The sequence below is a fragment of the Streptomyces sp. NBC_01314 genome, from assembly GCF_041435215.1.
Lineage (GTDB): Bacteria > Actinomycetota > Actinomycetes > Streptomycetales > Streptomycetaceae > Streptomyces.
In genome coordinates this window covers 10,739,931-10,855,273 of sequence record NZ_CP108394.1, presented here as the reverse complement: position 1 = coordinate 10,855,273, position 115,343 = coordinate 10,739,931, and the positions used below count along the sequence as shown (strand labels likewise).

General features: G+C 71.4%; 102 protein-coding genes and 5 pseudogenes (2 of these 107 cut by a window edge). 63 read left to right on the top strand and 44 right to left on the bottom strand.

What is annotated here, in order from left to right:
* Positions 1-525 carry the end of a cellulase family glycosylhydrolase gene (locus tag OG622_RS47885; protein WP_371583560.1) on the top strand. It extends 1,218 nt beyond the left edge of the window, so the window shows 525 of its 1,743 coding nt (coding positions 1,219-1,743); its start codon lies beyond the left edge, outside the window; it ends in the stop codon at positions 523-525.
* Between the two features lie 126 nt (positions 526-651).
* On the opposite strand, the gene OG622_RS47880 is transcribed toward OG622_RS47885, so the two are convergent.
* The 8 genes and pseudogenes from OG622_RS47880 to OG622_RS47845 all read right to left on the bottom strand — a co-directional run bounded on the left by OG622_RS47880 (position 652) and on the right by OG622_RS47845 (position 8,861).
* Positions 652-1,392: a FadR/GntR family transcriptional regulator gene (locus tag OG622_RS47880; RefSeq protein WP_371583558.1), complete on the bottom strand. Its 741-nt coding sequence runs from the start codon at positions 1,390-1,392 to the stop codon at positions 652-654.
* Between the two features lie 66 nt (positions 1,393-1,458).
* Positions 1,459-2,018 (bottom strand): annotated as a pseudogene (locus tag OG622_RS47875) (SDR family NAD(P)-dependent oxidoreductase).
* A 207-nt stretch (positions 2,019-2,225) separates the two neighbouring features.
* Positions 2,226-2,618, bottom strand: a complete 393-nt coding sequence (locus tag OG622_RS47870) for a VOC family protein (RefSeq protein ID WP_371583556.1) — start codon at positions 2,616-2,618, stop codon at positions 2,226-2,228.
* The gene (locus OG622_RS47865; protein ID WP_371583555.1) at positions 2,615-2,917 is read right to left on the bottom strand and encodes an ArsR/SmtB family transcription factor; all 303 of its coding nucleotides are present in this window, start codon (positions 2,915-2,917) and stop codon (positions 2,615-2,617) included. Before OG622_RS47865 ends, OG622_RS47870 begins: the two co-directional genes overlap by 4 nt.
* Positions 2,918-3,455: 538 nt before the next feature.
* A complete protein-coding gene (locus tag OG622_RS47860; RefSeq protein WP_371583553.1) occupies positions 3,456-3,986 on the bottom strand; it encodes a hypothetical protein in 531 nt (176 codons plus the stop codon).
* Between the two features lie 363 nt (positions 3,987-4,349).
* Complete coding sequence (locus OG622_RS47855; protein WP_371583551.1) at positions 4,350-6,086, bottom strand: hypothetical protein; 1,737 nt, start codon at positions 6,084-6,086, stop codon at positions 4,350-4,352.
* Positions 6,087-6,342: 256 nt separating this feature from the next.
* Positions 6,343-7,314, bottom strand: coding sequence for an amidohydrolase family protein (locus OG622_RS47850; protein WP_371583549.1), 972 nt, complete (start codon positions 7,312-7,314; stop codon positions 6,343-6,345).
* Positions 7,315-7,409: 95 nt separating this feature from the next.
* The gene (locus OG622_RS47845) at positions 7,410-8,861 is read right to left on the bottom strand and encodes a DUF4157 domain-containing protein (RefSeq protein ID WP_371584444.1); all 1,452 of its coding nucleotides are present in this window, start codon (positions 8,859-8,861) and stop codon (positions 7,410-7,412) included.
* A gap of 282 nt (positions 8,862-9,143) precedes the next feature.
* Here OG622_RS47845 and OG622_RS47840 point away from each other — a divergent pair, with 282 nt between their 5' ends.
* From OG622_RS47840 to OG622_RS47790, 11 genes are all read left to right on the top strand, one after another.
* Positions 9,144-9,671 carry an SRPBCC family protein gene (locus OG622_RS47840; RefSeq protein ID WP_371583547.1) on the top strand — a complete coding sequence of 176 codons (528 nt, stop codon included), beginning with the start codon at positions 9,144-9,146 and terminating at the stop codon, positions 9,669-9,671.
* A complete protein-coding gene (locus OG622_RS47835; RefSeq protein ID WP_371583545.1) occupies positions 9,664-11,295 on the top strand; it encodes a phytoene desaturase family protein in 1,632 nt (543 codons plus the stop codon). Before OG622_RS47840 ends, OG622_RS47835 begins: the two co-directional genes overlap by 8 nt.
* A gap of 148 nt (positions 11,296-11,443) precedes the next feature.
* Positions 11,444-12,322 carry an SDR family oxidoreductase gene (locus OG622_RS47830; RefSeq protein WP_371583543.1) on the top strand — a complete coding sequence of 293 codons (879 nt, stop codon included), beginning with the start codon at positions 11,444-11,446 and terminating at the stop codon, positions 12,320-12,322.
* Positions 12,323-12,571: 249 nt separating this feature from the next.
* A complete protein-coding gene (locus OG622_RS47825; protein ID WP_371583542.1) occupies positions 12,572-13,273 on the top strand; it encodes a nucleoside deaminase in 702 nt (233 codons plus the stop codon).
* 162 nt (positions 13,274-13,435) lie between these two features.
* Positions 13,436-14,365 (top strand): hypothetical protein, encoded by a 930-nt coding sequence (locus tag OG622_RS47820; protein WP_371583540.1) that lies wholly within the window; start codon positions 13,436-13,438, stop codon positions 14,363-14,365.
* A gap of 130 nt (positions 14,366-14,495) precedes the next feature.
* Positions 14,496-14,936, top strand: coding sequence for an Rrf2 family transcriptional regulator (locus tag OG622_RS47815; protein ID WP_371583538.1), 441 nt, complete (start codon positions 14,496-14,498; stop codon positions 14,934-14,936).
* Between the two features lie 154 nt (positions 14,937-15,090).
* Positions 15,091-16,296, top strand: a complete 1,206-nt coding sequence (locus OG622_RS47810; RefSeq protein WP_371583537.1) for a globin domain-containing protein — start codon at positions 15,091-15,093, stop codon at positions 16,294-16,296.
* 140 nt (positions 16,297-16,436) lie between these two features.
* Complete coding sequence (locus OG622_RS47805; RefSeq protein ID WP_371583535.1) at positions 16,437-16,913, top strand: group III truncated hemoglobin; 477 nt, start codon at positions 16,437-16,439, stop codon at positions 16,911-16,913.
* Between the two features lie 147 nt (positions 16,914-17,060).
* Positions 17,061-17,963 (top strand): UTP--glucose-1-phosphate uridylyltransferase, encoded by a 903-nt coding sequence (locus tag OG622_RS47800; RefSeq protein WP_371583533.1) that lies wholly within the window; start codon positions 17,061-17,063, stop codon positions 17,961-17,963.
* Between the two features lie 577 nt (positions 17,964-18,540).
* Positions 18,541-19,617: a glycoside hydrolase family 5 protein gene (locus OG622_RS47795; protein WP_371583531.1), complete on the top strand. Its 1,077-nt coding sequence runs from the start codon at positions 18,541-18,543 to the stop codon at positions 19,615-19,617.
* A gap of 156 nt (positions 19,618-19,773) precedes the next feature.
* Positions 19,774-20,322, top strand: a complete 549-nt coding sequence (locus OG622_RS47790) for a cytochrome b (protein ID WP_371583529.1) — start codon at positions 19,774-19,776, stop codon at positions 20,320-20,322.
* Positions 20,323-20,349: 27 nt separating this feature from the next.
* Here the strand turns inward: OG622_RS47790 and OG622_RS47785 are convergent, their stop codons facing one another.
* The 3 genes from OG622_RS47785 to OG622_RS47775 form a co-directional block, all read right to left on the bottom strand.
* Positions 20,350-20,514, bottom strand: a complete 165-nt coding sequence (locus OG622_RS47785) for a hypothetical protein (RefSeq protein WP_371583527.1) — start codon at positions 20,512-20,514, stop codon at positions 20,350-20,352.
* Positions 20,515-20,550: 36 nt separating this feature from the next.
* Complete coding sequence (locus OG622_RS47780; RefSeq protein WP_371583525.1) at positions 20,551-22,149, bottom strand: long-chain fatty acid--CoA ligase; 1,599 nt, start codon at positions 22,147-22,149, stop codon at positions 20,551-20,553.
* Between the two features lie 287 nt (positions 22,150-22,436).
* Positions 22,437-23,768 (bottom strand): cytochrome P450, encoded by a 1,332-nt coding sequence (locus OG622_RS47775; protein WP_371583523.1) that lies wholly within the window; start codon positions 23,766-23,768, stop codon positions 22,437-22,439.
* 256 nt (positions 23,769-24,024) lie between these two features.
* Between OG622_RS47775 and OG622_RS47770 the strand changes: the two genes are divergently transcribed.
* From OG622_RS47770 to OG622_RS47760, 3 genes are all read left to right on the top strand, one after another.
* Complete coding sequence (locus tag OG622_RS47770; RefSeq protein ID WP_371583521.1) at positions 24,025-24,750, top strand: DinB family protein; 726 nt, start codon at positions 24,025-24,027, stop codon at positions 24,748-24,750.
* A gap of 63 nt (positions 24,751-24,813) precedes the next feature.
* A complete protein-coding gene (locus tag OG622_RS47765; RefSeq protein WP_371583519.1) occupies positions 24,814-26,058 on the top strand; it encodes a DUF2993 domain-containing protein in 1,245 nt (414 codons plus the stop codon).
* Between the two features lie 135 nt (positions 26,059-26,193).
* Positions 26,194-27,237 carry a glycoside hydrolase family 5 protein gene (locus OG622_RS47760; RefSeq protein WP_371583518.1) on the top strand — a complete coding sequence of 348 codons (1,044 nt, stop codon included), beginning with the start codon at positions 26,194-26,196 and terminating at the stop codon, positions 27,235-27,237.
* Positions 27,238-27,661: 424 nt separating this feature from the next.
* Here the strand turns inward: OG622_RS47760 and OG622_RS47755 are convergent, their stop codons facing one another.
* Complete coding sequence (locus OG622_RS47755) at positions 27,662-28,528, bottom strand: LuxR C-terminal-related transcriptional regulator (RefSeq protein WP_371583516.1); 867 nt, start codon at positions 28,526-28,528, stop codon at positions 27,662-27,664.
* 518 nt (positions 28,529-29,046) lie between these two features.
* On the opposite strand from OG622_RS47755, the gene OG622_RS47750 reads away from it, so the two are divergent.
* The 5 genes and pseudogenes from OG622_RS47750 to OG622_RS47730 all read left to right on the top strand — a co-directional run.
* The gene (locus OG622_RS47750) at positions 29,047-30,279 is read left to right on the top strand and encodes an acyl-CoA dehydrogenase family protein (protein ID WP_371583514.1); all 1,233 of its coding nucleotides are present in this window, start codon (positions 29,047-29,049) and stop codon (positions 30,277-30,279) included.
* Entirely contained in the window at positions 30,276-31,151 is an 876-nt protein-coding gene (locus tag OG622_RS47745) for a hypothetical protein (RefSeq protein ID WP_371583512.1), read from the top strand. Before OG622_RS47750 ends, OG622_RS47745 begins: the two co-directional genes overlap by 4 nt.
* Before the next feature lie 72 nt (positions 31,152-31,223).
* Positions 31,224-31,793 (top strand): nuclear transport factor 2 family protein, encoded by a 570-nt coding sequence (locus OG622_RS47740; RefSeq protein ID WP_371583510.1) that lies wholly within the window; start codon positions 31,224-31,226, stop codon positions 31,791-31,793.
* A gap of 214 nt (positions 31,794-32,007) precedes the next feature.
* A complete protein-coding gene (locus tag OG622_RS47735; RefSeq protein WP_371583509.1) occupies positions 32,008-32,871 on the top strand; it encodes a response regulator transcription factor in 864 nt (287 codons plus the stop codon).
* Positions 32,872-33,126: 255 nt separating this feature from the next.
* Positions 33,127-33,423 (top strand): annotated as a pseudogene (locus OG622_RS47730) (methyltransferase domain-containing protein); the annotation flags it as partial.
* Positions 33,424-33,531: 108 nt separating this feature from the next.
* Here the strand turns inward: OG622_RS47730 and OG622_RS47725 are convergent.
* From OG622_RS47725 to OG622_RS47715, 3 genes and pseudogenes are all read right to left on the bottom strand, one after another.
* Positions 33,532-34,575: a 2-oxoglutarate and iron-dependent oxygenase domain-containing protein gene (locus OG622_RS47725; protein ID WP_371583507.1), complete on the bottom strand. Its 1,044-nt coding sequence runs from the start codon at positions 34,573-34,575 to the stop codon at positions 33,532-33,534.
* 100 nt (positions 34,576-34,675) lie between these two features.
* Positions 34,676-34,819: pseudogene (locus tag OG622_RS47720) on the bottom strand (DNA-binding response regulator); the annotation flags it as partial.
* A 111-nt stretch (positions 34,820-34,930) separates the two neighbouring features.
* Complete coding sequence (locus OG622_RS47715) at positions 34,931-35,386, bottom strand: SRPBCC domain-containing protein (protein ID WP_371583506.1); 456 nt, start codon at positions 35,384-35,386, stop codon at positions 34,931-34,933.
* A gap of 178 nt (positions 35,387-35,564) precedes the next feature.
* Between OG622_RS47715 and OG622_RS47710 the strand changes: the two genes are divergently transcribed.
* From OG622_RS47710 to OG622_RS47675, 8 genes are all read left to right on the top strand, one after another.
* A complete protein-coding gene (locus tag OG622_RS47710; RefSeq protein ID WP_371583505.1) occupies positions 35,565-36,476 on the top strand; it encodes a squalene/phytoene synthase family protein in 912 nt (303 codons plus the stop codon).
* Positions 36,477-36,686: 210 nt separating this feature from the next.
* A complete protein-coding gene (locus OG622_RS47705) occupies positions 36,687-37,616 on the top strand; it encodes an ABC transporter ATP-binding protein (protein WP_371583504.1) in 930 nt (309 codons plus the stop codon).
* Positions 37,616-38,446, top strand: a complete 831-nt coding sequence (locus OG622_RS47700; RefSeq protein ID WP_371583502.1) for an ABC transporter permease — start codon at positions 37,616-37,618, stop codon at positions 38,444-38,446. Before OG622_RS47705 ends, OG622_RS47700 begins: the two co-directional genes overlap by 1 nt.
* 87 nt (positions 38,447-38,533) lie before the next feature.
* Positions 38,534-39,901 (top strand): sensor histidine kinase, encoded by a 1,368-nt coding sequence (locus OG622_RS47695; protein ID WP_371583500.1) that lies wholly within the window; start codon positions 38,534-38,536, stop codon positions 39,899-39,901.
* Positions 39,898-40,566 (top strand): response regulator, encoded by a 669-nt coding sequence (locus OG622_RS47690; protein ID WP_371583498.1) that lies wholly within the window; start codon positions 39,898-39,900, stop codon positions 40,564-40,566. The genes OG622_RS47695 and OG622_RS47690 overlap by 4 nt, the downstream gene beginning before the upstream one ends.
* A gap of 32 nt (positions 40,567-40,598) precedes the next feature.
* The gene (locus tag OG622_RS47685) at positions 40,599-41,159 is read left to right on the top strand and encodes a GNAT family N-acetyltransferase (protein ID WP_371583496.1); all 561 of its coding nucleotides are present in this window, start codon (positions 40,599-40,601) and stop codon (positions 41,157-41,159) included.
* 254 nt (positions 41,160-41,413) lie between these two features.
* Positions 41,414-42,517: a Y4yA family PLP-dependent enzyme gene (locus OG622_RS47680; RefSeq protein WP_371584443.1), complete on the top strand. Its 1,104-nt coding sequence runs from the start codon at positions 41,414-41,416 to the stop codon at positions 42,515-42,517.
* Between the two features lie 45 nt (positions 42,518-42,562).
* Positions 42,563-43,318 (top strand): trans-aconitate 2-methyltransferase, encoded by a 756-nt coding sequence (locus OG622_RS47675; RefSeq protein WP_371583494.1) that lies wholly within the window; start codon positions 42,563-42,565, stop codon positions 43,316-43,318.
* A 300-nt stretch (positions 43,319-43,618) separates the two neighbouring features.
* Here OG622_RS47675 and rox read toward each other — a convergent pair whose 3' ends face one another.
* Positions 43,619-45,064, bottom strand: coding sequence for a rifampin monooxygenase (gene rox, locus OG622_RS47670; RefSeq protein WP_371583492.1), 1,446 nt, complete (start codon positions 45,062-45,064; stop codon positions 43,619-43,621).
* A 360-nt stretch (positions 45,065-45,424) separates the two neighbouring features.
* Positions 45,425-45,658 carry a hypothetical protein gene (locus OG622_RS47665; RefSeq protein WP_371583490.1) on the bottom strand — a complete coding sequence of 78 codons (234 nt, stop codon included), beginning with the start codon at positions 45,656-45,658 and terminating at the stop codon, positions 45,425-45,427.
* A gap of 195 nt (positions 45,659-45,853) precedes the next feature.
* On the opposite strand from OG622_RS47665, the gene OG622_RS47660 reads away from it, so the two are divergent.
* The 3 genes from OG622_RS47660 to OG622_RS47650 all read left to right on the top strand — a co-directional run bounded on the left by OG622_RS47660 (position 45,854) and on the right by OG622_RS47650 (position 49,502).
* Positions 45,854-46,942: a glutamate--cysteine ligase gene (locus OG622_RS47660; RefSeq protein ID WP_371583488.1), complete on the top strand. Its 1,089-nt coding sequence runs from the start codon at positions 45,854-45,856 to the stop codon at positions 46,940-46,942.
* Positions 46,943-47,172: 230 nt separating this feature from the next.
* Positions 47,173-48,903, top strand: coding sequence for a SpoIIE family protein phosphatase (locus OG622_RS47655; RefSeq protein WP_371583486.1), 1,731 nt, complete (start codon positions 47,173-47,175; stop codon positions 48,901-48,903).
* A 164-nt stretch (positions 48,904-49,067) separates the two neighbouring features.
* Positions 49,068-49,502, top strand: coding sequence for an ATP-binding protein (locus OG622_RS47650; RefSeq protein WP_371583484.1), 435 nt, complete (start codon positions 49,068-49,070; stop codon positions 49,500-49,502).
* A gap of 3 nt (positions 49,503-49,505) precedes the next feature.
* Here OG622_RS47650 and OG622_RS47645 read toward each other — a convergent pair whose 3' ends face one another.
* The 3 genes from OG622_RS47645 to OG622_RS47635 form a co-directional block, all read right to left on the bottom strand.
* On the bottom strand, positions 49,506-49,997 hold the full coding sequence (locus OG622_RS47645) for an ATP-binding protein (RefSeq protein ID WP_371583482.1): 492 nt from the start codon (positions 49,995-49,997) through the stop codon (positions 49,506-49,508).
* A gap of 66 nt (positions 49,998-50,063) precedes the next feature.
* Entirely contained in the window at positions 50,064-50,396 is a 333-nt protein-coding gene (locus tag OG622_RS47640; RefSeq protein WP_371583480.1) for a DUF5133 domain-containing protein, read from the bottom strand.
* A gap of 59 nt (positions 50,397-50,455) precedes the next feature.
* Positions 50,456-51,295, bottom strand: a complete 840-nt coding sequence (locus OG622_RS47635; protein WP_371583478.1) for an RNA polymerase sigma factor SigF — start codon at positions 51,293-51,295, stop codon at positions 50,456-50,458.
* Positions 51,296-51,688: 393 nt separating this feature from the next.
* On the opposite strand from OG622_RS47635, the gene OG622_RS47630 reads away from it, so the two are divergent.
* Positions 51,689-52,516: an RNA polymerase sigma factor SigF gene (locus OG622_RS47630; protein WP_371583476.1), complete on the top strand. Its 828-nt coding sequence runs from the start codon at positions 51,689-51,691 to the stop codon at positions 52,514-52,516.
* Between the two features lie 116 nt (positions 52,517-52,632).
* Positions 52,633-53,037: an STAS domain-containing protein gene (locus OG622_RS47625; protein ID WP_371583475.1), complete on the top strand. Its 405-nt coding sequence runs from the start codon at positions 52,633-52,635 to the stop codon at positions 53,035-53,037.
* 169 nt (positions 53,038-53,206) lie between these two features.
* Here OG622_RS47625 and OG622_RS47620 read toward each other — a convergent pair whose 3' ends face one another.
* On the bottom strand, positions 53,207-53,680 hold the full coding sequence (locus OG622_RS47620) for a MarR family winged helix-turn-helix transcriptional regulator (protein WP_371583473.1): 474 nt from the start codon (positions 53,678-53,680) through the stop codon (positions 53,207-53,209).
* Positions 53,681-53,743: 63 nt separating this feature from the next.
* On the opposite strand from OG622_RS47620, the gene OG622_RS47615 reads away from it, so the two are divergent.
* The 6 genes from OG622_RS47615 (at position 53,744) to OG622_RS47590 (ending at position 59,591) form a co-directional block, all read left to right on the top strand.
* Entirely contained in the window at positions 53,744-54,928 is a 1,185-nt protein-coding gene (locus tag OG622_RS47615) for a PP2C family protein-serine/threonine phosphatase (RefSeq protein WP_371583471.1), read from the top strand.
* 68 nt (positions 54,929-54,996) lie between these two features.
* The gene (locus OG622_RS47610) at positions 54,997-55,896 is read left to right on the top strand and encodes an STAS domain-containing protein (protein WP_371583469.1); all 900 of its coding nucleotides are present in this window, start codon (positions 54,997-54,999) and stop codon (positions 55,894-55,896) included.
* A complete protein-coding gene (locus OG622_RS47605; protein WP_371583467.1) occupies positions 55,893-56,333 on the top strand; it encodes an STAS domain-containing protein in 441 nt (146 codons plus the stop codon). Before OG622_RS47610 ends, OG622_RS47605 begins: the two co-directional genes overlap by 4 nt.
* Positions 56,333-56,773, top strand: coding sequence for an anti-sigma regulatory factor (locus tag OG622_RS47600; protein WP_371584442.1), 441 nt, complete (start codon positions 56,333-56,335; stop codon positions 56,771-56,773). Before OG622_RS47605 ends, OG622_RS47600 begins: the two co-directional genes overlap by 1 nt.
* A complete protein-coding gene (locus OG622_RS47595) occupies positions 56,773-57,849 on the top strand; it encodes a SpoIIE family protein phosphatase (RefSeq protein WP_371583466.1) in 1,077 nt (358 codons plus the stop codon). The genes OG622_RS47600 and OG622_RS47595 overlap by 1 nt, the downstream gene beginning before the upstream one ends.
* Positions 57,846-59,591, top strand: coding sequence for a PP2C family protein-serine/threonine phosphatase (locus OG622_RS47590; RefSeq protein ID WP_371583464.1), 1,746 nt, complete (start codon positions 57,846-57,848; stop codon positions 59,589-59,591). The genes OG622_RS47595 and OG622_RS47590 overlap by 4 nt, the downstream gene beginning before the upstream one ends.
* On the opposite strand, the gene OG622_RS47585 is transcribed toward OG622_RS47590, so the two are convergent.
* From OG622_RS47585 to OG622_RS47565, 5 genes are all read right to left on the bottom strand, one after another.
* Entirely contained in the window at positions 59,584-60,009 is a 426-nt protein-coding gene (locus tag OG622_RS47585) for a MarR family winged helix-turn-helix transcriptional regulator (RefSeq protein WP_371583462.1), read from the bottom strand. The two genes, OG622_RS47590 and OG622_RS47585, sit on opposite strands and share 8 nt — an antisense overlap.
* Positions 60,010-60,149: 140 nt before the next feature.
* Entirely contained in the window at positions 60,150-60,959 is an 810-nt protein-coding gene (locus OG622_RS47580; protein ID WP_371583460.1) for an SAM-dependent methyltransferase, read from the bottom strand.
* 50 nt (positions 60,960-61,009) lie between these two features.
* Positions 61,010-61,504 (bottom strand): hypothetical protein, encoded by a 495-nt coding sequence (locus OG622_RS47575; protein WP_371583458.1) that lies wholly within the window; start codon positions 61,502-61,504, stop codon positions 61,010-61,012.
* Between the two features lie 799 nt (positions 61,505-62,303).
* Positions 62,304-62,555 (bottom strand): DUF397 domain-containing protein, encoded by a 252-nt coding sequence (locus OG622_RS47570; protein ID WP_326573551.1) that lies wholly within the window; start codon positions 62,553-62,555, stop codon positions 62,304-62,306.
* A gap of 2 nt (positions 62,556-62,557) precedes the next feature.
* Positions 62,558-63,379, bottom strand: a complete 822-nt coding sequence (locus OG622_RS47565) for a helix-turn-helix domain-containing protein (protein ID WP_371584441.1) — start codon at positions 63,377-63,379, stop codon at positions 62,558-62,560.
* A gap of 304 nt (positions 63,380-63,683) precedes the next feature.
* Here OG622_RS47565 and OG622_RS47560 point away from each other — a divergent pair, with 304 nt between their 5' ends.
* The 3 genes from OG622_RS47560 to OG622_RS47550 all read left to right on the top strand — a co-directional run bounded on the left by OG622_RS47560 (position 63,684) and on the right by OG622_RS47550 (position 67,190).
* Positions 63,684-65,105, top strand: coding sequence for a hypothetical protein (locus OG622_RS47560; protein WP_371583456.1), 1,422 nt, complete (start codon positions 63,684-63,686; stop codon positions 65,103-65,105).
* A 585-nt stretch (positions 65,106-65,690) separates the two neighbouring features.
* On the top strand, positions 65,691-66,242 hold the full coding sequence (locus OG622_RS47555; protein ID WP_371583455.1) for a DUF6624 domain-containing protein: 552 nt from the start codon (positions 65,691-65,693) through the stop codon (positions 66,240-66,242).
* A 411-nt stretch (positions 66,243-66,653) separates the two neighbouring features.
* A complete protein-coding gene (locus OG622_RS47550) occupies positions 66,654-67,190 on the top strand; it encodes a GNAT family N-acetyltransferase (RefSeq protein ID WP_371583453.1) in 537 nt (178 codons plus the stop codon).
* 53 nt (positions 67,191-67,243) lie between these two features.
* On the opposite strand, the gene mraY is transcribed toward OG622_RS47550, so the two are convergent.
* Positions 67,244-68,311: a phospho-N-acetylmuramoyl-pentapeptide-transferase gene (gene mraY, locus OG622_RS47545; protein ID WP_371583451.1), complete on the bottom strand. Its 1,068-nt coding sequence runs from the start codon at positions 68,309-68,311 to the stop codon at positions 67,244-67,246.
* Positions 68,312-68,391: 80 nt separating this feature from the next.
* Here mraY and OG622_RS47540 point away from each other — a divergent pair.
* The 4 genes and pseudogenes from OG622_RS47540 to OG622_RS47525 all read left to right on the top strand — a co-directional run.
* Positions 68,392-68,658, top strand: a pseudogene (locus tag OG622_RS47540) (hypothetical protein); the annotation flags it as partial.
* A 58-nt stretch (positions 68,659-68,716) separates the two neighbouring features.
* Positions 68,717-68,896, top strand: a complete 180-nt coding sequence (locus OG622_RS47535) for a hypothetical protein (RefSeq protein ID WP_371584483.1) — start codon at positions 68,717-68,719, stop codon at positions 68,894-68,896.
* A gap of 139 nt (positions 68,897-69,035) precedes the next feature.
* Positions 69,036-69,599, top strand: a complete 564-nt coding sequence (locus OG622_RS47530) for a hypothetical protein (RefSeq protein WP_371583449.1) — start codon at positions 69,036-69,038, stop codon at positions 69,597-69,599.
* A gap of 244 nt (positions 69,600-69,843) precedes the next feature.
* Positions 69,844-70,335, top strand: a pseudogene (locus tag OG622_RS47525) (DUF6193 family natural product biosynthesis protein); the annotation flags it as partial.
* Between the two features lie 17 nt (positions 70,336-70,352).
* On the opposite strand, the gene OG622_RS47520 reads toward OG622_RS47525, so the two are convergent.
* Positions 70,353-71,279, bottom strand: coding sequence for an EamA family transporter (locus tag OG622_RS47520; RefSeq protein ID WP_371584440.1), 927 nt, complete (start codon positions 71,277-71,279; stop codon positions 70,353-70,355).
* Positions 71,280-71,330: 51 nt separating this feature from the next.
* On the opposite strand from OG622_RS47520, the gene OG622_RS47515 reads away from it, so the two are divergent.
* Positions 71,331-71,870: a MarR family winged helix-turn-helix transcriptional regulator gene (locus tag OG622_RS47515; RefSeq protein WP_371583447.1), complete on the top strand. Its 540-nt coding sequence runs from the start codon at positions 71,331-71,333 to the stop codon at positions 71,868-71,870.
* A 105-nt stretch (positions 71,871-71,975) separates the two neighbouring features.
* Positions 71,976-72,476 carry a hypothetical protein gene (locus OG622_RS47510; protein ID WP_371583445.1) on the top strand — a complete coding sequence of 167 codons (501 nt, stop codon included), beginning with the start codon at positions 71,976-71,978 and terminating at the stop codon, positions 72,474-72,476.
* Positions 72,477-72,532: 56 nt separating this feature from the next.
* Here the strand turns inward: OG622_RS47510 and OG622_RS47505 are convergent, their stop codons facing one another.
* The 3 genes from OG622_RS47505 to OG622_RS47495 form a co-directional block, all read right to left on the bottom strand.
* Entirely contained in the window at positions 72,533-73,501 is a 969-nt protein-coding gene (locus OG622_RS47505; protein WP_371583443.1) for an aldo/keto reductase, read from the bottom strand.
* 66 nt (positions 73,502-73,567) lie between these two features.
* Positions 73,568-74,869 carry an MFS transporter gene (locus tag OG622_RS47500; RefSeq protein ID WP_371583441.1) on the bottom strand — a complete coding sequence of 434 codons (1,302 nt, stop codon included), beginning with the start codon at positions 74,867-74,869 and terminating at the stop codon, positions 73,568-73,570.
* Between the two features lie 168 nt (positions 74,870-75,037).
* Complete coding sequence (locus OG622_RS47495; RefSeq protein WP_371584439.1) at positions 75,038-75,643, bottom strand: LysE/ArgO family amino acid transporter; 606 nt, start codon at positions 75,641-75,643, stop codon at positions 75,038-75,040.
* Between the two features lie 78 nt (positions 75,644-75,721).
* On the opposite strand from OG622_RS47495, the gene OG622_RS47490 reads away from it, so the two are divergent.
* On the top strand, positions 75,722-76,630 hold the full coding sequence (locus OG622_RS47490; protein WP_371583439.1) for a LysR family transcriptional regulator ArgP: 909 nt from the start codon (positions 75,722-75,724) through the stop codon (positions 76,628-76,630).
* Between the two features lie 44 nt (positions 76,631-76,674).
* On the opposite strand, the gene OG622_RS47485 is transcribed toward OG622_RS47490, so the two are convergent.
* Positions 76,675-77,358: an NUDIX domain-containing protein gene (locus tag OG622_RS47485; protein ID WP_371583437.1), complete on the bottom strand. Its 684-nt coding sequence runs from the start codon at positions 77,356-77,358 to the stop codon at positions 76,675-76,677.
* Between the two features lie 103 nt (positions 77,359-77,461).
* Here OG622_RS47485 and OG622_RS47480 point away from each other — a divergent pair, with 103 nt between their 5' ends.
* Together OG622_RS47480 and OG622_RS47475 are read left to right on the top strand one after the other, a co-directional pair.
* Positions 77,462-78,139 carry an AIM24 family protein gene (locus OG622_RS47480; protein WP_371583435.1) on the top strand — a complete coding sequence of 226 codons (678 nt, stop codon included), beginning with the start codon at positions 77,462-77,464 and terminating at the stop codon, positions 78,137-78,139.
* Between the two features lie 89 nt (positions 78,140-78,228).
* On the top strand, positions 78,229-78,855 hold the full coding sequence (locus OG622_RS47475) for an alpha-ketoglutarate-dependent dioxygenase AlkB (protein WP_371583434.1): 627 nt from the start codon (positions 78,229-78,231) through the stop codon (positions 78,853-78,855).
* On the opposite strand, the gene OG622_RS47470 is transcribed toward OG622_RS47475, so the two are convergent.
* Positions 78,852-80,090: an FAD-dependent monooxygenase gene (locus OG622_RS47470; RefSeq protein WP_371583432.1), complete on the bottom strand. Its 1,239-nt coding sequence runs from the start codon at positions 80,088-80,090 to the stop codon at positions 78,852-78,854. The genes OG622_RS47475 and OG622_RS47470 overlap by 4 nt on opposite strands.
* Before the next feature lie 336 nt (positions 80,091-80,426).
* On the opposite strand from OG622_RS47470, the gene OG622_RS47465 reads away from it, so the two are divergent.
* From OG622_RS47465 to OG622_RS47455, 3 genes are all read left to right on the top strand, one after another.
* Entirely contained in the window at positions 80,427-80,792 is a 366-nt protein-coding gene (locus OG622_RS47465; RefSeq protein WP_371583430.1) for a tyrosinase cofactor, read from the top strand.
* 56 nt (positions 80,793-80,848) lie between these two features.
* Positions 80,849-81,673 carry a tyrosinase family protein gene (locus tag OG622_RS47460; protein ID WP_371583428.1) on the top strand — a complete coding sequence of 275 codons (825 nt, stop codon included), beginning with the start codon at positions 80,849-80,851 and terminating at the stop codon, positions 81,671-81,673.
* Between the two features lie 95 nt (positions 81,674-81,768).
* Positions 81,769-82,221: an SRPBCC family protein gene (locus OG622_RS47455; RefSeq protein ID WP_371583426.1), complete on the top strand. Its 453-nt coding sequence runs from the start codon at positions 81,769-81,771 to the stop codon at positions 82,219-82,221.
* Positions 82,222-82,255: 34 nt separating this feature from the next.
* Here OG622_RS47455 and OG622_RS47450 read toward each other — a convergent pair whose 3' ends face one another.
* Positions 82,256-82,990 (bottom strand): ribonuclease H, encoded by a 735-nt coding sequence (locus OG622_RS47450; RefSeq protein WP_371583424.1) that lies wholly within the window; start codon positions 82,988-82,990, stop codon positions 82,256-82,258.
* A gap of 63 nt (positions 82,991-83,053) precedes the next feature.
* Positions 83,054-83,863, bottom strand: coding sequence for a VOC family protein (locus OG622_RS47445; protein ID WP_371583422.1), 810 nt, complete (start codon positions 83,861-83,863; stop codon positions 83,054-83,056).
* A 195-nt stretch (positions 83,864-84,058) separates the two neighbouring features.
* Between OG622_RS47445 and OG622_RS47440 the strand changes: the two genes are divergently transcribed.
* The 3 genes from OG622_RS47440 (at position 84,059) to OG622_RS47430 (ending at position 86,316) form a co-directional block, all read left to right on the top strand.
* Positions 84,059-84,481, top strand: a complete 423-nt coding sequence (locus OG622_RS47440) for a DUF6153 family protein (RefSeq protein WP_371583420.1) — start codon at positions 84,059-84,061, stop codon at positions 84,479-84,481.
* Between the two features lie 85 nt (positions 84,482-84,566).
* Positions 84,567-85,256, top strand: a complete 690-nt coding sequence (locus tag OG622_RS47435) for a DUF3105 domain-containing protein (RefSeq protein WP_371583419.1) — start codon at positions 84,567-84,569, stop codon at positions 85,254-85,256.
* A gap of 121 nt (positions 85,257-85,377) precedes the next feature.
* On the top strand, positions 85,378-86,316 hold the full coding sequence (locus OG622_RS47430; RefSeq protein ID WP_371583417.1) for an SGNH/GDSL hydrolase family protein: 939 nt from the start codon (positions 85,378-85,380) through the stop codon (positions 86,314-86,316).
* Positions 86,317-86,334: 18 nt separating this feature from the next.
* On the opposite strand, the gene OG622_RS47425 is transcribed toward OG622_RS47430, so the two are convergent.
* Positions 86,335-87,342 (bottom strand): TerC family protein, encoded by a 1,008-nt coding sequence (locus OG622_RS47425; protein WP_371583416.1) that lies wholly within the window; start codon positions 87,340-87,342, stop codon positions 86,335-86,337.
* Positions 87,343-87,503: 161 nt separating this feature from the next.
* Positions 87,504-87,983: a VOC family protein gene (locus OG622_RS47420; RefSeq protein WP_371583414.1), complete on the bottom strand. Its 480-nt coding sequence runs from the start codon at positions 87,981-87,983 to the stop codon at positions 87,504-87,506.
* Between the two features lie 220 nt (positions 87,984-88,203).
* Between OG622_RS47420 and OG622_RS47415 the strand changes: the two genes are divergently transcribed.
* Positions 88,204-88,860 (top strand): ATP-dependent Clp protease proteolytic subunit, encoded by a 657-nt coding sequence (locus OG622_RS47415; protein ID WP_371583412.1) that lies wholly within the window; start codon positions 88,204-88,206, stop codon positions 88,858-88,860.
* Positions 88,860-89,462 carry a ClpP family protease gene (locus tag OG622_RS47410; protein ID WP_371583410.1) on the top strand — a complete coding sequence of 201 codons (603 nt, stop codon included), beginning with the start codon at positions 88,860-88,862 and terminating at the stop codon, positions 89,460-89,462. Before OG622_RS47415 ends, OG622_RS47410 begins: the two co-directional genes overlap by 1 nt.
* A 131-nt stretch (positions 89,463-89,593) precedes the next feature.
* Here the strand turns inward: OG622_RS47410 and OG622_RS47405 are convergent, their stop codons facing one another.
* Both OG622_RS47405 and OG622_RS47400 read right to left on the bottom strand, forming a co-directional pair.
* Positions 89,594-89,959 (bottom strand): helix-turn-helix domain-containing protein, encoded by a 366-nt coding sequence (locus tag OG622_RS47405; protein WP_371583409.1) that lies wholly within the window; start codon positions 89,957-89,959, stop codon positions 89,594-89,596.
* An 83-nt stretch (positions 89,960-90,042) separates the two neighbouring features.
* Complete coding sequence (locus OG622_RS47400) at positions 90,043-90,636, bottom strand: DinB family protein (RefSeq protein WP_371583408.1); 594 nt, start codon at positions 90,634-90,636, stop codon at positions 90,043-90,045.
* 198 nt (positions 90,637-90,834) lie between these two features.
* On the opposite strand from OG622_RS47400, the gene OG622_RS47395 reads away from it, so the two are divergent.
* On the top strand, positions 90,835-92,304 hold the full coding sequence (locus OG622_RS47395; RefSeq protein ID WP_371583407.1) for an esterase: 1,470 nt from the start codon (positions 90,835-90,837) through the stop codon (positions 92,302-92,304).
* Between the two features lie 33 nt (positions 92,305-92,337).
* Here OG622_RS47395 and OG622_RS47390 read toward each other — a convergent pair whose 3' ends face one another.
* Positions 92,338-93,651, bottom strand: coding sequence for a DUF6777 domain-containing protein (locus OG622_RS47390; protein ID WP_371583406.1), 1,314 nt, complete (start codon positions 93,649-93,651; stop codon positions 92,338-92,340).
* Between the two features lie 193 nt (positions 93,652-93,844).
* Between OG622_RS47390 and OG622_RS47385 the strand changes: the two genes are divergently transcribed.
* Entirely contained in the window at positions 93,845-95,131 is a 1,287-nt protein-coding gene (locus OG622_RS47385; RefSeq protein ID WP_371583404.1) for a streptophobe family protein, read from the top strand.
* A gap of 42 nt (positions 95,132-95,173) precedes the next feature.
* Here the strand turns inward: OG622_RS47385 and OG622_RS47380 are convergent, their stop codons facing one another.
* Positions 95,174-96,505 carry a lysine N(6)-hydroxylase/L-ornithine N(5)-oxygenase family protein gene (locus OG622_RS47380; RefSeq protein ID WP_371583402.1) on the bottom strand — a complete coding sequence of 444 codons (1,332 nt, stop codon included), beginning with the start codon at positions 96,503-96,505 and terminating at the stop codon, positions 95,174-95,176.
* Positions 96,506-96,623: 118 nt separating this feature from the next.
* Between OG622_RS47380 and OG622_RS47375 the strand changes: the two genes are divergently transcribed.
* Complete coding sequence (locus tag OG622_RS47375) at positions 96,624-97,571, top strand: methionyl-tRNA formyltransferase (RefSeq protein WP_371583400.1); 948 nt, start codon at positions 96,624-96,626, stop codon at positions 97,569-97,571.
* Between the two features lie 121 nt (positions 97,572-97,692).
* On the opposite strand, the gene OG622_RS47370 is transcribed toward OG622_RS47375, so the two are convergent.
* From OG622_RS47370 to OG622_RS47360, 3 genes are all read right to left on the bottom strand, one after another.
* Positions 97,693-98,514: an ABC transporter ATP-binding protein gene (locus OG622_RS47370; protein WP_371584438.1), complete on the bottom strand. Its 822-nt coding sequence runs from the start codon at positions 98,512-98,514 to the stop codon at positions 97,693-97,695.
* Between the two features lie 169 nt (positions 98,515-98,683).
* On the bottom strand, positions 98,684-99,793 hold the full coding sequence (locus tag OG622_RS47365; protein WP_371583398.1) for a FecCD family ABC transporter permease: 1,110 nt from the start codon (positions 99,791-99,793) through the stop codon (positions 98,684-98,686).
* 333 nt (positions 99,794-100,126) lie between these two features.
* Complete coding sequence (locus OG622_RS47360) at positions 100,127-101,167, bottom strand: FecCD family ABC transporter permease (RefSeq protein ID WP_371583396.1); 1,041 nt, start codon at positions 101,165-101,167, stop codon at positions 100,127-100,129.
* 197 nt (positions 101,168-101,364) lie between these two features.
* Between OG622_RS47360 and OG622_RS47355 the strand changes: the two genes are divergently transcribed.
* Positions 101,365-115,343 carry the 5' portion of an amino acid adenylation domain-containing protein gene (locus tag OG622_RS47355; RefSeq protein ID WP_371583394.1) on the top strand. It continues 4,927 nt past the right edge of the window, so only the first 13,979 of its 18,906 coding nucleotides appear in the window; the start codon lies at positions 101,365-101,367; its stop codon lies beyond the right edge, outside the window.

The following is a 115,343-nucleotide window of genomic DNA, read 5'->3' as shown; positions in this document are numbered from 1 at the left end:
CCGAACGGCACCGACTTCCAGGGACTGCGGCACGGCTCCCGCAACCTCGTGAAGGGCAGGGACTACACGGTCAGCGGCAACCGGCTCACACTGACGGCCACCGCGCTGACCGAGCTGGCCGGCGACCGGGCGTACGGGGTGAACGCGACGCTGGAGGCCAGGTTCTCCCGGGGTGTCCCGTGGCGGATCGATGTGATCACCTACGACAGACCCGTCCTGTCGAACGCCTCGGGCGGCACCAGCGGCCTGACCGTCCCCACCCAGTTCCGCGGCGACATGCTCGCGACCATGGAGGCCAGGTACGACGACGGGAGCAACGCGGGCCCGGCGAGCTGGACTTCCTTCCAGCAGTGGGACACCGCGTTCTCGGCGTACACCAACGACTCCGTCAAGCTGACCGCCGAGTTCTTCACCTCGCTGCGGGACAACTCCCGGGTGACGCTCACCTTCCACTTCTGGAGTGGCGCCAAGGCCACGTACTACGTCACCAAGTCGGGCAGTACCGTGACCGGTTCGCCCGCCTGAATCCCACCGCCGCGCGGTCGACCCACCTGGCCGCGCGGCCCCGAGGTCACCCCTCGCGTAGGGGCTCGGGTGCGCGCAGGAACAGCCGGCGCTGAGCCACCAGGAACGTCTGGAGCCCGGTGGCCTTCAAGGAACTTCCTTCGGCAGCGTGTCGGTCCCGGCGTCGCCCCGGTCCGCCCGTACGGCCGCCAGGTCGTCGGTCGCCTGCGCCAGGAGGGATTCGACGGCGGCCACCGCGGCGTCCGGGTCGCCCGCCGCCACCGCGTCCAGCAGTTCCCGGTGCACGGGGATGGAGTCGGAGAAGTGCCGGGCGCCGTGCACGATCCGGTCGCGGACGCGCAGACCGGCCTCGACGACGACCTCCATGCGGCTCAGCAGTTCATTGTGCGCAGCGTCCAGCAGGGCGCGGTGGAAGGCGAGGTCCGCCTCGACCATCGCGTCCGCGTCCGTCCCCGCCGCCGCCATCGCGTCGAGGGCCTGCCGCATCGCGTCCAGGTCGGAGGTGGTGCGGCGGGCGGCGGCGAGCCGTGCTCCGGCGGGCTCGACTATCGCGCGGACCTCGGCGAGGTCCTCCAGGAAGCCGTCGGTGGGAGCGCTGCTGCCCTGCCAGCGCAGCAGGTCGCTGTCGAGCAGGTTCCAGTCGGCCCGGGGCCGGATGGTCGTACCGCGTTTCTGCTTCGACTCGAGCAGGCCCTTGGACGCCAGCACGCGCATCGCCTCGCGCACCACGGTCTTGCTGACGCCGAGCTCCGACTCGAACTTGATCGGGTCCACCACGGAACCCGGGGGGTAGTCGCCGCGGATGATGCGCCGGCCCAGTTCCTCCACCGCTTGGCCGTGCAGCCCCCTACCGGGATGGGTCACCACGTTCTCCGTTTCCGTTCAGGTCCTGTTGCGGTGGAAGCACACGGCCCACCGCACGGTACGCGCCGCTCACGAGGACTCCTTCATGACGCTCCATCCTCCCTCGACCACGAGGCCGGCTCCGGTCACGTAGGAGGCGTCCGCCGATGCCAGGAAGGCTACGACGGCGGCGACCTCCTCGGGCCGGCCGAACCACTTCGCCACCGTCGCCGCCACACTGCGGGCGCGGTCGGGCTCCGGGGTGCCCTCCCACGCGGCGGTGAGGATGGGGCCGGGAAGGACCGCATTGGCCCGGATGTCCGGACCGTACTCGACGACGAGTTGCCGCCCCAGCGCGCACAGCGCGCCCTTCGCGGCGTAGGCGGCGTGGCCGGGCAGGCCGGCTTCAGCAGCACGGCCATCCGGCCGTCCCACTCGGCTTCGCTCAGTTCGTGGGTAGGCTTGTCGAGCTGGGTGTAGGCGTTGCTGTGGAGCACTTCAAGCCGGCCGTGACGCATCTCGACGTGGTGGGCCAGGTACTCCCAGTCGGCGGCCGAGGTCACATCGCAGCGGACGTACTCCGCGTGTCCTCCACCGGCCTCGATGTCCGCCGCGACCGCCTTGCCGGCTGTGTCGTCCACGTCCGCCATGCTGCGCCCCGACGCACCCGCCTTCGCCGACTACGCGCCGGACGAGCCCTGGCGTCCGGCCGCCGCCGGGATTCCGCGGGAACTCTTCTACGCGCACGACTGGGTGGACCCCGACCGGTGGGACCTGTGGCTCTACGAGAACTACGCCGCACACCGGCAGGCCATGGCCCAGGAGCCCCTGTGGACGGGCCCGAACGCGGCCGGCTCCTACTGCGGCTGTGTCGCGATCTGGATCAGGTTGCCGCAGGTGTCGTCGAGGACGGCGGTGGTGACGGGGCCCATCTCCAGGGGCTCCTGGGTGAAGCGCACGCCGAGGCCGCGCAGGCGCTCGTACTCCGCCTGCACGTCGCCCACGGCGAACTGGGCGAGCGGGATACCGTCCTCGACGAGCGCGTCGCGGTAGGTCTTGACGGCCGGATGGCCGGCGGGCTCCAGAAGGAGTTCGGTGCCGTCGGGCTCGTCGGGGGAGACGACGGTGAGCCAGCGGTCCTTCTCGCCCACCGGGACGTCGTGCTTCTTCACGAAGCCGAGGATCTCGGTGTAGAAGTGCTCGGCCTTGGCCTGGTCGTCGACGAAGACGCTGGTCAGACGGATCTTCATGGGGTGCTCTCCTGTGGTCCGGAGGTGTCGGGCACGAGCCACCGCTCGGCGATCTGCCGCAGCGGGGCCGTGTTCAGGTCGTGGAACTTGTAGCGCCCCTCCCGCCTGGTCTCGACGAGCCCGGCGGCCTCCAGCACGGCGAGGTGCTGGGAGATCGCCTGACGCGAGATGCCGAGCTGATGCTTCATGGTCAGCCGCGAACAGATCTCGAACAGTGTCTGTCCGGACTTCTCTGTGAGCTCGTCGAGGATGGTCCGGCGGGTGGGATCGGCCAAGGCTTTGAACAGGTCGTCGGCCACGACCACAGGATAGGCAACTATCTACTTGCCTATCAAGTGGAACCGCGCCTCACCCCGAGTCGGCCCGCCGCGAGACGGAGGGCTGGGGCGCGGTCATGTCGAGCGGAAGCGGGGCGTCGGGGTCGCGTGTGCCTGGTTCGGCGGTGTGGACGCCAAGGCGTTGGCCGAGAGCGCCCTCCAGGCGCTTCGGTTGGGAGGTGAGGGGCTGATGCCGCAGCGGGTGTCGTGGAAGGTCCTGTGCGAACTTCGGCTTCAAGCACACCGGCGACCGGATGCGGCCATCGGCGCACTGGACACCGGGTCCTCACTGTTCTTCGACCATCACGACCCCGGAGATGTTCACCTGGCTCACCAAGCGTCGCCTGGACGCTCCTCAACGGCGACGGCAACACGGACAACGCGATCGGCAGGTAACCCTGTTCGCCGGCGAGGCTGCAGTCGCCGGCGGCCTCGCCCACCCGCGCATCGTCACCGAGGTGCTCGTCAGCCAGACAGAAGCCCCGGACTGCGCGATCACCCCGGCTGGAGATGGGGCTCGCTACAGTTCCTCGTCGTCCTCGGGTTCGCACGCGCGCAGGAACCACAGGTCGAGGGTGTACTGCTCTGTCACCGGCGACTGTGCCCACGCATGGCCGAGTTGGCCAGGCGACCAGGGTTGCGTCGCGCCCTGCCGGATGATCTCGTCGTAGTAGTCGGCGGCGGCCTGGCGTCCCTTCCACCAGGCGTGTCCGGCGTAGACGCCGGGCTGGGGCAGGGTCATCTCGCCGGCTGGCCCCATGGTGAGCTGGTTGATGACGAGAACGCCGGTTTCGGATTCCAGGGTGACCGTGGCGATGCCCTCGGAGTCCCCGGGGGGCTCCTGAGGGCTGTCCCAGATTCGGATGACGACCTTGACGCGAATGTCGGGCTGGAGGCTGCGGAGATACAGGTGGTAGCCATTGCCCGCGACCACCTCGGTGCTTGACCGATTCGCCGCGTCGGCGTCGTCGAGGTAGGCGTCGGAATCGTAGACCTCGACGAGGGAGTAGGTCGGGCGTGCTGTGGTGTGGTACTCCGTGATGAGCGCCATGGTCGCGTGGTCTCCGGGGGCTACGGAAAGATCTTGACGTAGAAGGCGTCTCCGCCAAGTATGCGGTTCGCCGTACACGTCGAGTTCAGACGTGGGCCACCGGTCCCCTTGTTCGTGCCGTCGATGAGTTGTTACATGTGCTGACCGCCTGCCGCCGGTTGGGCGGCCTGCTTATCGGCATCGATGACCCGGTGGAGCGCTTCGTCGCGACCGGGGACGGGCTTGCCTGGCCATGAGGGGAAGCTGCGTGCGGGGAACTGCTGGGCGTCGAGGGTATGGCGGGCGCTTTGGTCGACTTCGGGGTCGGTGAGGATGAGTTCGAGTTCGACGCGGGCGCACGCCGGAGCGTGACGGGTGGTGCGGTCAGGTGAGTGGGGGGAGTTCGCCGCCGGAGGCATCGTCGTTCCCGGAGGACAGCGACTCCTTGAGCGCGCGGAAGAAGGTCCGCCGCTCGACCAGTCGCGCACCCGGCACTTCGGCCAGGGGCTCGGCGCGGTGCCCGAACCCGGCCGGGAGCGGGGGCAGTTCGAGTGCCGCGAACGCCTCGTCGAGGTGTCGACGGGGGTCACCGGTGCCGCGCAGCACCGCGGTGAGGGGCCGGTGGTCCGTCACTCCGTAGGCGGCCGCCAGCGCGGTCGCCCGCTCCGCCGCCTCCTCCTGGGTCGGCATCTCGGCCGGGTCGGTCCACCAGGCGTGGGCGGCCAGCAGGCGACCGTCGCGGTACAGGTGGAGCGTGTAGTCCGCGCCCTCCTTGACCGCCACCAGGACCGGCCACTTCTCACCCCGGCTGAACGTACGGGCCAGCTGGGGCAGCCCGCCCTCGCCGAGCAGGGTTCCGCGCACGCCCTTGCGGCGGCCCGGCGGATCCGCCGAGGGCGCCGTCTCGACGAACGTGCCGCCGCCGGGTGCCGGTGCCAGACGCATGGTCGTGCCGATGATGAGTATCGCCTCTCGGACGTCCCCCGACGGCGCCCCGGCGAGCGCGACGGCCATGGCCGCGGGAGGGGCCGCCGCCGCCTCCGTACCGGCGACACCCGACGGTCCGGCGACGGCCGGCGCCGGTACGGAGCCGCCGAAGTACGGTGTCCGGCGGGCGACATGGACACGGACCCCCTGGCGCATCAGGAGGAAGATCTCCCTCGCGTCACCCATGTACGCCCAGGGAAATGTGCGTGCGTCGGTGCCGATGAGACGGAAGACCTCCAGGGCGTCGGCCTCGCGCCCGGAGCGGATCAGCGCGAGCGCGAGGTGGTTGCGGAAGCCCGCCGCCTGCCGGTCGCCCGGTTCGAACGCGGCGGACAGCTCCAGACCCGCATCGACATGCCCCTCGATCCGGGACCATGCCACGGGCCCCTTCCCGATCCCCGCCTCGTGGTCCAGCGCGTACTCGGTGACCGCGTGCAGGGGCAGTCCGCGCAGCGGCGCGCCCTCGGGAGCTGCCGCGGCGGCCGACTCGGCGAACTCGAACATCTCCGTGTGCGAGCCGTACCACTTCTTCGCCAGGTACTGCACTGCGCGGGCGTGCAGCCCCACATCGTGCGGATGGGCTTCGCGCCCCCGGGCCAGGTACTCGTCGAACATCTCGCGGGGAGCGCCGAGCCCCATGGCGAGGGCGATGTGGATCCGCCACGGAACAGGGTCGCCGGGGTTGAGGTCCGCGGCCGTGCGCAGGACCGGTTCGGCGTCACGCAGGACAGCGCGGAACGCCTGGAACTGCTCCCGCGACACATGGCGGGCGCGTGCGCCGGTGCGTATCTCCCAGGCGTGGTCGATCGCCAAGTCGGCGGCCACCAGGGCGAGATCGGGATCTCCGGGCCGCTCCCGCCGCCAGTCGTCGAGCCAACCGGTGTGGTGGAGCGCGAGTTCGGCCAGGGTTGCGCTGTACTCGCCGCGCAGGTCCCAGTCATGAGCGGTACGCGTCCGCGCCAGTAGTTCCGCCGCCGGTTCCCAGGTTCCGGACCGGGCGGCGACGAGCGTCCCACGCAGAGCGGCGTCCGGCCCGTCCACCTCGACCGCCCCGTCCGGCGGCAGTCCCTCGCCGGTGGCCGCCAGATGCCGCAGCATCCGAGGCAGCGCGAGCACTCCGGGCAGATTACCCACGAGCAGTTCCTCCCCCAACGGCCCCCGGCCGCACGAAGTCGACGGCCGCCGGCAGCACGCAGTCGATGATCGACAAGGCACAGACCTTACCGACCAGCCAGGGACACACACCACGGAGGGGAGGGCCCCGCGTAGGACCGCGGATCGGTTTCGGGTACGGCCCGCCGGTGCGGGGAACATGTTCCCGTGCTCTTCCGGCGCGACAAGAGAGCGGATCGCGCCGGTGACGCTCGGTCAGGAGGTCACGAACGGGCTCTCACAACCTGAACAGCTCTGCCGCGTTGTCGTGGCACACCGCCCGCAGCCATTCCTCTCCCAGGCCCAGTCGCTCCAGGGCGTGGAGTTGGTGCACGTACGGGTAGGGGATGCTGGGGAAGTCGGAGCCGAGGAGAACACGGTCACCGAGCGCCGCCAGCCGGGGCAGGGCCCGGCTGGGGAACGGCATGAACCCCTCGCTGAAGTCGGTGAACGCCATCGTGGTGTCCAGCCGCACTTCCCCGTACCGCTCGGCGAGGCCGAAGAACTCCTCGTACTCGGGCATCCCCATGTGCGCGACGACCAGCCGCAGTCGGGGATGTCGCGCCAGCACCCGCGCGATCGGCTCGGGGCCGGTGTGCTTGCCGGGCGCGGGCCCGGAGCCGCAGTGGATCACCACAGGGATACCGGCCTCGGCCAGCACCCCCCATGCCCGCTGCAGGAGTTCGTCGGCCGGGTCGTACGCCCCCACCTGCACATGCGCCTTGAAGACGCGCGCGCCCGCCTCGACGGCCTCCCGGACGTACCCTTCGACGTCCGGCTCGGGGTAGAGGGTGGCGGTGTGCAGGCAGTCGGGAGTGCGGCGGGCGAAGTCGGCCGCCCAGCCGTTCAGCCACCGGGCCATGCCCGGCTTGTGCGGGTAGAGCATCGCGGTGAACGCCCGCACGCCGAACGCCCGGAGCAGGGCCGCCCGTTCCGCCTCCTCCTTCCGGTACGTGATCGGCCACTCCATCCCACCGGTCAGCGGTCCCAGCGCGTCGAAGTACTCCCACACCTTCCGCAGGACGCGTTCGGGCATGAAGTGCGTGTGGACGTCGACCAGCCCGGGGAGACCGAGCGACTCCCAGAACCGGCGGATCTCTCTGGCTTCCTCGCCCACGGGCACGTCACTCGGCGTCCCGCGCGAACCCGTGGGCGGGGACGGCGGCGGCGAACCGGCAGGGGCGACAGGTGCCATGGGGTGATCGTTCATGCCACTACGATCGGCTCCCGCGGGGTGGCGGGTCCACTCCCTCCGCGCAAAAGATCCGTGAGGGAACCATCACCCCGGCTGTTCCCGGGCAGTGGCTACAGGTTCTTTCCGCCCTTCACGACTCGCACGTCCTCCACGAACAGCTGAAAGAGAAGGCGCGTGATGTCGGTGTCGCCGATGGAAAGGCTGAACGGCTCCTTCTTCTCAGGCTTCAGACCGATGTAGCCCGGAAGCGTACCTTCACCGGCTGCGGCTTGCGGGAATGCGCTGCCGGTCTCAGCCTCGCGGGTTTTCCTGATGTGATAGGGAGTTCCCTTGTCGCCGGATATCGCCATGTATTCCGGATGGAACAGGAGCTCCTCCGCGCCTTCTTTGAGTGTGAACTCCATCAAGACCTGGGTGTCTTCATCGTTGAAGTATTCGGCGGCCTGCCCCTCGTCACCCAGGTGATTCTTCACGGGCATGGCTCCGATCGGGCCGCGGCCTCCGTCCACCGCCTCACGGTACCGCTTCGCGATCCCGCTGCCGTCGCTGCTCTCCCGCTGCATCCACGCCTCCGTATCGGCGGCCTTTCCCTTCCATTCCTCGATGGCGGCGGCCTCGCTCGTGAGCATCGACCTGTAGAGCTTCAGACGCTGCGGGCCTTTTCCGCTCTTCTCCGCCAGTTGAGCCAGGAGCCCCGGTCCGACAGTGTGCAGAACGTCTTCCAGTTTCCGCTTCGGAGCTGCGGACGCCTTGCCCTTCTTCTTCGGCGCCTTGGGCGGAAGGAGCGGGAATCCCGCGTCCGTCATCCTGTCTTTCCAGTGTTTCTCATGGAGCATTTCCTGCGGGTCGTCACCGGGTGCCCGCTGAACGACCGCTCCGGAGTGAACGCCCTGAGAGTCCGCCGCCGTCCGACGAGCGTCGGCCGCCCGCTGCGCCGCGGGCCGGGCCGGGCCCGACATCACCCTGTGCGCGTTGGCTTCCGCGGCCTGTTCGAACCGGTCGGACGGGTCGGAGACCTTCAGTCCGCCGCCGTTGTCGGTGCCCGCCACCGGCCCCTGACGCTGCTGGATGACATGGGTGAGCTCGTGGGCGAGAGTGTGCTTGTCCGCACCACCGTCGCCGATGACCACGTGACTGCCGGAGGTGTAGGCACGGGCGCCGACCTCGGCGGCGGAAGCCCTCGCCACGCTGTCGTCGTGAATGCGGACATCCGAGAAGTCGGCGCCGAGCCGCGCCTCCATGTCCGTACGGGTGGCGCTGTCCAGGGGCTGGCCGGGGGCGCGCAGGACGTCGTGGACGGCCGAGCGCTGCACGGTGGGCTCCGCGGGGCTCTGGTGACCGCAGTCGGCGCCGTGCCGGTGCTCCTCCCGGGCCCAGGAATGGCCGGCTCGACGGAGCAGCTGGACGACCGCGGCGTTGCCCGTGGTGCCCTGCAGTGCGAGCAGTCCCTGTGGCGACGACAGATCGGGTTGCTGCCGCGCGGGCGATCCCGCCGCCGTGACGGCGGAGGCCCGGTCGGCCTTCCTCTCGTCGCCTGCCTTGTCGCTACCGCGTGTCCGCACTGACAGCCCTCTCCCATGCCCAACTGTTTGACCTTCCTTGCTACACCGGCGTCGGCCCGTTCGAGGAGGTCCGCAGGGGCAGACCTCGGCATCCGTTCGGGCAACAACGAGGCCCGACCCTCCTGGACCACCGCAGCCGGCATACGCGCCCGCCGACCGGCCCGCCCCACGGCTGACCGGCCCCCACGCGACGCCTCTCCCGGGCAGCCGCACGATCCGGTGTGGATCTCATCGGGCCGGGCACTCGGCAGTCGACCTGGCGAGACGGGCTGGAGGTGTGGCATGGCGGTACGGCATCGTCTGATCAAGGTGAGTCCGCAGGCTGTGTGGGCTGTCCTCGCGGACGGCACCCGGTATGCGGAGTGGGTGGTGGGAACGTCGGCCTCCGAGCCGGTGCGGGGGCGGTGGCCACAGGTGGACTCGGCGATCGAGTACGAGATCCGCGTGGGTCCCCTGCGGCTGAGCAACGAGACAGTCGTCCGGTACTGCGAAGAGGGATCCGAGCTGGGACTGGAGGCGCGGGCCGGCGTGCTGGGAACGGCTCGGATCTCCATCGAGCTCCGCCCCTGGGGACCGTACTGCCTGGTGATCGCGGACGAACACCCGCTGCAGGGAGTGGGCGGAGCGCTCCACAACGTGGGTATGGAGGCGCTGCTCCAGCTGCGGCATCGCGCGATGCTCGCCCGGCTCGCGCGGCTCTGCGAGGCCCAGACCGAGGCTGGGACCGAGGCCCAGACCGAAGCCGAACAGCCTCCGAGTCTCCACGGGCGGCGCAGGGCGGCGGCCCACGGCACCGGCGGCCATGCCTGACGCGGTGGTGATCGGAGCCGGCCCCAACGGGCTGGTGGCCGCCAACCTGCTCGCCGACGCCGGATGGAGCGTGGAGGTCATCGAGGAACAGCCCCAGCCGGGCGGCGCGGTGCGTCACGACAGGGAGGTCGATCCCGAATTCGTCAGCGACCTCTTCAGCTCGTTCTATCCCCTCGCCGCCGCGTCACCGGTGCTGGCCCGTCTCGGTCTCGAAGAGCACGGTCTGCGCTGGAGTCACGCGCCACTCGTACTGGCCCACCCTCTCGGCGACGGCAGGTGCGCGGTCCTCTCCCGCGAGGCCGACGCCACCGCCGAGTCCCTCGACGCCTTCCACCAGGGTGACGGGGACGCCTGGAAACGCCTGCACGCGACATGGGAACGCCTCGGCCCGGACATCGTGGACGCGCTGTTCACCCCTTTCCCGCCGCTGCGCGCCACCGCCCGCCTCGCCGTCCGGCTGAAGGCGGCAGGCGGCCTGCGGATGGCCCGCACCCTGGTCACACCGGTGCGCCGCATGGGCGACGAGGAGTTCCAGGGAGAAGGCGGCAAACTGCTGCTGGCCGGGAACGCGCTGCACGCCGACCTCGCGCCGGAGGCCGCGGGCAGCGGCGGCTACGGCTGGCTGCTGTCCATGCTCGGACAGACGTACGGCTTCCCCGTGCCGGCCGGTGGCGCGGGTGCCCTGACAGCCGCCCTCGTCAGCCGGCTGCGGGCGCGCGGCGGAAGCCTCCGCTGCGGGCAGCGGGTCCGCCGCATCCTGGTGCGCGACGGCCGGGCCGCCGGGGTCCTCACCGCCGACGGCGAGACGGTGGCCGCGCGCCGCGCCGTACTGGCGGACGTGTCCGCGCCGGCCCTCTACGACGGACTCGTCGACGCGGAGCACCTGCCGGCCCAGCTGATGGCCGACCTGAAGCGCTTCCAGTGGGACTTCGCCACGTTCAAGGTCGACTGGGCCTGCGACGGGCCCGTGCCGTGGCAGGCCGAGGCGGCGGCGCGGGCCGGCACCGTCCACCTCGCCGACGGAGTGGACGAACTCACCCGCGGCGCCGCCCAGATCGCCATGGGCGAGGTACCAGACCGTCCCTTCGCCCTGTTCGGCCAGATGACGACCGCGGACCCCTCCCGCTCACCCCAAGGCACCGAAGCCGCGTGGGCGTACACCCATGTGCCGCACGTCATCAAGTCCGACGCGGGCGACGAGGGCCTGACAGGCGCCTGGAACAGCACGGAGCAGGAGGTGATGGCCGACCGGATCGAACGTCAGGTCGAGCGGTTCGCGCCCGGTTTCCGCTCCCGGATCCACGCCCGGCGCGTGCTGGCCCCGCCCACCCTCCAGTCACTCGACCGCAACCTGCACGGCGGTGCCATCAACGGCGGCACCGCGGCACTGCACCAGCAGCTCTTCTTCCGCCCGACCCCCGGCACCGGCCGCCCCGAGACCCCCGTGGACGGTCTCTACCTCGCCTCCGCCTCCGCCCACCCGGGCGGCGGGGTCCACGGAGCTCCCGGCGCCAACGCCGCCCGCGCGGCGCTGCGCCGACATCGGCTGCCCGGCCTCACCCTCGCCCAACGCGTCCTCGCCCACCGGGACCGCACCGGACGAAGAACGGGCCGCCCGCGCTGACGCGCCCGCCCGTACGGCAGCAGTGTCGCGCCATCGACGCACAGCACCCACCCCACCCCACCCCACCCCACCCCTGCTGGAGGAACGGAAGAGGCACAGAAGAGGCACCAGAAACGGACGGGCAGAAACAGAAAGAAGGGGACCAGCCGTGGACGACAGCCCCCTCAAGGACCGCACCATCGTGGTGACCGGAGCGGCACGCGGCATCGGAGCGGCGCTGGCGAACGCGCTCGCCGGGCGAGGCGCACGACTGGCCCTCCTCGACCATGACGAAGCGGCACTGGTGGCGACCGCCGCCGCCCTCCCCGGCACGGCGCTGGCCATCCGAGCCGATGTCACCGACGGCACTGCCCTCAACGACGCGGCCGAAGCCATCCGCACGCGTCTGGGTCCGCCGTCGGCCGTCGTCGCGAACGCGGGAATCGCCGAAGGCGGCCCCTTCGCCCTGTCGGACCCGGACACCTGGCGCCGGGTGATCGACGTCAACCTGATCGGCAGTGCCCAGACCGCCCGAGCGTTCCTGCCGGACCTGATCCGGACCGCGGGCTACCACCTGCAGATCGCCTCGCTCGCCTCGATCGGCGCCGCCCCCATGATGAGCGCGTACTGCGCCTCCAAGTCCGGCGTCGAAGCCTTCACCCACACCCTGCGCGCCGAGACGGCCCATCACGGTGTGGCTGTGGGCATCGCCTACCTAGGCTGGACCGACACCGAGCTGATCCGCGACGCCGACCACTACGCGGCCATGCGGGAGCTGCGCGGCCACATGCCTCCCCCCGTCCGGCGCGTCCACCCCACCGAAACCGTCGCCGCCCGCCTGGCACTCGCCGTGGAACACCGGCAGACCGCCGTGTACGTCCCCCGCTGGCTGCGCCTGGCCCAGATCACCCGAGCCGCGATCCCGCCCCTCGTCCTCCGCGCGACCCGCCGCACGCTCCCGCACCTCGAAACCGAGCATCTCCTGCACCCCACGGGCCTGCTCGGCCCTGGCGCCCACCCCGACAGCACCGCGTCCACAGACGGCTAGAGCCGCACTGCGCTCCCACCGCTCCACATCCGGCGCCGCCCTGCATCGTCGCCACCGCCACACCGCCACACCGCCTCGTCGCCGCGGACGGCGCTGCCTCGTCGGCTGCGCCACGACCCGGAGCGTCTGGGTCGCACGAGCACCCACGAGTACCACCGGTCGGCGCGCATGAGCCAAGCTCGCATTAGGGACGATTCGTAATGATTCGGATACTCTGCGGGACCGGCGGCGCCAGGCGAGGAGAAGCGTATGGATGCAGGCAGGCGGCAGTTCCTCGGGAGGTGGGGTGCCGTGGTGACGGGAGCTGCGGCGCCGCTCGCCCTCCCTCGGCACGTCCTCCAGGAGGGTCACGCCCGGCCGGGTCCCGACGCCGGTGCGAACACTGCGACAGTCCCGCGGAGCGCCACCAGCACTGATGTCCGTACCGGTCATGAGCGGTTCATGCGGCTGGCCATCGAGCAGGCCCGGAGGAACCGCGAGTGGCCGTTCGGTGCGGTGATCGTCGACACCCGTACCGGCCAGGCCCTGGGGAGCGGGGTCAACACCGGGGCGGACAGTCCGCTGCTGCACGGCGAAGTGGTCGCCATGAACGACTACGTGCGTCGGCACGGCAACCAGGGCTGGGCCGACACGACGCTCTACACCACGGGTGAGCCCTGTTCGATGTGCATGAGTGCGATGGCCTGGGCCAATCTGCGGCGCGTCGTCTGGGCCAGCTCGATCGACGAGATCCGCCGCACCGACATCACCCAGATCGCCCTGTCCGCACGGGAGGTGGCCGTCGCGGCACAGTCCTTCTACACCCCGGAGCTACTCCTGGGCGGCGTGCTGGCGGACCACACGAACCGTCTCTTCGAGGAGGCCCGACGGCTGCGCCAGAAACTCCCCGACGTATCGCCGGTCAACTCGCCGATCAACTCGCCGATCAACTTGCCGGTCAATGCGACCTGACGGTTCGACGCACCACGAGCCACCTTCGCGGCCGCCGCACGCGAGTTCGAGGCGGAGGCGAGTCCGGGGTGCACATCCTGGTCGCCACGCCAGTGCCGTACGGGACCACCGTCGCCGACTCCCGAGGTGCGCGGCGGCCCGGCCCGAGCGAATCTGATGATCATGCGGCGTAAGGGTGCGCGGGACGACGGAGGCCACGACGTGGAGAAGGCTCTCGACGAGCTCTACGCCACGCCGCCACCGGAATTCGTCTCCCGCCGCGAGGAGCTGACCGCCGGGGCCAAGGCGGACGGACGCGTGGAGGACGCCCGCCGGATCCACGCCGCCCGCCGTCCCTCCCTCGCCGCCTGGACGGTGAACCTGTTGCTGCGTTCCCGGCCTGCGGAAAGCCGGCGGTTCCTGGAGCTGGGGCGTGCGCTGCGGGAGGCCTACGAAACCCTGGACGCCGATGGGATCAAAAAGCTGTCCGAGCAGCGGCGGAGCATCGTCCACGCGATGTCGCGGCAGGCTGCCGAGCTCGCCGCCGAGGCCGGACACCGGCTGTCGGACACGGTGCAGCAGGACGTCGAGTCCACCCTGCGTGCCGTCCTCGCCGACCAGGACTCAGCCGACCGGTGGGCCACCGGCCGTCTGGAGAGCGCCCTCACCCCTCCGGCGGACTTTCCCAGCGGTACGACCGCGACGGCCGGCACACCCCGCGAGCCGGCCCGACCAGCGGCAACACCGACTCCGGCGCGGTCCGGCGCCAAGGACGAGGTCGCCGAGCGGCGCCGCCAGAAGCAGGAGCAGCTCGATCGGGCCCGCGAGGCGGCACAGGCCGCCGACCGGCAACTGCGCGATCTGCGCGCCGCGCAAGCGGACTCCGACACGCTGCTGGAGCGGGCGCGCGACCGGCACGACCGGGCCGGAAGAGACGTGTCCGCCGCCGAGCGGCAGCTACGGCAGGCGCGCGAGGACCTTCAGCGGGCGGACCAGGACAAGCAGGAAGCGGAGAAGCAGCTGAAGGCAGCTGCCGACGCCGCGTCCCGGGCCGAACAGGCAGCCCACGAGGCCGCCCGGCAAGTGAAACGCCTGGCCGGGCGCCTCAGATAGTCGGATAGTCAGACAGCGGACAGGCCCACAGTTCGCCTCAGTTGGAGGAGAAGCCCGTTGTTCGCCTCAGGTGGACGCACACCGCTCCCCTAAATACGCATCTGCGATGCAACATTGCTAGGCTGCCACCGTGAGGCTGACCAGATACACGGATCTCGCACTTCGGGCAGTGATGCGCCTGGCCGTCGTGGACGGCGAGGAGTTGCTGACCACGAGGCAGATCGCCGACTCCATGCGCGTCCCCTATGCACACATGGCGAAGGCCGTCGCGCAGTTGCAGCACCTGGGGGTGATCGAGGCGCGGCGTGGGCGCAACGGCGGGCTGACGCTCACCGACGCCGGCCGGAGCACCCCGGTGGGGGGCCTGGTCAGGACACTGGAGGGGGACCGGGAAGCCGTGACGTGCGAGGGTGACACCCCCTGCCCCCTCTCCGGCGCCTGTCGGCTGCGGCGGGCGCTTCGGGAAGCACAGGAGGCGTTCTACTCGTCGCTGAACGGGGTGACCGTGGCCGATCTCGTGACGTCCCCGACCGGACCGGTACTGCTGGCGCTGGGTGCTCCCCCGGGCTGACCGCCCGACCGCCGCCGACACGCGGAACCCCTGCCTCCCCGCCGTGTCACCCTGTTGGGTCGCGACCGCCAAACAAAAAAATCGCGACCAAAAATATGCATTCTAAATGCTCATTAAATCGAACACCGAACATCGACCCAGGAGTGTGTGTCTGATGCTTTCTGCGCAGTCGGCCCCCGTCGTACGGGCGACCCTTCCTGTGGTGGGAGCCTCACTGACCACCATCACGGAGCTGTTCTACCGGCGACTGTTCGAGGAACGTCCGGAGCTGTTGCGGCATCTGTTCAACCGGACCAACCAGGCCACCGGCGCCCAGCGTGAGGCGTTGGCCGGCTCGGTGGCGGCCTTCGCCACTCTGCTGGTCGAGCGGCCCGAGGAACGCCCGGACGCCGTCCTCGCGCGCATCGCCCACAAACACGTCTCCCTCGGCATCACGGCAGACAAGTACCCGCTGGTCGGACGCCACTTGCTCGGTGCGGTCGCCGAGGTCCTCGGTGATGCCGTCACGCCCGAGGTCGGCGCCGCCTGGGACGAGGTCTACTGGCTGATGGCCAACGCCCTCATCGCCATCGAGGCCAGGCTGTACGCCGAAGCCGGCGTCCAGAACGGCGATGTGTGGCGGCGCATGGAGATCGCCGAGCGGCACCAGGAGGCCGCCGACGCCGTCTCCCTGGTGCTGCGCCGGACCGACGGTCGGGCCACCGTTCCCTTCCGGCCCGGACAGTACGTCAGTGTCCGCGTGGAACTGCCCGACGGCGCGCACCAGATCCGCCAGTACAGCCTGTCCACCGCGCCCGATCACAAGACCTGGCGCATCACCGTCAAACGCGAGACGGCCGCCGACGATGCCGTCCCCGACGGGGAGGTCTCGTCCTGGCTGCACGCCCACGCCGAGGTGGGCGACATCCTGGATGTCTCGCTGCCCGCCGGTGACCTCGTCATGCCCGAGGCCGACACCCCCCTCTTCCTCGCCTCGGCGGGCATCGGCATCACCCCCATGCTCTCGATGCTCGACCATCTCGCCCTCACCTCCTCCTCGCGTCCCGTCACCGTCGTCCATGCCGACCGCACCCCCCACGACCACGTCCACCGTGACGAACAGGCGGACCTCGTCAGCCGTCTGACCAGCGCCGATCTACACCTGTGGTACGAGAACGACGCTCACCGCTCCCCCGGCGCCAACGTCTTCGCCGGCCGCGCCACACTCGACCACCTCACCCCCACCCCCGACACCACCGCCTACCTCTGCGGACCGTTGCCCTTCATGCGCCTGGTGCGGGGCGAACTGCTGGCCAAGGGACTGCACCCCTCCGCCATCCACTACGAGGTCTTCGGCCCCGATCTCTGGCTCACCAAGTAGGCAACGGACGGATCTGACGGCACCGTCCGTCGCTACCGGTTTCTGAGGAGTGCACTCGTGAACACCGCCAACGTGTCGGCCCACCCGGGCTCCGTGCGGACCGGCACGGTCATGGCCGTATGCGTCCCCGGAGGATCCGCATGACCCACGACGACCGGCGGCAGTCGCCCGCCGCGCCGGAGCAACTCGCCGACATCCGCGACCGCCAGGACGTGGAGCGACTGGTGAAGGCGTTCTACGACGAGGTCCTCGACGATCCCCTCATCGGTCGGCTGTTCACAGAGGTGGCGCGTGTCGACATGGCCACCCACCTGCCCGTCATGGCCGACTTCTGGGAGAGCGCCCTCCTCACCCCCGGCGTCTACCGCCGCAACGCCCTCCGCGCGCACCGCGACCTGCATGCCAGGAGCCCGCTGCGCGCCGGGTACTTCGATCGCTGGCTGGAGCTGTGGACCGCCACCGTGCGTCGGCGGCACGCGGGGCCGGTGTCCGACCGGGCGGTCGCCAAGGCGCGGGCCGTGGCAGGGGCACTGCTGCACAACACCGCGGGCGACGGCCGGCCCCGCCCGGATCGCGGCCCGGTCTTCGTCGACATCGAACCCTCGAACCCTCGATGACGCGCACCTCATAGCGTCTTCTTGCCGCCACGGGCGCGTGGCGGCCGAGAAGTGCCTGAGTAGGCTTTCTCCAGGAGTCGCGCGACCGTGTGCGCCCGGGGCGTCGTACCAACCGGTACGGTGTGCCGCTCGACCAGGAGAGACGTGATGTCCCCGACGATTCGCAGGGCTGTGATCCCCGCCGCCGGCCTCGGTTCCCGTCTGCTGCCCCTGACGAAGGCGACGCCCAAGGAGATGCTCCCGGTCGGTGACAAGCCGGTCATCGAGCACACCGTGCGCGAGCTGGTGGACTCCGGCATCACGGACATCACCATCGTCGTCTCCGGCGGCAAGAGCCTCATCCAGGACCACTTCCGCCCCAACCCCGCCCTCGTCGCACAGCTGCGCGAAGACGGCAAGACCGCCTACGCGGACGCGGTGGAGGAGGTCGCGGAGCTGGCCCGCCGGGGCCACATCACCTACCTCGACCAGTACGGCCCGTACGGCAACGGCACCCCGGTGCTCAACGCCGCCCGCGCCTTCGGCGACGAGCCGGTGCTGGTGCTGTGGCCCGACGACGTCTTCGTGGCCGAGGTACCCCGCGCCCAGCAACTGATCCGCGCGTACGAGCAGACCGGCTGTCCGGTGCTGGCCCTCCTGCCGATGGACCCCACCGAATCCCAGCGCTACGGCGTTCCCATAGTCAAGGAAGACCTCGGTGACGGGCAGCTGCGCATCACCGGCCTGGTCGAGAAGCCCGAGCCCGCCGCCGCGCCCTCGTCGTACGCGGCCATCGGTGGTTATGTCGTCACCCCCGGCATCATCGACGAACTGCGCGAGCAGACCCGCCGCTGGTACGAGCACAGGACCGGCGAGGTCTACCTGACCGACGCCATCAACGCCTACGCCGCCACCCGCGCGGTGTACGGGCAGGTCATCAAGGGCCGCTGGTACGACACCGGCAACCCGGCCGACTACCTGGTCGCCCAGATGGCCTTCGCCCTCGCCCACCCGGAGTACGGCCCCCTCCTGCGCGGCCTGGTCAACGGCCTCGACACCACCGCGGACTAGGTGAGGGCCAGGGCCTGACCTGGCCCTGTTGGGCTCGGCGGTCGGGCACGGCGTCGACTCGGCGGTTGACGCGGTGCGGCCATTCGCCGTACAGGAGCTGTGCGCGGGCCGTCTCCACGCGAAACTGGTCCCGTCGAGCCTCGCGATCGCCTCACGGTAGAGCCGCTGCGCGGCGCGTTCGTCCGTAACACCGGGCGTCGGGCGCGCATGTGACGCGTGAAGCAACCGCGCCACTGTGGCGACCGTGCCTCTGGGCCGGTGGGCGCCACATCGCCTCATCGTGCGGCGCTCCGCCGCTCATTCGTCTGTCCAGGGCGCAGGCGCGAGTCAGCGTGCAGGCGTCGGCGAACGAAGCGGGACCGATCGTCGCCCGACTCGGCCGGATCGACGTCGTTTTCGGCTTCCGGAGGAGTGGTCACCACCGCGACACGACACCGGGCGGTCTTGCCAGATCTCTTGCAAAGGTCCGGACCAACTGCTAATTCCCTTTCTATTAGGAAAGTTTCCTACCAGTTGGTGTCCCCCATGGATCGATCGACGACCGTCGATCGACTCCACCAACAGCCAGGAGTCCCCCATGAGATCGGCACGATACGTCCCGCTCGTCGCCGTGCTGCTCCTTCTCGGCCTCGTCCTGACGCCAGGAACCGCACAGGCCGGCCGCACGGCCCCCGCCCACCGGCCGGCAACTACCGCAAGCACCACCAAAGCCCCCTCGGCAGCCACACCGGTCGCAGCCAACGGACAGCTCGTCGTCTGCGGCACCAAGCTCTGCAACCAGCAAGGAAAAACGATCCAGCTCCGAGGGATGAGCACACACGGACTGCAGTGGTACAGCCAGTGCGTCACCAACGGCTCGCTCAACGCCCTCGCCACCGACTGGCGGGCCGACGTCCTGCGCATCTCCATGTACGTCCAGGAGGGCGGCTACGAGACCGATCCACGCCGCTTCACCGACCTCGTCCACTCCGCCATCGAGCAGGCCACGGCCCGCGGTATGTACGCCATCGTCGACTGGCACATGCTCGACCCTGGCGACCCGCACCAGAACCTCGCCCGCGCCAGGACGTTCTTCTCCGAGATCGCCCAGCGCCACCGCGACAAGAACAACCTGCTGTACGAGATCGCGAACGAGCCCAGCGGAGTGAGCTGGTCCCGCGTCAAGAGCTACGCCGAGCAGCTCATCCCCGCCATCAGGGCCAAGGACCCGAACACCCCGATCCTCATCGGCACCCGCGCCTGGTCCTCCCTCGGCGTGTCGGAGGGCTCCAACGAGTCCGAGGTGGTCAACAACCAGGTGAACGCGGCCAACATCATGTACACGTTCCACTTCTACGCGTACTCGCACCGGGACGAGTACCTCCAGACCCTGGCCCGCGCGGCCGACCGCATACCCGTCTTCGTCACCGAGTTCGGTACCCAGAACTACGCCGGTGAGGGCGCGAACGACTTCGCCATGTCGCAGCGTTATCTCGATCTGCTGGCGGCCAAGAAGATCAGCTGGGTCAACTGGAACTTCTCCGACGACGGTCGTACCGGCGCCGTCTTCAAGCCGGGGACATGCGCCAACGGCGGCTCGTGGACCGGCACGTCTTCCCTCAAGCCCGCGGGCGTCTGGATCCGTGACCGCATGAGGACACCGGACGACTTCTGACCGGCGGCGAAAGGCACGACGGGAGCCACCTACCGGCACGGGGGCGGCTCCCGTCGGCTTGCTCCACGGGCGCGCGTGCGGGCCCCGCCTTCACGTCGCCGTGTCGACGCTGGAAGTAGCCCAGCCATGGGGCATTTTGGAGGGATGTGTTCCCATGTGCGCAACGGTCCGCACGGCTATGGAATCGTCACGAAGACGCTCCACTGGGTGGTGTTCGTGGCCATCGTCGTGCAGTTCGCCGTGGGATACCTGCTCGACGTCGACGACGGCGGACGTGGCCGCGGACGTGGCCGCGGACGTGGTGAGGGCTCGGGCAGAGGACGAGGCCGTGGCAGGGGTGGGGAGGACGCGTACGAGCCCTTCGGTGACGACGCACTGCTCACCGTGCACGTCGTGCTGGGCGCCACCGTGCTCCTGCTCGGTGCCGCCCGCCTCGCCCGGCGGCTGGCCACGCCGCTGCCCCCGTGGGCGCCGACCCTCACCGCGGCGGAGCGACGCCTCGCACACCGCACCGAGACCACCTTGTACGCGGCCACATTCGCCGTCCCGGTCACCGGTGTCGCACTGGTGCTCTCCGGCGACGACCTGCTCGTCGTTCACATCGCGGCCCAAGCCGTCCTCTACGCGGCCCTCACAGCGCACGTCGGTCTGGTGCTCAAACACCAACTGATCGACCGCGACCACCTGTTGGGCCGCATGCTGTGAGTGGACCCGACGCCGATCGCCGGGTGGTCAGCTGCCCGGTCGGTGATCCAGGTCCAGGTCCAGGTCCAGGTCCAGGTCCAGGTCGGTGGCGGTAGCAGTCGTGGGGGCGGTGGCCCAGTCGGGTTCGGTAGCCAGCGGGCTCGGTTGTCGGTTCGCCCGGATCGACGAGCCGGCGGCGGCCGGTCGGCGCACGGACCCGCCTCCCCAACGTCCCCCGCGCGACGGTCGTCAGTTCTTCTCGTCGACCAGCCGCCGGACGCCGGCCTTGTCGAGCTTGCCGGAGGCGTTCCTCGGGACCGTCGGCACGATCGTCAGGCGCCGGGGCAGCTTGTAGCCGGCCAGCTTCCCCTCGGCGTACGCGTGGACGGCTTCCAGGGTGATCTCCGCCGTACCGTCCACGCTCATGACGGCCTGTACGGCCTCGCCCCACTGTTCGTCGGGGATGCCGACGACCGCGATGTCGACCACACCCGGCATGGGGGCCAGCGCTCGCTCGACCTCCGCCGGGTAGACGTTCTCGCCGCCGCTGATGACCATGTCCTTGAGCCGGTCGACGATGTACAGGCAGCCGTCCTCGTCGAGGTGACCGATGTCGCCCGAGTGGAACCAGCCCTCGTCGTCGAAGGCCGCACGGTTGGCCTCCGGGTTGTTCCAGTAGCCGGCGGTGACGTTGGGGCCGCGGACGACGATCTCCCCCGACCTCCCCGGCTCCAGGGGCGTGTTGGTGGCCGTGTCGACGACTCTGACCTCGGTGAACGGCATGGGGATGCCCGCGGAGCCGAGCTTGTCCAGGGTGCGTTCGACGGGCAGATGGGTGGCGAACGGGGCGGTCTCGGTCAGGCCCCACGCCTGCTGGAGCAGGACGCCGTGCTCGGCATACAGCTCGATCAGCGAGGGCGGTACCGGGGCGCCAGCGACCACGATCGACCGCAGGTGGCTCAGGTCCCGGTCGAACAGGCCGGGTTGTCTCGCCAGTGCGGCGAACATCTGGGGGACGCCGAACATGGAGTTGACCCGGTGGGTGACCAGGTCGTCGAGGCACGTGCGCGGGTCGAACCCGCGACTGATGACCACCGTGCCCCCGCGCACCAACGCGCGGAGCACGAAGCTGTTCAGGGCGCCGATGTGGAACAGCGGAGCGGCGGCGTACGTGACGTCGCCGCGGCGGGTGTCGAGTCGGAGCTCGACGTTCACCGCGTTCCAGAAGACGTTGCCGTGGGTGAGGACGACGCCCTTGGGTGTGCCGGTGGTGCCGGAGGTGAACATGAGGATCGCCGGGTCGTCGGCGGACCTGGCGGCGACGGAGGACGTGGGCACGGCGGCGGCGAGGAGCGGCGCCCAGGGCTCCCAGCCCGCCGCGCCGCCGGTCGGCACCTCGGGGTCGTCGTCCACCAGGAGGAAGCGCGCGAGGGCGGTCCTGTCGCGTACCTCGTCGGCGCTCTCCCGGTGCCCCTCCTCGCAGACGAGGGCGGTGGCGCCGCTGCGGACGAGTACGGCCTCCAACTCGGCTGCCACCAGGCGGAAGTTGACCGGGACGAAGACGGCCCCCAGCCGGTGGGCGGCCAGCAGCGTGACAAGAAAGGAGCTGCTGTTGAGGCCGAGGTGGGCGACCCGGTCCCCGTCCTCGATGCCGCCGTCGGCCAGGACGGTGGCCAGACGGGCGGCCCTGTCGTCGAGTTCGGCGTAGGTGAGGTCGCCGCCCGCGTAGCGGATGACGACGGAGTCGCCGTGGTATCGGGCGTTGTACGCGACGGCGGCGGCCGGGTTGAGGTCGACCCGCAGGCCCGAGTTGCGTGGGTGCGGTCTCGTCGCTTCAGGTGTGGTCACGAGCAGCTCCTCATCGAGCAACAGGGTTCGAGCGTCGGAGTCCGAGTGTCAGAGACTCGGGCGTCAGAGATCGAGTGTCACGCGGATCCGTGTTGGAGTCGCTCAGGGAGTCGAGGGCGGCGGGATGTCCGGGCCCTTCGTCGCGTACGACGCCGAGATCGAACGGTCGGCCAGTGCCGGGGCCAGGGCCTGGGGCCCGCGCGGGTCGGTGCTCATGCCGCCGCAGGCTACGCCGTTGTTCGCTTCGGCGCCTGACGGACGCCCGATGTCACGCCCCGCCGCCGCCTTCAACGGAGTGACGGTGCCAAGGTCGCGGGAGTGGGGCCGTCGGGGCGGACGGTGATGCCGTGCACCGCCTTCGTGGGGGCGGAGCGGAAGGCCGGGGTGTGGGCCGGCAGCAGGTGTTCGAGCAGGACGGTCGACTCGCGGAGCGCGAACTGCAGGCCCAGGCAGGCACGGGGGCCGATACCGAAGGGGAAATAGGCGCCCGGGTGGGTGGGCCGGCCGGCCGGGGTGGTGAAGCGCCGCGGGTCGAAGCGCTCCGGGTCCGGCCACAGCTCGGGATCGCGGTGGGTGAGGTACGGACAGACCAGGAGGTCGGTGCCCGCCTCGATGGTGTAGCCGGCGAGGGTGTCGTCCTCGGTGGCGTGGCGGGGCAGGAGCCAGGCGGACGGGTAGAACCGGAGCGTCTCGTGGACCAGGGCCTGGATGGCCTGCCTTCGCCCGGCCGAGCCCTCGGCACCGGCGGCGAGTGCCTGTTCGCGGGCGGCGGGGTGCCGGTCGAGGAGCAGGTAGAGCCAGGTCAGGGTGGTCGCGGTGGTCTCGTGTCCGGCTGCGAGCAGGGTGACGAACTCGTCACGGATCAGCCGGTCGGTGTACTCGGGGCGCTCGGTGGCGGCGTCGGTCAGGACGTGCAGCAGGCCCGGGCCGTGGGGGCCTGCCGCCCCGCCGCGGGCGGCCTCGATGGCGTGCCGGGCGACCGCGTCGATCCGGGCCATATCGGCGGCGACGGCGTCCCGGGCCTCCTCGGCGTCGGCGGGCAGGGTCGGAAGGGCGGCGCCCACGGTTTCCACCGCTGCCAGTTCGCGCTGGGTCGCGTCGTCGAGGGGGTGGCCGGTGAGGGAGCGCCAGATGGTGTCCAGGGCGAAGCGGCGCATCTCCTGGCCCACGTCGAAGGTCTGCCCGGTACGGGCGTAGACACCCCAACGTTCCGCGGTGGTCCGGGCGGCGGCGGTGATCCGCTCTTCGTAGCGGCGCATCCCGGTGCCGGTGAACTGGGACTGCAGCAAGCGGCGTTGCCCCTTCCACGCCGTGCCGGTGGCGGCCAGGAGACCGTCGCCGATCAGCAGACGGGCGCGGTGCGAACGCTTGACGTACCGCTCCGGCCGGCGGGCGAGCACGTGCTGCACCGCTGTCGGGTTCGTGACGAGGACCGTGGGCGCCGGGCCGAGGCGGAACGCCGCGACACCGCCGAGCCGTTCGCGTACCTGGGTCAGCAGCGCGACCAACTCGCCTCCCCCCGAACGCCACCGCTCCACCAGCCCCGGCTCTGCCTCGGGGACCGGTCGCCCCGTCTCGGGAGCGTTCGGAAGAGAGCCGGGACCGGCTTCGGTGTCCATGTGTCTTCCCCCTGATCGACGGCCGAGTCGGCCATGAACCGTTGAGCACGCGCAACACGCACAGCACGGACTGTACGGGAGCGGGCACAACCGGTGACAGTCGAGAGGGTCCGGAAGACCTGAAGGAGTGCCGTGGCGCTGGAGGAGCCGGGCCGTTTCACGGGCGGGTAATTCGGTCGCGTCCCGGGAGGTCAGCCATTAGCTTCCCGGCCTGAGCGCGGTGAGGCACGCGACGCGACGACGAAGGAGCCGGAGAATGGACACCGAGGGCGCGGGGACCGGCCGATTGGGCTTACTGCTTGACCAGTTCGACCAGGCCAGGGAGATGGCTCAGGTGCGGCTGACGGGGCTCGGCGACGAGGAGTACCTGTGGGAGCCGGTGCCGGGTTGCTGGTCGGTCCGGCACCGGGACCGGGCGACGACGCCCAGGGCGTTCGGGCCGGGCGAGTGGGTGCTCGACCTGGGTGCTCCGGACATCCCGGCGAGCGAGTACGCCGAGGTCGCCCGGCAGGCCGCCGATGGTATGACCGTCGCCAGGATCGCCGAGGACTGGAGTGTGAGCGTCGAGCGGGTCCAGCAGGTCCTCGCCCACGCCGGCGCACCGGAGCCCGACCGGACGCCGGTCACGACCATCGCGTGGCGACTGGCACACCTGCACGTCCAGTTCGCGGGCAGCTGGGAGTGGACCTTCGGCGAACGGCGGCAGGATCCGAAGCTGGCGGTCGACTTCACCCCGTCCGCCACCTCGGCGCTCGACCGGTTCTGGCCACTGATCGACCGATGGCGCGACAGCGTCGCCGGCGTCACCGACGAGCAACTCGACACGGTCGGCTTCTCGCAGTACCCGTACGGCTCCGCCCCGGACGACCCGTTCATCGGCGTCCTGGCGGGGGCCAACCTCGAATTCATCCACCACATGGCCGAAATCGCTTTGCTCCGCGACCTGTGGCGGGCCCGGTCCACCAGCGGATCGCGATCGTGAACTACATCGCATACCCGGGGTTCAGGTTGCGGGCAGGGGTAGGGCGCATGTTCGGATGAGACGATGCGCTCCCCCCACCGCACAGATCCGCATCAGCCTGCCCACGACCGCTCCGACGCGCCCCCCAACCCGTACGACGAACTCGGCACCCTCGATGACGCCCCACTGGAAGTGACCTCTCTGGAGGACTTCTTCGACGAGGGCGCCGCCGAGCGGCGGGACGAGCAGGAACCGGAGTGGACCCCGCCCGTCCATCGCCGCGGCGGCCGGCGTCGGCGTGGCCGTTTCGCCGGGCTGCCCCTCGCGGTGAAGGCGGTGGTGGGCGTGGTCGTCCTCGCCTCCTTCGTGGCCCTCGCCGACCGCTGGGCGCTGCTTTACGCCGAACACCGGGCCGCGGACGCCTTGGAGGAACGGCTGAATCTGGCCGCGGCACCCGAGGTGGAGATCGGCGGTTTCCCCTTCCTCACCCAACTCGCGGGTAAGCGGCTGGACTCGGTGCGGGTGACCGTGCCGGACGTGGCGGCCGACCGGGTGTCGCTGGCGAAGGTGTCGGCCACGGCCCACGACGTACGACTGGACGCCGACGGCCTCACCTCCGTGCGCGGCGCCCGCGTCCCCCGGCTCGACGGCGACGTGCTGCTGTCCTTCGCCGACCTCAACCGCGAACTCGGCGCGTCCCAGGTGACGTTCACCGGTGATGGCCGAAACCGGGTCCGGGCGCGCGGCACCCTGCCGGTCGCCGGGCGCGACCTGCGGCTGCGCGCCGAGGCCACGATCCGGCGGCAGGGCGAGCGGGGCATCGCCACACAGATCGGCGGCATGCGCCTGGACATCGGGGACCTGGCGACCTACCGCCCCGGCACGCGCGCCTCGGACGGCCTGCACCTGACGCCGAAGGCGTCCGCCGACCTCGCCCGGGAGACCCGTAGGGCGAAGGCGCTGCTGTCGGTCCCGGCGATCGTACGACGGCTGGGGGTGTCCGACGCGACCGCGCGCGAGGCCCTGGGTGACGACGGCAAGCTCGCCGAACTGACGGGCACACCGCGCTTCGCCGGCCGGGCCCAGGACCTCAACCTCATCGACCTGGCCCTGGACAACCCCGCCGTGCTGCGCGCCCTGGGCCTCGACCCCGACCTCCTCGACGCCCTGTCCCGGCTCACCCGCCCGGTCCTCGCCGACCGGCTGTCCCTGTCCTTCGAGCTGCCGGAGCCGGAGCGCGGGACCATGCGGTTGCGGGACGTCCGCGTGGAGGAGGACGGCATCCGGGTGCGCCTCTCCGGGTCGGAACTGGCCGTGGGTGGCTCGTAGTTCTGCTTTCTTGATGAAATTTGGTGTGCAGATGTGTTGACCTCTGTTCGAGACCTCTTCTACTTTGCGGGAGTTACAGAGCCGCCTACCCGCACCTCGGGGTTTCGCGGACGCAACTGCCCTGAAAGGGATCTGGTGCCACTAAAGAACCATCGCGGGACAGCCTGCCTCGCAGCGTCGCTGGCCGGCGTCACGGCATTCGGCGGAGTCATCGCCTCCCCCGCGTCCGCCTCCCCCGCAGCCGCCGCCTCCCGCCATTCCTCGCCGCCGCCCGTCAGCGACTTCCGCGGCGTCAACTGGGCCGACCCCCGCGACAACTACGCCGACGACGCGGTCGTACCCTCGGGCCTGTCGACCACCGACAGTTACGCCACGACCTACGCCAAGTCCCGGGCGATCATCGGCGGGTTCTCCAAGCTCGGCGCCAACACGGTCCGGCTCCCGGTCAACCCCACGTCCGTGAACGGCCCCTTCTGGAAGTCGTACCGGGCCGCGATCGACGCCGCCACCGCCAAGGGCTTCAAGGTCATCCTGGGCTACTGGGAGGCCGACAACGCCAAGGACGGCAAGATCGACGACCAGGCCTCCTGGGACCGGATGTGGGGGCGGATCACCTCCGCCTACGGCCACAACTCCAAGGTGTACTTCGAGCCGATGAACGAGCCGTTCGGCTACACCTCCCAGGAGTGGCGCGACGTGGCCGCCCGCTGGCTGACCAAGCACCGCTCCATCCCCCGCGACCGGGTCCTCATCGGCGGGTTCAAGTACAGCGAGGACGTCAAGCCGGTGTGCGCCGACAGCCGGCTCGACGGCACCCGGATCGCCCTGCACAACTACGGCTTCTGGCACACCGACTGGACCAGCGTCGACCAGTGGAAGGCGGACTTCAAGGAGCGCATCGGCACCTGTGCCTCGCGCACGATCCTCGACGAGTTCGGCGCTTCCATGACGACCGGCCTGGACTACAACGGCCCGGTCAACGGCTCCAACGAGGTCGCCTACATCCAGGCCGCGACCGACGTCATCCGGGAGTTGCGCCTCGGCTCGGTCTACTGGCCCGGCCTGCGCAACGGTGACACCTACTCCCTCACCACCCTCCAGGGCACGGGCACCCGCCTCAGCCTGAAGGTCAACAACCAGAGCGGGCTCGACCGCCTGCACTGGGCGTGGAAGAAGTAGCGGCGACACGACGGCCGCGATGACTCCTTCCGGGTCCGGCGCCTCGGCGCGGCCGAACCCGGAAGGAAGCCGTCACCAGGCCCCCACTCGGCCGACAGCAGGTCCGGGTGGGTTTCCGGGTCGCCCAAAGGCCCTTCAACGCCACGCAGTTGACGGCAAGTACTCACGTCGCGCTCCGCTGTGCTCACCCCCGTTCGAACGAGCGACGACACCGGCGGGCATCAGCCCTCCGGGAAGGAAACGTCAGCGAGCGCGTGACACCCGGAGGCGGCGCCGACCGGACGGCGACGCGTTCACAGCGCGGCTCGGAACGGCTGATCGCCGGGCGGTATCTGCTCCACGAAGTTCTCGGCAGAGGCGGCATGGGCACGGTCCGGCGCGGTAGGCCGCATCGCCCGGCCAACGCGGTGAAGATGGGCCCGGATCATGACAGAAGTCCCGCGCGCCGCGCCGCGGTGACCGCTTCGAAGCGGGTGGTGGTGCCGAGTTTGCGCATGACCGAGCGCAGGTAACCCTTCACGGTCTCCAGGCCGATGTCGAGCCGGTCGGAGATGTCGAGGTTGGTGCAGCCCCCGGCGACCGCGGTGAGGACGTCGAGTTCGCGTGGCGACAATCGCGCCGACGTCTCCGGTGACGGTTCCTCGGCCCCCTCGGCGCAGCAGCCCTGTTCCAGCAGACTGCACACCTCGTGGAAACGCTCCTTGAGGTGTCCGTCATCGAGCGTCGCGGTGAAGTCCAGCAGGTCGGTGTGGGCCTCGTGGACGCGTTCCAGGGCGGCGCCGTCACGGGGCGCGGTGCTGTCGCGTACGGCTCGGGCCTCCGACAGCAGCCGGTGGACCTGTTCATGAGCCGCGAGGAACTGCTCCAGGTCGCGCGCCGCCTGCGTCAGCGCCGTCCGCACCCGGTCGCCGAGACGTACCGCCTCACGCGATCCCACGAAGAGAACGGCCCGGACGGCGGTTCCCACGATCACGGGTGCCGCCGCCATCGCCCGTACCCCCTCGGCCGCGACGAAGGAGTCGTACTCGTGGCTGATCCGCTGGGCCGACCGGTAGTCGCTCACCGCGGCCGGCCGGCTGGTCGTGAGCACCTTGCCGATCAGCCCGGCCCCCGCCGGCACGGACAGCCCCCGGCGGTCCCGTGACCTCACCCCGCTCGTCTCGCCGATCCGCAGCTGCCCCGGGCCGACGACCCAGGCCGCCCCGGCGACGGGCATCCCACTCTCCCTGCGCAGCGCCAGCACCGCGGCGCGGGCGGCGGCGGCCTCTTCGCTGTCTTCCGCGGGTAACACGACCGGGTCGACTCCTAACCTGACCGACAGTGGGGCGCGTCGCTGCGGTCGAGGAGCGCGGGATCGGCTGCCCGGTCAGGGCAGCCGGGCCTCGTCCGGCGCTGCCACGGCCGACGCCCCCGTCGTCAGGAGAACAGTTCTGCAAGCTGCTCGACCGCGTCAAGAGCACACAGCTGAAACATAGTTGATGGTGCGTCAGTTCCACAGGAGGTGACACGTGCACGCACAGTGGAGCGATCGGATCCCGCGACGGCCCGAGTCACCGACGACTCTGTTTTGACCCGGTATGCAGAGATCCGTTACCTGCGCTTTACCCTCAGACGGGGGTAGCTGGGCGGGCCCGGTCTACCTCATGGTGGTGCCACAAGCCGCTCCCGGCTCCGGCCGGACCGGGTGCGCGCCCTCTTCTTCTCCCTCTCCCCCCTCCTCTCCCTCCACCGACTCAAGGCCCGCCGGACACCGGGCCGTTGTGTACCCCCCCCAGCAGGTCCGAGCTTGCGCGCGCAGAGAGGCGCCCCATGGACTTCTCTTACTCTCCACGTCTCGCGGAACTCAGAGAAAGCGCTGTCGAACTCGCCCGGAAGATCGCGGTCTACGAAGACGAATGCGAGGCCGACAACGGTCTGGGCCCGGAGAGCAGAGCCGCCCTCCGGCGAACCGTGCTGGACAGTGGTCTGCAGGCGATGAACGCGCCGGTCGCCTGGGGAGGCGCAGGGCTGAGCTGGGTCGAGCAGGTGACCGTGGAAGAGGAGCTGGGAACGCTCACCAACGGCCTGTGGGCCGCCGTGTGGCGGCCGACCGCCGCCGCCCTGCTCGCCTGTACCCCGGAGCAGCGCGAGCGGTATCTCCTTCCGGAGAACCGGGGCGAGCGCTTCGGGGCCAGGGCCATCACCGAGCCGGATGCCGGCTCCGACCCCCGGCACATCGCCACCGTCGCGGAGCGCACCCTCGACGGGTACCGCATCACCGGTGAGAAGTGGTTCGTCACCATGGGGGACGTGGCGGACTACCTGATCGTTCTGGCGATCGTCCGCCCCGACGGGGCTCCCACCATGTTCCTCGTCGACAAGGACGCACCGGGCGTACGGCTGGTCGACACACCGCGCTACACCCACAACTTCGCCTACGAGCACCCGCACTTCGCCTTCGACCATGTGAAAGTGGGCCACGACGCCGTCCTCGGCGAGGTGGGCTTCGGGCTCGACCTCGTGCAGGCCACCTTCTTCGAGGAGCGGGTCCTGGTCGCGGCGCGCGCCGTGGGTGCCGCCGAGCGAGCGCTGCGGCTGGCGTCGGACTGGGCGCGCGAGCGGGTGCAGGGCGGACAGCCCATCATCAGGCACCAGTTGATCCAGGCCATGCTGGCGGACTCCGCCATCGACATCGCCGTGAACCGCATGCTGGTGTACCGGGTCGCGTGGGAGATCGACCGGGGCGGCGACCCCAGGACGCTCAACGCGCAGGTGGCCATGGCCAAGGTGTCGGCGACCGAGGCCGCCGGGCGGGTCGTCGACCGGGCGGTGCAGATCTTCGGCGGACGCGGCTACATGCGTGACAACCCGGTGGAGCGCCTCTACCGCGACACCCGCGTCGACCGGATCTGGATGGGCACCTCCGAGGTCCAACGGCTCATGGTCGCCGACGAGATCGACAAACGGGGACTGTCGGGCCTGCTGCACTTCTCCACGGCGCAGGCCGAGGAGGACGCACCGCACGAGACACGGGGCCCGCTCATGGAAGGGGCCTCTCGGTGAGCGCGCCGACGGTGACACCCCGGACCACGGCGCGGGCCCTGCACGACGTCATCGAGCCCTACCACGCGGTGCTCTACTACGCGCCCCAGGTTCAGGACGCGTTCCTGAAAATCGGGCTGAAGGGCACCTGGCGCGGCTACTTCGGCGGGCGTGCCGCTCCGCTGGGCCCGGCTCCGGCGGCCTTGGTCACCGCGCTCTTCCATCACTTCAAGCCGAGCCTGGTCGCCCGAGCGGTCACCTCCGTGTGGGAGACCGCGCTCCCCGACGACGTACTGGCCGCTCGGCTGGCCGGTGTGGACGCCGCGCTGCGCGCGCTGCTGGGCGACGCGGTCGACGGTCCGGAACTCGCCGAGGCCGCGTCGCTCGCGGCGGCCGCCGCTGCCGCGTGCGGCGCCCCCGGCCGTCCGCTCGGCGCCGCGAACGCCGTCCTCGCCCTCCCGGAGGCGCCCCACCTCGCGCTGTGGCAGGCGTCGACGACCCTGCGCGAGTACCGGGGCGACGGGCACGTCGCCGCCCTGACGCACGCCGGGTTCGACGGCGTCGAGGCGCTGGTGACGATCACCGCGGCGGGCGGCGAGGTCCGCGAGAGCATCCAGGCGCGCCGCGGATGGACCGACGAGGAGTGGGCCGAGGGCGAACGGCGACTCCGCGACCGCGGACTGCTGGACCCCGCCGGGGACCTCACCCCCGGGGGCCGCGCGGCCCGGGACGCCGTGGAGGCCCTCACCGACCGCTTCGCCTCGGCCCCCTGGAACGCCCTCGGCGCGCGGCGCGCACACCGGCTGTACGCACTCCTCCAGCCGATCGGCGAACGGATCATCCACAGCCTCGGCATCCCCCTGCCCGTGCCCGCGAAGACCCCGGGCGGCTGACCTCCGCGCCACGGTGGACGCTTACCCGCGGCCACGGAAAACGACAACTCCCACACCTTCCTGGCGGAACACGTGACCCATGTGAACGACCTGGGCGAACCACACGCCCCCACCCCCTCCCCCGATCCGATCGACGGCGACTTACCCGACCCGGTCGACGGCGGGCAGGACGTACGGGACCGGCCGAACCTGCGCCGGCCCGTCGACACGTACGCCTCCGCCCTGGACCGGCGGCACACGGAGCTGTTCGCGTCGCTCTTCTACGAGGGCGGCGAACTGGTCCTGAACCGTCCGCACGGCACCGGCCGTCCGCCCCTCGTGTTCGACGGGCGCGACGGCCGGCCGAGCGCGCGGTCCGTGCCGGAGTCGTACGTCGTGACCACACACTTCGTCGGTGACCACACGGTCCGACTGTCCGAGGACAGCGCCACCGGTGAGACGTACCGCCTGGCGCACGTACTCCATCCCGCCGAGGGCGCGGACCGGCTGCGGAGCCGCCGCTGTACCCCGAGTGGCTCGGCGGCCGTACCTTCCGCGCCGGCCGAGGCCGATCTGGTTCCGGCCTCCTGGCTCGCCGTCAACCCCCGGACAGGGAAACGGCTCCGTCTGCTCGACGAGCGACAGCCGCAGCCTCAGCCGTAGCGGCAGCGGCAGCGGCAGCCGTAGCCGTAGCCGTAGCCGTAGCCTCCGGAGGATCCTGAACCCCGTATTCCGGAGAGTCGCAAACCCCGTTTGCACGTACTCATTTACACACTCGTTCACAGCAGTCGCCACACAAGCACCACTCCCGCACAAAGCCCGCGCACGTCTCGGGCAGGGGGCGCGTTCCTGCCCCCAGGCAGATCGAGGAAGCCGCATGACAGTGAAATCACCCCCCGTTCCGGACGATGACCGCCATGTCAAACGGGGCATCCAGGCGTTACGGGACACCGCCGGCGTGGATCTCGCCTTCGGCGGTGTCGTGGTCAGGGGCCGGCACGCGCAGCTCACCGAGTTCACGGGCAACTCCACCAACGCCCTGTTCGGACTGACTCTCGGATTCGGCATGGGGCTCGGCGGGAAGGTGGTGGCCCTGCACCGCCCCATCGCCGTCAACGACTACGCGAACTCCAAGCAGATCAGCCACCACTACGACCTCATGGTCGCCGCGGAGGGCATCCATGCCGTCGTGGCGGCGCCCGTGGTGGTGAACCGGACGGTGCGGGCGGTCATGTACGGCGCGGTCCGCCGCTCCGTGGCCCTGGGCGACCGGACCGTCGACTCGGTCATGCGGGCCGCCCGCGGTCTGGAACAGAACCTGGCCGTGCGGGACGAGGTGATGCGCCGCCTCGACACCCTCAAAGAGCCCACGGTGACCACCGACCGGTCCGAGGGCCCCACGTCCCCCCGGTGGGAGACGATTCGCGAGGCATACGCGGAACTGCGCATCCTCACCCAGCAGCTCACGGACGACGAGCTGCGGGACCGGGTCATCGGAGTGTGCGACAAGCTGGCCGGCGCCGGAGTTCCCGCCTCCCACCCCCTCAGCACCCTCTCGTCGCGCGAACTCGATGTGCTGTCCTGCGTCGCGCTGGGGCGGACCAACACCGACGTGGCGGACGAACTCGGCCTGCGGGCCGAGACGGTGAAGAGCTATCTGCGCAGCGCCATGCGGAAGCTGGGCTGCCACACCCGGATGGAAACCGTCGTGACGGCCCGCCGTCTGGGCCTGCTGCCCTGAACACCGATCCGCGGGCGGCACGGAGGGGAGAGAACTCAGGACGAGAAGGCCGCACGTCTCTCCGACTGCTTCGACGACGTCGACTCGTCCGGTACGCCCGGGGACTTCATCGCCTGTCTCCGGAAGGCGGAGGAGAGCAAGAGCGGTCGGCTCGTGCGTGAGGCCACCTACCGCCCGCTCGGCAGCGCTGTGGGAGAGCACGCGGACATCGGTTGCGGAACCGGGCGCGTCGTCGCGTAGCTCTCCCGGCTCGGGAGCAACCTGGTCGGCGTCGACAGCAGTCAAACCATGGTCGACGCCGCCCTGACCCGGTTCCCGCACTGTCGGGTCGTCAGCGGCGACGCCTGCGATCTCCTCTTCGGCGACGGCGAGTTCGACTCCACGGTGCTGAGCTCCTGTTCCCCCGCACGACGAGAGCGGTCAAGGAGGCCTTCTGCTCGGCGATCCCGAACCCGCACGCGGGCACCCGCACGGCCGGCCATCTCACGGCGGCCTGATCATGCAGACACCGACACCACCTTCCTCGTGACCGCGGCCCGACGCAGGCCCTGATCGCGCTGTGCGAAGGCGGCGAAAGGCGCCGGAGCCGGTCGCCGCCCGGCAGTAGCCGGGCGGCTTCGCCGCGTACCGGGCCACGACACGGCCCGCCTCGGACGCGGTTCAGGCGTTGAGGGCCTCCTTGCGGAGGCGTTCGAGGACGGCGAGCCGGTCCTCCGCCTCTATGCGCGCGGTGGCGGTGCGTTCGGGGTAGCAGCGCATGAACATGTTGGTGAAGTGCGTGCCGTAGTGGATGAACTCGTCCGCCCCGCCCCCTTCCAGAGGTCGGGCGACGGCCTGGAAGGACGGCTCGTGGAAGTACGCGATGGTGTACCTCTCGCGGTCGGCCAGGCGCACCTTGTGCGGGGTGGAGAGGAGGGTTCCGCCGGTGATGAACTGCATGATGTCACCGGGGAAGACGGTGAACACCGAGGGGACCGGGGTGACGAAGGTCCAGGGCTCCTCGTTCTCGTACCGTCCGGCCATGGACTCGTCGGGCAGCCAGTTGCGGCCTCGCGACTCCCCCGGTACCGGGGGTCGGATGTAGAGGCCACCCACGTCGTCCTGGACCGCGATGACCAGCAGACCGTAGTCGGTGTGGGAGCCGATGCCCCGCTCGGAGGTGGCGTCCGCCTGCGGGAAGCGCAGGACCCGCATGTGGTGCCAGCCGTCCGCGGTGAGCTTCGTGAAGTGGTCCATGTCGTCCAGGCCGAGGCCCAGAGCGACCAGTCGGAGCAGGCGCTCGCCGATGTCGCCCACGGTGCCCAGGTAGTTCTTCATGGCGTCGGCGTACTGCTCGGAAGGCCAGGGAGCGGGGCCGTGACACGGCCACTTGTCGAGGACCCGGGCGTCGTCCTCGGGGATGTCGGGGCAGACGGTGAAGATCTCCGAGCCGTCCTTCTCCCCGGCCGTCTCCTCCTCCCCGGACGCGACGTACCCGCTGTAGGTGACGTCGGACACGTGCCCGGCCTTCTCCTTGAAGGGGCGGCCGAAGAAACCCCGGGAGGCTTCGAGGGCCCGCTCGGTGGCGGTTTCCTGTTCCGGCGTCGCCTGGATCTGGAAGATGCCGTCGCCCTGCCAGGCGGCGATCAGTGCCTGGCCGAGTGCCTTGTCCACGTCACTGCCGTCAACCGTGGGGGGCAGTACGAAGGTCTGCAGTTCTGTCATGTCCGTCACCCTGAACCGGACGCACTTAATCCACTACCCCCATCTGAGGGGACCGCCGCGTCACACTCAGTCACATCTGCTGCCTGATCAGGGAGTTCGAGTCACCGGTGCGGGCACGGTCGAGGTAGGTGCGGATGAGGGTGGTCGCGGCGCCCGGGTGGATCAAGGGTTCGTCGTGCGGGGCGGCGCGGCAGGCTTCGACGAGGTCGCGGTCGCGGTCGGCGGCCGACTTCGGGACGTTGCCCGGAGGCGTCGGCCTCGCCGCGCAGGGGAGTCTACCACGCACTCCTCCGCCGTCTTCCTGATCGGGTCCGGCGCGATCATCCTCTCCTCCGGGCACCGCGAACCTCGGTGCCTACGCCTCCACGAGCCGGGCCAGGTTGGCCAGCGCCATGCGTGTGCCCGTCTCGTTGTCGGCGGCCGGCACGGCGTCGGGAATGCCTTCGTGCACGATGAGGACATCGGTGCCGCCGTCCGCGTCGGTGAGCACGGTGGTGATCGTCATCGTGTCGCGCAGCGCGGGGTCCTCCGTCTCGAACCGGAGGACTTCGACCACCTCCGCATCGGGCACGAGCTTCGCGAAATGGCCGTGGTACGTGTCGGTGTGGGACGCCGACTTGCCGGTGCCGGTCGGCGCGTCGTAGGTGAGCGAGACCCGGAACCTGCCTCCCTCACGGGCGTCGAACTCGTGCACATGACTGCTCATCCCGTCCGGTACCCGCCATCGCGCGATCGCGTCCGCGTCGAGAAGCGCCCGGTACACGTCCGCGCGTGCGGCGTTCACATGTCCGGAGACCCGCGTCGAGTACATGGAGCCAACGTAGCCTGCGGGCTCACTGGCGTTCGGGCAGCGCCGCCGGCCCTTCGCGCCGACCCCCTTACACGCGGAGATGGCCCGCGGCTGCGGGGCATCCGCCCCGGTGCCAGAGCCGAAGCGGCAGGTCCTGGGGCATCGGCCGTGCCTCGGCACGCCCCTCTACGATCGGCGCATGAGCGCGTGGAAGCAGAGCCTGGACGCCGCGGGTGTGCGGGAGCCGGAGTTGCGGAGGGACTACGACGTACAGCGGGACCTGGTGGCGCGTTGCCGGCGCACCTCGTATCTCGCGGCCCGACTGCTGTTGCCGCGGCCGATGTTGCCCCACGTCGTGGCGGCGACGGCGGTGATGCACCACGGGGACGACCTGCTGGACACCGGCCCGAGGCCCCAGCGGGTCTCGGCGTGGGCGTCGTGGGAGGGGGAGGTGCGCCGAGCGCTGGACACGGGGCTGAGCGACGATCCGTTGATCCGCGCCCTCGTGCACACCACGGGGGCGTATCCGCGGCTGCGCGTGGCCGTGGAGGAGTACCTGTCCACCGCCACCGCCGAGTTGGAGTTCAGCGGGTTCGCCACCGAGGCCGACTACCAGGCCTACCTGGACGCCTATTCGCTGCCCGCGTTCATGCTGGTCGCTTCGCTGCTGGGCCCGGAGGGCCACGACGGGCGGTTCCGCGCGGCCTGCCGGACGCTCATCGACGGCAGCCAGCGGCTGGACTTCGTCAACGACCTGGCCGAGGACCTGCCGGAAGGCCGCCTGGGCATCCCGACGCAGACGCTGGAACGCTTCTCGGTCACGGCGGAGGATCTCGCCGAGGGCCGGGAGTCGGCGGCCGTACGGGAGTTGGTGGAGGATCAGACCGAGGCGGCCCGCGTCTGCCTGCGGGCGGCCGGGAAAATGCCCGTCCTCACGACCGGCCCCAACGGCGTGTTGCTGCGGGCTTTCATCGACATCGAGTTGCTGACCGCGGACGCGGCGTTCGCGCGGGGTGCGGGACTGCTGCGTGGTTCGGCGTCCCCGCCGGTGGTGGGCACGGCGCGGACACTGCTGGGCGCCCGCCGGAGGGCTCGCGGGGTACGACGCTGAGCGGCCACGTCGCAGCGGCACCGCGACGGCAGGAGGCCGGTGCGGATGCCGCCGTGTCGTGCGGGTGGATCTCCGAGTGGTACCGCGGTACCACTGGGGCGCCGAAGTGTCCCCCGCGGTCCCAGGGGCGCGGGCAGGCGGGCTCGTAGTTTCGAACACGGAGGTCGTGGGAAATCGCGGCCCGGTTCGAGGCGAGGAAGGCCCACAGCCATGATCGAAGCGCGTGAGCTGACGAAGCGGTACGGGGACAAGACGGTGGTCGACCGCCTGAGTTTCACCGTCAAGGCCGGTGAGGTGACCGGCTTCCTGGGCCCCAATGGCGCGGGCAAGTCCACCACCATGCGCATGGTCATCGGGCTGGACTCCCCCACCGGGGGCACGGTCACCGTCAACGGGCGGTCCTACGCCCGGCACGCGGCGCCGCTGCACGAGATCGGCTCGCTGCTGGAGGCCAAGTCGGTCCACCCCGGACGGACCGCGTTCAATCATCTGATGGCGCTCGCGCACACGCACGGCATCGCGCGCCACCGGGTGGACGAGGTGATGGAGCTGGCCGGGTTGACCAGCGTGGCCGGCAAGCGGGTGGGCGCCTTCTCCCTCGGCATGGGACAGCGGCTCGGGATCGCCGCCGCCCTGCTCGGCGACCCCGCGGTCGTGATGCTCGACGAGCCGGTCAACGGTCTCGACCCGGAGGGCGTGCTGTGGGTGCGCAACCTCCTGCGTCGGCTGGCCGACGAGGGCCGGGCCGTGATGCTCTCCTCGCACCTGATGAGCGAGACCGCGCTGATCGCCGACCACCTGGTGATCATCGGGCGGGGGCGGCTGCTGGCGGACACGACCGTCGACGACTTCGTCCGGGACGCGGGCGGCGGCGGTGTGAAGGTCGCCACCACCGAGACGTTGAAGCTGCGCTCGCTGCTGGCCGGTCCGGACGTCACCATCAGCTCCTCCGCCACCGAGGAACTGATCGTCGCCGGGCGGGACGCCCGGGAGATCGGGGCGATCGCCGCCCAGCACGGGGTGCCGTTGTACGAACTCACCCCGCAGGCCGTCTCCTTGGAGGAGGCCTTCATGCAACTCACCGCCGACGCCGTCGAGTACCAGAGCGCTCCCGCCGAGCCCGCGCGAAAGGCCGCCTGATGACCGCCACCGATCTCTCCGTGGTCCCCGCCCGCACCGCGGTGCACAAGGTGACGGGCCGCCGGGTGCTGCGCTCGGAGTGGGCCAAGTTCTGGTCGCTGCGCTCCAGTTGGATCACCCTCGGAGTGGCCCTGGTGCTGCTGGTCCTCTTCGGGGCCATCGCCGCCTACACGTACAGCCCCGGCGTCATCGCCGACGGGCCGCCCGGAGCGAACTCCGGCAACATCGACGCGGTCAGTCTGGCGCTGACCGGCGTGACCTTCGCGTCCCTGGCGGTGGGCGTCCTCGGGGTGCTGCTGTCGGCCGGCGAGTACAGCACCGGGATGATCCGGTCCACGCTCGCCGCGGTGCCGCGGCGGCTGCCGGTGCTGTGGTCCAAGAGCGCCGTGATCGGCATGATCGCGCTGGTCCTCACCACGGTCGGCGCGCTGACCGCGTTCCTGCTGGGCGGTCCCGGCCTGGACGGGGAGAAGATCTCCCTGTCGCTCGGCGACGACGGGGTGCTGCGCAGCCTGGCCGGTGCCGGTGTCTACCTCGGTCTGGTCGCCGTGTTCGGGGTGGCGCTCGGCGTGCTGCTCCGCTCCTCCGCCGGAGCCATCGCGGCCCTGGTCGGCATCCTGCTCATCCTCCCCGGCCTGGCCACGCTGCTGCCGGACTCCTGGTACGACGCGATCACCCCCTACTTCCCCAGCAACGCGGGGTCGGCGGTCTACTCCCTCACCGGGTCCGCGGACTCCCTCTCACCCGGACAGGGCCTCGCGGTCTTCGCCGGCTGGGTGGCCCTGACCCTGGCGGGGGCGGCGTACCGACTGGTGCGCACCGACGCCTGACCTGTGAGACCACGGGCTCCTGTACCTCCGGGCCCGATCTGCGAGGCGACGGACGCCCGACCTGTGAGACCGAGGACAATGAGGACCATGAGTCCGCACCGCGCGTCACCCGCCGCGGAGACCGCCCCGGGTACGGCACTCCCGCCGTCCCCGGGGTTCGACGCCGCCTGGCACCCGGTCCTGGGCCGCATGCTGCACGGACAGCACCGACGGCAGCTGCTGGACCGGCGGCACCCCTGGCTGCTCGACACCGCGGTGGTGCTGGTCGTGGCCCTGCTCAGCCTGCCCGACCTCCTCACCCACGGCGGCGACGGCGGCCCGTTCGGGGAGACCGCGTACCGCACCGACCTGCCCGCCGCCGTCCCGTTCGTCCTCGCGGCCGCGCTGATCACCCCGCTGTGGTGGCGGCGCCGGGCCCCGGCCGTCACCTACTTCGTGATCGCGGTGGTCTCCCTCGTCCAGTGGTCGCTGGACGTGTGGCAGCAGGCCGGTGTCAGCATGCTCGTCGCCCTGTACAGCCTGGCCCTGCACGGCTCCCTGCGGGCGCTGGGCTGGGCCGTGGCGGTGACCGTCGGTGAACTGGCCCTCGCGGTCTGGCTCCTGGGACAGGTGGAGCATCCGCTGCTCGGGCTCTTCTTCCTGCTGGGCACAGCCATGGCGTCCGTCACCCTCGGCCTCACCCTCCGCATCCGCCGGATGTACCTGGTGACGCTGGAGGACCGGGCCACCCGCCTGGAGGTCGAACGCGACCAGCGCGTCCGGCTCACGGCCGCCGCCGAGCGCGCCCGGGTGGCCCGCGAGATGCACGACATCGTCGGCCACAACCTGTCCGTCATGGTCGGCCTCGCCGACGGCGCCGCCACCCTCGCCGCCCACAACAACGAAGAGTCGGCCGAGGCCCTGCGTCTCCTCGGCGACACCGGCCGGCAGGCCATGGGAGAACTCCGCCGCGTCCTGGGGGTCCTGCGCGAGGGCCAGGACGACGAGCGGCTGCTCGGCCCGCAGCCGGGCATCCGCGACCTGGACCCCCTGCTGGCGCGGGTCCGCGCGGCGGGCCTGCCCGTGACCTATCGGACCGTGGGGGACCTGGGCGCGCTGGGCAGCGGCGTCCAGCTCACCGTGTACCGCATCGTCCAGGAGGCCCTGACCAACACGCTCAAGCACGCCGGTACGGGCTCCGCGGCCGAGGTCGGGGTGAGCGCCGAGGCCGCCACCGTACGCGTCCGGGTCGCCGACACCGGCGCGGCGACGGGGTCGCCCGGCCGGGCGGGGCCGGGGCCGGGCACCGACGGCCCGGGGCACGGTCTGGTCGGCGTCCGGCAGCGGGCCGCCATGTACGGCGGCACCGTAACCATCGGCCCCCGCGACACCGGACACGGCTGGATCGTGGACGTCCTGCTGGACGTACCCCCCGGACCACCCGTCCTGTCGGCATCAGGAGATCATCTGCCATGACCACCGTGCTGATCGCCGACGACCAGCCGCTGCAACGCCTCGGCTTCCGCATGCTCCTCCAGGGCACCCCCGGCCTCACTCCGGTCGGCGAGGCCGAGCACGGCGCCGAAGCCGTCCGGCTCACCGCGCGGCTACGCCCCGACGTCGTCCTCATGGACATCCGCATGCCCGGGATGGACGGGCTGGAGGCGACCCGCCGGATCGTCGCCTCCGGGGGCCGCAGCCGCGTCCTCATCGTGACCACCTTCGACCTCGACGAATACGCGTACGAAGGGCTGCGGTCCGGCGCCAGCGGTTTCCTCCTCAAGGACGCGCGCCCCGAGGAACTCGTCGCCGGCATCCACGCGGTCGCCACCGGGGACGCCGTCGTGGCCCCCAGCCTCACCCGGCGGCTCCTGGACGCCTACGCCCACCAGGTGCTCGCCCCCACCGGCACCCCTCTCCCGGCCGACCCCCGGCTGGGGACCCTCAGCGACCGCGAACACGAGGTGCTGGTCGCCATCGGCCAGGGCTGGACCAACGCGGAGATCGCCGAACGGCTCGTCCTCACCGAATCCACCGTGAAGAAGCACGTCGGCCGCGTCCTCGCCAAGATCGGCGCCCGCGACCGCATCCAGGCCGTGATCATGGCGTACGACGCGGGGCTGGTCAGGGCGAAGCCGTAGCCGCCGTGCCCGTGTGTGCGAGGCTGACCGACATGACGGTGCATCAAGTCTCGGAGTTCCTGCAGTTGACCAGACCCGAGGAGGTCGCCCCGGGGCTCAGAGAGGAGATCGTCGGCTGCTGGGAGGTCGTGGCGAACGCCGGTGGCGCGGTCCTCGCCACCGAGTTCCCGCCCCTGCCGGTGAGCGCACACGACGTGGGTCCCGTGGTGGACTCGCTCGTCCACGGGCTTCACCCCGGGCACGGCAGACTGCTCGTCGCCACCGTCGGCGGCTCACTCGCCGGCTGGCTGATCGTCCGCCGGGAGCCGCATCCGCTCGGCGCGCACTGCGGCACGGTCAACCACGTCCAGACGCATCCGCGCTTCCGCGGCCTGGGGATCGGCACCGCTCTGATGCACCGCGTCCATGACATCGCCCGGGACGAGATGGGCCTGGAGCGGCTCTCGCTCTCCACCCGGGGCGGCGTGGGCCTGGAGGAGTTCTACCGCAAGGTGGGCTGGGTGGAGGTCGGCCGCTGGCCCGGCGCGTTGCGGATCGCCCCGGGCGACGACCGGGACGCGATCCTGATGAGCCTCGCCCTGCGAACCGCTTGACCCTCCGCAGTACCCCCCGCCCGGCCCCAAGATACGTTCACTCTCAACCCGTGCGTCCCTCCCCTACCGTCCCGTTCCCCGCCTCCGACCGTCCCGTTCCAGCCGTCCGACGTCGGGAAACAGCCCCTCCCTCACGGGCCCGATTCCGGAGGGCCCGGCGAGGGGAGGGTTACGGTCGTTCTGACCGTTTGCCGACACCCGTACGTCTTCCTCGGTGGGGAGGAACATCTGGAACGAGCGACGACCCGTTGTAGCTGGAACCACGGCTGGAGTCGCGCACAGCGGCCCTCCTGGACTCGGCACCGCTCCTGCACACCCTCGTGGACGCCCTCGGCTCCCCGCTGAACGTCCTCCTGCCGGACCAGATCGCCGACAACGTACGGCGCTTCCGTTCGGTCCTCGACCGGCACCGGCTGGCCGGGCGGATCTTCTTCGCCCACAAGGCGAACCGTGCCGGCTCCCTCGTACGCCGGCTCACCACGACGGAAGCGGCCCTCGACGCAGCGTCGCTCGGCGAACTGCAACACGCTCTGGGAGCCGGGTTCGCGGGATCCCGGATCATGGCGACCGGTCCCAAGGACCCGAAGTTCCTCTGGCTCGTCGCGCGCAGCGGGGCGAGCCTCAACGCCGACGGTCCCGCCGAGCTGGAGCAGGCGGCGGGCCTCGTCCGCGCCCACGGACTTCCGCGCGTCCGCGTGCTGTTACGCCTGTCCGGCTTCGAGACGTCCGGAACCAGGAAACTCTCGCGCCGGAGCCGCTTCGGTACACCGGTGAAGTCCCTGCACCACGTGCTCGACGCCCTCGAACGGCACGGGGACCAGCTGGAGCCGATCGGTGTCGGCTATCACCTCGACACCACGAGCCTCGACGAGAAGGCGGCGGCGCTCGAAGGATGCCTCCGGGCCATGGAGGACTTACGGATCCGTGGTTTCCAGCCGCGCGCCATCGGCGGCGGCTTCGGCGTCAGCTACCTGGCGCACGCGGCCCAGTGGGAGCGCTACACCACCGAGCTGACCGGCGCCGTCATGGGCAGCCGCCCGCCCCTGACCCGGGGCGGCCACGGCTACGGTCTGCGGGCAGAGAACGGCACGCTCAAGGGCGCGCTGAGCCTCCCGGCCCATCGGCCGACGGCCGCCGCCTATCTCGACGAACTGCTCTCCCGCCCCGCGCCGAGCCTGGGACGCCCCCTGGGCACCCTGCTGCTGGAAGGGTTCAGCCACGGGTTCATGGTGCGGGCGGACGGCCACTGCCAGGCGGGCCGCGGGGCGGAGGAGGAATCGGTGCGGGTGAGTCTGCACGTGCACAACACCCCGCAGGAGATCGACCAGTTGCTCTCCGCTCTCGCTTCTCTGCAATGATTTCCATTAGCAGGGACGGGACGGGACGGAGGCAGTGCGACCGGCATGGATGTGAGCACGGCGACGGCGGCGCGATGGGTGGAGCGCTGGGAACGTCAGCAGCAGCGGTACGCGGTCGACCGCGAGGAGCGGTTCGAGGTCATCGCGGACCTGGTCGAGCATGTGACGCGCGACTGCCCCGCGCCCCTCGTCGTCGACCTGGGAAGCGGCCCCGGATGCCTGGCGGCGCGGCTCGCCGGCCGTCTGCCCACGGCCGAGGTGCTCGCCGTGGACGCGGACCCGCTCCTCCTGGAACTCGGCAGCGCCCACTACGGCAGCGCCCTGCGGTACGTCAGGACCCTGATCGGCGCACCCGGCTGGCTCGACACCCCCGGCCTGGCACGCCCCGCGGACGCGGTGGTGTCGACCACCGCCCTGCACTGCCTGGGCGCGGACACCCTGCGCCGGGTCTACCGGGAACTCGCCGGGCTGCTGCGCCCCGGCGGCATCCTGATCAACGGGGACCACATCAGCCCGGACTCCACGAAGGTGTCCGAGCTCGCGATCGACATCGGCCGCCGCCGAGCCGCCCGGAGCGCCGCGTCCCTCACCGAGGACTGGGATTCCTGGTGGTCGAGCGCGGCCACCGACCCGGAGCTGGCCCCTCTCCTCTCACGAAGGGACGACGGCGGGCGCCCCCGCTGCGAGGGCAACGATCTCACCCTGTCCGGCCATGTCGCGCTGTTGCGTGACGCGGGCTTCGAGCATGTCGGAGCGGTCTGGCAGGTGGGACCCAGCCACGTCCTGGCCGCCGTGCGGTGAGTACCGCGAGGTGGAGGTCAGGGGCGCGGCCCTGCTCGCCTCGTCGGGGGTGGTCGGGGGGGCCGGTGGGCGCCGGGAAAGACATCGGGGTCCGCGTAGGCGGGGCGGCTGTCGCCGCCGTTGTGGGCGGTACGTATGCGGATCCCGTGGAGGGCGTCGTGATCCTCGGGGCGGTACGGGCTACCGCGGGAGGCGAGGTCATCGCCGGATCCTGCGCCGTGGGGAAGGTTCCCGACAGCCGTCCGAGCGACGAGCGACCGCGCCTCCCCCCGGGGCCACACCTCCCCCGGCGTGCCGCGCTCAGCCGGTGGCGGCTCCGAACCACTGCGGAAGCCGCCCGAGCAGTTCCCGCTGGTCCTCACCCACCCATGCCACGTGACCGTCGGGTCGCAGCAGCACCGCGGGCACGTCCAGGTCCTCGGCGGGATCGACGACGTGGTCGACCCGGTCCGCCCAGCCCTCCACCGAGAGCCGGCCGGTCCGGTCGAGCAGCAGGCCACGGCCGTGGTGCATCAACTCGTAGAGGCGCCCCCGCTTCAGCCGCACGTCCCGCATGCGGCGGCCGAGCAGGTCGTGGCCCTCGCCGAAGTCGTAGCGGACGTCGACCGCGGTGATCATCCCGGTCACGTACCGGTTCACCTCCTCGAAGTCCATCAGCTTCGAGAACAGTTCCCGCAGCGCGGTCGGCCCCGGATCGGACCCGAGCAGGGTGATCTGCGCGCGGGTGTTGACCAGCACGCGGGCGGCCACCGGGTGCCGCTCGGTGTGGTAGCTGTCCAACAGTCCCTCCGGCGCCCAGCCGCCGACCGCGGCGGCCAGTTTCCAGCCGAGGTTGAACGCGTCCTGCACACCGAGGTTGAGCCCCTGTCCGCCGGTCGGCGGGTGGATGTGCGCCGCGTCGCCGGCCAGCAGCACCCGGCCGACCCGGTAGCGCTCGGCCTGCCGGGTGGCGTCGCCGAACCGGGACAGCCAGCGCGGTGAGTGCACCCCGAAGTCGGTGCCCGCGTAGGCCCGCAGCTGCTGCCTGAACTCGTCCAGTGTCGGTGCGGTCGTACGGTCCTCGGACACGCCCTCGGCCGGTACGAGGACGCGGTAGTTCCCGTCGCCGAGAGGGGCGAGGCCGAACCGCAGTTGGGTCTTGCGGACCTCCTCGACGACAGCGGCGATCGTCGCCTGGTCCTCGGTCGCTTCCATGTCCCCCAGCAGCGTCTCGACCGTGGCGGGCTCGCCGGGGAAAGCGACGCCGAGGAGTTTGCGCACCGTACTGCGGCCGCCGTCGCAGCCGACGAGATAGCGGGCGCGCAGCCGCGAGCCGTCCGCCAGCTCGGCGGTCACACCGTTCTCGTCCTGGCTCAGCCCGACCAGTTCGCTGCCGCGCCGGATATCGGCGCCGAGTTCGACGGCGCGCTCGTGGAGCAGGCGCTCGGTGACCGGCTGCGGGGTGGCCACGCCGTACGCGTGAGCTGTGTCCAGGGTGTCCGGCCAGGGTTTCATGACACCGCCGAAGAGACCTCCGACCCGGAACTTCTCACTGACCGCGAGGAACCGGTCCAGCAGGCCACGCTGGTCCATGATCTCGACACTGCGCGCGTGCAGACCCTGCCCTCGGGACTCCCCGGTCGGCTCGGTCAGCCTCTCCAGCACGACCGTGCTCACCCCGGCCAGCCTCAGCTCGCTCGCCAGCATCAACCCGGTCGGCCCGCCGCCGACCACGATCACGTCGGTCGCACCGGTCACGTCGGTCATCGCTACCCCCATGTACGCAGATTCTCGCTTCGGTCGGCGATTCTGCGGCACGGGCGGGGTCTTGCCGCAAGCCCCCCGGTGCGCTATAAGTTGAGAGTGGCAAGGAGTGGTCGAGCTCCTTGCCTTTGTTTTTTACCGGACGTTTTCCGGTGTCTGTGCGGTGCTCTTCCGGTGCCTGTTTCGGTGCTCTTCCGGTGCCCGTTCGGGTCCATCGTGGACGGACACGACGGACACCCCGTTCCCCCGACGCGTCTTATCCAGCCGGTTCGCGTGACGGCCTGGGCCGTGCCCACAATGGCGCTGTGCCGGGAACGGAGTGTCCGAAGTTCTCCCGAACCGCAGGCGGCCCGGGGCGGGCCGTCAGTCGCTCAGGCGTCGGTGCAGGAGCTGCTTGCCGAGGTCGGCGCCCTTGCGGCTGTCGGCCTGTGCCTTGCGGAACAGCTCGGCCACCTCGGTGTCCTTCTCCCGCTCCGCGTCCTGGATGTACGTCTCGAGGCGCAGCGCGTTGTCCAGACAGGCCTCGACGTACCAGATCAGGTTGTAGTCCTTGTCGGCCGTACCGGTCACGCGGCCGGTCTCGGTGGTGCTGGTCACGTTCTCCTCCTCCTGTCGTGGTTGACCGGGCGCCGCGCCTGCCCCGGCACGGCCCCCGAAGTTCCGCACGGGTACCCGGACCGCCACCGCGTACACGGATCAGGCCCGCACGCCGACCGCTGAGGTGTCCCGGCGTCGTCCCAGGGCACACGGCTGTCACCACCTACCGCACCTACCGCGAAAGGGCCGGATGACGTGCGTACCGTCGGAGTGGAAGAGGAACTCCTGCTGGTCGACCCCGAGACCGGCGCGCCACAGGCGCGGGCCGCGGCGGTGCTCGCACGGGCAGCGCAGGAGGGGGCGGGGCAGGACGTGTTCGAGAAGGAGCTCCACGACGAGCAGGTGGAGTTCGCCACGCATCCGCAGTCGTCGATGGCCGACCTCGGGGCCGAGATCATCCGCTGCCGCAAGGACGCGGCGCGCCATGCGGAGGGGCTGGGCAGCGCGGTCGTCGCGCTGGCCACGTCGCCGTTGCCGGTGAGCCCGACGATCACCATGAACAGCAGGTATCTGTGGATGGCACGAGAGTTCGGCCTGCATACACAGGTGCAGCTCGTCTGCGGCTGCCATGTGCATGTGTCCGTCGAGTCCGACGAGGAGGGCGTCGCCGTCCTGGACCGTATCCGGCCGTGGCTGCCGGTCCTGAGGGCCCTGAGCGCGAACTCGCCCTTCTGGCAGGGCCGCGACAGCCGGTACGCCAGCTACCGCAGCCAGGTGTGGGGCATGTGGCCGATGGCCGGGCCGACGGACGTCTTCGGTTCGGCGGAGCGGTACCACCAGTACGTATCGAACCTGATCGCCACGGAGGTCGTACGCGACGAGGGCATGATCTACTTCGACGCGCGGCTGTCCCACCGGTATCCGACCGTCGAGATCCGGGTCGCGGACGTCTGTCTGCACCCCGACACCGCGGTTCTCGTCGCCGCCCTCGCCCGGGGGCTCGTGGAGACAGCGGCGCGTGAGTGGCGGGCCGGTCTGGAGCCTCTCGCACACAGTGCGGGACTGCTGCGGCTGGCCGCCTGGCGGGCCGCCCGCTCCGGTATGTCGGGGAACCTCCTGGACCCCGTCACGATGCGGCCCCGGCCCGCCGTCGAGGTGATCCACGCGCTGCTCGACCACGTCGGGGAAGCCCTCGTTGGCAACGGCGACGCCGACCTGGCCCGTGCGGCCGTCGCGGAGCTGGTGAGGCGTGGCAACGGGGCCCGGGTGCAGTGCGAGGTGATGGAGCGTACGGGGAGCCTGCGCGAGGTCGTCACGGCGTGCGTACGGCACACCCAGGCATGAGGCCGACGGCCTCGTGCGGACACGGCGTGTGTGCGCCCGTGGGCGGCGCCGGTCCCGAACGGCTGTCGCGTCGGTGCGTGGTTCGTGGGCCGGGCTCCGAGCTGCTGTCGCGGACCTTTCGGGCGTAGGTCACCGGGGACCGGGGTACTGCGTGATGCACGTAGGGCGGAGCGCCCGCGGTGGCGTACCACAGTCCCGTCCGCGACCGACCAGTCGGAGGAGCACCGAACATGAGCGCGTGGAGTCCGGATCACCTCGATCGGCAGCCGCCCGGTACGGCTGTACGGTCGCCGGACGGGCTGCCGGATCTCCTGCACGCCGGCATGTACGTGGTGGACGACAACGGCTCCATCGTCTCGGTGAACGCCCGCGCGGAGGCCCTGCTCGGCCGCACGGCCGACGAACTCGTCGGCCGCGACGCCCACGAACTGCTGCACCGCGACCACCTCGGACAGACACTGCCCCGGGCGTCGTGCTCGATGATGCAGGCGTTCCTCAGTGGCCGTACGGGCGGCGGGGACCGCGAGTGGTTCCGGCGCGGCGACGCCACGCCGCTGCCGGTGACCTGGCTGGTCACACCCTGCCGGATCGACGACGGCGCGACCGGCGCGGCCGTCCTGTTCTACGAGTGCGGCTCGGGGAGCGAGGCGCTCCCCCCGGCCGCCGAGTCGCCGACACTGTCGCAGCTGGAGCGGCTGGCGCTGCTCGCCGAGACGACGACCCGGCTGACCTCCACGCTGGACTCCGACGAGGCGGTCGCGCGCCTGGTCCGGCTGGTGGTGCCGCGGCTGGCGGACTGGGCCATCGTGGACCTGATCACCGAGAGCGACGACGTCTGGCGGACCACGGTGGCGACCCACCACGACGGTGTAGTGGTGCGGCGCGAGGATCTGGAGGGCCCGCTGCCCCCGGTGCACGAGGAGTCGTTCATGCCGCTGTCCCGGGCCCTGCGCGGGGCGGCGTCGGCACTGGCCGGGCCGGAGACCTACCAGGGGCCGCCCGATTCGGGGATCACGGTCGCGCAGCAGAGGCTGTTCCAGGTGACGGGTCTGCGCTCGGCGGCGATCGCGCCCATCCGCGGGCCGCGCGCGGTGCTCGGCGCCCTCACGCTGGGCCTCAGCGACCGGCCGGGGTCCTTCACCGGCGCCGAGCTGTCCCTGCTGGAGGACATCGCCCGCCGGGCCGGGCTGGCGCTGGAGAACGCGCGCCTGTACCAGCGTCAGCGGCACATCGCGGAGACCATGCAGCGCCATCTGCTGCCCCAGATGCCGGAGGTACCGGGTCTGCGGATGGCGGCGCGCTACGAGTCGGCGTCGGAGTCCTCGCAGGTCGGCGGCGACTGGTACGACGTGTTCTCGCTGTCGGACGGGGCCACGGCGGTGGCCATCGGGGACGTCGTCGGGCACAACATCGACGCGGCGGCGGGGATGGCGCAGGTCCGCAACATGCTCCGGGCCTACGCCTGGGCCCTGGAGGAGCCGCCGAGCGCGATCGTGGAGCGGCTGGACCAGGCCGTGGTGAACGTGGCCGAGGCGTCCATGGCGACCCTGGTCTTCGGCCGGGTCGAGCAGAGCGAGGACGGGTGGATGCTGCGGTGGACCAACGCCGGGCATCCGCCCCCGCTGCTGATCACCCATGACGGCCGGTCCCGGTTCCTGGACGAGGAGCACGACCATCTGCTCGGCACGGGCCTGATACGGGCGCGTACCGACACGCTCACCGCGCTCCCGCCGCTGTCCACGCTCGTGCTGTACACGGATGGTCTGATCGAGTCGCCGGGGCACACCCTCGACCGGGGCCTGGCCCGGCTGCGCCAGCACGCGGCGGCGCTCGCCCACCGGCCCCTGCACGTGTTCTGCGACCTGCTGCTGGAGCGTGCCCGTCCCGTCGGCAACGACGACGACGTCGCCCTGCTGGTCTTCAGGACCCCGGCCGAGGTCGGTGAGGCGGATGACCGGTAGTGCGCCGACGCCGACCAGGGGCACCGGAGGGCCACTCTCTTCCCCAAGGCCCCACACATCCCTACTCTTTCGCACGCGTATCCGCTCCGCGGACGGGAAACACGAGCGTCGGAGGGGAACGCGACATCGCGTCCGCCTCAAGAAACCGAGCGGGGGAAGACGAGTTGGCAACAGAACCACGTAGGGACGACAAGCTGCCTTCCGAGGAGATCTACGACGGTCACGCCGCCTTCGGCGGAGAGCTCGGCGACGTGACCGGGGCCCGCACGGCCGCCGAGGGGTTCCTGAGCATCCTCGCGCGCACCTCACCGCCGGCGGCGGTCGAGCATTTTGACGACATCCTGCTGGTGGTCACGGAGCTGGCCGCCAACGCGGTGCAGTACGCTCCGGGGCACTTCGAGCTGACGATGCGGCGCACGCTCGACGGGGTCCATGTGACGCTGGGGGACACGAGCACGATGTCGCCGGCGCCGCGCCCCTTCAGCCCCAGCAAGGGCGGCGGCGGTATCGGCTGGCATCTGATCCACACGCTGTGCGACGAGGTGAGCGTGGTGGTGCACGACCACGGCAAGGACGTGCACGTCTTCCTGCCCTGGTAGAGCTCAGGTTCCTGCCCTGCCAGGGCTCAGGGGCGAGGCGTCAGGGGCGAGGGGTCGGGCCAGCGGCACCAGCACGCTGATCGTCTTTCCGCCGGCCGCGCGGCGCTCGACGTCGACCTCGCTGGACAGGCGGTTGATCAGCGGCCATCCGTATCCGTTGCCCTCGTGGGCGCGCGGCGGCACGCCGAGCCCGTGGAGGCACACGGGCACGGCGGCGCTGTGGTCCCGCACGTTCAGCCGCACACCCTCAGGGGTGAGCGCGACGTCGAACGCGGCGACGCCGCCACCGTGCCGGACCGCGTTCGTGACCAGTTCGGACACGACGAGAATGAGATCGATCATCGACTGTTCGGCCGGCGGTCCGACCGCGGAACGCCACCGCTCCCCCACGAACTCCCGCACGTACTGGCGGGCCGCCGCCGCGGTGGTGATCGCGGCCGGCGGCCGCAACGGCCGGGCGGACGGTCCCTCGGCGGGAGCGGTGTCGTGGTTCACGGGCGAGTGGCGCTCCATCGGCATCATGGCGAGTTCGGAGTCGACTGCTCGGGACAGCTCGGCTCATCAGCTTTCATGAAGCGCCGCATACCCGCTCGCGCCCGGACCATGGCCGTCGATTTCCGCGGGGAGTTCCACACGGATCCCGCACAGCTCCGCGGTCGCGGCCGCCTGGGCGGCGGCGAGCTGCCCGCGTGCCGTTTCCAGGGCCTGGCGAATGTCGCGGGTGCCCGTGGACACGCACAACGTGTACGCCAGGTCCTGCGCGCGTCGAGCGGCCTGGTGGTCGCGTCGCTCGCCCTCATGTCGTTCGCCCTCGTGTCGTTCGCCCTCGTGGACCTGGAGTGACTCGTACTCCTCGACGAGTCTGCGCAGGGTCGCGGGGTGAGGCATCAGCATCTGTTTCGCTCCTGGGTGATCCGACGACAGCAGGTGGCAACGGGTGAGGCGGCAGGGGCTCAGGAAGAGGGCGCGGTCCGGCCGAGGGCCTCCTCCCGGACGCGGGCGCAACTGCGGCTGATGAGGCGGGAGACGTGCATCTGGGAGATGCCGAGGCGGTCGGCGATGCGGTTCTGCGTCATGTCCTCGAAGAAGCGCATGTAGAGGATGGCGCGCTCGCGTTCGGGCAGTCGGCGCAGCCCTTCCTTGACCGCCTCCCGGTCCACGACGACGTCGTACGCCGTGTCGGGCGCGCCGAGGGTGTCGGCGAGGCTGTAGCCGTCCTCGCCGGAGGACATCTCGGCGTCCAGCGACAGGGCGCTGAAGCTGTCGAGCGCCTCCATCCCGGCGTTGACCTCGTCCTCCGTGAGCCCCGCGAGGGCGGCGATGTCGGCGACCGAGGGTTCTGCGGCGCCGCCGGAGGTCTGGCTGAGTTCGCGGCGTGCCACACGCACCTTGTTGCGGAGGTCCTGGACCCGCCGGGGGACGCGCAGCGTCCACATCCGGTCGCGGAAGTGCCTCTTGATCTCGCCGGTGATGGTGGGCACGGCGTAGCTCTCGAACGCCCCCCGCTCGGGTTCGTAGCGGTCCACCGCCTTGACCAGGCCCATCGCGGCGACCTGGCGCAGATCCTCCAGCGACTCGCCGCGGTTGCGGAAGCGGCCGGCGATGCGGTGCGCCATGGGCAGCCAGGCCCGGACGAGTTCGTCCCGTACGCGGTCGCATTCGGGCCCCGCGTCCGTCGCGGCGAGCCGGGCGAAGGCGGTGGCGGTGTCGGGGGCGTCGTCGTGCGTCCTCCTGGGGGGCGTGCCGGGACGTACGGAGGTGCCGGAACCGTTTGCGGACACATTGACCAGCATGGGAAATCGCTCCTGAACGACGCTTTCAGGGAATTACGGCGCGGAACGGTGGGTGGGCGACCAAGGCCCGTGCGCAGAAGACCGCTCCCGCCGGCGCGCCTCCGATCCGGAGGCGTGGAACTCCGCTTGCCCCGCGATTCCGTGGACAAACAACGGTGCGCGCGTTCGTGGTGACGGTTCGCCAGCCCTCGGTGGTCCTGTCCCCCGGGGCGGACGGCGACTTCTGGCCAGAGTGGGGAGGGACACGGTCCCTTTCGCTTCCGAGGGGGACTGAGTCGCGGGCAGCGGGGCAGGCGTGGGGTGGCGACAAGGCCGACAAGGCTTCGGGCGAGAGGGGTGGACAGCATGGCAGCCGTGACGGCATGTACAACGGCCACGGCACGGGGGAGGGTTATGGCGGACGGGGTCGGCCTCCCGCTGATCGAGGACCCGTCCCAGGTCAGGCCGAAGGACGCGAGGGAGATGTCGCGGCAGTTCTTCGACCGGCTGGCCGTGCTGGACGAGGGCACGCACACGTATCAGTACGTGCGCAACACGCTCATCGAGATGAACCTGTCGCTCGTGCGGTACGCGGCCTCGCGCTTCCGCGGGCGGGACGACTCCCTGGAGGACATCGTCCAGGTCGGGACCATCGGGCTGATCAAGGCCATCGACCGGTTCGATCTGTCCCGGGAGGTGGAGTTCACCACGTTCGCCGTGCCGTACATCGTCGGCGAGATCAAGCGGTTCTTCCGGGACACGAGCTGGGCGGTGCATGTGCCGCGGCGTTTGCAGGAGGCGCGGGTGGAGCTGGCCCGCGCGACGGACGAGTTGCAGTCCCGGCTGGGCCGGATGCCGACGACGCGTGAGCTGTCCGAGCTGATGTCCCTGTCCGAGGAGGAGGTCATCGAGGCGCGCAAGGCGTCCAACGGCTATAACACCTCCTCGCTCGACGCGGCGCTCACCTCCGACGGCGGCGAGGACGGCGACGCCGTGCTGGGCGACCTCATCGGCGAGGAGGACCCGTCGCTGCAACTCGTCGAGGAATTCCACTCGTTGGCGCCGCTGATCGCCGAGCTCGACGACCGTGAGCGGCGCATCATCCATCTGCGGTTCGTGGAGGAGCGGACCCAGTCGCAGATCGCCGAGGAGCTGGGGGTCTCCCAGATGCATGTGTCCCGGCTGATCAGCCGGATCATCAAGCGGTTGCGTGTGGGGCTCCTGGAACCCGGAGTCGCCTGATCTCGGCCCGTGTGTCCGGACGATTCGCGGGTATGCGCACGGGCGCATCGCCGGGCGATGCGTCGAATCCGTGAACCGGGGCAGCCGTCCCGATCGGTAGCGCCTTGGAGGCTCTTGTGTCCGTTGCCCAGAATCCCCTGTCGATCAAGGTCGATCTGCCTCGGGACGACGCCGTGCTGCTCACGATCGAGGGGGAACTGGACATCGACACGGCGACCGAGCTGCAACATCACCTGGCGAACCAACTGCGCCACGGGCGGCGGCATTTCCTGTTGGACGTGTCGGCCGTCCCCTTCATGGACTCGTCCGGCATGAACATCATCCTGCGGACGTATCAGGAGGTGCGGCGGCTCCCGGGCGGCGTGTACGTCATCGCCCCCACGCCGGCCGTGCGGCGGATACTCGATCTCACCGGCGTCAGCCTCACCGTGGCCACGGTGGACAGCGTGGACGAGGCACTGGCCGCCGTGGACTCCGGCCAGGTCGCCCGGCACCCGGACGAACCCCCGGCGGAGGAATAGCCGTTGCCGCCGCGCCGACGGGCCGCCCCGCCCGGCGTGGTCCGTCGGCGCGGCGGGGCGCACGCAGGACCAATAGTTGTCGTTTGACAACTATGGCCGGAAGACAACAAAGTGAGCCGGGCAGGAGTGTGGGGATGAGGCTGTCGGACCGGAACCGGGTCGGCGGCGGTCAGGCGCTCCGCGCGTCGGTGGCGCCGCCCGCGTGGATCTCCGCCGCCGCGGCGGCGCAGAACGCCTCCAGCCCCTCCAGCAGGGCGGTCCGTTTCCCGGCGGGCATCTCCTCCAGCACGGACCGCAGGGCCCGCTCGCGGCGGGCGCGCAGGTCCACCAGGAAGGCCTGTCCGCGTCGGCTCAGCCGCAGGCACAGCTCGCGCCTGCTGGCCGTGCTGGCGTGGCGTTCGACGAAGCCCACCGCTTCCAGGCGGTCACAGAGCCGGCTGGTGGAGGGCGGCGTGGAGCCGAGGGCGTCGGCGAGCATCCGCAGGTTGATGCCGTCGTTGTGCTCCAGGACGACGAGTACGCGGATCTGGGAGGCGGACACGGGAGCCGTCGAGGCGCGCCCCCACAGGACCTCCAGCAGCTCGGCCGCCTCGGAGGTCACACGCGCCACCTCGTCCGGCCGCTGGTTGGAGGAGTCAGTCACGGGCCCACTCTTCCAGGCATCCCGAACACTGTCAGCTCTGGAAAGAATGGCGTATCCGACATCGTGAACAGATTCGTGGCAGCCGAACGAGCCCTTCGCTCCGCTGCTCCGCACCAGTTGGTGGACGTGGTCCGCGACGTACTGGGCGGGAAATGGTCGGCGCGGGACGTCGAGCTCTACCTGGCCGACTACTCGCTCACCGCGCTGCGGCCCGTGTCCACGCGCCCGAGCGCGCCGGAGCCCCTGCCGATGCACGGCGGTCCGACCGGCCGGGCGTTCGGGGCGCAGGAACCGTACGTGGAGAGGCGCGGCGACGGCCGGGTGCGGGCGCATCTGCCGGTCACCGTGCGCGGCGACCGGCTGGGCGTGCTGCGTCTGACGCTGCCGTCCGCCGCGCACGCCGAGGAGTGCCTCGCCGAACTGGCTGAACTGGCCGGGGTCCTGGGGCACGAGCTGGTCGTCGCGGAGCGTGACACCGATCTGTATGTGCGGGCGCGTCGCTCCAGCCGTCTGACGCTGGCGGCGGAGATGCAGTGGCAGCTGCTGCCGGGCCGCTCCGCCACCCGGCCCGAGTACGCCCTCGGCGGTCAGCTGGAACCCGCCTACGACATCTTCGGCGACAACTTCGACTGGTCCGCCGACGCCGACCGTCTGATGCTGTACATCACCAACGGCATGGGCGAGGGCATCGAGGCCTCCCTGCTGACGAATCTGGGGATCAACGCGCTGCGCAACGCCCGCCGGGCCGGCCTGCCCATCGCCGACCAGGCGGCCCTGGCCGACCAGGCCGTCCACGCCCAGTACGGCGGAGCCCTTCATCTGTCGGTGCTCCTGCTCGATCTGGACCTGGCCACCGGGCGCCTGGCGGTCGTCGACGCGGGCTCCCCTCGGATGCTGCTGCTGCGCGACCGGACCGTCGGCACGGTCGCCCTGGACGCCCAGCTGCCGCTGGGCATGTTCGAGGAGACGGACTACACCGCACAGGAGTTGACGATCGAACCGGGCGACCGGCTCGTCTTCGTCAGCGACGGGGTGTACTCCGTCGCCACGCCCGGCGGGGAGACGTACGGGGAACGGGCGCTGGCCCGCGCGGTCAGCGCCACGCGTCTGCTGCCCGCCGCCGATGTCCCCGGCGCGGTGCTCAGGGAACTCTCCGGTCACCGCGGCACACCCGTGGCGGACGACGACGCGCTCGTGGTCTGCCTGGACTGGTTCGGCCGGGGGGAGGCCGGCCGGTCCCACCGATGAGTTCGCCGACTTCGCCCACCAGTCGTTTCCCGAAGAGGGGAGGCGCGCCAGAATGTGAGGAGAGACCCGTGCCGGAACAGGACACGGCAGGCCGACAGTTGACACCGGCGCAGGAGGTGGCGGAGTTCCTGCGCAACCGCCAGGAACAGATCGCTCAGCGCTGGGCCGACGCGGCGTTGTTCCGCACCGTCTTCACCCACTCGCGGGACGAGGCGGTGGAGGCGGGCCGGGCGGTCGTGGACGCGCTCGCGGCCGTGGCCGCCGTGGACAGCGTCGAGGACGCGGAGTCCGGCGGATTCCACGTCGTACGCGAGCAGCTCGCGCGGACGGCCGCCGCACGGGCGCGGGCCGGTTCCACCGTCACGCAGATCTCCGCCGAGGTGGACGCGCTGCGACCGCCCGTCACCGAGCTGTTGGTCGCCGAGTTCGCCGCCGCGCCGGCCACGCACCTCCGTGAGTGCACCACGACCCTGACGGTCCTGATGGGCACCCTGCGTCTGGTGGTGCTGGAGACGGCGCTCAACGAGGGCGAGGAGCTCATCCACCGGCAGCGCCTGCAGTTGATGGAGGTCGCCACGCCGGTGATCAGCCTGTGGGAGGGGATCGTCGCCGTCCCCCTGATCGGCACCCTGGACAGCGCGCGCAGCCAGGTGGTGATGGAGCGGCTCCTCGACGCGATCGTCGAGCAGCACGCCCGGTTCGCCATCCTGGACATCACCGGGGTCCCGACCGTCGACTCACTGGTGGCCCAGCACCTCATGAAGACCGTGGCGGCGGCGCGGTTGATGGGAGCCGAGTGCATCGTCTCCGGTATCCGGCCGCCGATCGCGCAGACCATCGTCCATCTGGGCATCGACCTCAGCTCGGTGCTCACCCGCACGAGCCTCGCGGACGCCCTGGCCTACGCGTTGGGGAAGCTGGGCACGGACATCGTGTCCCACGACGGCGCCGGTTCGGGGCACAGGTGAGCGGCGATCTGTTCGCCGGCTACGGCGGCCCGTCACCGTACGGTGCGCCCGTACCTGTGCTCAAGCTCGGCAACGTGCTCCTGGTGTCGCTCCAGGGCGATCTGCACGACGGCGCGGCGGAGCAGCTCCAGCAGGACATCAGCGACACGGTCGCGCGCAGCGGCGCCACGGGGGTGATCATCGACCTCTCCGGAGTGGAGATGGTCGACTCGTTCCTGGGGCGGGTGCTCGGCGACATCGCCGCCCAGACGAGTCTGCTCGCCGCCGGGACGGTGGTGGCGGGCATGCGTCCGGCCGTGGCGATCACGCTGGTGGAGCTGGGACTCACCCTGCCGGGACTGCGTACCGCGCTCAGCACCGAGGACGCGCTGCGTCTCCTCGGCGGCCCGGACCCGATCTTCCCCCGCCGAGGGCACGCCCGCCAGGAGAGTCCGTGATGCAGACCGCCGGCGGCATCTCCGCCTGCCTGCCGATCCACTCGGACCTCGATCTGGTGTGGGTACGTCAGCATGTGCGGCAGGCGGCCGCCCAGCTCGGCTTCGGTCTGGTCGAGCAGACCAAACTCGTCACCGCGGCCAGCGAACTGGCCCGCAACACCCTGGTCCACGGCGGCGGGGGCCAGATGGAGTGCGCTGCGGTGGACAGGGCCGGCGCACGAGGGCTGCGGCTGGCCTTCAGCGACCAGGGGCCCGGCATCCCGGACCTCGACCAGGCCCTCGTCGACGGCTACACCTCCGGCGAGGGGCTGGGGATGGGGCTGGGCGGCGCCCGACGACTGGTCCACGAGTTCGCGATCGACAGCCGCCCCGGCTCGGGCACCACGGTCACGGTGACGTCCTGGATGTCGGGTGCGCCGCGCCCGCGCGAGGAGCGGTGATGCCGCGCGTCTGGGAGGTTCCCGTGCACGACTCGACCCGGGTGCGCGACGCCCGGGTGGCCGCCGAGTCCGCGGCGGCCCGCGCCGGGCTGGACGAGGGCCGCGCCGCCGGTTGCGCCCTGGTGGCCACCGAGCTGGCGACCAATCTGCTCAAGCACGCCGGTGGGGGGCTGATACTGCTGGACGTCGTCTCCCGCCCCGCGCCGGAGCGGGCGGACGGCGCGGCCCCCATGGTGCAGATCGTGGCGATCGACCACGGGCCGGGGGTGCGCGACGTGGCCGGCGCGCTGCGCGACGGTTTCTCGACGACGTCCTCGCTCGGCGCCGGCCTCGGCACCTGCAGCCGGGTCGCCGACGACTTCGACCTGCACAGTACGGTCGGCCGGGGCACCATCGCCCTGGCGCGGCTCGGCGCCCGGCCCGAACGCCGCGGCGGCGGCGGCCCGGCCCCCTCCCCCGCTCCGGCCGTGCGCGCCGGAGGCGTCAACATCCCCTTCGCCGGCGCGGAGTTCTCCGGCGACGCCTGGGCGTGGGTCCGGAAGGGCGACCTCACCACTCTGATGCTCGCCGACGGCCTGGGCCACGGGCTGGCGGCGGCCCGTGCCTCCTCGGCGGCCGTGGAGCAGCTGTACCGCGCGCCCGAACTGTCTCCCGCGCACCTGCTGCGGCGGCTGGAGGACGCGCTGCGCGACACCCGGGGCGCGGCCGTCGCCGTCGCCCAACTCGACGTCGCCGCAGGCACGTTGCTATTCGCCGGCATCGGCAACATAGGGGCGCGGCTGCGCACCGGCGCGACCTGGCAGCCGCTGCTGTCGCGGCCCGGCATAGTCGGCGCCCACCGGGCCGCCCGTATCCCGCAGCACGAGGCGGCCTGGGGGGACGACTGCCTGCTCGTGCTGCACAGCGACGGCCTGCCCAGCCGCTGGAGTCCGGGCCCCGCCGCCCACAGCCCCTCCCTCGACCCCGCTGTGATCGCCGCCGTGATCGTGCGCGACGCGAGCAGCCCCGCCCGGCCGGTACGCGACGACACCACCGTCGCCGTACTGAGCCCCTCCCCGCCGGACCGCCACCCATGACCCGTACCTGGCATGTCAGTTCCGTCACCGACGCCGCTCGGGCCCGTATCGCCACCGCGCGACTGGCCACCGCGCACGGGGTCTTGGCGACCGACCGGGCGCGGCTGGTGTCCGTGCTCTCCGCGCAGCTGCGGCAGTGCCTCACCAAAGGAGGTGCGTGGCTGCTGACCGCGCGGGCCGACACGGCGCGGCCCGGTGGCTGCCGGTTCCTGGTCGAGGTGACGTCGGCGAACCGGCGGCCGGGCGAGTTCCGCCAGCCGTGGCGGCTGACGGTCGCCTGCTCGGAAGAGGTGCGGCTGCCGGACAGCGAACATGCGCCCGGTGATCTGGTGGACCTCGCGGAGGCCCTGTTCGGGGCCGACGAGGACGCCGCGCTGCTGCTGGAGAAACTCGACGAGCAGGAGGCGCTGGTCGCCTTCCACCGCGAGGAGCTCCACCAGACCAACCAGGGTGTGCTGGCCCTGCACGCCGAGCTGGACGCGGCCGGGCGCGCGCAGCGCGAACTCTTCGCCGCCGAGCAGAAGGCCCGCGAGGAGGCCGAGAACGCGCGCGGCCGGCTCACCTTCCTCGCCGACGCCAGCGCCGCCCTGACCGCGTCCCTCAACCCCGACGCGATCGTGCGGCTGCTGCCCACCCTCCTGGTGCCCCGGTACGCCCGCACCGCCGACGTATGGCTGTTCGACGGGGAGGACGACATGGCCCGGGGCGGCCCGCGGCCGGCCGCCGCCGTCGTCGCGGCCCGCCGCGGGCGCCCCCAGTACGCCGCCGACCACCCCGGCGGGCTGCCCGGAGTCGACGACCAGCCGCCCTCGGCACTCGACCCCGGTCGGCCGCTGCTGTGCGTGCCGCTGATGACCCGGCGCGCACCCCTGGGCGTGCTGACGCTGTCCCCGCCCGACGACCAGCGCTGGGACGCCGACGACGCCTTCATGCTGATCGAGCTGGCCCGGCGCGCCGGTGTCGCCCTGGAGAACGCCCGGCGCTTCGAGCACAACCGCGACATCGCCGAGACCCTGCAGCGCGCCCTGCTCACCGAGCTGCCCACCACCCCGGGGCTGCGGCTGGCCGCGCGCTATCTGCCGGCCACCCGGGGGCTGAACATCGGCGGCGACTGGTACGACGCCTTCCGCCAGCCCGACGGCAGTCTGATCACCGTCATCGGCGATGTCACCGGGCACGGTCTGCGGGCCGCGGTGATGATGAGCCAGCTGAGGACCGCGCTGCGCGCCTACGCCGTCGACGGCGAGACCCCCGGTCAGCTCCTCACCCGTCTTCATCTGTTCCTGCACCATCTGCAGCCCGACCTGTACGCCACCGCCGTCATCGCCCGGTTCCATCCACGGGAGCCCACCCTCACCTGGGCCGCCGCGGGGCATCCGCCGCCGGTGCTGCGCTCGCCCGACGGGCGGGTGCGGATCCTGGACGCCAAGCCCGGCGCGATGCTCGGCATCCCCCTCCATCAGGAGATCGCCGACCACACCGTCCCGCTGCCGCCCGGATCGACCCTGGCGCTCTACACGGACGGACTGGTGGAACGCCGTGCCCAGGGCATCGACCCGGGCATCGAGCGGTTGGCGTCCGCCCTCGGAGCGCTCCCGCCCGCCACGCTCGACGACGACCTCCAGGAATCGGCCGACCGGCTGCTCCACCCGCTGCTGGACGACGAGCACGAGGACGACGTGTGTCTGCTGCTCTGCCATGTGCACAGCGACGCCGGGCACCACACGGCGCGGCTCACCTGACGGGTCCCCCGAGGGCCCGCAGCGCCTGTTCGACCCGCGTGCGCTCGGCCGGAGGCATCGCCGCGAGGGCGTCGGTGAGACGCGTCGACAGCCGTTCGGTGACGTCCGTGAGGAAGCCGTGGCCGCGCTCCGTGACCACCAGGCGCACCTCGCGCCGGTCGTCGTGCCGGACACACCGCTGGAGCAGGCCGGCCGCTTCGAGCCGGTCGCAGAGCCGACTGGCCGTGGGCAGACCCACCGCGAGCTGCTCGGCCAGGGCGGTCAGGTTCAGCTCGGGCCGCCGGCGCACCGCTCGAAGCGCGAGGGTCTGTCTCGGGGACAGCCGCGGGGTGGCGTCCTCCACGGCCGAGAACCAGAGCGGCACCAGGTTCTCCACGGCGTCGAGGACCAGCCGGTCGAGGTCGTGGGGGCCCGTCATGCGGGGGGCCTACCCGAAGTGCCCGGGAGTACACGGCCGGCACCGCACGCTCCTGTGGCGCCGAATCGCCCGCGCCGGACCGCGCCGGACCGGGCCGGGCCGGTGTCGAGCCGGGCCGGTGTCGAGCCGGGCCGGTGTCGCTACGCCTTGTAGGCCACTCCCCCGTACACGTCCGTCGGCTCCGGGTGCGTACCCGGCTCCGGACGCCACAGCGGGCAGGACACGATGCCGGGTTCCAGCAGCTCCAGCCCCTCGTAGTAGGCGTGCAGCTGCCGGGGGCTGCGCAGGACGTACGGGACGGCGCCGGTGTCGTCGTACCCGTCCTGGGCTCGCTTGAGTTCGGCGTCGGTGTCCGTGCTGTCGTAGTGGACGAAGTAGCTGCCCGGCGGCAGGGCGGCCTGGAGACGGCGGACGATCTCCCGCGCCTCCTCGTAGTCCTGGATGTGGCCGAGGATGCCCATCAGCATCAGGGCCATCGGCTTGCCGAAGTCGAGGACCTTCCCGGCGGCTTCGAGGATCGTGTCCGGGTCGTGCAGGTCGGCGTCGACGTAGTCGGTGACGCCTTCGGGGGTGCTGGTGAGCAGGGCCTGCGCGTGCCGCAGTACCAGCGGGTCGTTGTCGACGTAGACGATGCGGGACTCCGGGGCGACCTTCTGGGCGACCTGGTGGGTGTTGTCGTACGTCGGAAGACCGGTGCCGATGTCCAGGAACTGGCGGATTCCGCGCTCGCGGGCCACGAAGGTGACTGTGCGGATGAGGTACACGCGGGAGGCGCGGGCCATCGTCTCGATGTTGGGGGCGATCTCGCGGTAGGCGTCGCCCGCCTCCCGGTCGACCCCGTAGTTGTCCTTGCCGCCCATCCAGTAGTTCCAGATGCGGGCCGAGTGCGGCACCGTGGTGTCGATCTTCGACAGGGCTTCCTGATCGGGAGTGGGGTGGCCGTCTGCCATGGGAACTCTCCTGTCTCACATCGCGTGGTCGTCACATCGCGTGGTCGTCGCTAACCTATCGTCAACTGCCTGTCGTTTTTTGAGAGTTGGGTCGAACGGGCGCGGGGGGCACGGCTGGGACCGCCCGGCTCGCCGACGTCGAGGGTGACCACGGGTACGTGCTGGGCGAGGGTGTGGAAAACCCGGGCGTAGGCGGTGGCAACCTCGGTGGTCTCGGACGTGGTCAGGTGGAGCATGGCCCCGTCGCGTTCGGCCACGGCGTCGGCGAGGTCCAGGGCCTGCATCCAGGTCACCCGGGAGCGGCCCCGGCGCAGCGGCCCGTGGACGAGTTCCGCGATGAGGTTCCCGTCGACGGCCAGTCGGCCGGGTCCGGCGAGGAGTTCGCGGTAGGGCAGGCCGGGGTCCAGGTGGTGGAGGGTGGGCGGCATGTGCCGGACCTCGAAGCCGAGGTGGGCCAGTTCGGCGACGAGACGGTTCCGGCCCGCTCCTTCGTGCCCCTCGACGATCAGGGTCCGGTACCGGGCGAGCGTGGGTGGCGGGATCATCCCCGCCCCTCGGGAGCGGCCCGGCCGACGTGCCCGGCGAGCGTCAGGGCTCGGCCCGGGACACGAGGCGGCGTACGCATGCCGCTCCCTTCGGGTGGTGCGCGGCGGTCGACCTCACGAGCCCGTGCGCGACCTGGAGGTGACCCCAGTCTGGGCACGGCCGGGAGGTGCCGGGAGTGCGCGTGCGGGTTGTCCGGTTGTGCGGACGTAGTGATCCACGCGGCGGCCGAACACCCACCGCCCGCAGCGAAGCGAAGCCACCGAACAGCCGCCGAACAACCACCGGACCGAGCGGCTCGGCTTGCCGAACGGCTGCTGCGAAGCGGAACGGGTCGGCCGGGTAGCCGCCGGGCAAGGCAGGAGGGGTCGGCCGGGCCGCCGACGGGCGAATCGAAGAGGGTCGGCCGGGCGGGCGGAGCCGGCGGTCCGGCCGGTCTGCTGGCGGGTGGACGGACTGGTCAGCTGGGCCGCCAGCGGGTTAAGCGAAGCAGGCCGAGCGAGCGGAGCCGAACGGGTCGGGGCGGGCTGCCGACGGGCGAAGCGAAGCGGGTTGGCTGGGTGGACGGGCGGAGCCGAACCGATCGGGCCGGATCGCCGACGGGCGAAGCCAAGCGGGTTGGCCGGGTGGACGGGCAGAGCCGAGCAGGCCGACCGGGCCGCCGTCGGGTGGGGCGGAACGGGTCGGCCGGGTCGACCGGCGGGCGAAGCAAAGCGGGCTGTCCGGGCGGCCGGGGGCGGAGCCGGGCGGATAGGCCGGGCCGCCCCGCGGGTGGGGAGGAGCGGAGCGGCCTGGTAGTTGTCAGGCGATGAGGAAGTCGGCCTCGCCGGCCTTGGCGCCCTCCAGGAACGCCACCATCTCCTCCCGTGAGTAGACGAGGGCGGGGCCGTCGGGATCGGTGGACTGGCGGAAGGCGACGCTGCCGTCGGGCAGGCGTTTGGCCTCCACGCAGGAACCGCCGTTGGTGCCGCTCCAGGGCTTGCGCCAGCCCTCGGCGCCCAGTTCGGGAGCGGGCATGCCGCTGTGGACGGGGCCGTCGGGTGTCCTTGCCATGTTCACAACTCCTTGCGTAGTGCCGCCAGGATGTCCCTGGTACGACCCACCGGTTCCGCCTGCACGGACATCCGGTCCAGTACCTCCAGATAGGTCACGACGTCCGCAGGCTGGTCGACGTACTGGGCGCCCGCGAGGCCCTCGGTGTAGACGATGTCGGGGAGTTCGGAGAAACCGAAGCGGAAGTAGTGGAAGGGGCCGAACGCCCCGGGGTGGGGCCCGGCCGCGAACCGCATGATCTGGATCCTGACCTTGGGCCGTTCCGTCGCCTCGGCGAGCCGGTCGATCTGGGCCCGCATCACGTCGGGACCGCCCACCGGCCGGCGCAGCACGGTCTCGTCGAGGATGGCCCAGACGGCCGGTGCCTCGGGTTTGGCCAGCAGATCCTGGCGCCTGAGGCGCAGGGCGACCCGGCGGTCGACGTCCTCGGGGCTCGCGTTCGGGAAGCCGACCCGCATCAGCGCGGCGGCGTAGTCGTGGGTCTGCAGCAGGCCGGGTACGTACTGGGGTTCGTAGAGACGGATGACGGCGGCTTCGCTCTCCAGGCTCACGTACGCGCTGAACCACTCCGGCAGCACATCGCGGAACTTGTGCCACCAGCCGGGCCGATTGGCCTCGCGGGCCAGGGCGAGGAAACCCTCGATCTCGGTGCCGGAGACTCCGTAGGTGCGCAGCAGTTCCTTCACGTAGGGGATACGGAGGCCGACCTCGGCCTTCTCCATGCGGCGGACCGTCAGCGCGGTGACCTCGATGGCACGGGCGGCGTCGTCGAAGGACACTCCGGCCTGCTCCCGCAGCTGGCGGAGCCGTTTGCCGAGCACCATGCGCAGGACCGTGGGCGCCGCAGGAGCACTCCCTCCTGAGCGGGTCTCACTCACGTGCAACCTCCCGGGGCGGGATTCACAGCGTGCAGTGTGCCACGCCATCCCGTGACACGAACAGGTCCTCGCAATTCATTCTGAAATTATCAGAACGCAGGTTGCGAGCCGAGTTCTTCGGCCACCATAGTGACCGAGTGACCTGCCGCACATCGCGGGCAGCGTCCCTCGAACTCCTCCGGCCCGCCCAGGAGTTGGCGCCACGGCGGGCACGGGTCAAGCCGCGCGCCGACATGATGCGACAACCTGGATGGCCGCCGTGACGAACGGATTGCAGGGATTACCGAGGAGCCCGGCCAGGGGGACCGCTGGGCCCAACAAGCCGCTGGCGGCAGCCCTGAAGGAGGCCGGCTGCTCGTACGCCTCCCTCGCGCTGCGGGTCAATGACCTGGGCCGCTGTCAGGGCGCGGACACCAACTACGACAAGGCCTCCGTAACCCGCTGGCTCCAGGGCCAGCAACCACGGGGAAACACACCGGAGTTGATCGCGGCGGTCCTCGGCGAACGACTGGGCCGCGCCCTTACTCCGGCCGACCTCGGTTTCCCGCTCGATCGCGGACGGCCGGTGACGGGACGGGCGTTGATGTACGTCGAGAACGTGGCGGAGACCCTGCACACCCTGACGGAGCTGGGCTCCACCGACATCTCCCGGCGCAGTCTGCTCGGTTCGGTGCCGTTCGTGCCGGGCGCCCTGACGAACCCGCAGCGGGCCTGGCTGCTGTGGCTGGTGGAGAGCCGGGACGCCCCGAGGCTCGCGCCGGTGTCGGGCGGCGGGCCGGTGGAGCAGGTCCACGCGATGCTCCGCATGTTCGACGAGATGGACAACCACTACGGGGGCGGCGGTATCCGCACGAGCATCGTGCAGTACCTCACCACCGAGGTCATCCCGCTGCTCCAGCAGCGCGGCATGCCGCCGCACCACCGGCGCGAGCTGTTCGCCGCCGCCGCCCGGCTCGCCGCCATGGCGGGCTGGAGTTCGTACGACGCCGGGGAGTACGGCCTGGCCCAGCGGTACATGACACAGGGGCTCAGGCTCTGCGCGGAGGGCCGCGACCATGTGCTGGGCGGGCAGATCCTGGCCGGGCTGTCGCATCTGGCGACCAGCCTGGGCCGCCCCGACGAGGGCGTGGCCCTGGCCCGGGCCGGGGTCGCCACCGCCAGGGACTCGGGCAGCCCCCTCGGCCTGATGCGCCTGCACGCCATGTCCGCGCGCGGACACGCGGCGCTGGGCCGGCCCCGCGAGACCGCCGAGGCGTTGCGCACCGCCGACAAGCAGCTCGACGCGAGCCGGGGCGCCGCCCAGGAGTCGCCGTGGGTACGGTTCCTCGACCACCACTACCTGCAGGCCGAGTCCGCCGTGTGCTTCCGTGACCTGGGCCTCGCCGCGCAGGCCGAGCACACGGCGGGCGAGTCCGTGCGCGCCCATGCCGACCGCCGCCGACGCCAGGCCATCAGCCGGTCGGTCCTCGCGACGGCCCACCTCCAGCAGAACCGCCTCGACGAGGCGATCGCCACGGCCGACGACGCGCTCGAAGCGCTCAGCGGTGTGCACAGCGAACGGTCCATCCAGGCACTCCGCGACTTCCGGGGCCGGCTGGCGTCCCTCCGCCACGAGCCCCTCGTACAGGACTTCGAACGCCGGTCGCGGGTGGTCCTGGGAGCGGCCGCCTGAGATGGAACCGTCTCCGTACGGACCCGTCGCCATGCGGGACCGTCGTCAACAGCCGTTTGTTTCCGCCCACACGAACACGTCGTACGCCGGTGCCTCCTCTCGGCACGTACGGTCCCGGCGGCGCCCCGGACACTGCGTCGCAGGTCGCCACCTGGGCACCCTCGGCGAGCAGGAGCCGTACGCCGTCCCCACCCCGGCCCTCGCTGCCCCTGGTCACCACCACCGTCTCGCGGCGTGTGGACGTCCCGCACGCGAAGGTGCGGGTCGTCGGCGACGTCCACCGAGGTGCAAAACCCGTACAGCGCGCGCCACTACCCGCCCGCATCTGCACAACCCCACCACCACCTGGCGTTTCGTGTGTCCGGTGTTGTTGTCTGCGACAACAGCACCGGCGGCCCGCCGCGCCGGTACGCCCCACCACCATGAGGACACGGAGGACCCGATGACGGCAGTCAGGGTCGGCACGCCCCGCGGATCCCTGCCGCAGCAGCGCACAGCCCCCGGACGCGGCGAGGCGACCTCGACCTCACCCGGGGTGTGGCTGTCGCGCCCCGTCCGGGGGGCGATGTGAAGGGCGCCCCGGCCATGGAATCCACGTCACCAACCGCGTCCGGCACCGCACCGCCCCGTGGGCGGGTACTCGCCGCCGAACTGGTCCGCAGGGCCGAGGACGAGCGGCGGCTGGCCCACGAGGCCCGGTCGGCGCCCACCGCGCGGGCCCGCGACCGCATCGCCGAGTGCCACGCCGGAAACGGGGACGCCCTTCGCGCGATCGTCTCCCGCCACGGCTGGCCCACCGCCGAGTCGGTCGGCGAACCCGCCTCCACGGCGGCCCTGATGATCCTGCTGCACTCCCCCGACCTCGGCTTCCAGCTCACCTGCCGTGACCTGATCGCCGAAGCAGTCGCGGACGGCCGCTGTCCCGCCGTGCACCACGCCTACATCGCCGATCACTGTGCCGTCGCGCTGGGCCAGCCGCAGTTCTACGGCACCCGCATCAACCCCGGCACCCTCTTCCCGTACCCCGTCCGCCACCCCGAGACGGTCGACGAACGCCGCCACGACGTGGGCCTCGGCCCGCTGGCCGATCATCTGCGGGCGGTGCGGTGCGGGTTGGGGGCGAGCGGCGGGCTCTAGAGCCGACGGGAGGTGCCGCCGCCCTGCGGGCGAGGCCCCGGCGGCGTTCGGTACGTGCGGGGCGGGTCGGCTCCGGCGCGAGGTGCCGGATCCAGGTGGGCCTGGCGGCTTCGGCGTAGCGGGCACGCCCGAGCCGCCTTGGCGCAGGAGCCCGTCGGCATCCTGGACTTCGTCGACCGGGCCGCCATGGCCCGGGCCGGCCGGATCGACCTCGTCGCCACCACGGCCGGCCGGACGCGCGCCCCCTCCTCACGGCCCACCGCACCGCCGCCGTCACCGCCCTTCAGCATCGCCTTCGCACCACGTCCGAAGACGCCGACGCCTCCGGTGCGAAGGGCGCCCGGCCGCAACCACCCTGTCCGCCGGGGATATTCGATCGCTCGCGCCTCATGATCGCGTTAGGTTGGCGCGATGTCCGAACTGCGAACCGATCGTCTCCTCCTGCGCGGCTGGCGCCCGTCCGACCTCGCCCCCTGGGCGGCCCTGAACGCGGATCCGCAGGTGCGGGAGCACTTCCCGGGCGTCCTCACGAGCGAACAGAGCCACGCGTCCGCCGCCGCCTTCCAGGCCGACCTCGACGGACGGGGCTGGGGCTGGTGGGCGGTGGAGGTGCGCGCGACGGGCGAGTTCATCGGATTCACCGGCCTGGATCCGGTGGACGACGACATGCCGTTCTCCGGAGTGGAGGCGGGCTGGCGCCTGGCGCGTACGGCCTGGGGCCACGGTTACGCCACGGAGGCCGCGCGGGCGGTCGTGGACTTCGGCTTCGACCGCCTCCGTCTTCCAGAGATCCTCGCGGTGACCACCGCCGGTAACCTCCGCTCCCAGGCGGTGATGGGCCGCCTCGGCATGACCCGGGATCCGTCCGACGACTTCGACGATCCGAGTGTGCCGGAGGGCCCGCTGCGACGGAACGTGGTGTTCCGGCTGGCGGCGAGCGCCTCGTAGCGCGACGGGTCCGGCGCGGCGGGCACCCGCACCGGGCCTGCCGCCCGGACCTCTCAGCCCGCGGCCCACCCCGCGTAGAACAGACCGAGGCCGACGATCACGCAGATGCCCTGGATGGTCCAGAAGCGGACCACTACGAGGACTTCGGACCAGCCCTTGAGTTCGAAGTGGTGCTGGAGCGGGGCCATGCGGAAGACCCGCTTGCCGGTCAGCTTGAACGAGCCGACCTGGATGACCACCGACAGGGTGATCAGAACGAACAGCCCGCCGAGGACGGCCATGAGCAGTTCGGTGCGGGAGCAGATGGCGAGGCCGGCGAGCGCGCCGCCGAGGGCGAGGGACCCGGTGTCGCCCATGAAGATCTTGGCGGGCGAGGTGTTCCACCACAGGAACCCGAAGCAGGCCCCCATCAGCGCGGCGGCGACGACGGCGAGGTCGAGCGGATCGCGTACCTCTATGCAGGAGGCGGGGTCGGTGAGTTCCATGGCGTTGGCGCACGAGTTCTGGAACTGCCACAGACCGATGAAGGTGTAGCCGCCGAAGACCATGACCGAGGCGCCCGTGGCGAGCCCGTCCAGACCGTCGGTCAGGTTCACCCCGTTCGACATGGCCAGGATCATGAACAGGGCCCACACGACGAACAGCACCGGCCCGATGGTCCAGCCGAAGTCGGTGACGAACGACAGCTTCAGGGAGGCCGGTGTCTGGCCCCGGTCGTCCGCGAACCGGATGGCGAGGAGGGCGAACACGATGCCGACGATCAGCTGACCGGCCATCTTCGCCCCGGCCCGCAGCCCCAGCGAACGCCGCTTCACGATCTTGATGTAGTCGTCGAGGAACCCGACCACACCCATGCCCGCCATCAGGAACAGCACCAGGAAACCGGGGTACGTCGGGCTCTCACCGGTGATGACCTTGGTCGAGACGTAGGCGACGAGGGTGGCCAGGATGAAGGCGATGCCACCCATGGTGGGGGTGCCGCGCTTACCGGCGTGGCCGCGTGGGCCGTCGTCCCGGATGTACTGCCCGTAGCCCTTCCGGGCCAGCAGCTTGATCAGCAGCGGTGTGCCGATCAGCGTCAGAAACAGGCCGATGGCCCCGGCAAACAGGATCTGGTTCATCGGACGGCGGTCTCCCCCTCGGTCGCGCTCTGGTACGCGACGGCCTCACCGGTGTCGCTGGTTCTCACAGGCCCCACCCTATGCAGACATCTGATCTTCGTACGGCGGCGGGTAGTTGGCGACAGGACGGGGAAGGGCGGCCCTCCGTTCCATCTGGCGCGGTCGCCAGAGCCGCGCAGGCCCGGCACGACGGGCCGGAGCTGGGCGACATCCGTCGGGCGGCCCCTTTCGTGAAGCTGACCGGCCGCTTCGAGGTGCCCGACGACGATCCCGTGCGCCTGGCGGAGTCCGACTGGCGGCATCTGCGCACCGAGGCGCGCACGGCGGAGTATTCCGGGGCCGCCGGCCACCACGATCTGGTCGAGGCCGCGTACACCGAGCCGACGCTGCGGGCACTCTGCGGATTTGGTGACGGTCACGCCCGATCCCGCCGTCAAGGCCATCGTGGGCTCGTGGTCCTCTGCCTTCGACAACACGCGCGCCGCCGCGCTCGGCCCGGCTCCCGACCCGGGCTTCGCGTCCGTGGTACGGGATCATTTCGCCGACCACCCCGACGCGGTCCGGTCCGTAACCAAGAGTGATTGAACACGCCCTGGGGCTACGGGAGTTGCGTTCCGACCGGAATCAGCGGAAGAGATGGTAATTTCACTAACTGCACACATTCGGTATCAGGTAGTGAAGTCGGCCGCCTGGGCACGTCCACCGCAGAACCGTAGGAGTCGACTTGGCATCTCGTAGGGGAACCGGCCGGTGCACCTCCGTCCTGCTGACGGCCGTGTTGGTGACCGGAGTTCTCACCGGGTGCGAACCGCTCGCGGATGCCGCCTCCGCCCCGAGTTGTGAGGGCACCGAGAGCCGCGCGGACGAGCTGAAGTCGTACGGCGTTCTCGACGCGCGGCCTCAGGGGACCATCGTGCCGAAGGGCTTCGAGAAGCTCGACGCCGGCTGCTGGGAGGACAGCGGCGAGGCGTGGCTGCATGCCGATCGCACCTATGTCTTCCCCGGCGACAAGGCCGACGTCACCTGGTACTACAAGGCCGCGGCGGAGCGCGAAGGATGGCAGCCGTCCCGGGCCACCCAGAAGTCCTTGAAGGAGGACCGGGCCGCGAACCTGTGCTTCACCCTCGGCGAGAAGGACGGCGCGACGATCCTGGACGTCTACTTCCTGACCGAGGCGATCCTCGAAGCGGAAGAGAGCGAGACCGGGCCCGAGTTCGACTCCGGAGCCGCTTACCGCGTGTCCGTCACGTCCACGGCCGACGGGTCCGCGACCAGTTGCTCGGACTGAGGTCGGGCCCGCGCAAGGCGCTGGACGGCGACGGCTCGCAGATCACCCTCGACTACGAGGTGTGGACGTCCACCGGACCGTGGTCCAGCCGCGTCCGGCGGTTCTTGAGACCGGCCGCGTGCGGGCATGGGCAGGGCGGGGTGGTGCGGAGGTTGCGCCACCCCGCTCGGCATGAGACCCGTCCGACACTTCGTCTGCTGGGCCGCTGGCAGTGACCCACCTGGACCAGGGCATTCGCTACATCATGCTGGAGATGGACGCCCGCAGCATCGGCCGTGGATCGGCGGGCGGGGGGACTGACTGGGTGAAGGCCGCACGGCAGCCGCGAGCGGGCGGGTTGTCGCGTATTCGCGGCCGTCGCCTGCTGTTCCATGATGGTTACCAAGGAGAAGCTGGTTGCCCTCGACCGCACTCTGGAACGCAGCCGCGGCACAGTCCGGGGCGGACCCACCGACCTCGGCATGCCCGTGATCACCAGGCCGCAGTGATGTCTCACGAAGTCCAGCGCGGCGTTCACCGACTTGCCGGATCCCACCAGCCACTGGACACTGCGCTTCTCGACCACCACCACCCGCCGCCGCCGTCCGACCGACGTCGAGCCGTGCTGCTCGCACATGACGTCGACCGGTACACGGTGAGCACGGACCACCTGGGCGAATCCGTCCTCGCGCGGACGAGCACGGCGCGGGAGGCCGTGGCGCCGGCCGTACGTCACCTGCCGCCCGGCCTCGGCCCGGTCACGCTCGGAGCGGTTCACATCAGGGACTGGGGCGTACGTCGAGGATTCTCGCGCGGGCCGGCCGCCGGAGCGGGCCCCGGTCCCGGCCGGTCGCCGTCGCGTCGGCGCGCGCGGCCGGGGCGGCCCAGGACGACACCGACCGAGACCAGCAGCAGTCCGCACAGCTGCCGGCCCGTCAGCGTCTCCCCGGCGACGGCCGTGCCGAGGAGGACGCCGGTGGCGGGGTTGAGGAGACCGATCAGCCCCACGGTGGCGGCGGGCAGATGACGCAGGCCGGTGAACCAGGCGGCGAAGGCGAGCGCGGTGGCGATCAGGGCGACGTAGGCGAAGGCGAGGAGGGCCCGCGGGGAGAGCGTGGGCGGCGCCCCCTCCACGGCTGCGGCGACCGGGAGGAGGATGAGGCCTCCGGCGGTGAGTTGCCACGCGGTGGAGGCGAGTACGTCAGTCCCCGCGTTCCAGCGCTTGGTCAGGATGTGCCCGAAGGACGAGACGAGCATGGCGGCGGCCGAGGCGAGGACGCCGGGGAGGCCGGCGCCCGCCGCCCCGGTGAAGAGCATGAGGCAGACCCCGCCGAGCCCGATCGCGGCGCCGGCCAGGTGCGCGCGGCCGGGCCGTTCGGAGACCAGGGGCCAGGCGATGAGCATCATCGTCAGCGGGGCGGCCGCCATGACGGTGGAGGCGACGCTCGTCGGCAGCAGTTGGGAGGCCGCGTAGACGAGCACGAAGAACACGCTCACGTTGAGCAGCCCCAGCAGCGCGGCCCTCCCCCACCAGGCACCGCGCGGGAGCCGTCGGCACAGGGCCAGCAGGACGAGGCCGGCGGGGAGCGCCCGCAGGGCCGCCCCGTACAGCGGGCTGTCCGCCGGCAGGTACTCGTGTGTGACGAAGTAGGTGGTGCCCCAGGCCACCGGCGCGACCGCGGTCAGCGCCACCCACCGCATATTGGCTTCCATGGAAGGCATTATAACTTCCCGGGAAGCTATAATGGAGGCATGGAGAGGGGCATGGAGGAACACCAGCAACCACCGGACCGTGTCGCCCGCATCCAGGCCGACTGGCGCCGCGAGCGGCCCGACGTCGACGTCAGCCCGCAAGGAGTGATCGGCCGGCTGCACCGCCTGGCGGACCGGCTCACCGAGGAACTGTGCCTGGTCTACGGCCGCTACGGGCTCAGCGAGGGCGAGTTCGACGTACTCGCCACCCTGCGCCGGGCAGGCGCCCCGTTCGAACGGGCACCCGGTGAACTCGCCGCGCACACCATGGTGACCACCGGCGCGATGACGAAGCGGATCGACCGGCTGGAGCGGGCCGGGCTCGTCACCCGCCGCCGCGCCGAGGACGACCAGCGCGGCCGCATCGTCGCCCTCACCCGGCCGGGACGGGAACTGATCGACGAGGCGTTCACCGCGCACATGCGCAACGAGCGCCGTCTCCTGGATCTGCTGACGTCGGCCGAGGCCGGGTCACTCGAAACGGTGCTCACGACCTGGCTGTCCCGCATGGAACGTCCGGGGCCCTGCGGCGGCGAGTGACCCGTCAATCCCGGGTGGCGACCGACCGTCCGGCACGGACCCGCGTCGCCCCGCCCCACCGGCCCACCGCTCGGGCGGCCGGTCAGGGCTGAGACACTGCACGTCATGGCCTCCTTCACTCCCGCGCGCGCACTGCTGATGCTGACCACCGGGCTGACCTGTCTGCTGATGGCGGTCGGCGCCCTCATAGGCGCGCTGATCGGCGGCGGTCTCGTCGCCCTGGGGGCGGCCGTGTGCGCCGGGCTCGTCGGCATGGTGGGCTCGCTCATCGTGCGCCGGCGGGCCATGGCGCACTTCGCCATGGCACAGCGGCAGGCCGGGCAGCGGGGCTACGCCGAGGGCATCGCGCACGGCGTGCTCATCCATGTGACCGCCTACGAGGCCGCGGTCTTCCCCCGCACCGGGCCGAACGGCGTCAGCGACGAGGAGCGCGCGGCCCGCCGCACCATCGCCTACCGCATGGCCGCCCTGGACGAGGTGCCCCAGCGGGTCCGCGTGGCCGCCGCGGACGCCCTCGCCCTGCTCGACAAGACCGACCGCGAGGGCGCCGAGGAGGCTCTCGCCCGCCTCGCCACCACCGTGCGCCTGGAGTACTCCCGGCAGTAGCTCCCGCGCCCCCGGTGCGGGAGCGCCCGGCTCTCGTGAGCCGGGCGCCGCCCGTCTCAGTGACCGCTGATCGCGCGAGGTGTGTAGGGCCGCTCCAGTTCCTCGATCTCCTTGTCCGTCAGGGCGACGTCGAGTGAGGCCACGGCGTCGTCGAGGTGGTGGGGCTTGGTGGCGCCGACGATGGGGGCGGTCACGGTGGGCCGGCTCAGCAGCCAGGCGAGGGCGACCCGGGCCCGGGGCACCCCGCGCTCACCGGCGATACGGGTGACGGCGTCGACGATCTCGCGGTCGCCCTCCTGGTAGAGGGTTTTGCCGAAGTTGTCGCTCTCGGTGCGTTCGGTGACGGTGTCCCAGTCGCGGGTGAGCCGGCCGCGGGCGAGCGGGCTCCAGGGCAGGGTGGCGACGCTCTGGTCCCCGCACAGCGGCAGCATCTCGCGCTCCTCCTCGCGGTAGAGGAGGTTGTAGTGGTTCTGCATGGACACGAACCGCGTCCAGCCGTTCAGCCGGGCGGTGTGCTGCATCTTGGCGAACTGCCAGGCGTACATCGAACTCGCCCCGATGTAGCGGGCCTTGCCCGCCTTCACCACGTCGTGCAGGGCCTCCATCGTCTCCTCGACCGGGGTGTTCGGGTCGAAGCGGTGGATCTGGTAGAGGTCCACGTAGTCGGTGCCGAAGCGCCGCAGACTGGCGTCGATCTCCGTCATGATCGCCTTGCGGGACAGGCCCCAGGCGTTGGGGCCCTGGTGCATGGCGCCGTTCACCTTCGTCGCGAGGACGATCTCCTCGCGCCGCGCGAACTCCGCGAGCGCGCGGCCGACGATCTCCTCGCTGGTGCCGTCGGAGTAGACGTTCGCCGTGTCGAAGAAGTTGATCCCGGCGTCCAGCGCCTGCCGGATCAACGGGCGTGACGCCTCCTCGTCCAGGGTCCATTCGTGCGTGCCTCGGTCGGGGAGCCCGAAACTCATGCATCCCACACAGATCCGGGACACGTCCAGACCCGTCGAGCCGAGCTTCACGTACTGCATCGTTGCAACTCCTGCCTGTGGGGTGTGCGGCTGACCAGCGTACGGAAGAGCGGAGGTGTCGATCGGTCAGATCCGGTACCGCCGCAGTGCCGGTGTCACCGTCGCGAGGAGCAGCGTCGCCGCGATGACGAGCAGACCGCCGCCGACGACGGCCGTACGGGCACCGAAGGCCGCCCCGGCGGTGCCGTGCAGGACGTCGGCGAGGCGGGGGCCGCCGGCCACGACCACGGTGAAGACGCCCTGCATCCGGCCTCGCATCTCGTCGGTGGCGGCGGACAGCAGGATGGCACCGCGGAAGATCATGGAGACCATGTCCGCGACACCGGCGGCGGTGAGGAACAGCACGGCGAACCAGAGGCTGGTGCTCAGCCCGAAGCCGGTGATGGCCGCGCCCCAGGCCATGACGGCCACGACGACCATGAGTCCGTGCCGGTGGGAACGGGAGAACGTCCCCGACATCAGGCCGCCGACGAGGGCGCCGATGGGGATGGCGGCGAACAGCAGACCAAGGGCGAGGCCTTCGCCGTAGGGCGCGTACGTGGTGTCGGCCAGCTGCGGGAAGAGGGCGCGCGGCATGCCCAGGACCATCGCGATGATGTCGGCGAGGAAGGACAGCAGGAGCACCTTGTGCAGGGCGATGTAGCGGAAGCCCGCGAGGACCTCCCGCCAGCCGGCCCGCCTGGTCGTCGCGGCGTCCAGGGGAGGCAGGGAGGGCAGCCTGTACACCGCCCAGAGGGTGATGCACAGGGCCAGCGCGTCGATCAGGTACAGCTCGGCCAGGCCGATGACCGGGATGAGAGCGCCGGCGAGCAACGGTCCGGCCACCAGGCCCAGTTGCATCACGGTCGAGCCGAGGGCGGCGGCGGCCGCCAGTTCGTCGGCGGGGACCAGCCGGGCCACGGAGGCGTTGCGGGCGGGTGCGTTGAGGCCGAAGAACGCCTGCTGGAGGGCGAGCAGGGCCATCAGCGCCCACACGGATTCGAGGCCGGTGACGGCCTGGACCCAGAACAGCACCGAGGTGACGGCGATGCCGGTGTTGGTGACGAGCAGCAGCGTACGGCGGTCCACGCTGTCGGCGACCGCGCCGCCCCACAGCGCGAAGACCACCAGGGGCAGCAGACCGGCGAGGCTCGCGTAGCCGACCCAGGCGGAGGAGCCGGTGATGTCGTAGATCTGCTTGGGTACGGCGACGGCGGTCAGTTGGCTGCCGACGGCCGTGACGATGGTCGAGGACCACAGGCGCCGGTAGGCGGGGCGGCGCAGGGGACGGGTGTCCATCGCCCAGCGCCGCCGGCCTTGGCGGGGTGACGCCGGTGGGTCGTCCTCCGGTGCGGTGTCGTCGCCGGCGCTGCTCTTGGTGGTGTCCACGGGCATCCTGATGCTCGATACATCTTTCGATACGGGCACCACTATCGCGGAGATCGCCACCGCCGGGACAGACGATTCCGCGGCCGTCTCACATGCTGTCGCCGTACCCGCGCCTGCCGTGGAGCCGCCTGCGCCCACTGTCGGCTCAGACGCCGGCCCGCCGTGGGTTCACGCTCCGGCGATCAGCATCCCGCCGAGCGCGAGCATCGTCACCGCGACCAGGCCGTCGAGGACGCGCCAGGCGGACGGGCGGGCCAGGAAGCGGCTGAGCAGCCGGGCGCCGAAGCCCAGGGCGGCGAACCAGCACAGGCTGGCGAGGCCGGCGCCGAGGCCGAAGGTCCAGCGCAGGGGTCCGCGGTCGGAGGCGATGGAGCCGAGCAGGAACACGGTGTCGAGGTAGACGTGCGGGTTGAGCCAGGTCAGTGCCAGGCAGGTGAGGACGGCCCGGCGTCGCGAGCCCGTCGACCCGCTCTCCGTGCGCAGCGCGTCGTCGGCGGGGCGCAGGACGCGGCGGGCGGCCAGGGCGCCGTAGACCAGGAGGAAGCCGCCGCCGACCAGGGCGACCGCGGTCAGCGCGCCGGGCCAGGCGACGACGACCGCACCGACCCCGGCGACCCCCAGGGCGATCAGCAGCGCGTCGGAGAGGGCGCAGATGGCCACGACCGGGAGCACGGCGTCGCGGTGCAGTCCCTGACGGAGCACGAAGGCGTTCTGGGCGCCGATGGCGACGATGAGGGAGAGGCCGGTGCCGAATCCGGCCGCGAGGGCAGTCATTTCGCTGAACACACCCATGACGCTAGGAAGTCCGCCGCCCTGCGTACAGCTAAAGATTCTTACGTATCATTAGCGATCGTGATGTCTCAGCTTCCGCTCGATCTGGTGCGCACCCTGCTCGCGGTGGTCGACGAGGGCACGTTCGACGCGGCCGCCGCCGCCCTGCATGTGACGCCGTCGGCGGTCAGCCAGCGGGTCAAGGCGCTGGAGCAGCGGGTCGGCCGGGTCCTGCTGGTCCGTGAGAAGCCGGTGCGGCCGACCGGCTCCGGCGAGGTGATCGTCCAGTTCGCGCGCCAGCTGGCCCGCCTCGAACACGACACGCACGCCGCGCTGGGCATGACGGGCGCCGGGGAGACCACGCGCGTGTCGATCGCGGTGAACGCCGACTCGCTGGCCACCTGGTTCCTGCCCGCCCTCACCCGGGTGCCCGAGGAGCTGCGTCCCTGTTTCGAACTGCTCCGCGAGGACGAGCAGCACACGGCCAGGCTGCTGCGCGAGGGCCTGGTGATGGCCGCGGTCACCTCGGCGCCGGACGCCGTGGCCGGCTGCTCGGTACGGCCGCTCGGCCGGATGCGGTACGTGCCCTGCGCCGCTCCCGCCTTCGCGGAGCGATGGCTCGGCGTCGGATCGGGCGTGCCGCTGAAGGACGTGATCGTGGACGCGCCGGTCGTGTTCTTCGACCGGCGGGACGACTTCCAGAACGCCTTCGTCCGCCGGCTGACGCGGGGCCGCCCGTCCGGTGCGCGACGGCACTACGTGCCGACGTCCGAGGGCTTCGTCGACGCCGTGGCCGCCGGGATGGGCTGGGGCATGGTGCCCGCCGCGCAGGCCGAGCGGCTGCTCGACGCCGGACGGCTCGTCAACCTGGCGCCGGAGCGGACCGTGGACGCCCCGCTGTTCTGGCAGCAGTGGAAGCTCGACTCGCCCGCGCTGACGGCCGTGGCGGAGGCGGTCGCCGCCGAGGCCGCCGAGGCGCTCGACCGCTGACACGGGCCGAGGCCGCCGAGGGCCCTCGACCCCTCAGTCCCTCTCTACACCCTGCCTCCGGCGCTGAACGGCCCCTCCAGTGCCGCCCACTGGAGCAGCATGATGGTCTTGGCGTCGGCGATCTCGCCGCCGCGGATCATTTCCAGGGCCCGGCGGAAGTTCAGTTCGACGAGTTCGATGTCCTCTCCCTCCTCGTCGAGGCCACCGCCCTCGTGGGTGCGGGTCGCCGGGCCGTACGGGGCGGCGTAGAAGCTGACGCGTTCGGTGACCGAGCCGGGGCTCATGTAGATGTCGAAGACGTGCTGGATCTCGCCGATGGTGTGGCCGGTCTCCTCGATCACCTCGCGCCGCACGGCGACCTCGGGATGCTCGCCCTCCTCGTCGAGGAGGCCGCCCGGTGTCTCGATGAGCATCCCGTCGGGGTGGCCGTTGACGTACACCGGGTAGCGGAACTGCCGGGTGAGCAGGACGGTTTCGCGGTCGGCGTCGTAGAGGAGGACGGTGGCGCCGTTGCCGCGGTCGTGCGTCTCGCGCTCCTGGGTGCTCCAGGTGCCGTCGGCGTGCTGGAAGTCGAAGGTCGTGGTGCGCTCCACGTACCAGTGGCTGGACAGCAGTCGTACGTCCCGCACCTGGACGCGCGGGTTGCCGGTGAGGTCCCGGCCTGTGCGGTCGAGCCCGGTGCGGCCCCGGCGGTCCGGGAGGTCGACGCCGACGGTCTTGTTGGTCATGTGTCCGCTTCTACCATTCCGGTCACGGCGTTGTCAGGCGCCTCAATTCGCCTGTCGCGCGCGTCGCTTGGCGGAATCGTACGGTCCGGGACAGCATGACCGTATGAAGAGCGATCTTTTCTCGAACGAGAACATGGTGCAGCCGGCGTACGCGCCGGGGATGAGCGTCCAGAACGCCAAGTCCATCAAGTACGCCGTCAACGGCGAGATGCTCGCGCGGCAGGGCGCGATGATCGCCTACCGGGGGAACCTGCAGTTCGAACGCAAGGGCCAGGGTGTGGGCGGCATGCTCAAGCGCGCGGTCACCGGGGAGGGGCTGCCGCTGATGGCGGTGCGCGGTCAGGGCGAGGCCTGGTTCGCGCACGAGGCGCAGAACTGTTTCGTCGTCGACATCGAGCCGGGTGACGTGTTCACCGTCAACGGCCGCAACGTTCTGTGCTTCGACGCCTCGCTGTCGTACGAGATCAAGACCGTGAAGGGCGCCGGGATGACCGGCGGCGGGCTGTTCAACAGCGTGTTCTCCGGGCAGGGGAAGCTCGGTCTCGTCTGTGACGGCAATCCGCTGGTCATTCCGGTCTCGCCGCAGCTGCCCGTGTTCGTCGACACGGACGCGGTCGTGGGCTGGACGGCCCACCTCAACACCTCGCTGCACCGCTCCCAGTCCTTCGGCTCGATGATGCGCGGCGGTTCCGGCGAGGCGGTGCAGCTGAAGCTGGAGGGCGAGGGATTCGTGGTCGTACGGCCGAGCGAGCTGACGCCGCAGAAGGCCCAGCAGCACTGAGCCGACGGACGACGAGGGAGCCCGCGCCTCCGGGAGCCACCGAAAGCCTTAAGCGAACACGCTTTCGAATACGGGGGTAAGCTGGCCGTATGGCCATGCACCTCCAGGGCTCCCTCTTCGACCAGTCCGACGACCTCCGCCTCGGCTCCCTCGACGGGCTGCGCAGGCGGGAGCTGGGGGCCGGGGCCTGGGTCGACCTGCTGCCCGGGTGGCTCGGCGGTGCCGACGCGCTCTTCACGCGGCTCGCCGAGGAGGTGCCCTGGAAGGCGGAGCGACGACAGATGTACGAGCAGGTCGTGGACGTACCCCGGCTGCTCGCTCACTACGGCGCCGAGGACGCCCTCCCGCACCCCGTCATGGACGAGGCCCGGGAGGCGCTCTCCACGCACTACGGCTCCGAGCTGGGTGAGCCGTTCGCCACGGCGGGGCTCTGCTACTACCGGGACGGCCGGGACAGCGTGGCCTGGCACGGCGACCGGATCGGGCGGGGAGGCCGGGAGGACACGATGGTGGCCATCCTGTCCGTGGGCGACCCCCGCGATCTGGCCCTGCGCCCGCACGGCGGCGGGGAGACCCTGCGGCTGCCGCAGGGACACGGCGACCTGATCGTGATGGGCGGCTCCTGCCAGCGCACGTGGGACCACGCGATCCCCAAGTCGACGCGGGCGGTGGGGCCACGCATCAGCGTCCAGTTCCGGCCCCGGGGCGTGCGCTAGAAGGCCCCGGACGTGGGCTGCTTCCGGTCGGCGTCGGCGAGGGCACGCGACTGCGACGACCGGGCCAGCTTCGGGCCCAGCCAGCGCTTGAGACGGCGCAGCGCCTCCAGACGGCCGACCGCGCGGTCGAGACGGTAGTAGAGCTGCGGCGGCACATACGGCAGCAGCGGGGAGTGCCGCTGGCCCAGGAGCGCGAACATCTGCTCCGGAGGCAGGTCGATGTACCGCTGGATGTTCTCGTACCACTGGGCGCTGTGCCGGGCCGCGCTCTGCAGCCGCAGCAGCTCGGACTTGCGCTGTCGCTCGTACGCGGCGAGCGCGGCCTCCGTCTCCGGGTGGGCGCCGAGGGCTTCGGCCAGGCAGATGGCGTCCTCCAGGGCGAGGGTGGTGCCGGCGCCGATGGAGTAGTGCGTGGTGTGGGCGGCGTCGCCGAGCAGGACGAGGTTGCCGTGGTGCCAGGCGCGGTTGGTCAGGGTGCGGAAGTTGAGCCACTGGGCGGTGCCGTCGTCCTGGGCCCGGCCCAGAAGGGGGTGGCCGTCGAGGATGTCGGCGAAGAGCTTCTCCAGCAGGGCCAGCCCGTCCGCCTCGGCCAGGCGGTCCAGGCCCAGGCCGTTCAGTGTCCGCGGGGAGCACTCGATGACACAGGTGCTCTGCTCGTCGCTGAACGGGTAGGCGTAGGCCCAGATCCAGCCGTGGTCGGTCTCCTGGAAGGAGAAGGTGAAGGCGTCGTGGACCTTGCTGGTGCCGAGCCAGATGTAGGTGTTGCGGCCGAGCGTGATGTCGCTGCCGAAGCGGTCGGCGTACCGCTCGCGCACCGTGCTGTTGACTCCGTCGCCCGCGACGACGAGGTCGGCGTACGGCAGGTCGTCGGCCGTGATCCCGTCCTCGTACTCGACGCGGACACCGAGGGCCCGCGCCCGTTCGGCGAGCAGTTCGAGCAGGCGGCGCCGCCCGATGCCGAAGCCCTCGTCGCCGGGCTGGACCGTCGTACGGTCGCGGACGTGGGCCACCCCGCTGTTCCAGTTGACGGAGTTCTCGCTGATGGCGAGGGCCGTCTCGGGGTCCTTCTCGCGGAGCTTGTCCAGTAGCTCGGACCAGTAGGTCACACCCCAGCCGTACGTCGATCCTGCCGGGTTCCGTTCATGGACGGTGATGTCGTGGGACGGGTCCTGCCGCTTCATCAGGATCGAGAAGTACAGGCTTGCGGGTCCGCCGCCGACGCACGCGATCTTCACGCACACTCCATTTCGCTGCGCAAAGCGATCAATTGACCACGAAGAGTAGCAGCGCGCGTGCGCCCCGGATTCACGTCACTTTGCCCACGTGACGCCGACCGCTTGATTCACGCGACCACCGCAAGATCATCGGCCACACCCGCGCCACCGGGCGGAATTTCCCCCTCCGTCCACAATCGAAGATCCACCACAGCAAGATCATCTTTGTTCAACATTGTACGACATGTACTTAATTGTCCTGATCGCGGCCAACCGGCTTCCTGGGATTTCTCCGGTTCCACACCGGATCGATAGGTATGACGAGTCATCAATCCCCCCTTCCCAGGAGGTTTCCGCATGCCCGACATCACCCGCCGCCATGCCCTCGGCGCCGCGGCCGCCCTCGCCGTGACCGTCGGCGCCCCGCTCACCGCCGCCGTCGCGGACGACCACGGCGGCCACCAGGACCCCGAGGGCCCTCAGGCCTTCGACGAGGTCTACCGGGGCCGTCGGATACAGGGGCACGCGACCGACGGCGGCGGTCACCATCACGGCGCCGGGTACGCCGTGCTCGTCGACGGGACCGAGCTGCATGTGATGCGGAACGCCGACGGCAGCTGGATCAGCGTCGTCAGCCACTACTCCCCCGTGCCGACCCCGCGCGCCGCCGCCCGCGCAGCGGTCGACGAACTCCAGGGCGCCCGCCTCGTCCCCTTCAACTGACCCGCACCCGCACCCGCACCCGCACCACAGGAAACACCGCAAGGAGCCGCAGAGCCATGACCATACGCAAGAACCAGGCGACCCTGACCGCCGACGAGAAGCGGCGCTTCGTCGACGCGCTGATCGCGCTGAAGCGCTCCGGCCGCTACGACGAGTTCGTCACCACGCACAACGCGTTCATCCTCGGCGACACCGACAACGGCGAACGCACGGGCCACCGTTCGCCGTCCTTCCTCCCCTGGCACCGCAGATTCCTGCTGGAGTTCGAGCGGGCCCTGCAGTCCGTGGACCCCACCGTCGCACTGCCCTACTGGGACTGGACGGCCGACCGCACGGCACGCTCCTCACTGTGGGCGCCGGACTTCCTCGGCGGCACCGGGCGCAGCCGCGACGGACGCGTGACGGACGGACCGTTCGCGGCGTCCACCGGGAACTGGCCGATCAGTGTGCGCATCGACGGCCGGACCTATCTGCGGCGGTCCCTCGGGAGTGCGGTGCGGCAGTTGCCGACCCGGGCCGAGGTGGACTCCGTGCTGGCGATGTCCACGTACGACATGACGCCCTGGAACAGCGCCTCGGACGGTTTCCGCAACCACCTGGAGGGCTGGCGGGGCGTGAACCTCCACAACCGGGTGCACGTCTGGGTGGGCGGCCAGATGGGCACCGGAGTCTCCCCCAACGACCCGGTCTTCTGGCTGCACCACGCGTTCGTCGACAAGCTGTGGGCCGACTGGCAGCGCCTGCACCCGGGTTCCCCGTACCTGCCGGCCGCCGGGACGCCGAACGTGGTCGACCTGGACGAGACCATGAAGCCGTGGAACGACACGACCCCGGCGGCGTTGCTGGACCACACCGCGCACTACACGTTCGACGCGGCCTGACCACGTTGATCCGCACGGGCCCTGGGTACCCGCGTCGGACGCGGCCGAGGCGACTCGGACGCGATGGACACGCAACGGATGCGAGGAGGCGACCGATGACCCAGATCGAGGAGTCCATCGAGGTTCAGGTCCCCGTGCGGACCGCCTACGACCAGTGGACGCAGTTCGAGACCTTCCCGGAGTTCATGAGCGGGGTCGAGCGGATCGAGCAGCGTTCGGACACGCTCACGCGCTGGGTGACCGAGGTGGACGGCGTGAGGCGGGAGTTCGACGCGAAGATCACCGAGCAGATCCCGGACGCGAGGGTCGCGTGGACGACCGTCGGCGGTGAGGCCAGGCAGGCCGGCGCCGTCACCTTCCACCGCCTCTCCGAGGAGCGCACGAAGGTGATGCTGCAGATGGACTTCCAGCCCGAGGGCGCCGCCGAGAAGGTGGCCGACAAACTGGGGGTCGTGAAGCGGCAGACCAAGGGTGACCTGGAGCGCTTCAAGAAGTTCATCGAGAAGCGCGGCCGGGAGACCGGGGAGTGGCGCGGCACCGTCGTGTGACAACCACGCCCTCCCGTGCGGTCCGCCCCGGCGGCTACTCGGCTCCGGCCGTCGCCGCCGTACGGCACTCCGGGTGGCCCCAGCCCTGGTCGTTCTTGGCGATGGGCTCACCCGCGGCGTACGGGCGGCCGCACAGGCAGCGGCCGGGAAACTTCGCCTTGATGGTGCGGGACGACGCCGAGGACGAGGACGAGCCGCTCCGGGTGCTGGGCCTGCCGGACTTCCCGGGCTTCTTCGCCGCGCTCCAGCGGGACGGGGCCGCGTCGGGCGCGGCCGGCGGTTCCGGGGAGCCCAGCCCGGTGCCGGCGGGTTCCTGCACGATGGCCGCCTGGCTCGCCGCGCGGTCGGCGAAGTCGTTGAGGGGGTCGCCGTCGACCTGGTGCGCGGGGACGTAGCGGAACTCCACGGAGCGGTCGGCCAGCAACTCGTCGATGCGGACCACGAGTTCCCGGTTGGCGACCGGCTTGCCGGCGGCCGTGCGCCAGCCGTTGCGCTTCCAGCCGGGCAGCCAGGTGGTGACCGCCTTCATCGCGTACTGGGAGTCCATCCGGATCTCGATCGGGACGGCCGGGTCGGTGGCCGCCAACAGCCGCTCCAGCGCGGTGAGTTCGGCGATGTTGTTGGTGGACCTGCCCAGCGGGCCGGCCTCCCAACGCGAAGGGATCTCATCGTCCTCGGCGACCACCCAGGCCCAGCCCGCTGGTCCGGGGTTTCCCTTGGACGCTCCGTCACAGGCGGCCACAACACGTTCCGACATGCGCTCGATCATGCCATGCGCGGGGGCGTGGGGCCGTCCACGGGTCCCGCGCCCCGCGGACCTCACCAGGTCCGCTCAGTCGACGTCCGAGAGCGCCGGCATCTCGCCCTTGGTGTTGGTGACGTCGATGACCGAGAACGACGCGCCCTGCGGGTCGCTGAGCGCGGCGAAGCGCCCGAAGGGGGTGTCCATCGGGCCGAAGCGCAGGACGCCGCCCAGCTTGGTGGCCCTGGCGACCGCGTCGTCGCAGTCGGGGACGGTGAAGTACACGTTGATGTACGAGGGCACCTCGGGCGGGAAGTCCTCCGCGGTCATCTTCATCCGGCCGAGCAGCGGGCCCTGCCCCAGTTCGAAAACCCGAAAATCCATCTGGGGGTTGCCGGGGTCGTCCATCTGCTTGGCCCGGAAGGAGAAGACGGCAGGGAAGAACGTGTCGGACTTCTCGGGTTCACGGGTGTAGATCTCGGCCCAGACGTACGCGCCGGGCACGCCCATGGCCTCGAAGCCCTGGTGGGCGCCCGCCTGCCAGACGCCGAAGACGACGCCGTCCGGAGAGCGGGCCAGCAGCATGGAGCCGAACTCGCCGACCCGCATCGGCTCCATCAGCACCTCGCCGCCGTGGTCGCGGATCCTCGTGGCGGTGGCGTTCACGTCGGCCGAGGCGAAGTACAGGCACCAAGCGGACTGGCCCTCCTGGCCGGGCATCGGCGGGACGACCGCGGCCACCGCCTTGCCGTCCGCGTACGCCTGTGTGTAGTTGCCGTACTCGGAGGACGACTCTCCGAACGTCCAGCCCAGGACATCGCCGTAGAAACTCTTCGCCCCCTCGACGTCGCTGAACATCGCGTCGGCCCAACAGGGCGTTCCCTCGGGATGTGCGGCCATCGCGCCACTCTCCTCGGTTCGACAGGTGGATTCCCCGGATCTCACGCTAGCCAGGACCGGTCCCGGACGCGCGCCGAACGGGACGGACCGCGTGAAACCGGCACGGGATTCATGGGACGGGACCACGGCTGTGCGTCGTCTGATAATTTCAGCGACGCTCGCACTCCCGTTCGCCTCGACTCGTGAGGTGCCTCCATGTCCGGCCGGCCGTTCAGACGTACGGCGCTGCCGTGCGCCCGGGGCCGGTCGGCGCGCCTGATGCTCGTGGTGGCATTGGCCCTGAGCACGTTCCTCTTGTTCTGCGCGGGATCGCCTCCCGGTGAGGCTCCGGCGCCGCGCCCGCATTCGGTGTCTGCGGGGCCGACGGCGGAGGGGTTCGCCGCCGCGCGTGCGGGCCGGGTGGAGCGCGACCCCTGTGAGCACAGTCCCGGCAAGCACGACTGCCATGCCCCCGACCCCGCCGCGGTGCTGGGCCAGATGCCGCTGCCCGGCGCCGATCACACCGCCGCGTCCTGGCAGCCCGCTACGGCTGCGGCCCCGGTGGCGCTCGAAGGTTCCCGCGAGCCGGGGCGGTCCCGCCCTCCCGATCTCCACGAACTGCAGTTGCTCCGCGTCTAGGCCGGCCACCGGCCCGCGCGACAGACCCCAGACGACTCGCAGAACCGCCGGGCCCCTACGGGGGCGGCGGGGAGAAGGACACCCCATGGCTTCATCCAAGGCGAAGGCCAACAACAGCGGCCCCAAGGGCAGGAACAACAGCCCGAAGGCCAGGGAGGCGGCGCGGCGCGCCCGCGTCGAGGAGATACGCAAGGCGGAGCAGGCCCGTGAGCGGCGCGTGCGCATGCTCATGCTCGGCGTCACCACCGTCATCCTCGCCGGGCTCGTCGGCGGCGGCTGGTACCTCATCGACTCCGCCCAGGAGAAGGAAGAGGCAGCGGCGGCGGCGAAGGCGGCGCCGGTCGACGGTGTGAAGAGCTGGTCGAAGCTCACCCAGAACCACGTCGCCGAGCCCGTCACCTACAAGATGAGCCCGCCGGTGGGCGGCGACCACAACCAGGTGTGGGTCAACTGCGACAAGCAGGTGTACACCAAGGCCCTCCCGAACGAGAACGCGGTGCACGCGCTGGAGCACGGCGCCGTCTGGGTCACGTACAACGACAAGGCGGCCAAGGCCGACGTCGAGTCGCTGACCGGGCTCGTGAAGAAGACGACGTACACGTTCATGAGCCCCTACGAGGACCAGTCCTCGCCCATCGTGCTGAGCGCCTGGGAGCACCAGCTGAAGGTGGACAAGGCGTCCGACCCCCGGGTGCAGAAGTTCCTCGCCAAGTACGTCCAGGGCGAGCAGACGCCGGAGCCGGGTGCCGCGTGCACCGGCGGCATGACCCCGTGACCTGACCGTGTGGGGCGTCCGGCCGGACCGGGCGCCCTCGTGGCCGACACGGGTCTTCCGCCCTGCCCCGGGCTGTGCTTGCCTGGGGAACCGTTTCGATGACCGGGGCGGGAGTCGCCGTATGCGCAGGCCGTGGATCGTGGGAATGGCGGGGGCGGTGCTCGCCGCGCTGCTGCTCGGCGCGTGCGGGGATCCGGAGTCCGCACCGGCCGGGGCGCCACCGTCGGCCGCGGTACCCGACGCGTCACCGACCACCCGTCAGCGGGCCGCCACCGCGCCCCCCGACGACGACACCGACGCCGGCGCCGGAGCGGCGAAACCGGCGCCCAAGGTGCTCTACCTCGGGGACTCGCTCGCCACGGAGAACCAGAACGTCCTCGGCACGTTCCTGAAGGACGACCTCGACGCCCGTTACACGAGCGCCCCTTACTCGGGCACCACCCTGTGCGACTACCTGGAGGGCACCGCCGACCGGTCGCTCGTCCCGGCGCAGGACAAGGCGGCCGCGCTGGTGCGGCGGCTGAGCCCGGACTATGTGGTGCTGCAGTTCTGGGGCAACTCATGGGACTACACGCCCTGTATGGACGGCGTCACCTACGGCAAGGCCCGCACGGAGTACTTCCGGCGGTACACGGCCGCCGCCGAGCAGCTCACCGAACAGATCGCGAACGCGGGCGGCACGCACCGGCCGAGGATCGTGTGGGTGCTGCAGGGCCCGGACCCGATGACCCCGGACCGGGTGCGCCGGGTGAACGCCCTGTACGAGAAGCAGGCCAAGGCCTCCGGTGACATGGTCGCCGACGCCGGCAGGGCCGTGAGCCCGGCCTCCGACCGCTACGCCTGGACCCAGTACCTGCCGTGCACCGCGTACGAACGCGAGCACGACGGCTACTGCACCCAGCCCGGCCGTGCCCTCACCGCCCTCCACCACGACAAGGACGCCCTGCACTTCTGCCTGTCCCCGACGACGTCCAGGCCGAGGCCCTGCCCGGTGCTGTCACCGGGCATCACGCGGATGGCCCGGGAGATCACCCGGGCCATCGCCGACGAGACGTCCTAGATCCGTCCTAGATCTGTCCTAGACCGGCTGCGAGGTGTGCTCGTCGTCTCCCGCGCCCTCCCCCGCCGCCGCCTCCTCCTCCTGCTGCTGCTTCTTCGAAGCCCACAGACTCGTCACCGTCGTCACGGCCAGGACCAGGACGATGAAGCCGAGGGAGAAGGGAATGGAGATCTCCGGGACGTGGACGCCGGACTCGTGCAGGGCGTGGAGGACGAGTTTGACGCCGATGAAGCCGAGGATGATCGACAGGCCGTAGGAGAGGTGGACGAGCTTCTTCAGAAGGCCACCGATGAGGAAGTACAGCTGGCGCAGGCCCATCAGGGCGAAGGCGTTGGCGGTGAAGACGATGTACGGGTCCTGGGTGAGGCCGTAGATCGCGGGGATGGAGTCGAGGGCGAACAGGACGTCGGTGGAGCCGATCGCGAGCATCACGACGAGCATCGGCGTCATGACGCGCTTGCCGTTCTCCTCGATCCACAGCTTGGTGCCGTGGTACCGGTCGGCCACTCCGAATCGTTTCTCCACGGCCTTGAGGAGTTTGTTCTCCTCGTACTCCTCCTCGTGGCTGCCCTTGCGGGCGTCCTCCACCAGCTTCCACGCGGTGTAGATCAGGAACGCGCCGAAGAGGTAGAAGACCCAGGAGAAGGTGGAGATGATCGCCGCGCCGGCCGCGATGAAGATCGCGCGGAGCACGAGCGCCATGAGGACGCCGACCATCAGTACGCGCTGCTGGTACTGCGAGGGCACGGCGAACTTGCCCATGATCAGGACGAAGACGAAGAGGTTGTCGACGCTCAGCGACTTCTCGGTGATGAAGCCCGCGAAGAACTCTCCCGCGGGCTTGCCCCCACCGACGGCCAGCACGACCAGGCCGAACGCGATCGCCAGCGCGATCCAGACGGCCGACCAGATGCCGGCCTCCTTGACCGACACATCGTGGGGTTTTCGGCCGATGAAGAAGTCGACGGCGACCAGTACGCACAGGGCGACGATCGTGAGCAGCCAGGTGGCCAGGGAGACGTTCAAGGTTCCTCCGGGTAACAGGTGGTGCACAGGAAAGCCTCACCGGCGTCCTTTGCGACCGCTACCCGGCGCAGGTAAAGAATCACCGAAATCCCGGTGCTTCCCTGGTGGGAGGCCCGGTCCCGGGGGCCGCCCACCAAGGAAAGAGGTTTCCGGGAAGCCGGCTACTCGCCCGCGTACGCCCTCTCCAGCGCGGCAAGGTCCAACTTGCCCATCGACATCATCGCCGCCGTCGCGCGGGACGCCTTCTGCGGGTCGGAGTCGTTGATCATCTCGATGAGGGCGGTGGGCACGACCTGCCAGGACACCCCGAACCTGTCCTTGAGCCAGCCGCAGGGACCGGGCTCGCCGCCCTCGGTGAGGCTGTTCCAGTAGTAGTCGATCTCGTCCTGGTCGGCGCAGAGGATCTGGAAGGAGACGGCCTCGGTGAACTTGAACTGCGGGCCGCCGTTGAGGGCGACGAACCGCTGGCCGTTGGCCACGAAGTCCACGGTGAGCACGGATCCGGCCGGCTGGAACGCGCCCTCGCCGTAGTGGGTGACGCGGCCGAGCCGGGAGTTCTTGAAGATCGAGACGTAGTGTGCGGCAGCCTCCTCGGCCTGGCCGTCGAACCACAGGCAGGTGGTGAATCCGTCGCTGGACATGTGTGCCTCCTCGGGCGGGATGTGTCGTCTCTGTGTCGACCGATCCTGGTCCCGAAACTCATCGGTGGCGCGGGCACGTGGTGCGGCGGACGGAGGCGGGTAGTTGGCGCTCTGCTGTCGGCGAATCTGCCGTGGGCAGAGAAAGGCCAGGTGAGGGGCGGTTCGTGGGGAGAGTGGAGTCAGCGGCCACCGCGGTCGCCATCATCCACAGGGAGGAACCGTGGCTCCACTGATCACCGGCCGGGCCCCGACGCTCGCCCCGCGTGCCGAGGAGGGTGACACCCCGCCGTCACGCTTCGACGACCATCTCGCCGCGCGGCTCCTCGCACAGCGGATCGTCTTCCTCGGCACCCAGGTCGACGAGGTCTCCGCGAACCGGGTCTGCACCCAGTTACTGCTGTTGTCGGCGGAGGACCCGCGCACCGACATCAGCCTCTACATCAACAGCCCCGGTGGTTCGGTGACCGCGGGCCTCGCCATCTACGACACGATGCGGCTGGTCCCCAACGACGTCTCGACGCTGGCGATGGGCTTCGCGGCGAGCATGGGCCAGTTCCTGCTGAGCGTGGGCACGCACGGCAAACGGTTCGCGCTGCCCAACGCGCGGATCATGATGCACCAGCCGTCGGCGGGCATCGGCGGCACCACCGCCGACATCGAGATCCAGGCGGAGAACCTGGAGTTCACCAAGCGGGCCATCGAGAGGATCACAGCGGAGCACACCGGCCAGAGCGAGGAGACGATCTCCCGGGACGGCGACCGCGACCGCTGGTTCACGGCCGAGCAGGCCAGGGAGTACGGGATGGTCGACCGGGTCGTCGAGTCGCTCGACGACGTACGGCCGGCCTCTTCACGCCGACGGATGGGGCTGCAGTGATGGGGACGTACACCATTCCGAACGTGGTCGAGCGGACCCCGCAGGGCGAGCGGTCGTACGACGTGTTCAGCCGGCTGCTGTCCGAGCGGATCATCTTCCTCGGCACGGAGATCGACGACGGGGTGGCCAACGTCGTCATCGCGCAGCTCCTCCATCTGGAGGCGTCATCTCCGGAGAGCGAGGTCGCGATCTACATCAACTCGCCCGGGGGATCGTTCACTTCACTGATGGCCATCTACGACACGATGTCGTACGTGCGCGCGCCGATCTCGACGTTCTGCGTGGGGCAGGCGGCCTCGACGGCGGCGGTGCTGCTGGCGGGCGGGGATCCCGGGCGGCGGTTCGTGCTGGAGCACGCGCGGGTGCTGCTGGGACAGCCGGCGAGCGGGGGGCGCCAGGGGACCGTCTCCGATCTCGCCCTGCAGGCCAAGGAGATGGTGCGGATCCGGGCGCAGGTCGAGGTGGTGCTCGCGCGGCATACCGGGCGCGAGGCGGTGGACCTGCGGGCCGACATGGATCGGGACAAGGTGTTCACAGCGGAGGAGGCGGTGGCGTACGGGCTGGCGGACGAGGTGTTGAACCGGCGGTTGGTGGGGGTCTGAGGCTCGCCTACGGAAGGGTTGGGGGGTGCTGTCGTACGGCGGCTGCGGGCGTTTGTGGTTGCTCGCGCCCACGCGGCGCAGCCGCATGAACGACACGGCCCCGCACCCCTGTCGGGGCGCGGGCGGGAGCATCAGGCCACGAGGCACAGCCCGTTGTAGGGGGCCTTGGGCGTCCTGCGGGTGGCGTGGCGGGTCAGTTCCGTCTGAGCCAGGGACAGCAGGTCGCCCAGGCCCAGGCCGAGAGCCTGGGCTGCGGCTGCCAGGACCTCCGACGAGGCTTCCTTGCGGCCCCGTTCCACCTCGGAGAGGTACGGCATCGAGATGCGGGCCTCGTCTGCGACGTCCTTCAGGGTGCGTTCCTGGGCCAGCCGTTCGCGGCGGAGGACATCGCCGACGAGGTCGCGCCAGAGGGGTTCCTTGGCGGGTGGGCCGGCCGGACGGGCCGTCGCCGGGCGGAGGGGGATGACTCGGGCTTCGTTCGACGCGTGTTGGCTCACTTCTTCAGCCTAGGAACTCCGGGCGGGAGGGGAAGGGGGCGGCGTTCCGCCCTCAGGGAAATCGTCGGGAAGCGTCCTGGGCCTCACTGGCCGATACGGCCGTCGATGCGCTCACGCAGGAAGTCGGCGTGGCCGTTGTGGCGGGCGTACTCCTCGATCAGGTGGACGAGGACCTCGCGAAGGGCGATGGGCTCGTCGTCGTGGCGGCCGGTGACGGCGAGGCCGGGGGCGGCAGCCACGAAACGCTCGGCGAAGTCGACCTCGCAGCGCCAGGTCTTCCAGGCGTCGGCGACGGCCTCGGGGTCGGCCACGGCGTCGTTGAAGTCCCCGTCGGGGTCGTCTCCGGCGCGATAGTGGCGCGGCGGCGCCGGCTCGCCCGCCAACGCCTCGCGAAACCAGTACTGTTCCACGCCGGCGAGGTGGCGTACGAGCCCGAGCAGCGACATGTTCGACGGTGGCACCGAGCGGCGGGTCAGGGCCTCGGCGTCGAGACCGGCGCACTTCAGCTCCAGGGTCAGCCGCTGGTTGCGCAGATATCCGACCAGCGTGGCTCGCTCCCCCTCGAACCCTCCTTCGCCGCGTGGGTCCCCTTCGGGGCCGACGAACCTGTCGCCCCACCCGGTCTTCCGCTCCGGCAGTGGCTGTTCGTCGGGCCGTGTCTCACGTTGGTCGGTCATGCGCAGGAGCATCGGCCGTCGCCGCCGCGGTCCGCCACTGCTTTTCGCCACTCGGCTCTTCGAGGCCGACGACTGGTTCGGTGAACTCTCGTACAACCCTTGCCCACCACCCGGTGTCAAACAGGGCGCCGGACAAGGAACGGGCCCTTTCCGGACACCCCCGCGCTGCCCGGCCGTTCTTACTGTATGGAGCCGTATATGCGCAAGAACCGTTCGACAGCCCTCGCCGCTGCCACATTTCTTCTCGTCTCCGGCGCGGCCATCGCCACCGCGCCGTCCGCGTACGCCGGGGTGCCCGGCGGTACGCGAGCCAGTGACCGCAACAGCGATTTCAACGGTGACGGATACGAGGACGTACTGGTCGGCGCGCCCGGAGCCACCGTCAGCGGCAAGAGCGGCGCGGGCCTGGTGACCGTGCAGTACGGCTCGGCCAAGGGCATCGGCACGAGCAACGTCGCCAGATTCAGCCAGTCGACGTCCGGGGTCGCGGGCGCGGCCGAGGCCGGCGACGGGTTCGGGCGGGCGGTCGCCACCGGTGACCTCGACGGCGACGGGTTCGACGACGCGGTGGTCGGCATTCCCGGCGAGGACCTCGGCACCGTCAAGGACGCCGGCGGCGTGGCCATCCTGTGGGGCTCGAAGACCGGGCTCAAGGGCGCCGAGAGCGACTGGCTGGAGACCCAGGAGCCCACCGCCGGTGAGCGGTTCGGCCTCGGCCTCGCCGCCGCGCGCTTCACCTCCGAGACCGACGGGGACCTCCTGGCCGTCCTCGACGGGTACGACGTGGAGCTGTTCGCCTACGACAACGCGGCGCCGAGCTCGATGCGCCGGGAGGCCACCCAGCGGCTTGCCGCGGAGGCCGAGGCCCGCCGCATCGCGCCCAAGTCCCTGACCACCGGCGACTACGACAAGAACGGCTTCGCCGACCTCGTCGTGTCGGGCCTCAGCGTCGGTGACGAGCCCGGTCACGGCTGGTCCACGTATCTGTCGGGGAACGCGGACGGGCTGAAGTACGAGCGTGATCTGCGCGGTGGTCCGGTCGCGGCGTCCGGGGACATCAACGACGACGGGTACGACGACCTGGTGACCGGTGAGCCGAACTCCCCGGACGACCAGCCCGGCGAGACGCAGACCGGCGGTCTGGTCGGCGTGCGCCTCGGCGGTCCGGACGGTCCGGCGGCGGAGCCCGACTGGTGGGTGCAGGACTCCCCCGGTGTGCCCGGTGTCGCCGAGGCCGGCGACGGCTGGGGTTCGGACCTGTCGGTCGCGGACACCGACGGCGACGGGTACGCGGACGTGGCGATCGGCGCCGCGGGCGAGGACATCGGGACGGTGAAGGACGCGGGCGCCGTGTGGGTGCTACGCGGCTCGGGGTCCGGGCTGACCCCGACCGGGGCCAGGTCGTGGGACCAGAACTCGGCGGACGTGCCGGGTGCGGCCGAGAAGGGCGACAAGTGGGGCGCCCAGGTCCGGCTGACCGACCCGAACAGCGACGGCCGCTTCGGGCTGCTGGCCGCCGCGCCGGGCGAGAACACCGGCGACGGTCATGTCTGGGTGCTCTCGGCGGGCGCGGGCGGCATCACGGCCTCGGGGTCGTGGACGTACAACGGCGCTTCACTCGGGGCTCCCTATGTGGACGCGCTGTTCGGGTCGGCGATCGACGAGTGAGGCACACACGCCCCGAGCGGCTTCGCCGACCGGTCAGGAGCCCGGGGTGATCGACTCCGGGGTGTCGTAGAGGGACGCCGACTCGGTCGTCGTGGTGTCGTCCGGCGGCGAGTCGGCCGTCTCGGGGTTCTCCGGCGCCTTCGTGGGCTCGGAGGTCGGTGCCTCCGGCCGAGACGGGGGCGAGGTGGACGGGGCCACCGAGGACGAGGAGGGGCAGGGGCTCGCGCTGTCGTGGGCGTCCCGGTCGGTCGACGAGGGGCACGGTTCGGGCGACTTCGAGGGAGGTTCCTCGGAGAACGACGTCGACGCCGAGGGCGAGGGCTGGTTGACGGGCGGGGTGGTCTTCTTGTCCTTCCCGCCCGTGTCGCCGGAGTGGCGGGTGAACCAGTCGTCGTGCTCGGGGTCGTAGAGGACGAAGACGTTGATGATCACCGTCGAGCGCTCGATCACCACGACGTTCTGCGGCCGGTACGACGGCCAGGAGTCGCCCTTCGGCTCGGGTGTGGTCTTCAGCGCGACCGGCGGCTTCAGCGGGTTGCCGCAGGCGCAGCGCACCCGGGGCACGCCCCGGTCGTCGACGAGGACGGCGGTGCCGGACTGGAGGACGGCCTGGTAACTGGTGGCGGCGCCGTCGCGGTAGCCGTGGTTGGTGACACGGGTGTCCATGCGCAGCTGCACCGGGGTGAGCGAGCGCAGATGGGCGGGGACGTCGGAGGACTTGACGCCGGCGACGGAGGCGAACGCGTCGTTCTTGGCGGGGTTCGCCCGGAGCACCTTGATCTGCTTCTCGACGTCGCAGCTGGAGACGTTGCGTGTGCCGCCGTAGAGGCCGGGGGACGAACCGTCCACGGCTCGCGTCACGTTGGCGGGTTCCGAGCTCGGTGTGGCCGTGGGGGTCTCGGGCGGGGTGGAACTGTCCGTGGCCGTCGACTCGGTGAACGGGTCCGGGCCGGACTTGCCCGCTGCCTGGAGGAAGACCTCGCCGCCGGCCGAGCCGCCCGAATCGTCGGAGCGGGTGAACACGACGATCAGGACCACGGCGACGACGGCCGCGGTGAGCATGAGAGCGATACGGGGAGCGGACCGCCACCACGGATGGCCGGGGCCACCAGGCCCCTGCCGGGAGTCGCCGGAGCCGCCGGAGCCGCCGCCGGGCCCGCCGGAGCCCCCGGTTCCGCCCGGCCCACCGGCTCCGCCGGGGCCCGAGGCGTCGCTCGGCGGCTCCGGGGGCACCTGGCCGCTCGCCCGTGTCGGGCCGGCCGGGACGGGGCTGGGTTGCGACGGCCCGGACAGAGGGCCGGAGGGCGGACCTGTCGGGCGGCCGGAGGACGGCTGTTCGGAGCTCACGAGTCTTCTCCCGCCGTAGGGATTCTGCGGCGATTCACACGTTTCAGCTATTCAGTGCCGCTTTATTCCATAACAGGCCCATTGTGTGCTCTGGTCCCGCGCCTCCCGCAAGCCGAAGGGGCGCCGCCGCGGGCCGAGGGGGCTCGGCGCTCCCGGCGCGCGGAGTGCCTCCGCCGTGCTTAGCGTGGCAAGAGTGAGTCCCCAGACCCTGCCTCCCCGGCAGACGACAGCGCCCGAGCGGGCGGTCGCCCGTCACGGCTGGCTCCAGGCTCTCGCAACCGTGCTGGCCGGCCTGGTCGCGATGATCGTGGTGGCGTCCCTCGGGCTGTGGGCGGCGGGGGCGGCGGACCTCCCGGACGGCGCGTTCCCCCGGGTCGTCGCGGCCACCGTCGTGACGGCGGTCGGCGGCACGATCGAGCTCTCCGGCGGCGCCGGGTCCATCGCCGAGACGCAGGCGGGCCTGACCGTGATCCCGCTGTCGGTGACCCTCGTGGGCGCGCTGGTGATCGCCGCCGGGTTTCTGCGGCCCCTGCGGCACCGGGCGGTCGCGGGGGCGACCGAACTCGCCGGCTGGGCCGCCCGGATCGCCGTTCTGTGGCTGACGGCGCTGATCGGCCTCGCCCTCGCGGCCCGGCAGACCTTCGAGGTCTCGCTCGGTGACGTGGGCGACTTCTTCGGCACCTCCGCCGACGTGGGGTTCGAGACGGCCGTGGCGCCGACCCTGTTCTTCGGGCTGCTGTGGCTCGCCGGGGTCCTCGCCCTGGCGCTTCTGGTGTCGCGCTCGGCCCCGCTTCCGGCCAGGCTGCTGCGGTTCCAGGAGTCGGTGCGCCCGGCCGCGTACGCCATGGTCGGCCTGCTGCTGGCGTATGTCGGGCTCGGGCTGGTGATCGCGGTCGTGGTGGCGCTGACCCGAGGGCACGCCGCCGAGACGGCCGCGCTGACCCTGCTGGGTCTGCCGAACGTGGTGTGGCTGACCTTCACGATCGGCCTGGGCGCCACCTGGGACAGCCAGGTCGAGGGGCCTTTCGGGCTGCCGATGCCGAAGATCCTGGACGAGGTGGTGCGCGGGCCCGACGTGTCGACCCTGAATCTGGGCTCGCTCGCCGAGTACGACGGCCGGGTGTGGTGGCTCCTGGTCGTGAACGCCGTACTGCTGGTCGTCGCCGCGTTCGTGATGGCGGCCCGCTCCCCGGCCCGGGTACGGCTGTGGCAGCACGCCGTACACATGGCGGCCGCCCTCGCGCTCACCGTCCTGATGATCTGCCTCGTGGCCCGGATCTCCGCCCACTACGGACTGTCGGTCATCGGCATCGGCGACCTCGGCGGCGACCTGGGCGGAGAGCTGTTCCTGCGGCCCCGGCTGTGGTCCGCGCTCGGGCTCGCCGTGCTCTGGGGACTCGTCACCGGGTTCCTGGGCGGGGCGCTGGCGAAGGGCGTGCGTCGGCGGGGCGCGGTCGACGCGGACGGCGACCGCCGGTAGACGGGCGGGCGCCCCGCGGCACCCACCCCCGGTGTCAGCCGCTCATGCCTCCGTCGTGGTCAGGTCCGTCGCGCGGCGGGCGAGGAGGGAGGCGCAGATCTCGCCGGCGCGGACGGCGGTGGTGGAGAGCAGGGTCGAGGTGAGGCCGTGGGTGTGTTCGGTCCCGCCCTGGAGGTAGATGTCCGCGGTGACCTCGGCGGCGGTGGCCACACGGTGGTCGCGGCCGACCTGCAAGGCGTCCTCGTCGTCGCGCAGGCAGAGTTTGCCGATCTCCCCGAGGTTGTCGCCGACGCCCCGCGGCCGGTAGCCGGTGGCGTGGACGAGGATGTCGGCGGAGAGGATCTCGCGCTCCCCCGTCGGCAGGAACTCCACTGTCAGCCTGACGTCGTCCGTGCCCGTCTCCACCTCGCGCAGGCGGGAGACGTTCATCATCCGCAGCCGCTCCCGGCCCTGGACCTTCTCCTGGTACATGGACCGGGACAGCGACTCGATCAGGTCCATGTCCACGACGGAGTAGTTGGTACTGCGGTGGTAGTCGAAGAGCGACTGCTTCACCTCGCGGGGCGCGCCGTAGTACAGGTCGACGGCCTCGGGGTCGAAGATCTTGTTGGCGAAGGGGCTGTCGTCGGCGGGTGTGTAGCCGTACTTGGCGAAGACGGAGCAGATCTCGGCCTCGGGGAAGCTGCGGTGGAGGTAGTCCACGGCCTCCGCCGCGCTCTGGCCGGCACCCAGGACGACGGCTCGCCGTATCGGCCGTCCCGAGCCTTGGGCCTGTTCGACGCGGGGCAGCAACTCGCTGGTGTGCCAGACGCGGTCGGACAGGGCCGAGCCGGGCGGGAGGTGCGGTTCCAGTCCGGCGGCCACGCAGATACTGCGGGCACGGCGGACGGTGAGCCGTTCCGGATCGCCGGGGGTGCGGCTGGTGACGTCGAAGTAGCGGACCTCGCCGTCCCGGGTGACGGGGCGCACGGCGACGACCTCGGCGGAGTACTCGACGAGGTGCGAGACACGGGCGGCGGCCCACTCGAAGTAGTCGTGGAACTCGATCCGCAGGGGGAAGAGGGTCTTCAGGTTGAGGAAGTCGACGAGCCGGCCGCGGTCGCGCAGATAGCACAGGAAGCTGAAGTCGCTGGTGGGATCGCGCATCGTCACCAGGTCCTTCAGGAAGGACACTTGCATGGTGGCGTCGTCGATGAGCATCCCGCGGTGCCATCCGAACCGGGGTTGCCTCTCCAGGAACCCGACCCGCAGCCCGTCCTGCGTACCGGCCTTCACGGAGTGCTCATGGAGTGCGATGGCGAGTGCGAGATTCGATGGGCCGAATCCGATGCCCAGTACGTCATAGATTTCCGGCCCGGTGTGCAGCGTCGTCACCGCGTCATCGCCTTTCGTAGTACAGGTCACAGAGATTCACAAGGTGGAACACAGCTCCCCCAGCAGAGACATGTTAGATAAGGTAAGCCTTACCTAGCAACGGCTGAGGAGGGCTCATATGCGGGTCGTTATGTTCGGGTACCAGACCTGGGGACACCGGACGCTGCAGGCACTGCTGGATTCCGGCCACGAAGTGGTCCTGGCAGTCACCCATCCGAAGAGCGACCACGCGTACGAAAAGATCTGGAGCGACTCGGTCGCCGATCTCGCCGAACAGCACGGTGTGCCCGTGCTGCTGCGCAGTCGACCGGATGACGACGAACTTTTGCGCGTGCTCAAGGAGGCCGATCCGGACCTCATCGTGGCCAACAACTGGCGTACCTGGCTGCCGCCCGAGATCTTCGACCTGCCACCGCACGGCACCCTCAACATCCACGACTCGCTGCTCCCCACGTACGCGGGGTTCTCTCCGCTCATCTGGGCGCTCATCAACGGCGAGAAGGAGGTCGGGGTCACGGCCCACCGCATGGACGCCGAACTCGACATGGGCGACGTGCTGTTGCAGCGTTCGGTGCCGGTCGGGCCGCACGACACGGCGACGGACCTGTTCCACCGCACGGTCGACCTGATCGGCCCGCTCGTCACCGACTCGCTCGAACTCATCGCCTCGGGCAGGGCCGTGTGGACGCCCCAGGACCGCTCCCGGTCGAGCTTCTTCCACAAGCGGTCCCCGGAGGACAGCCGGATCGACTGGACCTGGCCCGCCGAGGACCTGGAGCGGTTCGTACGGGCCCAGTCCGACCCGTATCCCAACGCCTTCACCCACCACCGCGGCAAGCGCGTCCGGATCGTCTCGGCCGCCGTCTCCGAGGGACGTTACGGGGGCACACCGGGGCGGATCTTCATTCGGGAGGGCGACGGGATCGTCATCGTGGCCGGCGCCGAGGCCCGCTCCGGAAGACTGGCGGGGCTGCTGGTCAAGCGGGTGCGGACGGAGGACGGCATCGAGCACGCGGCGACGGACTACTTCCGCACGATGGGCGGTTACCTGACGGCCCGCCCGTGAACCCGCGGGGGTGACGGGCCCGTACAGGACCCCTCACGGGTGACCACCCGCCCCTCGCCACCCTCACGGGCCCGTTGCCGTTGAGGACCCGTGAGGGGTCGAGGGCACCGTCGGCCGCACGTCAGCCGGCGGTGCCCGACACAGGCACCGGGTCCGGGGCCGTTCCCTCGTGGTGGCGGCCCATCGGGATGACCATGGGGGTGCGGCTGACGGGGTCCTCACCGACGACGCAGCGCAGTCCGAAGACGTCCTCGACCATCGTGGCGGTGATGACGTCGGCGGGGGCGCCCTCGCCCGCGACGCGTCCGTTCTTCATGGCGATGATGTGGTCGGCGTACCGACAGGCCTGGTTGAGGTCGTGCAGGACCATGACGACGGTGCGGCCCTGGTGCCGGTTGAGGTCGGTGACCAGGTCGAGGACGTCGATCTGGTGGGCGAGGTCGAGGTAGGTCGTCGGCTCGTCCAGCAGCATCACGGGGGTGCCCTGGGCGACGGCCATGGCGATCCAGGCGCGTTGCCGCTGTCCGCCGGAGAGTTCGTCGACGGGCCGGTGGGCGAGGTCGGTCATGGCGGTGGCCCGCAGCGCCTCGTGCACGGCCTCCTCGTCGCCCTGCGACCACTGCCGCCACCAGGTCTGGTGCGGTGAACGCCCGCGCCCCACCAGGTCGATGACCGTCAGCCCCTCGGGCGCGACGGGGGTCTGCGGGAGGATCCCGAGCTTCTGGGCGAGGGTCCGGGTCGGGATGGAGTGCACCGAGCGGCCGTCCAGGTGGACGGCACCGGCCTTGGGCGTGAGCAGCCGGGCCAGGGCGCGCAACAGGGTGGACTTGCCGCAGGCGTTGGCGCCGACGATCGCGGTGACGCGGCCGGTGGGGACGACCAGGTCGAGGTCCTCGACGACGATCCGGTCGTCGTAGGCCAGGCGCAGGCCCTCGGCGCGCAGTTCGGGACCGTCGACGGGACCGCGGGTGCGGTCGTCGACAACAGCGTCGACACCGGCACCGACACCCTTGCCGGCGCCCGCGCCGACAGCGGTGTCGGCGCCGCTGTCGGCACGGGAATCGGCGCGGGCGTCGCGCTTCGTGGCCGGTTCGTACTTCGATGACACGTCTTCAGCCTCCTGAACCGGCGCGGTTGGCGCGGATGAGCAGCCACAGCAGTACGGGTGCGCCGAGCACCCCGGTGACGATCCCGACCGGGAGTTCCGTGTCCGGGACGATCTTCCGGGCGGCGAGGTCGGACACCAGCACCATCACGGCACCGGTGAGCCCCGCCGCGACCGGCGGCGGGAACGGGGTGCCGGCCAGGCGCTGGGCGACCTGGGGTGCGGCGAGCGCCACGAAGGCGACGGGCCCGGCCGTCGCCGTGCCGAAGGCGACGAGCCCGACCGAGATGAGCAGGACGCCCATCCGGACGATGTGGACCCGGGTGCCGAGGCCTTTGGCGACGTCGTCCCCGAGTTGCAGGACACGGATCTGCCGGCCGAGCAGCACGGCCGGGGGCACCAGCACGGCCATCGTGATGGCGAGCGGGCCGATCTGTTCCCAGGTGCGGCCGTTGAGGTTGCCGACGAGCCAGCCGAGGGCGGCCTGCGCCTGGAAGCGCTGGCCGTGGGCCAGGAGGTAGTCGGTGACGCTGGTGCAGATCCAGGCGATACCGATGCCGACGAGGACGATGCGGTAGCCGGTGGTGCCGCGTTTCCAGGCCAGGACGTACACCAGCAGTCCTGCGGTCAACGCGCCCAGCAGACCCAGGGCCTGGGTGCTGAGGCCGCCGTCCCAGCCGAGGACGATCCCGGCGACGACCGCCGCGCCGGCGCCCTGCGTGATGCCCATCATGTCGGGACTGGCCAGCGGGTTGAGCGTCACGGTCTGCAGGAGGGCCCCGGAGATGCCGAACGCGATGCCGACGAGCAGCCCGGCCAGAGCGCGCGGCAGCCGCAGTTCGTGCACGATCAGTTCGGTGCCGGGGTCGCCCGTGCCCGCCAGTGCCTTCATCACGTCGGTGAGCGGGAGGTCGATGTCCCCGACGGAGGTCTCCACGGCGAAGGCCAGGAACGCGGCGGCCGCGAGCAGCAGGGAGACAGCCAGCAGCCGGGGGCGTACGACGCCGGAGACGGGCGGCGCCGGGAACCGGAAGGTGAGGCGGTCGGCCGTGCGGCGCCTGGGGGGCGGATCCGCGGCGCCCTTCGGGGGCGGCACGGGCGCGAGGTCGGTCGTCATCGGCTCACAGCTCCACGGGTTCGGTCGTCATGGGCCCCTGGCACCACGGTTTCGAAGGCCACGGGCCGACGATGACACGGCTCACCGGCCACGGGACCGCCGGTCCACGGCTCACCGAACATCGGCCGCGATCCCCACGGTTCGACGGGCGTGGGATCGCTGTTCCACGGTTCGGCGGGCACGGGGCCGCCGTTCCACGGCTCGCCGCACAAGACCCGCGATCCCGACGGCTCGGCGCTCACGGGGCGGGAAGCCCGCAGTTCGGTGGTGACGGGCCGGAATTCCCGTGGCTCACCGGGCAGGGGCCCGCCCCTCCGGGGTCGAGAAGTCATGTCACAGCTCCGCGAGGCGTCGGCGGCGGACCAGCGCGATGAAGAAGGGGCCGCCGATGAAGGCGACGAGGATGCCCGCCTGGATCTCGGTCGGGCGGGCGATCAGCCGGCCGGCGATGTCGGCGGCCAGCAGGAGGCAGGGGGCGAGGACGGCCGACAGGGGCAGCAGCCAGCGGTGGTCCGGGCCGACGCCGGCCAGTTGGGCGAGGACGCGGGCGATGTGCGGGACGACCAGACCGACGAAGACGACGGGCCCGATGACGGCGACCGCTCCGCCGGTGAGCAGGGTGACGGCGATGACACCCTGGACGCGGACCAGGCCCAGTTTGAGGCCGAGCGACTTCGCCACGTCGTCGCCGAGCGCGAGGCTGTTGAGGGCCGGGGCGCAGGCGAGGGCGAGGAGCGCGCCGACGGCCAGGAACGGCAGGACGCGCAGAAGGACCCCCTCGTCCTGGTTGGCGAGCGAGCCCGCGCTCCAGAAGCGGTAGCGGTTGAGGGCGTCCGGGTCGGTGAGGGCGATGGCGCTGGTCAGCGAGAACAGCAGGGAGGTCACGGCGACCCCGGCCAGGGCGAGTTTGACCGGGGTGGAGCCGGACCGGCCGAGCCCGCCGAGGAGGTACACCAGGACGCTGGCGACGAACGCGCCGCCGAAGGCGAACCAGATGTAGCCGTACACCGACGCGATGCCGAACACACCGACCGACAGGACGACCGCGAAGGCCGCGCCCGCGCTGACACCGAGGATGCCGGGGTCGGCGAGCGGATTGCGGGTCAGCGCCTGCATCAGCGCGCCCGAGAGGCCGAGGGCGGCGCCGGTGGCGAGGCCCAGGGCGGTGCGTGGCACGCGTACGGACCAGATGACGCTGTCGATACGGGAGTTGGGGGCGTCGCCGAGCAGGGTGTGCCACACCTGGTCGAGGGGGACGCCGAGCGCGCCGAACGCCATCGACAGGGCGCACAGGGTGAGCAGGGCCACGCCCGAGAGCGTCAGCAGCAGTGCCGCGCGGGGGCCTTTCGCCGCCCGGACCGTAGAGGTCCCCACGTCTTCAACTTTCTTTGATGAGGCTTGCCTTAACTGTAGGACGAGTGCGGGTTGAACTGTAGGTCTTCCCTGGATCGCGGTCCCGCCCTCGGGGCAACTCCACTATGAGCACCCTGTGAATTAGGTAACCCTTACCTTAGTATGTCGGCGACCCCGGCGAAGAACCGGGCCCCTACCTGGTGGGAAGGCTCACTGCTGTGTGCGGTACCGAGGAAGTCCTGGCCTATTGGCGGCGGCTGCTGACATCGCTGCCGCTGGAGATCTCACTGCCCGCCGATCGGCCCCACCCGCCACAGCCGCTCCTCGAACGGGACACGTGCGCGCCGGCGGATGTTCCGGACGCCCCCGACGCCGTACGCCTCGCGGCGTTCGTCGCCCTGCTGCACCGCTATACCGGCGCGACGGACCTGACCGTGGGCCATGACGGACTCCCGCTGCGGGTGTCCGTCGAGCACGAGCCGACGTTCGCCGAGCTGGTGCGCCGGGTGACGCAGGCGCACGAGGAGGCGGAGACCAACCGGGTGCCGGTCGGGCTCCTGGTCGAGGAGCTGCGGCCCCGGCCGACGCGCGGCGGCGGGCTGTTCTTCAACACGGCGTTCGCCACGGCCGCGCGGCCCATCGGTGAGCTGCCCGCCCCGGTCGACGTGCTGCTGGAGGTGGTCGACGGCTCGGCACGGGCCTCGTACCACCCCGGCGTCTTCGACGGTACGACGATCGAACGGCTCCTCGGCCACTACCGCACCCTGCTGGCCGACGCGCTGGCCCGGCCCGGGACTCCGGTCGCCCGCCTGGAGCTGATGAGCCCGCAGGAGTACCGCCAGGTCGTCCACGACTGGAACGACACCGCGCACTCGGTGCCGGCGGACACCTGGCCCGCGATGTTCGCCGAGCAGGTGCGGCAGCGGCCGGACGCCGTGGCGCTGATCTTCGAGGACGAGGAACTCACCTACGCGGAGCTGGACGAGCGCGCCAACCGCCTGGCGCACGCGCTGATCGCGCGGGGTGCCGGGCCCGAGCGGATCGTCGCCCTGACACTGCCGCGCTCCGCCGAGCTGATCGTCGCGGAGGTGGCTGTCCTGAAGTCGGGCGCCGCCTATCTGCCGATCGACCACGACTACCCGGCGGACCGGATCGCGTACATGCTGGGCGACGCGCGGCCCGTCTGCATGGTGACCACCGGGGAGACCGCACGGGACCTCCCCGACCCGGTCGAGGGCATGACGCTCCTGGAGCTGGACTCGCCCGCCACGGCCGCCGAGTTGGCCGGGCGGCCGGCCCACGACCCCACCGAGGCTGATCGCGGGGCATCGCTCACCGTGCTGAACGCCGCCTATGTGATCTACACCTCGGGTTCGACGGGCCGCCCCAAGGGTGTCGCCCTCGCGCACGGCGGTGTGGCGAAGCTGGTGGCCACGCAGAGCGAGCGGTTCGGCATCGGCCCGCACAGCCGGGTGCTGCAGTTCGCCTCGCCGAGCTTCGACGTCGCCTTCTGGGACCTGTGCCTCGGACTGCTGTCCGGCGGCCGGCTCGTCGTCGTCCCGGCGGAACTGCGGGTGCCCGGCGCACCGCTCGCCGACTACGCGAACGCGCACGGCATCACCTTCATGATCCTGCCGCCCGCGCTGCTCGCCGCCCTGCCCGACGACGTCCGTCTCCCGCCGACCGCCACGCTGTTGGCGGGCACCGAGCGTGTCTCACCCGAGCTGGTGGGGCGGTACGCGCGCGGGCGGATGATGTTCAACGCGTACGGCCCGACCGAGGCCACCACCAACTCCACGCTCGGGCTGTGCGATCCGGACATCCCGGCCGGGGCGATCGTCCCGATCGGCGTGCCCGACCCGGGGACCCGGGCGTACGTCCTGGACGCGTTCCTGCGGCCCGTCCCCGCCGGGGTCACCGGTGAGCTGTACCTGGGCGGTGACGGCCTGGCCCGGGGCTATCTCGGGCGGCCGGATCTGACGGCCGAGCGGTTCGTGGCCGACCCGTTCGGGGGGCCCGGCGAGCGGCTCTACCGCACCGGGGACCTGGTCCGCTGGCGCGCCGACGGACGGCTGGAGTTCCTGGGGCGCGCCGACGCCCAGGTGAAGATCCGCGGCTTCCGTATCGAGCCGGGCGAGATCGAGTCGGTGCTGCGCGGCCACCCGGCCGTCGACCAGGTCACCGTGGTCGTGCGCGAGGACCGGCCCGGCGACCGCCGCCTCGCCGCCTACGTCGTCCCCGCCCTCGACGCGCCACGCGACGCGGACCCCGACGCCCGGGTCGAGGAGTGGAAGGAGCTGCACGAACTCCTCTACGGGGCGGCCGGTTCCGAGGACGCCGTCGACTCCGCCGACACCGCCGCCCGTGACGGATCCGGTCTCCGCGAGAACTACGCCGGCTGGAACAGCATGTACGACGGCACGCCGATCCCCGTCGAGGAGATGCGCGAGTGGCGAGCGGCGACCGTCGAGCGCATCCGTGAACTCGGCACGAACCAAAGGGTGTTGGAGATCGGTGTCGGCAGCGGCCTGATCCTGTCCCGGATCGCGCCGGACTGCGAGGCGTACTGGGGCACCGACCTCTCGGCGAAGGCCGTCGCGGCGCTCCGCGCCCAGGTCGACGCCGATCCCGAGCTGGCCGTGAAGGTCGAGCTGCGGGCCCGGCCCGCCCACGACACCGACGGGCTGCCGACCGGGTACTTCGACACGGTCGTCATCAACTCGGTCGCCCAGTACTTCCCCAGTGGGGAGTACCTCGTCGATGTGCTGCGCCAGGTGTCGGGGCTGCTGGCCCCCGGTGGCCGGATCTTCGTCGGCGACGTCCGCAACCTGCGGCTGCTGCGTACGCTGCGCGCGGCCGTGGAGACCCGGCGGGCGACCGGTGACGCGGGTGAGGGTGAGGACAAGAGCGCGCTGCGCGCGGCCGTCGAGCAGTCGGTGCGCTGGGAGGGCGAACTCCTCCTCGACCCGGACTTCTTCGCCGCCCTCGACGGCTTCGACGCGGAGATCCGGATCAAGCGGGCCTCGCACCACAACGAGCTGAGCCGGTACCGGTACGACGTCGTGCTGCGCCCGGGGGCTGCGACGGGCAGCCCGGAGTTGCCGGAGACCGACTGGGCGGCGGTCGGCGGCCTCGGCGGACTGGCGGAGCTGCTGGCCGGGCGGCCGGACGGGCTCCGCGTCACCGGTGTGCCCAACGCGCGCCTCGCGGACGACCTGGCTGACCTGCGGCGGCTGGACGGCAGCAGCCGGGAGGCGGCCACCGGGGCCGATCCGGCGGATCTGCACGCGCTGGCGGCGGAGCACGGCTACCGGGCGGCACTCACCTGGAACGGGAACGCCGACGACGGGGCGTTCGACGCCGTGCTCGTCCTCGACGGGCCCTTCGGCCCCCTGTACCGGACGGCCGACGCCTTTCCGCACGCCAACCGGCCCGCGCCCTTCCGTGACGTCGGCGCGCTGATGCGGACCCTGCGCGGGCACGCCGCCGAGTGGCTGCCCGACTACATGGTCCCCTCGGCGTTCGTCCCGTTGCACGCCCTGCCGGTCACCCCCAGCGGCAAGATCGACGCGCGGGCGCTGCCGGCCCCGGACTACGCGGCCATGAGCTCCGGCCGCGCCCCGCGCACCAGCCGCGAGAAGCTGCTGTGCGCGCTGTACGCCGACGTGCTCGGGCTCGACGCCGTGACGGCCGAGGACGACTTCCTCGCGCTCGGCGGCGACAGCATCAGCGCCATCCAACTCCTCATCCGCGCACGGGAGTCGGGCCTCAGGCTCACCACGCGTGACGTGTTCCGGCACCGCACGGTCGAGGCGCTGGCGAAGGCCGCCGTCGAGCGGGTCGCCGAGCGGACCGCCGACGAGCCGCTGGTGGAGGTCGACGAGGCCGAACTCGCCGAGATCCAGGGCACGCACCCGCTGCCGGTCGAGGAACTGCTTCCGCTGACCCCGCTCCAACAGGGCTTCTTCTTCCACTCCCTCACCGGCGGCGCCGACGGGGACACGTATGTCGTCCAACAGGTCCTCGACCTCGCCGGACCCGTCGACGGCTCGCTGCTGCGCCGGGCCGCGCAGGGCCTGCTGGACCGGCACGCGCCGCTGCGGGCCGCGTTCCGTCAGCGCCCGGACGGCACCCCGGTGCAGATCGTCACGCGGGACGCCGAGCTGCCGTGGCGGGAGGTCGACCTGTCGTCGCAGGACGGGGAGGTCCGGGAGTCGCTGGGTGACGCGGTGGCCGCCGACGAGCGCGCCCGGGGCTTCGACCTGGCCGCGCCGCCCCTGCTGCGCTGCGCCCTGGTCCGGCTCGGGGAGGAGCACAGCCGTCTGGTGCTGACGTTCCATCACATCGTGGCGGACGGCTGGTCGTTGCCGGTGCTGCACCGCGAACTGATGGCGCTCTACGGTGCTGACACGCCCCCGCTTCCCGAAGTCGCCCCCTACCGCGGCTTCCTGCGCCGCCTGGCCGAGCAGGACCGCGACGCGGCCCGCGACGCCTGGCTCGACGCGCTCGCCGGGTTCGACGAGCCGACGCGGCTCGTCGGCACTCCGGCCGACGCGGCACCCGTACGACCGGGCCATGTGCGGGTGGAGCTGTCCGAGCGGACCACCGCGCGGCTCGCCGAGCGGGCCCGTGAGCACGGGATCACCCTCGGCACGGTGGTGCAGGGCGCCTGGGGCCTGCTCCTCGGCAGGCTGACCGGCCGGGACGACGTGGTGTTCGGCACCACGGTCTCCGGGCGCGACGGCGAGGTCGAGGGCATCGCCTCGATGGTGGGCCTGTTCATCAACACCCTGCCGACCCGCTTCCGCTGGGCCCCCCGCGAATCCCTCGGGGCTCTGCTCGTCCGGCTCCAGGAGGAGCAGGCCCGGCTGCTGGACCACCAGCACCTGGGCCTCGCCGAGATCCAGCGGCTCACCGGGCACGCGGGCTCCGGTGAACTCTTCGACACCCTCGTGGTGTTCGAGAACTACCCCGCCGAGACGGACCTCCGGGACGCCTCGGGCACCGTACGGATCACCGGCGACGCCTTCCACGATGCCGTGCACTACCCCCTCGCCCTCGTCGTCAAGCCCGGCCGACGGCTCGACCTGCGGCTCAAGCACCACGCGGAACGCCTCGACGGCGACACCGTCCGCGCCATCGGCGACCGTCTGGCGCGCGTGCTGGAGGCCATCGCCGAGGCACCGGACCGCGTGGCCGCCTCCGTGGAGCTGCTCTCCCCCGACGAGGCCCTGCACGCCCGTCCCACCGGCGAGGACCGCCTCGTACCGGAGACCACCCTGGCCGAGGGGTTCGCGGCGCAGGTCGCCAGGACGCCGGACGCGACAGCCGTCGTCTTCGAGGACGAGCACCTGAGCTACGCCGAACTGGACGCCCGCGCCGAGGAGTTGGCCGTGCGGCTGCGCGGCCGTGGCGCCCGGCCGGGAGCCTTCGTCGCGGTCGCCGTGCCCCGCTCGGCGGAGCTGATGGTGGCACTGCTCGGCGTCCTGAAGTCGGGTGCCGCCTATCTGCCGGTGGACCTGGACTACCCGGCCGACCGGGTGACCCACATGCTCGCCGACTCGGGCGCCACGACCGTGGTCACGCTGTCCGCGACGGCCGACCGGCTGCCGCGAGCGTCCCGACCGCCGCAGTCGCCCGCGCGGAACGTTCCCGCGATTCCCTCGGTGCTGCTGCTCGACGCCCCGGACGACGAGCCGGCCGGTAACGCCGTCGCCCCCGTCGCCGCCCGCCCCGACGACCCCGCCTACCTCATCTACACCTCCGGCTCGACCGGCCTCCCCAAGGGCGTCGTCGTCACCCACCGCGCCATCGTCAACCGGCTCGCGTGGACGCAGGGTGCCTACGGACTCGGCGCGGACGACCGGGTGCTGCAGAAGACACCGTCCAGCTTCGACGTGTCCGTGTGGGAGTTCTTCTGGCCGCTCCTCGAAGGCGCGACCGTGGTGCTCGCCCGCCCGGACGGCCACCGCGACCCCGCCTACCTGGCCGGGCTCGTCCGTGAACAGGCCGTCACGACCATGCACTTCGTGCCGTCGATGCTGGAGGCCTTCCTCCAGCACGACGAGGTCACCGGCGACCCCACCTGGTCGGTGTCGCTGCGCCGCGTGCTGAGCAGCGGCGAGGCGCTCCCCGTCACCGCCGCGGGCCGCTGGCACGCGCTGACGGGCGTGCCGCTGCACAACCTGTACGGCCCGACCGAGGCGGCCGTCGACGTCACCTACCACCCGTATGCCTCCGACGAGGACCACGGCGCTTCGGTGCCCATCGGGCGTCCCGTGTGGAACACCGGCCTGCGGGTCCTGGACGCCTGTCTGCGGTCCGTCCCCGACGGCGTCCCCGGCGAGCTGTACCTGACCGGCGTCCAGCTCGCCCGCGGCTACCACGCGCGTCCGGCGCTGACCGCCGAGCGGTTCACCGCCGATCCGTACGGGCCGCCCGGCACCCGGATGTACCGCACCGGTGACCTCGTCCGGCGACGCCCGGACGGGGTGATCGAGTACCTGGGCCGCACGGACCGGCAGGTCAAGCTGCGCGGCAACCGGATCGAACTCGGCGAGATCGAGGCCGCCCTCGTACGGCTTCCGGAGGTCGCGCAGGCCGCCGTGACGGTACGGGACGACGCGCTCGTCGCCTATGTCGTGCCCGTCGGCGGCGCCGAGGTGAGCGACCTCCGCGAGGCCCTGACCGGGTCCCTCCCCTCCCCCATGGTGCCGAGCGCCTGGGTGGTCCTCGACGCGCTGCCGCTCACCCCCAGCGGCAAGCTGGACCGGGCCACGCTGCCCGCCCCGCAGGCCGTACGGACCGCTGTCACCCGTGCGCCGGGCAGTCCTCGGGAGCAGCTGCTCGTCGAGATCTTCGCGGCCGTGCTGAAGCTCGCGGAGGTCGGTGTCGACGACGACTTCTTCCTGCTCGGCGGGGACAGCATCAGCTCGATCGCCGTCTCCAGCCGGGCCCGCCGCGCGGGTCTGGTGATCGGCCCGCGCGACGTCTTCGAGCACCGCACCCCGGCGGCGCTCGCGGCGACGGCCGCTGTCGACGAGACGACCGCGGGGGACAGCCCTGTCGAGTCCGCGTTCACCCTGACCGAGGAGGAGCGCGAGCGGGTCGAGCGGCTCGCCCCGGGCCGGATCGAGGACGTGTGGCCCCTCGCCCCGCTCCAGGAGGGCCTGTTCTTCCACTCGAACTTCGACGACAGCTCCCTGGACGTCTACACGGTCCACGAGTCCTTCGACTTCACCGAACGCGTCGACGCCGAGCGGCTGTCGGCGGCCGTGCGCACGCTGCTGGCCCGCAACCCCAGCCTCCGCGCCGGGTTCACCAGTGAAGGGCTGCGCCAGCCGGTGCAGTTCATCGTGCGGGACGCCGAGATCCCGCTGACCGAGGTGGATCTGGCAGGGCTGCCGGCAACCGAACAGGACCGGCGGATGCGGGAGTTGCTGGACGAGTCGAGGGCGCGGCGCTTCGACCTCACCCGCCCCCTCCTCTTCCGGATGCTGCTCGTACGACTCGGTGACGAGCGCGGCGACCGGCTGGTCGTGGGCCGTCATCTGATCCTGTGGGACGGCTGGTCGGCCTGGCTGTTCCTGGACCAGCTGTTCGCGCTGTACGAGAGCGGAGGCGACCCGGCGGGCCTCGCCCGTCCCGGCTCGTACCGCGACTACCTGACCTGGCTGGAACGACAGGACGACACCGAGGCCACCCGGTCCTGGCGGGCGGCCCTGTCCGGTTTCGAGGAGCCCACGCTGCTGGTGCCGGCCGCCTCCGACCGGGGGCGGGAGCCGGTGATCCCTGAGCAGCTGGACGCCGTGCTGGACACGGCGGTCGCCGAGCGGCTGCGCGACCTCGCCCGGGGACACGGTCTGACCCTCAACACCGTGCTCAACGCGGCCTGGGGGCTGGTCCTGGCCGGCGCGACGGGCCGCAGCGACATCGCGTTCGGTACGACGGTCGCCGGGCGGCCCAGCGAGGTGCCGGACGTCGAGAACGTCATCGGCATGTTCCTCAACACCGTGCCCGCGCGCATCGCCTTCGACCCGCGTGAGCCGGTGGTCGCCCTGCTGCGCCGTATCCAGGGCGAGCGGCTTGAGGTCATGCCGTTCGAGCATCTGGGCCTGGGTGTGCTCCAGGCCGAGTCGGGGCACCGGCGGCTGTTCGACACGCTGTTCGTGCTGCGCAACGCCGACACCGACGAGCGGCTGGCCGAGCTGCGCGAGCGGCACGGCGCGACGGCCGTGGCCAACGTGGACGCCACGCACTACCCGGCGAACCTGGTGGTCACGCCCGGCGAGCGGGTCAGAGCGACCCTCGCCTACCGGCCCGACCTGCTGGACGGCGCCTACGCGCAACGCCTGTTGGACCGCTTCGTGCTGCTGGTGGGCCGGCTGGTGGCCGCCCCGCACGCGCCCGTCGGCTCACTGGGCTCCCTGCTGCCCGCCGAGGCCACCGCGCTCGCCCGTGAGGAGGCCGAACAGCGGCAGCCCGTACCGCACGAGACGGTCGCGGACATGCTGGCCGCGCAGGCCGCCCGCACCCCGGACGAGACCGCCCTGGTCTTCGGCGCGCAGACCCTGACGTACGCCGAACTCGACGCGCGCTGCGACCGCATGGCCCGGCTGCTGATCGCGCGGGGCGCCGGTCCCGAGAAGGTGATCGCGCTCGGACTGCCGCGCTCGATCGACATGGTGGTGGCGCTGTTCGCGGTGCTGCGGACGGGGTCGGCGTATCTGCCGCTGGAGCTGGACCACCCGGCCGACCGGCTGTCGCTGATGCTGGCGGACGCCCGCCCGCTGCTCCTGCTGTCCACGCAGAGCGTGTCGCAGACGCTGACGGGCGACACGCCGCGCGTACTGCTCGACGACCCGGCGGTGGCGGCCGAACTGGCAGCCCTCCCGGCCGGCCCGGTGTCGGTGGACTTCAGCCTCGACCACCCGGCGTACGTCATCTACACCTCGGGCTCGACGGGCCGTCCCAAGGGTGTCGTCACGCCGTACGTCGGTCTGACGAACATGCAGCTCAACCACCAGAAGGAGATCTTCGCCCCGGCGATCGCGTCGGCCGGCGGACGGCGGCTGCGAATCGCGCACACCGTGTCGTTCGCGTTCGACATGTCCTGGGAGGAGCTGCTGTGGCTCGTCGAGGGACATGAGGTGCACGTCTGCGACGAGGAGTTGAGGCGGGACGCGACCGCGCTGGTGGCGTACTGCGAGGAACACCGCGTCGACGTCGTCAACGTGACCCCGACCTACGCCCACCTCCTGCTGGAGGAGGGCCTGTTGGAGGGGCACCGGCCGCCGCTGGTGCTGCTCGGCGGCGAGGCCGTCACCGAGACGGTGTGGAACACCCTGCGGGACACGGAGGGGACGTACGGCTACAACCTGTACGGCCCGACCGAGTACACGATCAACACGCTCGGCGGCGGTACACAGGACAGCGCGACCCCGACCGTGGGCAAACCCATCCGCGCCACCCGCGCCCGCATCCTCGACACCTGGCTGCGGCCGGTGCCCGACGGTGTGTCGGGTGAGCTGTACATCGCCGGTGTCGGTCTGGCGCGCGGCTACCTCGACCGGCCCGGCCTGACCGCCGAGCGGTTCGTGGCCGACCCGTACGGGCAGCCGGGCGAGCGCATGTACCGCACCGGTGACCTCGTACGACGCCGCCCGGACGGCAATCTGGACTTCCTGGGCCGTACCGACGACCAGGTCAAGATCCGCGGCTACCGGGTGGAGCTGGGCGAGATCGAGACCGCTCTCGTCCAGCACCCCGAGGTGTCCCGGGCCGCCGTCATCGCCAGGGACGACGCCGGCGCCCCCGGCACCAAGCGCCTCGTCGGCTACGTCGTCCCCGCCGAACCCGACGCCGAGGCACGCGAGTCGGCCGAGCGGGAGCAGATCGGCGAGTGGCAGGAGATCTACTCCGCCGAGTACACCGAGATCGGCACCGCCCTCTTCACCGAGGACTTCGCCGGCTGGGACAGCTCCTACGACGGCACCCCCATCCCCGTGGAGCACATGCGCGAGTGGCGTGAGGCCACCGTGTCCCGCATCCGCGAGCTGAGGCCCCGCCGCATCCTGGAGATCGGTGTCGGCTCGGGTCTGCTGCTGTCGAAGCTCGCCCCGGACGCCGAGGCGTACTGGGCGACCGACTTCGCCGCGCCCGTGATCCGCAAGCTCACCGAGGGCGTCCAGAGCGACCCTGTGCTGGCCGGCAAGGTCGAGCTGCGCTGCCAGGCGGCAGAGGTGACCGACGGACTGCCCACCGGCTTCTTCGACACGGTCGTCATCAACTCCGTCATCCAGTACTTCCCCAGCCTGGACCACCTCCACCAGGTGATCCGGGGCGCGCTGGACCTGCTCGCGCCCGGCGGCGCCCTGTTCCTCGGTGACGTCCGCGACCTGCGCCAGGCCCGGGTGTTCCAGTCCGGTATCCAGGCCGCCCGTGCCGACGCGGACACCGAGCCCGGGAGCCTGCGCCGGGCCGTGGAGCGCGGCCTCGCCCTGGAGAAGGAACTCCTCGTCGACCCGGACTGGTTCACCACCCTCGGCGTCTGCGTCGACCTGCGCACCAAGGCGGGCCGCCACCACAACGAGCTGACCCGCTACCGGTACGACGTGGTGCTGTACGAGGGGGCTCCGGCACTCTCCCTGGACGGCGTCCCGGCCGTCGACTGGACCGGGCGGGACGTGCTCCTCACCCGTCTCGACGGCAGCGGGCCGCTGCGGGTGCGGGGCGTCCCGGACGCCCGCACGGTCGGCGACCTCGCCGGCCTGCGCGCCCTGGACACCGGTCGGCCGACGGCCGTCACCGCCATGGGCGTGGAGCCGGAGGACCTGCGGGAGACGGCCGAGACACACGGCTACCGGCTGCTCACCACCTGGTCCGACGAACCGGGCGCCTACGAGGCCGTTTTCGTGCCCGGCACCGACACCTCCCGTACGGCGGGTCTGTACCGGCCGCGCGCCGACCGCGACGACGTCCCGTTCGCGAACACCCCGGCCGCCGGGCGCGGTCACACCGCGCTCGTCAGGCGGCTCCGCGACGACCTCGGACAGCGGCTGCCCGGCTACATGGTGCCCGCCGCCTTCGTGGTCCTGCCCGGACTGCCGATGAACGACAACGGCAAGCTCGATGTGCGCGCCCTGCCGGACGCCGAGCCCGCGGTCGCCCTGTCGGCCGGGCGCGGCCCGCGCACCCCCGTCGAGGAGGTGCTGTGCCGGCTCTTCGCCGAGGTGCTGGGCCTGCCCCGCACGGGCGCGGAGGACAACTTCTTCGACCTGGGCGGCCACTCGCTGCTGGCGACCCGGCTGATCAGTCGCGCCCGCACCGAGCTGGGTGCCGAGCTGGCGATCCGTGACCTGTTCGAGGCGCCCACCCCGGAGGCGCTGGCGCTGCGGGCGGAGGCCGGCAGGCCCGCGCGTCCCGTGCTGCGGCCGGCGTCCGAGCGGCCCGCGCGGATCCCGCTGTCGGCGGCCCAGCGGCGACTGTGGCTGGTGGAGCGCATCACCGGCGGCGTCGCCTACAACTTCCCCCTCGTCTTCCGGCTGCGCGGCGAGCTGCGCCTCGACGCGCTGCGGGCCGCGCTGGGTGATGTGACCGACCGTCATGAGGCTCTGCGGACACGGTTCCTGGAGGAGGACGGGGAGCCGTATCAGTGGATCGTGCCGCCGGGCACGGCCGAGCCCGACTTCCGGATGTCCGATGTCACCGAGGACGAGCTGTCCGAGCGGATCGCGGCGGCACAGCGGCGCCCGTTCGACCTGAGCACCGAACTCCCCGTCCGGGCCGAGGTGTTGAGGCTGGGCCCCGGCGATCACGTCGTGGCTCTGATGTTGCATCACATCACCACCGACGAGTGGTCGGACCGGCCGTTCCTCGGTGATCTCAGCACCGCGTACCGGGCCCGTGTCGAAGGCCACGCCCCGAGGTGGGAGCCGCTGCCGGTCCAGTACGCCGACTACACCCTGTGGCAGGACACGCTGCTCGGTCAGGTCGGCGAAGCCCAGCTCGCCCACTGGACCGGGGCTCTGCGGGAGCTGCCGGAGGAGCTGTCCCTGCCGCTGGACCGGCCCCGGCCGGAGGAGCCCACCGGGCGTGGCGGCAAGGTCCACCTGGACCTCTCCCCTTCCACGGCCCAGGCTCTGCGTGAGCTGTCCGGTGCCACCAACACCAGTATGTTCATGCTGTTCCAGGCCGCCACGGCGGCGCTGCTGCACCGGCTCGGCGCCGGGAACGACATTCCGCTCGGGGCGCCCATCGCCGGGCGTACGGACGACGCGATGGACGACCTGATCGGGTTCTTCGTGAACACGCTGGTGCTGCGCACCGACCTGTCGGGCGGCGAGACCGGCCTGACGTTCACGCAACTCCTGCGCCGGGTCCGGGAGTCCGCGCTGGAGGCGTTCGAGAACCAGGATCTCCCCTTCGACCACGTCGTCGAGGCCGTGAACCCGCCCCGGGTCGCCGGCCGCAACCCGCTCTTCCAGGTCATGATCGGCTACCACTACCGGCCCGACGGCGACCCCGAGGTGCTCGGCATGCCCACCGAGTGGTTCGACATGGACACGGGCATGGCCAAGTTCGACCTCCACTTCACCTTCGTCGACGAGGTGGGCCGGGACCGTCTCACCCTCCTCCTGGAGTACGCCCACGACCTGTACGACGGGACGACGGCCCAGCGGCTCGCCGGGCTGCTGGCGCGGCTCCTCGACCGGGTGGCCGCCGAACCCGACGTCCCCGTCCGGGATCTGGAGGTTCTCGGCGAGGCCGAGCGGGAGGCGGTGCTCGTCCGGTGGAACGACACCGGTCACGACGTACCCGCGACGACCCTGCCGGAGCTGTTCCGCGCGCAGGTGGCGCGGACGCCGGACGCGCTCGCTGTCGTCGACGACGAACAGCATTTGACCTACGCGGAGTTGGACGCGCGGGTCGAGCGCACGGCGCGGGTCCTGGCCGGGGCGGGTGTGGGCCCGGAGCGCACGGTGGCGGTGGCGTTGCCGCGTTCGGTGGACCTGGTCGTGGCCCTGTTGGCGGTGCACCGGGCGGGCGGCGCCTATCTGCCGCTGGAGGCCGATCAGCCGCGGGAGCGGATCGCGCTCATGCTGGAGGAGGCGCGGCCGGTGTGCGTCATCGAGGACGCGCTGCCCCAGGGGCCGGAGGCCGAACCACCCACCACGTACGACCCGTCGAGCCCGGCCTATGTGATCTACACCTCCGGCTCGACCGGCCGCCCCAAGGGTGTCGTCGTGCCGCAGACGGGCATCGTGAACCGGCTGCTGTGGATGCAGGACGCGTACGGGCTCGGCCCCGACGACCGGGTGCTGCAGAAGACCCCGTCCGGCTTCGACGTGTCGGTGTGGGAGTTCTTCTGGCCGCTCGTCACCGGAGCCGCCCTGGTGGTCGCCCGGCCGGAGGGCCACCGGGACCCGGCGTATCTGGCCGGACTCATCCGCGAACAGGGCGTCACGACCACGCACTTCGTGCCGTCGATGCTGCAGGTGTTCCTGGAGGAGCCGGCCGCCGCCCGGTGCACGAGTCTGCGCCGGGTGATGTGCAGCGGTGAGGCGCTGCCGTCGCCGGTGGCCGAGCGCTTCCACGAGGTGCTGTCGGCCGAGCTGCACAACCTGTACGGGCCGACGGAGGCCTCGGTCGACGTCACGGCCGGCCAGGTGGTGGCGGGCGCCGAGCGGGTGGTGATCGGGCGTCCCGTGTGGAACACCCGGACCTATGTCCTGGACGCGTCGCTGCGGCCGGTGCCGCCGGGCGTGGCGGGTGAGCTGTATCTGGCGGGCATCCAGCTCGCGCGTGGCTATCTCGACCGTCCCGGCCTCACGGCCGAGCGGTTCGTCGCGGACCCGTACGGCGGCCCGGGTGCCCGGATGTACCGCACGGGCGACCTGGCCCGCTGGCTGCCGGACGGCACACTCGACTTCCTGGGCCGCACCGACCACCAGGTCAAGATCCGTGGGGTGCGCATCGAGCCCGGTGAGATCGAGGCCGTGCTCGCCCGGCACGAGTCGGTGGCCCACGCGGTCGTCGTGCCGCACGAGCAATGGCTCGTCGCCTACGTCGTCCCCGCCGCCGGAGCGGTCACCGACCCGGCGGCCCTGCGGGATCACACCGCGACCGCCCTGCCCGAGCACATGGTCCCCGCGGCCGTCGTCGTCCTCGGCGCGCTGCCGCTGACGCCGAACGGCAA

Coding starts and splice junctions, on each gene's coding strand:
- OG622_RS47695 (WP_371583500.1), top strand. CDS start 38,534: ATGAGTCCGCACCGCGCGTCACCCGCCGCGGAGACCGCCCCGGGTACG.
- OG622_RS47710 (WP_371583505.1), top strand. CDS start 35,565: ATGAGCGCGTGGAAGCAGAGCCTGGACGCCGCGGGTGTGCGGGAGCCG.
- OG622_RS47735 (WP_371583509.1), top strand. CDS start 32,008: ATGACAGTGAAATCACCCCCCGTTCCGGACGATGACCGCCATGTCAAA.
- OG622_RS47440 (WP_371583420.1), top strand. CDS start 84,059: ATGTCCGGCCGGCCGTTCAGACGTACGGCGCTGCCGTGCGCCCGGGGC.
- OG622_RS47460 (WP_371583428.1), top strand. CDS start 80,849: ATGACCATACGCAAGAACCAGGCGACCCTGACCGCCGACGAGAAGCGG.
- OG622_RS47480 (WP_371583435.1), top strand. CDS start 77,462: ATGAAGAGCGATCTTTTCTCGAACGAGAACATGGTGCAGCCGGCGTAC.
- OG622_RS47560 (WP_371583456.1), top strand. CDS start 63,684: ATGGCCGCCGTGACGAACGGATTGCAGGGATTACCGAGGAGCCCGGCC.
- OG622_RS47705 (WP_371583504.1), top strand. CDS start 36,687: ATGATCGAAGCGCGTGAGCTGACGAAGCGGTACGGGGACAAGACGGTG.
- OG622_RS47750 (WP_371583514.1), top strand. CDS start 29,047: ATGGACTTCTCTTACTCTCCACGTCTCGCGGAACTCAGAGAAAGCGCT.
- OG622_RS47655 (WP_371583486.1), top strand. CDS start 47,173: ATGAGCGCGTGGAGTCCGGATCACCTCGATCGGCAGCCGCCCGGTACG.
- OG622_RS47700 (WP_371583502.1), top strand. CDS start 37,616: ATGACCGCCACCGATCTCTCCGTGGTCCCCGCCCGCACCGCGGTGCAC.
- OG622_RS47395 (WP_371583407.1), top strand. CDS start 90,835: ATGCGCAAGAACCGTTCGACAGCCCTCGCCGCTGCCACATTTCTTCTC.
- OG622_RS47485 (WP_371583437.1), bottom strand. CDS start 77,358: ATGACCAACAAGACCGTCGGCGTCGACCTCCCGGACCGCCGGGGCCGC.
- OG622_RS47565 (WP_371584441.1), bottom strand. CDS start 63,379: ATGGTGCTCGGCAAACGGCTCCGCCAGCTGCGGGAGCAGGCCGGAGTG.
- OG622_RS47825 (WP_371583542.1), top strand. CDS start 12,572: ATGGATGCAGGCAGGCGGCAGTTCCTCGGGAGGTGGGGTGCCGTGGTG.
- OG622_RS47420 (WP_371583414.1), bottom strand. CDS start 87,983: ATGTCCAGCGACGGATTCACCACCTGCCTGTGGTTCGACGGCCAGGCC.
- OG622_RS47795 (WP_371583531.1), top strand. CDS start 18,541: ATGAGATCGGCACGATACGTCCCGCTCGTCGCCGTGCTGCTCCTTCTC.
- OG622_RS47495 (WP_371584439.1), bottom strand. CDS start 75,643: ATGACTGCCCTCGCGGCCGGATTCGGCACCGGCCTCTCCCTCATCGTC.
- OG622_RS47365 (WP_371583398.1), bottom strand. CDS start 99,793: ATGACGACCGACCTCGCGCCCGTGCCGCCCCCGAAGGGCGCCGCGGAT.
- OG622_RS47590 (WP_371583464.1), top strand. CDS start 57,846: ATGACCCGTACCTGGCATGTCAGTTCCGTCACCGACGCCGCTCGGGCC.
- OG622_RS47635 (WP_371583478.1), bottom strand. CDS start 51,295: ATGCTGGTCAATGTGTCCGCAAACGGTTCCGGCACCTCCGTACGTCCC.
- OG622_RS47550 (WP_371583453.1), top strand. CDS start 66,654: ATGTCCGAACTGCGAACCGATCGTCTCCTCCTGCGCGGCTGGCGCCCG.
- OG622_RS47510 (WP_371583445.1), top strand. CDS start 71,976: ATGGCCTCCTTCACTCCCGCGCGCGCACTGCTGATGCTGACCACCGGG.
- OG622_RS47465 (WP_371583430.1), top strand. CDS start 80,427: ATGCCCGACATCACCCGCCGCCATGCCCTCGGCGCCGCGGCCGCCCTC.
- OG622_RS47765 (WP_371583519.1), top strand. CDS start 24,814: ATGCGCTCCCCCCACCGCACAGATCCGCATCAGCCTGCCCACGACCGC.
- OG622_RS47595 (WP_371583466.1), top strand. CDS start 56,773: ATGCCGCGCGTCTGGGAGGTTCCCGTGCACGACTCGACCCGGGTGCGC.
- OG622_RS47870 (WP_371583556.1), bottom strand. CDS start 2,618: ATGAAGATCCGTCTGACCAGCGTCTTCGTCGACGACCAGGCCAAGGCC.
- OG622_RS47675 (WP_371583494.1), top strand. CDS start 42,563: ATGGATGTGAGCACGGCGACGGCGGCGCGATGGGTGGAGCGCTGGGAA.
- OG622_RS47475 (WP_371583434.1), top strand. CDS start 78,229: ATGGCCATGCACCTCCAGGGCTCCCTCTTCGACCAGTCCGACGACCTC.
- OG622_RS47555 (WP_371583455.1), top strand. CDS start 65,691: ATGGAATCCACGTCACCAACCGCGTCCGGCACCGCACCGCCCCGTGGG.
- OG622_RS47570 (WP_326573551.1), bottom strand. CDS start 62,555: ATGGCAAGGACACCCGACGGCCCCGTCCACAGCGGCATGCCCGCTCCC.
- OG622_RS47630 (WP_371583476.1), top strand. CDS start 51,689: ATGGCGGACGGGGTCGGCCTCCCGCTGATCGAGGACCCGTCCCAGGTC.
- OG622_RS47450 (WP_371583424.1), bottom strand. CDS start 82,990: ATGATCGAGCGCATGTCGGAACGTGTTGTGGCCGCCTGTGACGGAGCG.
- OG622_RS47515 (WP_371583447.1), top strand. CDS start 71,331: ATGGAGAGGGGCATGGAGGAACACCAGCAACCACCGGACCGTGTCGCC.
- OG622_RS47840 (WP_371583547.1), top strand. CDS start 9,144: ATGGCGGTACGGCATCGTCTGATCAAGGTGAGTCCGCAGGCTGTGTGG.
- OG622_RS47505 (WP_371583443.1), bottom strand. CDS start 73,501: ATGCAGTACGTGAAGCTCGGCTCGACGGGTCTGGACGTGTCCCGGATC.
- OG622_RS47410 (WP_371583410.1), top strand. CDS start 88,860: ATGGGGACGTACACCATTCCGAACGTGGTCGAGCGGACCCCGCAGGGC.
- OG622_RS47860 (WP_371583553.1), bottom strand. CDS start 3,986: ATGGCGCTCATCACGGAGTACCACACCACAGCACGCCCGACCTACTCC.
- OG622_RS47455 (WP_371583426.1), top strand. CDS start 81,769: ATGACCCAGATCGAGGAGTCCATCGAGGTTCAGGTCCCCGTGCGGACC.
- OG622_RS47400 (WP_371583408.1), bottom strand. CDS start 90,636: ATGACCGACCAACGTGAGACACGGCCCGACGAACAGCCACTGCCGGAG.
- OG622_RS47580 (WP_371583460.1), bottom strand. CDS start 60,959: ATGGCAGACGGCCACCCCACTCCCGATCAGGAAGCCCTGTCGAAGATC.
- OG622_RS47685 (WP_371583496.1), top strand. CDS start 40,599: ATGACGGTGCATCAAGTCTCGGAGTTCCTGCAGTTGACCAGACCCGAG.
- OG622_RS47770 (WP_371583521.1), top strand. CDS start 24,025: ATGGACACCGAGGGCGCGGGGACCGGCCGATTGGGCTTACTGCTTGAC.
- OG622_RS47585 (WP_371583462.1), bottom strand. CDS start 60,009: ATGACGGGCCCCCACGACCTCGACCGGCTGGTCCTCGACGCCGTGGAG.
- OG622_RS47375 (WP_371583400.1), top strand. CDS start 96,624: ATGCGGGTCGTTATGTTCGGGTACCAGACCTGGGGACACCGGACGCTG.
- OG622_RS47820 (WP_371583540.1), top strand. CDS start 13,436: ATGCGGCGTAAGGGTGCGCGGGACGACGGAGGCCACGACGTGGAGAAG.
- OG622_RS47835 (WP_371583545.1), top strand. CDS start 9,664: ATGCCTGACGCGGTGGTGATCGGAGCCGGCCCCAACGGGCTGGTGGCC.
- OG622_RS47575 (WP_371583458.1), bottom strand. CDS start 61,504: ATGATCCCGCCACCCACGCTCGCCCGGTACCGGACCCTGATCGTCGAG.
- OG622_RS47715 (WP_371583506.1), bottom strand. CDS start 35,386: ATGTACTCGACGCGGGTCTCCGGACATGTGAACGCCGCACGCGCGGAC.
- OG622_RS47430 (WP_371583417.1), top strand. CDS start 85,378: ATGCGCAGGCCGTGGATCGTGGGAATGGCGGGGGCGGTGCTCGCCGCG.
- OG622_RS47810 (WP_371583537.1), top strand. CDS start 15,091: ATGCTTTCTGCGCAGTCGGCCCCCGTCGTACGGGCGACCCTTCCTGTG.
- OG622_RS47600 (WP_371584442.1), top strand. CDS start 56,333: ATGCAGACCGCCGGCGGCATCTCCGCCTGCCTGCCGATCCACTCGGAC.
- mraY (WP_371583451.1), bottom strand. CDS start 68,311: ATGAACCAGATCCTGTTTGCCGGGGCCATCGGCCTGTTTCTGACGCTG.
- OG622_RS47850 (WP_371583549.1), bottom strand. CDS start 7,314: ATGAACGATCACCCCATGGCACCTGTCGCCCCTGCCGGTTCGCCGCCG.
- OG622_RS47690 (WP_371583498.1), top strand. CDS start 39,898: ATGACCACCGTGCTGATCGCCGACGACCAGCCGCTGCAACGCCTCGGC.
- OG622_RS47805 (WP_371583535.1), top strand. CDS start 16,437: ATGACCCACGACGACCGGCGGCAGTCGCCCGCCGCGCCGGAGCAACTC.
- OG622_RS47725 (WP_371583507.1), bottom strand. CDS start 34,575: ATGACAGAACTGCAGACCTTCGTACTGCCCCCCACGGTTGACGGCAGT.
- OG622_RS47640 (WP_371583480.1), bottom strand. CDS start 50,396: ATGCTGATGCCTCACCCCGCGACCCTGCGCAGACTCGTCGAGGAGTAC.
- OG622_RS47775 (WP_371583523.1), bottom strand. CDS start 23,768: ATGGACACCGAAGCCGGTCCCGGCTCTCTTCCGAACGCTCCCGAGACG.
- OG622_RS47800 (WP_371583533.1), top strand. CDS start 17,061: ATGTCCCCGACGATTCGCAGGGCTGTGATCCCCGCCGCCGGCCTCGGT.
- OG622_RS47445 (WP_371583422.1), bottom strand. CDS start 83,863: ATGGCCGCACATCCCGAGGGAACGCCCTGTTGGGCCGACGCGATGTTC.
- OG622_RS47520 (WP_371584440.1), bottom strand. CDS start 71,279: ATGCGGTGGGTGGCGCTGACCGCGGTCGCGCCGGTGGCCTGGGGCACC.
- rox (WP_371583492.1), bottom strand. CDS start 45,064: ATGACCGACGTGACCGGTGCGACCGACGTGATCGTGGTCGGCGGCGGG.
- OG622_RS47435 (WP_371583419.1), top strand. CDS start 84,567: ATGGCTTCATCCAAGGCGAAGGCCAACAACAGCGGCCCCAAGGGCAGG.